This is a genomic window from Plantactinospora soyae, assembly GCF_014874095.1.
Taxonomy (GTDB): Bacteria; Actinomycetota; Actinomycetes; order Mycobacteriales; family Micromonosporaceae; genus Plantactinospora; species Plantactinospora soyae.
In genome coordinates, this window is the sequence record NZ_JADBEB010000001.1 from 746,832 (window position 1) to 862,174 (window position 115,343).

Below are 115,343 nucleotides of genomic sequence, written 5' to 3' on the forward strand. Positions count from 1 at the left end.
CGCCCGCTGCTCCAGCGGATCCACCGAGGCCTGGTCCACCAGCGCCTCGTGGTCCGGATGCCGGAAACCGGCGTTCTCGTCGAGCGTGATCTTCGCGTCGAGCAGGAGCACCTCGCCGGACGCCGTCCTGGCCAGCGGGTTCACCTCGACCAGCGTCGCGTCCTCGGCCACGAACGCCTGCCACAGCCGTACCGCGATCGGCACCACCTGGTCGGCGACGTCGCCGGAGAATCCGGCGGCCTCGGCGATCTCCCGGGCCTTCGTCTCGTCGACTCCGGTGTTCGCGTCGATCGCCACCTTGGCGACCCGCTCCGGCGTCTCGGCCGCGACCTGCTCGATGTCCATGCCACCGGCGACGCTGGCGATGCAGAGGAAGGTGCGGTTCGCCCGGTCGAGCAGGTAGGAGAAGTAGTACTCCTCGGCGATGTCCGCGGTCACGGTGATCATGACCTTGTTGACGGTGTGGCCCTTGATGTCCATCCCGAGGATGTCGGTGGACCGCGCCACCGCTTCGTCGGCGCCCTCGGCGAGCTTGACGCCGCCGGCCTTGCCCCGGCCGCCGACCTTCACCTGAGCCTTGACAACCACACGGCCGCCGAGGCGCTCGGCGATCGTACGGGCCTCCTCAGGAGTCGTCGCGACACCGCCGGCGAGCACGGGCAAACCGTGCCGCTCGAACAGCTCACGCCCCTGGTATTCGTACAGGTCCACGATTGCGCGTCCCGTCCCGTCTCCGCGGCGCGCCGTCGCACCGCCGCCAGCGTGTTAATGGGTTGACGCCCGTCATGAGGAACAACAGGCCATCGGCCGCAGCCTAGCGAGGTGACCACGGGCGGCATCCACGTGGGTGCTCGGTGTGCGGTAACGCACACCGAGCGGAGCAGCGCCGCACGAAAAAGCCGACCCGTACGCAGGCGTGAACGGCGGGACCGCCGACCGCCGCACGGATCACCGCAACGGGCCGGTACGGGCTGCGCAAAGACGCCGTACGCGCTGACGGGAGGGCCTGGCCGCACCGCGGGGCAAAAGATTTCCGTGGCGGCGTAACTCGGCGTAAAGGGCGTCGTTGAGTCTGATGTCGGAGCGCTGGGGGAGCGCGGCGACGGAGACGGCCGATGCCCTGTCGGTCGAGGGGTGGCGGCGGGGCATCGCGCATAGAGAGGCCGGACGTGTGAGGGGTGCGTCCGGCCTCTCCCCCATTCCATATATTGCAGACCGCACCGGCTACAGGCCGCCACCGGCAGGTGGACGGTCGTCGTCGGGGTTACCGGAATTGAGTTCCCACGGCCAGCCGCCGAGGAGTACGGCCAGCCGGCCGGCCGGACGGCGCCCAGAGGGACCCGACAGCGCAGGGTCCGGACAGCGCGAGCGCGCAGAGGGACCGGACAGCGCAAGCGCGTAGAGGCCGGACAGCGCAGGCGCGCGAAGGGGCCGCGAGCGCGGCGGGGCGGACCGGTCAGCCGCCGACCGGCTGACCCACGTTCTTCCGGACCCAGTCCACGATCGAACCGGTGGTGGCCCCGGGCGTGAAGATCTTGGCTACTCCCAGTCGCTCGAGTTCCGGGAGGTCCGCGTCGGGGATGATGCCGCCGCCGAAGACGACCAGGTCCCCGGCGTCGCGCTCGGCGAGCAACTCCAGTACCCGCCGGAACAGCGTCATGTGCGCCCCGGAGAGCACCGAGAGGCCGATCGCGTCGGCGTCCTCCTGGATCGAGGTCTCGACGATCTGCTCGGGCGTCTGGTGCAGCCCGGTGTAGATGACCTCCATGCCGGCGTCCCGAAGGGCCCGCGCGACCACCTTGGCGCCCCGGTCATGGCCGTCCAGACCGGGTTTGGCGACGACGACCCGGATCCGAGAACTCATCAGCGCAACACCTCTCCAGGACACCGCCGGAATTACCTTAACGAACGGTAACCCGGTTGCCGGCCACCCGGAAATCCCCCTCATCGCCATCGCCCGTCGGGCCCGGGAGGGTCAGCCGGGAAACGCCGCGCCGACCCTTAAGGGTCGCTCCGGCGGATTCCCCGGCCTCTACCGCCTCGATCACGGTCCGCTGCACAGAGGGTAACTGAACGCTACTAACGAGGGTGGCCGCAAAAGGTTACGAGAGATGGCATTCCATGACGGACACCCGCACAGGTCATCGACAATCTGGCGCTGCGACTTGTGGCGGGCCTAGGGGTTGGCTACCGTGGCCCACGGTTGTCATCAGGTCCACGACCCGGCGACAACGCGGTCAGCCGGAGTTCACCTTGATCATCCGAACACCGGTGACGGTCGCAACACTGACCCGACAACGGAGGGTGTGCGTGCGCCAGCGCCTGTCGTCTGAGCCCGATCGCTATCGAGGGCGACGTCGCGTCCCCACACCCCCGCGCAGCCGTTATGCCGCCGTCGTCACCACCGCGTTCGTCGGAGCGGGTGTCGTCGCGCTTGGCGCGGGTGCCATGCCGGACGCGAAGGCGGTCAGTCCCTCCGCACTCGCGGATCTGGAGAATGCCGCCGCGACCAGCGCGGACCGGAGCGATCGGACGACCGACGCCCAGCGGCCCTCCCGGGACAACGACCGCAGCGGCCTGGCATCCACGCTGGCTGCCGCCCCCGACGTTTGGCGGCTCCCGCTCGACGACTACAGCTTCACCTCGCCCTACGGCGTCCGGTGGAACAAGCTGCACGCCGGTGTCGACCTGGCCGCCCCCGAGGGCACGCCCTACAAGGCGGTCCACTCGGGCACGGTGACCAAGGCCGGCTGGTTCGGCGGTTACGGGCTCTGTGTGATCGTCCAGCACGCCGACGGCACCGAGTCGATCTACGGGCACTCGTCGCAGGTGATGGTCCAGGAGGGCCAGGAGGTCAAGGCCGGCGACCAGCTGGGCCTGGTCGGCTTCACCGGACACTCCTACGGTCCCCACCTGCATCTTGAGCTGCATGTCAACGGCAAGCCGACGGACCCGATCCCCTACCTCCGGGACCGGAAAGTGGACCTTCAGCTACAGGTCGACGATCCGTACAGCGACGTAGCCGCCTCCTGACTCCGCGTCACGCCGGTTCGCCGCCCAACCCTCACCGGTTGGGCGGTTTTCTTTTTGCCGTCGCGCGGTGAAGTTCCGTGCGCCACACCGGCGGATATGAGCGACGCCACAGCGAGGCGGTCGGGCATAGCGGTCAGTTGCCGCGATTTCCGGCATCGTGCCGGGGCTCCGACCGCTGCCCGCACCCCTGTCCGGCCACCCGATGGCACGGCCTCGCCAGGCCATCGACCAGCATTCTCGGGTCCATGCCGCCATCCGAAGGGACCGACCCGTGCCGGAGACCGACCCGAGCAAGCCCGAGGCGATCGAGAGCCAGCACCGCGACGACGGCAGCCAGCCGGCTGACGGCAGCCAGCCGGCTGACGGCAGCCAGCCCGACGACGGCAGCCAGCCCGACGACGGCAGCCAGCCCGGCAACGGCGGCCAGCCCGATGGCGGCAGCGAGCGCGGCAGCGAGCACAGTGCCGAGGACTCCGCCGAGGGGCGGCGCACCGACGGCGGGCCTCGGCGCGGGTACGACGCCGGCTCCGCCCAACCGGTGCGGCACCGCTCCCGGCGCAGGCTCGGCGGCCGGACTCCGTACCTCGTCACCGGGCTGGTCGCGCTGCTCGGGCTCGGTGTGGCCGGCGGAGCCGTGGCGGTGGCGGGCGGTGCCGACGAGCCCGGCGACCGGGTGACGGTGGCGGCGGACGAATCGGCCCGCTCCTCCGCCGCGCAGCGTGCGGACCGGTCCGAGCGGGATCCCGCACCCCCCACCCTCGCCCCGACCCCCACCCCGACCGTCGCTCCCTCGACGAGCAGCCGGCCCACGGCCGCCAGGACCGCCCGGTCCGGTGGCTCCGCACCGGCCTCGAAGTCGACCGCGACCCGGCGCCCGGCCGGCTGGGTCAATCCGCTGCCGGGAGCCGAGACGACCTCGTGCTTCGGCCCGCGCTGGGGCACGATGCACGCCGGCATCGACCTCGCGATGCCGGAGAACACCCCGATCCGCGCCGCCGGGGCCGGCACCGTGGTGACCGCCGGCTGGGCCTACACCGGGTACGGCATCTCGGTGGTCATCGACCACGGCAACGGCTACCTGACCCACTACGCCCACCAGAACCGGACCGTGGTGAGCGTCGGCGCCCGGGTCGCCGCCGGGGACGTGATCGGGTACGAGGGTGCCACCGGCGACGTCACGGGTCCGCATCTGCACTTCGAGGTGCACAAGGGGTTGTGGAACCAGGTCGACCCCGGGCCCTGGATGCGGGAGCACGGCGTGGATCTCGGCTGCTGACCACCTGTAGGTTCTCATTAGATCTTTCGGCGCGACGTTTGGGTACGGCTGACGCCTCACGAACGTCGCCTGGTCGGGCAGGTACGTGTCATCGTTAGCGGCCTGCCCGACCTTCTGGGCTCAGTCTCAGCGATGGCGCCTGACCGGTCGAAGGCCGGGCCGTCAGTCCCGCCTCACCTCCTGCCGTTCCTGTCGCGCAGCCAACGCTCGAATTCGACGGCGACGATCCGCTCGTCGTGCACGCCGGCCGCGTCGTCGGACGCCAGCCAGACGATCGGCGGGCCCATCACCGCCGACTCTAAGAATCGCCGTCCCTCGGACACGGTGCCGGGCGGCAACATGCCCGTGACGGTCGGGCCACCGGGCAGCAGCAGGTTGACGGTGACGCCCGTGTCCCGCAGGTCGGCGGCCATGATCCGGGAAAGCGACTCGCTGCCGGCGCGCGACGGCCCGTAGGGGACGAAGCCAGCCCGCTGCATGGTCGATTCACTCACCGAGATGTTGACGATGCGTCCGCCGCCAGCGGCCAGCATCCGCGGCGCGACCTCGCGCGCCACCAGGAAGTAGCCTGTCAGGTTTGTCTCAATCACCGCGCGGAAGCCGTCGGCGGGAACCTCCCAGAAGGCCTGCGAGTGCGTCATGAAGCGCGGGTTGACCGTGCGCATGCCGATCCCGGCATTGTTCACCAGCATGTCGATGCCGCCGAGCCGCGACCACGCCTGGTCGACCGCCCTTGTCACCGACGACTCGTCTCGCACGTCCAGTTCGATACCGAACGCCCCGGGAAGTTCACCGGCAACCGAGTTCGCATGCTCGCCGGATCGGCCGGTCAACGCTACCGTCGCTCCCGCCGTGGCCAGGGCGGAGGCCATGGCGAGTCCCAGTCCGTTCGTCCCGCCGGTCACCAACGCCTTCATCGGGATACTCCCGTCCCACGAACGGCCAGCCTGCGGTCGTCGACCGTGGTCTTCAGCAGTGTTAAAGCACTCATGACCACGACGCTAGGATTTAGAGCGTGCTCCAAGTCAAGTCGCAGCCGGCATCAGGGCTCACTCGCTCTGTCTCCCAGGCAGGTGTGAGCATCGCCGAGGCCGCTCGCCGCACCGGGGTCAGCGCGCATACCCTGCGCTACTACGAACGCGCCGGCCTGGTCGTCACCCCTGTCTACCGCACCGCCGGAGGCACACGGCGCTATCACCAGCTGGACCTCGACTGGATCACCGTCTGCACCAGGCTGCGGGCCACTGGCATGCCCATCAAGACCATCCGGCGCTACGCCCAGCTCGTCTCGGCCGGGCGCGGCAACGAGCAGGAACGCCTTGCCCTTATGGAGGCCCACCGTGCCGACGTTAGCGCCAAGCTCGCTGAGCTACAGGAAAACCTCAAGATCATTGATCACAAGATCGACGTCTACCGAGGCCGGCTCGCTGCCGGTGACGCCGACCAGCTATGGGCGCCAAACGCCCAGTGCGCGCCGTCTGAGTAGTCCATGGCTGAAGTGAGCTGACTGCGCGAATACCGCATGGACGCGCGCTTCGCCGTTGGCGGGTACACCAGCAGCAGCCGGGTCACGGCCCGCAAGGTCCGCGCCCGCGCCGCCGCGCTGCTGACCCGCGACTTCTTCCAACGCGAGAACGTCGACGCCGGCAAAGACATCACCACGCTCATCGCCGAAACCGGGTTCTCCCGCAAGATCCTCGATGAGTACGCCAGACCGGCCGGCTTCACCTTCGTCCGCACACCGGCGAAGCAACGAATCAGGATCCCCCGCGCACGTAACGGCGACCGCGTCGACCGCACCTGGCTACGAGAGCAAGCCGACTCAACTCCAGCTCAGCCAAGCAGGCTCCGACATTTTCAACGCGAACCTACACCACCCCTGGCGCCTCAGCGGTCGAGTGAGATGGCGTTCTTGGCCCGTTCGATCGACTCCTCCGTGGCGGGTCCACCCGGGTTCTCCGTGGCGAGTGCCTGGTTGAGTTCGACGAACGGGCGCATGCGCTGCTCGTACCGGCGCAGCGCCGCCCGGTGGTCGCCGGCCGCCGCGCCGAGCTCGTCGGCCAGCAGGTAGCCGCCGACCAGGGCGAGGCTGGTGCCCTGGCCGGACAGTGGGGAGGGGCAGTAGCCGGCGTCGCCGAGCAGCGCCACCCGCCCCGTCGACCAGGTGTCCATCCGGACCTGTGCCATCGCGTCGAAGTAGAAGTCGGGCGCCTGCCACATCTCCTTCAGCAGCCTCGGGATCTCCCAGCGCAGTCCGGAGAGCCGTTCGGCGAGCAGCCGGCGCTGCTGGTCGGTGTCACGGTGGTCGTAGTCGAGTGGCTCGGACTCGAATCCGAGATTGACCCGCAGTTCGGTGTTGCCCCGGACCGGATAGATGCCGCAGCCGGCCGTGCCGTCCCGCATCCAGACCTGCCAGTCCGCCAGGTCCAGGAAGTTCTCCGTGCGGAAGACCGCCAGGTAGGTGCCGAGGTGGTGCACGAACTCCGCCTCCGGGCCGAAGGCCAGCCGCCGTACCGTGGAGTGCAGGCCGTCGGCACCGATCACCAGGTCGAAGGTACGCGGAGCGGCCCGCTCGAACTCGACCCGTACGCCGTGCTCGTCCTGGACCAGCCGGCTGATCGAGTCGTCGAAGACGTACTCGACGTCGGGCCGGGTCAGCTCGTGCAACTGGTGGGTCAGGTCTTCACGCAGCACCTCGATGTCCGCGCTGTCGAGCCGGCCGCTGCTCAGGGCCATCTCGGTGGAGCGCATGACCTCGTTGCCGTCGCCGTCGAGCATCGACATGCCCCGCATCCGGGTACGGAGCTGGCGCAGCGGCGTCAGGATGCCCATCCGGTCGACCACGTCCAGCGCCACGCCCCGGATGTCGATGGCCTGCCCACCGGTACGCGGCGCCGGAGCCCGTTCGACCACGGTGACGGCAAAGCCGCGGCGACGCAGCCAGTACGCCAGGGCGGGGCCGGCGACGCTGGCGCCAGAGATGAGAACGCTCTCCATCAGAACCTCCTGTTACGTTGTACGTGCCAGCCAATGTACGGCGTACGTTCAACCCGCGCAACAGGGAAAATCCGCAGTTGTGTACTAGGACAGGCAGCACCGTACAGGCCCGTTCGGGTAGCATCTGTACTAGGACAGAGAGGGAGGTGACCGGTGGCCGCCACAGTCGAGCCGCCCTACCTGCGCATCGTCAGGGAGATCCGTCGACGCGTCGCCGAGGGGGAACTCCGGCCCGGCGACCGGGTGCCCTCGACCCGGCAGCTCGCCAGCGAGTGGGGCGTCGCCCTCGCCACCGCCACCAGGGCGCTCACCACGCTCAACCAGGAGGGCGTCGTACGGGCCCAGCCCCGGGTCGGCACCGTCGTCGCCGCCCCGGACCCGGAGCCGGAGCCGAGCCGGAGTCGGCGACGCCCCACCCCGAACCCGGCCCACCCGGCCGAACCCGAGCTGACCCGCGAACGCGTCGTCCACGCCGCCATCGGAATCGCCGACACCGAGGGGCTGGAGGCGCTGTCCATGCGTGGTGTGGCGGCCCGGCTCGGCGTGGCCACCATGTCGCCGTACCGCTATGTGCACAGCAAGGAGGAACTGACCCTGCTGATGGCCGACGCGGCGTACGGGGAGCGGGGTTATCCCGGGCCGGCACCCGACGGCTGGCGGGCCCGGCTGGAACTGGGCGCGCGGACGTTGTGGGAACTGCACCAGCGCCATCCCTGGCTGGCCCAGCTCAGCCCGCTCACCAGGCCACTGCCGCTGCCCAACCTGATGGTGCACGGCGAATGGGTGCTCGCCGCCCTGGACGGACTCGGTCTCGACCCGGCCACCATGCTCGACCTGAACATCCTGGTCTACAGCTTCGTGCAGGGTCTCGCCGCTAACCTGGAGCGGGAGGCTCAGGCCAGGGCCGCCAGCGGCATCTCCGAGCAGGAGTGGATCGACGGGCAGGCTCCGGCGCTCGACGCGCTGGCCGGTTCCGGGAACGCCCCCACCTACGCCAAGTTGCTGACCAGCTTCGCCCGGACCGGTTACGACCTCGATCTCGACCGGCTCTTCGAGACCGGGCTGCGGGCCCTGCTCGACGGTTTCGCCGCACTGGTCGAGGAGCGGGCCGGGCAGCGCCCCGGGCCGGCCGGCTGAGCCGGGCCCGACACCGGGGCGGTGCCCGCGCGGGTCAGAGTTTGTCGATCGGGGCGTGCCGGAGCACGAGCCAGAGCGTCTGGTCGCCGAAGTCGATCTGCGCCCGTGCGCCCGGACCGTGTCCCTCGACCGCGAGCACCCGGCCGAGGCCGTACCGCTGGTGGTTGACCCGATCCCCGACCACGACCTTCGGGGCCTGCGGCAACTCGCTCGCCGTGGTCAGTCGGCTGCCGTCCACGCCGAGTCGCTGGGCGAGCTGCGCGGCCCTGGGGGTCCCGCCGCTGAAGCCGCCACCCCGGTAGCCCCCGGACCGGTCCCCGCCCCCGGACCGGCCGCCGACGCCGCCACCGGTGCCCGACCACGACGTGTACGCGGCCCCGGTGCGCTCCCAGCGGACCAGGTCCTCCGGCAACTCGTCGACGAACCGGGACGGCGGGTTGTAGGACGGCTGGCCCCAGGCCGACCGGGTGACCGCGCGGGACAGGTAGAGCCGCTGCCGCGCCCGGGTGATCCCGACGTACGCCAGCCGGCGCTCCTCCTCCAACTCGCGGGTGTCGCCGAGCGCGCGCAGGTGCGGAAAGACGCCGTCCTCCAGGCCGGTCAGGAACACCACCGGGAACTCCAGGCCCTTGGCGGTGTGCAGCGTCATCAGGGTGACCACGCCCTGGTGGTCGGGGTCGTCCGAGGGGATCTGGTCGGCGTCGGCGACCAGCGCCACCTGCTCCAGGAAGCCGGCCAGGGTGGCACCGGGGTCGCCCTCCTCGGCCAGCGCCTCCACCCGCTCGGTGTACTCCCGGGCGACGCTGACCAGTTCCTGGAGGTTCTCCACCCGACCCGCGTCCTGCGGGTCGAGGCTCTCCTCCAGTTCACTGAGATAGCCGGAGCGGGTCAGTACCGCCTCCAGCACCTCCTCCGGCAGCGCCGTGGCGGCCATCTCGCGCACCCCGTCGAGCAGGGCGACGAACTCGGCGATCGCGTTCGCGGACCGGGTGGAGATGCCCGGTGCCTCGGACGCCCGGCGCAGTGCCTGGCCGAACGAGACCCGGTCCCGGGTCGAGAGGGCCTCCACGCAGGCCTCGGCGCGGTCCCCGATACCCCGCCGTGGGGTGTTGAGGATGCGCCGGATGCTCACCGTGTCGTCGTCGTTGACCACGGCGCGCAGGTAGGCCAGGGCGTCCCGGACCTCCTTGCGCTCGTAGAACCGCACCCCGCCGACGACCTTGTACGGCAGTCCGACCCGGATGAACACCTCTTCGAAGACCCGGGACTGGGCGTTGGTGCGGTAGAAGACGGCCACGTCACCCGGGCGGGCCTCGTCGGCGTCACCGAGCCGGTCGATCTCCCGGCCCACCCAGTCCGCCTCGGCGTGCTCGGTGTCGGCGACGTAGCCGACGATCTGCTCGCCCGCGCCCTCCTCGCTCCACAGCCGCTTCGGCTTGCGCGAGGTGTTGTTGTCGATGACCGCGTTGGCCGCGTTCAGGATCGTCTGGGTCGACCGGTAGTTCTGCTCCAGCAGGATGGTCCGGGCGTCGGTGAAGTCCCGCTCGAACTCCAGGATGTTCCGGATCGTGGCGCCCCGGAACGCGTAGATCGACTGGTCGGCGTCACCGACCACGCAGAGCTCGGCCGGTGCGATGCCGGGCGTGCCGCCGACCAGCTCCTTCACCAGCGTGTACTGCGCGTGGTTGGTGTCCTGGTACTCGTCGACGAGGACGTGCCGGAACCGTCGGCGGTAGCTCTCCGCGACGTGCGGGTGCGACTGGAGGAGATGCACCGTCGCCATGATCAGGTCGTCGAAGTCCAGCGCGTGCGCCTCGACGAGCCGCTGCTGATAGCGGGTGTACGCCTCGGCGAGCGCCCGCTCGTTCGGCCCGCTCGCCCGGGCGGCGAACGTCTCCGGGTCGACCAGTTCGTTCTTCAGGTTGGACACCTGGGCGGTCAGTCCCCGGGCCGGATAGCGCTTCGGGTCCAGGTCGAGTTCCCGGGTGACGAGCTGCATCAGCCGGCGCGAGTCGTCGGCGTCGTAGATCGAGAAGGTCGACTTCAGCCCGGCGTGCTCGTGCTCGGCCCGCAGGATGCGTACGCAGGCGGAGTGGAACGTCGAGACCCACATCAGCCGGGCCCGGGGACCGACCAGTGCGGAGACCCGGTCCTTCATCTCCCCGGCCGCCTTGTTGGTGAAGGTGATCGCGATGATCTCCCCGGGATGTACGTCCCTGGCGGCGAGCAGGTACGCGATCCGGTGGGTGAGCACCCGGGTCTTGCCCGAGCCGGCACCGGCCACGATGAGCAGGGGCGAGCCGGAATGGGTCACCGCGTCCCGCTGGGGCCCGTTCAGCCCGTCCAGCAGGGCCTGCGGGTCGAGGCCCGACGGGCGGCGCCGGGGCGGATCCTGGGTCGGCGGGACGTGGGGCGGCGGGGGTTCGAAGAGAGCATGCATCGCCTGGCGAGTCTATGCCGCCGGGCGGACAACCCACGCCTCCGCTCGCCGCACCCGGCGTACTCCGGAACCGGCCGGGCACCGGCGAATGTCGTCCCAGGATCGCCAAGTCGCTTGCCAAGGGCCTCGCCGGCTGGGCATACTCGGGTCGTGATCCATCGGGTGCTGCCTTACTTTTTCTACGGCTCCGGAAGTCCGGCAGCCGTGGGTCGCGCCTGAACATGACCTACGAAAAGCCCCGGGCTCCTGGAGCCCGGGGCTTTTCGCATCGGGATCCGGGCACCGGGGACCTATCTCCCAAGGAGGACCCCATGGCGACAGAGGTCGCGGAGCAGCCCGTCGAGTCGACCGGCGCCGGCATCCAGACCGGGACGAGCGAGCCGGACGCCGCACAGCACATTCTCGGGCTGCGGGAGCGGATCAACGAGATCGACCACGAACTGATCGCCCTCTGGCAGGAGCGTGCCGCCCTGTCCCAGCAGGTCGGCAGGACCCGGATGGCCTCCGGTGGCACCCGACTCGTACTGTCCCGCGAGCGCGAGATCCTGGACCGGTTCCGCGAGGCGCTGGGCGCGGACGGCACCCAGCTCGCCCTCCTGCTGCTGCGGGCCGGTCGCGGCCCGCTCTGAGCCGCCACCAGCGCGACGCGACGCCGACTCCGGAGGTAACCCCGATCCTGGAGGTAACCCCGATCCCGGGGGCATCGCCGAATCCGGGGGCATCGCCGATCCCGGAGGTGTCGCCGAGCCCGGGAGCATCGCCGACAAGGCCCGGACGCGAGCCCGGGACGCCGGCCGCATGGATGGCGGCCCGCGCCCCGGGCAATGAGGAGGCGTTCTACTTCCACCGGTGGTCAGGCCGGGTCAGGCCCACCACCGGCGCCTGAGTGGTCTACTCGACCGCGTGTACCACGTCCCGCACCTCGGCGAAGTGGCAGGCGCTCGGATGCGCGGAACTCTCCCGCGTCGTCAGCGCCGGCTCCTGCTCGGCGCAGATGTCCTGCGCCTTCCAGCACCGGGTCCGGAACCGACAACCCGACGGCGGGTTGGCCGGCGACGGGACGTCGCCCTCCAGGACGATCTGGTCCCGCTGCCCGCGCAGCGTCGGGTCCGGCACCGGCACCGCGGAGAGCAGAGCCTGGGTGTACGGATGCGTCGGCCGCTCGTAAATCTCGTCCTCGACCCCGATCTCCACGATCTTGCCGAGGTACATCACCGCGACCCGGTCGGCGATGTGCCGAACCACCGACAGGTCGTGCGCGATGAAGATGTACGACAGTCCCAACTCGTCCTGGAGCCGCTCCAACAGGTTGATCACCTGCGCCTGGATCGACACGTCCAACGCCGACACCGGCTCGTCACAGACGATGATCTCCGGCTTGAGCGCCAACGCCCGGGCGATCCCGATCCGCTGCCGCTGACCACCCGAGAACTGGTGCGGATACCGGTTGATGTGCTCCGGATTCAACCCGACCAGGTCCAGCAGCTCCCGGACCCGCTGCTTCCGCTCGCCCCGCGGCACGACCTCGGTGTGGATGTCGAACGGCTCGCCGATGATGTCGCCGACCGTCATCCGGGGGTTCAACGAGGTGTACGGGTCCTGCAACACCATCTGGATGTTGCGGCGGGCCCGCCGCAACTCGGTGCCGCGCAGCCGGGTCATGTCCTGCCCACGCACGTTGATCGAGCCGCTGGTCGGCTTCTCCAGCCCGACCAGCAGCTTCGCGAGCGTCGACTTGCCACAGCCCGACTCCCCCACCACGCCGAGGGTCTCGCCCCGGCGCAGCTTCAGGTCGACGCCGTCAACCGCGCGTACCGCACCGATCTGCGTCTGCAGGACGATGCCCCGGGTGATCGGGAAGTGCTTGACCAGACTGTTGGTCTCCAGCACCACATCCTTAGCTTCCGGCTGGCTCATCGCCCACCACCTCCGTCCAGAAATGGCAACGCGCGGTCCGGGCCGGCGCCACGTCGTACTGCTGCGGCGGCGGGTCGGCCCGGCACTCATCCCGGGCGTACGCGCAGCGCGGATGGAACGGGCAACCGGCCGGGATCCGGAGCAGGTTCGGCGGCAGACCCTTGATCACGTTGAGCTGCTGGCCCTTCATGTCCAGCCGCGGAATCGACTCCAGCAGAGCCTTGGTGTACGGATGTGCCGGCCGGGCGTAGATGTCCAGGACCGGCGCCTCCTCGACCACCTTGCCGGCGTACATCACCGAGATCCGGTCGGCGACGTCGGCGACCACGCCCATGTCGTGCGTGATCAGGATCAGGCCCATGTTCCGTTCCCGCCGCAGTTCGGCGAGCAGGTTCATGATCTGCGCCTGGACCGTGACGTCGAGCGCCGTGGTCGGCTCGTCCGCGATCAGCACCTTGGGATCCAGCGCCAGCGCCATCGCGATCATGACGCGCTGCCGCATACCGCCGGAGAACTGGTGCGGATAGTCGTTGATCCGCTGCCTGGCGGCGGGGATCTTGACCAGGTCGAGCAGCTCGATCGACCGCCGTCGCGCCTCCTGCCGGGACGTTCCACGGTGGACCCGGAACAGCTCGGCGAGCTGGAAGCCCACCGAGAAGACCGGGTTCAGCGCGGAGAGCGCGTCCTGGAAGATCATCGCGATGTGGTTGGCCCGCACCTTGCGGCGCTGCTCCTCCGGCAGCTTCAGCAGGTCGACACCCCGGTACCGGATGGCGCCCTCGGTGACGAATCCGGGTGGCGAGTCGAGGATGCCCATGATGGCCTGGGCCGTGACCGACTTGCCACATCCGGACTCGCCCAGGATCGCCAGCGTCTCACCGGGATCGAGGTGGAGGTCCACCCCGTTGATCGCCCGGGCCACGCCGGCCTGGGTACGGAATTCGACGTGCAGATTCTCGACATCCAGCAACCGGGCACTGGAATCCAGTCCGGGCAGGACGTCGATCTCGGCTTTGATATCGGTCATGGATGAGCTCACCGCAGCCTCGGGTCGAAGGCGTCGCGGATCGCGTCGCCGAGCATGATGAACGCCAGCACGGTCAGCGCCAGGAAGACCGACGGCCAGACCAGTGGTCGGGCGGTCTCCGTCACGTACGGCGCCGACTCGGAGATGGCGATGCCCCACGAGATCGCGTCGCCCTTGAGACCCACACCGAGGAACGTCAGTGTGGCCTCGGTGGCGATGTTGACGCCCAGCAGGATGGTCAGTACCACCACGAACGGCGCGGCGGCGTTCGGCAGGATGTGCCGGATCATCAGCCGGCCGGGGCCGGCACCGAGCATCCGGGCCGCCGCGACGTAGTCCTGGTTCTTGGCCGAGATGACCGACGACCGCATGATCCGGGCACCGGTGGTCCAGGTGATGAAGCCCAGGGTGAGCGCCACGGCCCAGAAGCCGGAGTCGTTCGGGTCGGAGGAGAGCCGGCGGGCGAGCACGATCGCGGCGAGCAGGGTGGGGATACCCAGCACGATGTCGATACCACGGGCCAGCAGCGCGTCCACCCAGCCACCGAAGTAGCCCGCCGCCATGCCGACGATCAGCCCGATCAGGCCGGCGATGGTGGTGGCGATCAGGCTGATCAGCACCGAGTTACGGGCACCGTAGACGGTGCGGGCGTAGACGTCGCAGCCCTGGAAGTCGTATCCGAAGAACGCGTTGCCACTCGGGCCCCTGTGCTGGCGGGCCAGGGCACAGGCTTCCGGATCGCTCGACATGAACAGGCCGGGGAACGCCGACATGAGGACCACCAGCACCACCAGGACGGCAGCCGTCCAGAAGATCCAGTTGCGCCGCAGGTCGTCCCAGGCGTCCCCGGTGAGGCTGCGCGGCTTCTCGTGCCCACTGTCGGGCGACACGGGCACGCCGGCGGCCGTGGGAACCTCGGCCTGGGTTACAGATTCGATGTTGCTCATCGGGTGCCTCGCTTACTCATGCCGCCACCTCGCTGCGCCCGGCGCCGCCAGAAGGCACACACACGCTGAGCTGACTGGTTCGTGCGCTTCGCTTCACGCATAGCGGATCCTCGGGTCGAGTACCGCGTACAACAGATCGACCACCAGGTTGACCACCAGGAAGACGATCACCAGGATGCTGACGAAGCCGACGACGAGCGGGCCGTCCTCCGTACGGATCCCACGCACCAGCATGAACCCGACGCCGGGGATATTGAAGACGCCCTCGGTGACGATCGCCCCGGCCATCAGGTTGCCGAGGTCCACACCGATCAGGGTCACGACCGGGATCAGCGAGTTACGCAGCACGTGTACGCCGATCACCCGCCGGTTGGCGAGGCCCTTGGCCCGGGCGGTACGGACGTAGTCCGATCGCAGGTTCTCCGCCACCGAGGCCCGGGTGACCCGGAGCTGGGTGGCGATCACCAAACTGCTCAGTACGAACGCCGGCAGCACGAGTGCGAACATTCCTGAATCGGCGCCGGCCGTGGCCGGAACCCACTGCAACCGCATGCCGAAGATGAGCTGCGCCAGCGGCGCCAGTACGACGATCGGCATCGAGAGCAGCAGCAGGGTGATGACCAGCGTGGTGGTGTCGAAGACGCCGCCACGGCGGATGCCGGAGACGATGCCGGCGGTCACGGCGACGAGCACCGCGATGATGATCGAGAAGAGGGCCAGCCGGATGGTCACCGGCCAGGCCTGTTCCATCATCTCCACGATGGGCCGGTTGGTCAGCGAGATGCCGAAGTCGCCGGTCAGGAGGCCCTTCATGTAATGGCCATATTGGAGGATAAACGGGTCGTCGAGGTGATATCTTTCGGTAAGCGCCTGCCGGACGTTCTCCGGAAGTGGTCGCTCACCTGCCAATGCCTGGAGCGGGTCGCTCTGGTTGGCGAACATCAGCGCGTACACGATGAAGGTGGCCCCGAAAAACGTCAGGACCCCTTGCAGCAGGCGCCGCACGAAGTAGCGGAACATATCTCAAGTCCTTCGCAAGACGAGCATCGGCAACTGCCGGAGGGGCAGCCGGACCGCGATGGGACGGTAGCGACCGCAGCCTCACCAGACCCGGGTCGGGCTGGTGAGGCTCGCACGTACGGTCCGGTCCGACCCGGGCTGGCCGGGGTGGACCGGACCGTACGCCGCTTGGCGCGATCAGATCAGCTCGTGGCCTCGATCTTCAGGATCTCGACCTTCTGGAACTTGTCGACCTCGACGTTCTTCACCCGCTCGGAGTGACCGAAGACGTTCTGGCCGAGTCGCAGCGGGATGACCGGCATGTCGCGGGCCAGGATGTCCTCGGCCTGCTGCCAGAGCTTGATGGCCTCTTCCTGGGTCGGCGCGGCCGAACCCTGCTTGACCAGGGCGTCGAACTCCGGGTTGCTGTAACCGTAGTAGTTCGACGAACCGCCGGTGCCGTACAGCGGGCCCAGGTAGTTCTCCATCAGCGGGTAGTCCATGATCCAGCCGAGCCGGATCAGGCCCACCGGCTCCTTGGCCTCGACCTTGGTCAGCAGGTCGGCGAACTTCGGCTCACCGGTACCGACGCAGTCCACGCCCAGGTTGGCCTTCAGCTGGTTGCAGGTCGCGTCGACCCACGCCTTGTGCCCACCATCGGCGTTGTACGTGATCTTGATCTGCTTCGGGCCACCGGCGGCCTCGTACGCCGTCTTCGCCTTGGCCGGGTCGTAGGTGCAGGCCTCGCCGCAGCTGTTCTCGCGGAAGCCGGCCACCGCCGGAGAGACGAAGGACGTCGCCGGGGTCTGCGAACCCCGGAAGATGCTGGTGGTGATCTCCTCGCGGTTGATCGCCATGGAGATCGCCTTACGCACCTCGACCTTTGCGAAGTCCTGCTGGAACGTCGGGAATCCGACGAACTGGAAGACGGAGTTCGGGCTGGTCTTGAAGCGGTCGCCCAGATCGGTCGGCGCGCTGGCCAGGTTCTCGATCGGGATCTGGGTGACGACGTCCAGGCCGCCGCCCATCAGCTCGGCGTACTGGGCCGTCTGCTCCTGGAAGATGCGGTAGTTGACGCCACCGACCTTCGGCTTGTCACCCGGGAAGGCGTCGTACGCCTCGACCTCGATCTTCGCGTCGTGCTCCCACTTGCCCTTCATCTTGAAGGGGCCGTTGCCGATCGGAGCCTGCTCGAAGTCCTCCTTGAGCACACCCTCGGACTGCCACGCCGCAGCCGGCAGCGGGTAGAAGGTGGTGTAGCCCATGACCGAACGCCAGCCGGAGAACGGCTCGCTCAGCGTCACCGTGAAGGTCAGTTCGTCGACCTTCTTCAGACCGGTGAGGGTCTTCGCCGCCGGGTCCGGAGCCTTCTGCGGGCCTTCGCCGTCCGGGTCCTTGGACTGCAGGTCCTTGTAGCCCTCGACCCGCTCCAGGAAGTACGAGCCGCCGTTGCCGTTCGGGCCGTACGCCGCGTGGTTCCAGGCGTTGATGTAGTTGTCGGCGCCGACCTTCTCGCCGTTGTGGAAGGTGTAGCCGTCCTTCAGCTTGATCGTCCAGACCTTGTTGTCCGTCGACTCCACCGATTCGGCGGCAACCAGGTACGGCTTGTTGTCGGCGTCGAAGTCGACGAGCGGGCTGAAGAGCGCAGCAAGCACCTCGGCACCGTTGGACTCGGTCGCGTTGCTGGGGATCAGGTGCTGGGGCTCGCCGATGCCGATCGAGATCACCGCGTCAGCGGCCTCGGTCTCATCGGCGCCGCCACCGCAGCCTGCCGCCAACAACATTATGGCGGTCGCGCCGACCGCCATCTTTAACGGGAATTGCCCGCGCATGAGTAGAGCCTCCTCAGGGCGCTCACGAGGGACTGTGAGGTGACTGACACTGTGACACTGAGCTGCCTAGCGCGGAAAGGTGCCGTTATCAACCCGTTAGTTGCCGGCAATGTTTCACACCTGGACGGCGGCCCGCCCGGCGACCGCGCGCCACGACGGTGAGCAGCCAAAACGTCACCCGTCCCGAGGGCCCCGGAGGCCGCGCGCAACGCTCATTGTGACCTATCCCGCCTCGGTGTGCACGCTCTCCGATGTCAAGCGAGTACTTGCCGTATCTGGCCATCCGGACGATGTGGACCTCGGTACGACGGGTACCCGGGCCGACAAGACACTCATCACCATCGATGCAATGTACCTGATCGTCACCGAACCGACACCGATGGCTCCGGCCGCGGACGTCCCTCGGCGTCCGCGTACCGGGCCGGTTCGGGCGTACTCAGACCAGACGGCGGTCGGCGGCCCAGCGGGACAGCTCGTACCGGTTGGACATCTGGAGCTTGCGCAACACGTTCGACACGTGCGTCTCCACGGTCTTGATGGAGATGAACAGCTCCTTGGCGATCTCCTTGTAGGCGTACCCCCGGGCGAGCAGCCGGAGCACCTCCCGCTCCCGGTTGGTGAGCTGGTCCAGCTCCGGGTCGGCGACCGGGGCGTCCGGCCGCGAGGCGAAGGAGTCCAGCACGAACCCGGCCAGCCGGGGGCTGAAGACCGCGTCGCCGTCGGCGACCCGGCGGATCGCGGCGGTCAGCTCGTCGGGCGAGATCGTCTTGGTGACGTACCCCCGGGCACCGGCCCTGATCAGCCCGATCACGTCCTCGGCCGCGTCCGAGACGCTGAGCGCCAGGAACCGGACCTCCGGCCGGGTACGCCGGACCGCCTCCAGCACCGCCCGGCCACCCCCGTCGGGCATGTGCACGTCGAGCAGCACCACGTCCGGCTCGGTGGCCGCGATCCGGCTGACCGCCTCGGCGACCGTACTGGCCTCGCCGATCACCTCGACGTGCGCGCCCAGCTCGGCCCGTACGCCGGCCCGGAACATCGCGTGATCGTCGACGAGGAACACCCGCAGCCGCCGTGGCTCGGGCGTGCCGTCCTGCGCCGGCTCCGTCGTCTCGACCATGGTCGTTACCTGTCCTTCCCTGGTGGTGTGCCCTCCCGCGGAATCGGCAGGAAGAGTCGCACCTCGGTGCCATCGCCCGGCGTACTGCGGATCTCGGCCCGCCCACCGTGCCGCTTCATCCGTCCGATGATCGAGCCGCGTACGCCGTGCCGGTGGTCCTCCACCGTAGCCAGGTCGAAGCCCGCCCCGCGATCGCGGACGAAGACGCTCACCTGTTCCGGCTCGACCTCGGCGTACAGCGACACGGTCTCGACCTTGGCGTGCCGCGCCGCGTTGACCAGCGCCTCCCGGGCGGCGGCGACCAGCGCGCCGACCCGCTCGTCCGTCTCCCGGTCACCGACGACCACCGCCTCGACGGTGATCGCGAAGGTGTCCTCCACCTCGGCGGCGGCCTGCTCCAGGGCCGCGGCGAGCCGCTCGGTCGGCGAGCCGGCGGGCTTGTACAGCCAGCTCCGCAGCGACCGTTCCTGTCCCCGGGCCAGCCGCTGAACCATCTTCACGTCGCCCGCGTTGCGCTGGATCAGGGCCAGGGTGTGCAGTACCTGGTCGTGGATCATGGCGGCGAGTTCAGCCCGCTCCTGCTCCCGGATCCGGCCCTCCCGCTCCGCCCTCAACTGGTTGTACGTCCGCCAGAGCACCGGTGCGGCGACCACGCCGACACCGGCGAGCGCGACCAGGGCGAAGATCACCCCGTTGATCACCGCGTCGAAGTTCCCCTGCGGCCGGTACACCGCGACCACGCCGATCAACCCGACCGCGACCAGGACCCCGCCGCCGATGAACCGCAGGACGAACGCGCGCCGGTCGCTCTCCTCCACCACCGCACCGAGCCACGGCACCGGCAGCGACTCGCTCCACTGCCAGCGGCGCTCGGGGGCGGACTGGTGCCAGATCACGCCGGCACCGACGGCGATGATCGAAACCAGCCAACCGGCCGTCCCGGCCACCCCGGACTTGAAGATCACGACCTCGACCAACATCACCGCGAGTCCGATGACCACGAACGGCAACAGGTGGAAGACGTTGCGCCGGGGCGGCGGCCCGGTGCCACCCGGCCGGGGCGGCACGACCGCCCAGAACGCCGCGTAGAGCAACAGGCCCAGACCGCTGAACCCGAGCAGCAGAACGAACGCGATCCGCACCCACACCACGCGGATGCCCAGGTGCCAGGCGATGCCGGAGGCCACGCCGGCGACCATTCGGTGGTCGCGAGCGCGGTAGAGCCGGGGTGACTCGGTCGTGGCGCGGATCGGATGCTCCTCGTCCTGACAGATGGCGGTGGCCGACAGCCTGTCCCGGGGACCACCCCCGCGACATCCCTGGCAGCGACGCTTCGATGGTCACACGCGGTCCCGGTCGGCAGCCATGGGGACTCCCCGGACATCGCGCACCAGATATCTCAGGGTGGGCTCAGGGTTGTCGCCTGAGGCCGGCCGACCAGCGACGGCGCAGGATCGACCCATGACCGACGATGCTGCCGCCACGCGCGGAACGCCTGGTCCGGAAGGCGGCCCCGACCGAGCGGACAGCCCCGGCCGAACCACCGGCCCCGACCGGGCGGACGACCACCCGACTCCGGCGGCCGAACACCCCACCGCACCGGGTGAACCCGCCGGTCCGACCGGACCGGCCGACGGCCCGCCGGCACCGGCAGCCGGACCGGACTGGACGCCACCGCCGGGACCGACGGGAACACCACCACCGGAGGCCGGCGGAACGCCGCCCTCGGCCGGATCCGGCGGAACGCCGCCGCCGGGGGCGGGCTGGACCCCACCACCGGGCCCGGGCGACATGCCGCCGGGATTCGGCTTCACCCAGCGGTACGGACTCGTCCGCCCGAGCGAGGGGCGCTACCTCGCGGGCGTCTGCGCCGCGATCGGACGAGCCACGAACAGCGATCCGATCCTCTGGCGTGTCCTCCTCGCCGTACTGGGCTTCTTCGGTGGGATCGGCATCCTGGTGTACCTCGCCGCGTGGTTGATCATCCCGTCCGAGGGTGACACCGCCTCTCCGGTGGAGTCGATGCTGGGCCGGGGCCGGTCGAGCATGTCCCCGGTCACGGTGCTCGTGCTCGGCATCCTCGTCGCCCTCATGTTCGGTTTCATCGTCACCGACGCCTTCCGGGCGGTCCTGCTCGGTGCGGCGGTGCTGATCTGCGGTGCGCTGCTGCTGCACCGGGACCCGAACCGGGCCGGCTCGGGATGGCAACCGGGGGCCGGTGGTCCACCACCGCCGACAGGCCCGCCGGTCGGCTACCCCGGTCAGCCGTACCCGGGGCAGCCGTATACCGGTCAGCCGTACTCCGGTCAGCCGTACCCGCCCGCCACGCCCGGGGCCGGACACCCCGGCTGGTACGCCCCGGCGGCGCCGGCCACCGCGCCGAGCGGCTCGGTCGGGCAGCCCGTACCGGCGCCACCACCTCCGCCGGCCTGGCCCACCGGGTACGCCCCGACTCCGGCGGCGCCCCCCGCTCCTCCGCTGGGCGTGCCGCCCACTCCCACCGGCTACCGCCCGCCGTTCGCGCCGCACGGCCCGTACGCCACCGCCGGCACCCGGCCCGCGCCCGTACCGCCGCGCAAGACGAAGCAGCCGAAACGGCCCCGCGAGCGGTCCTCGCTGGGCGCCGCCACCTTCTCCATGATCTTCGTGGCGATCGGTCTGGTCGCCATCCTGGACCTGAGCAACCTGGTCCGGGTGATGCCGTCCACCTACTTCGCCGCCGTCCTGGTGACCATCGCCCTCGGGCTGCTGGTCGGCGCCTGGTTCGGCCGGGCCCGCTGGCTCATCGCCCTCGGGCTGGTCGCGGCCTGTGCCCTGGGCATCTCGACGGTCGCCGAGTCCTACACGAAGTTGCACAGCGAGGAGGACGTGGTCTGGGCACCGGCCAGTTACGAGGTGATGGCCGATCGCTACGAGACCCGGTTGGGCAGCGCGACCCTGGACCTCACCCGGGTGGAGTTCGCCGGCCGTGACGCCAAGGTGAGCGTGGATGTCGATCTCGGCGAGGTGAAGGTGATCCTGCCGCCGAACGTCGACGTGACCGTACGGGTCGACGTGAGCGCGGGCGACGCGTACATCCTGGGTCACCGGTACGGCAACTTTCCCGGCTCGGAACGGGATGTGACCGACTACGGCAACGACGGGGCCGGCGGCGGCCGGTTACTGCTCTCCCTAGAGGTCAACGCGGCCAGCGCGGAGGTGACACGATGAAGGCGCATCGTACCGACGGGGTGTCTCTGACATTTGCCCTGATCTTCCTCGGCGTCGCGGCCTGGTGGCTGTTCGCGCAGCTCACCCAGCTCGCGTTGCCGGCGGTCGGCTGGTTGCTCGCCTCGGCCCTGATCGTCGTCGGCGGGCTCGGCCTGATGGGTGCCCTGCGCTCCAGCCGGTCCGCACGACGGCAGACGGCCCAGCCCGGGACCACGTCGACCACGGATTCGTCGGCCCCGTCGACCACGCTGGTGGCCGACGCCGTCGGCACCGGATCGGCCGACGCGCCCACCAGGGAGTTCGATCGGCCCACCGCCGACGAACCGACCGCGAGACTGTTCGACCGGCCCCTCGACCCGTTCGACCGGCCCACCACGGACCTGTTCGACCGGCCCACCCCCGAACCCCTCGACTACGGGTCGGACCGGGACGAGACGTCGCGGGCAGCGGAGACGTCGGGCCGGGACGACACCGGGACGACACCGAGCGCGCAGACGTGGAACCGGGACGACACCGGGACGACACCGAGCGCGCAGACGTTCGACCCGGACGAGACCGGACCGATCCGGGACCGGACCTACCACCCCGGCGACCCCGACCGGGGCGACGAGCGGCGTCCGTGATCGATGCGGCTCGGTCAGGCGGTGCCTAAACTGGCCGGCGGAGGTTTCCACCTCCGCCGGCCGATCGTGCACAGTCGGTCGAAATCCGCCCCGCCGCGCGGCCTGCGTCACCATCGGCACGGCGTAGCCTGCGTCGGTATCGGCAGCCGTCCGTCCTGACCTCGCGAGGAGCCCGCCCGACATGACCCAGTCCCCCGCCGTACGCAGCACCGGCCCCGGCCGTCCGGTCCGCGTCGGCGAGCGCGCCGCCCGCGTCCTCACCACCGAGATGTCCCGGCACCACGGTCCGAAGACCACCCTGCTGGTCGGGGCGGCCACCGACTCGCCCGTGCTGGCCGCGTCGATCGACGCGCTACTGCCCGGCGACGCGCTCACCGTGGTACCGGCGGACGCGCTCGCCGCGAACCATCTCCGGGACCACGTCACGGCCCTGGGGCAGTGGACCTCCCAACGGGTACGCGTCGTCGACTCGCTGGCCGAGGCGGACCCGGCGGACGTGGTGGTCGCGGGAGTCCCGCTCGCCGGAACCGCCGACGAGACCCGGACCGGCCTGGACGCGCTGGCCAAGTACCTGACCGAGGGTGGCGTGCTGAGCGTCGCGGTGCCGGCACTGCCCGGCCGGGCCCCGGGTGCGGTCGGCGAGCTCGAACGGCAGAGCGCGCTCTTCGGCGTCGGCAGCGACCTCGTCCTGGTCAACCAGCCACCGGTCCGGGTGCACCGGCTGCGCTACACCTCGGCCGAGGTAGCGGTGGCGGCCCGGCTGGCCCCCGCGTACCGCACCTCCAGCGTTCCGCTGACCAGGGGCATGCACATCGACTCGAACGGGGTCGCCGCGGCCGGCATCGCCCTGGGACTCGCCGCGTTCACCCGGCTCACCCGGCCGAAGTCCCGGCTCTGGCTGCTGCCCGCCCTGGCCGCCGGCCCGGTGGCCGCGTTCTTCCGGGATCCGGAGCGGGACGTCCCGGAGGACGAGTCCGCGGTCGTCGCCGCCGCAGACGGCCAGGTGCTCTCCGTACAGCGGCTGCGCGACGAGCGCTTCGGCGACGGCGAGTTCCTCCGGATCGCGGTCTTCCTCTCGGTTCTGGACGTGCACGTCAACCGGTCGCCGGTGGCCGGCAAGGTGGTCGACTACTTCGTCGCCGACGGTGGCTTCGCCGCCGCGATGAAGCCGGACGCGGAGCACAACGTGGCCGCGTACACGGTGCTCGACACCGAGCACGGGACCGTGGTGGTCGCCCAGCGCACCGGCCTGATCGCCCGGCGGATCGTGCAGCGGGCGCCCGTCGGTTCGCTGCTGGCCCGGGGTGAGCGCTTCGGCCTGATCCGGTTCGGCTCACGCACCGACGTGTACCTGCCGGCCGACGGGGCCGACCCGCTGGTCGGTCCGGGCGAACGGGTCGTGGGCGGGGCATCGGTGATCGCCCGCTGGCGCTGACCGTCGACACCGGCTCGGTCCCACCACTGGACGGGAACGATCGATCGCCCACCGGCTCAGGCCGGTGGGCGAGGGGTGTGGCGGACGGTTCGGACCGTACGGCGGGACGGGTCAGGCGGTGCGGCGCTGACGCAGCCAGAGCAGCGGCCCGCTGACCAGGTAGCCCACCACCAGGAGGGCGAAGGTGAGCCGGGGCTCGATCAGGGCGCCGATCACCGGTGCGAGCCACACCCACGGCGGCAGCTTGATCAGCCGGGCCAGCTTGGCGTACGGGAAGCTGGAGACCATGGCGAAGGCGAGCAGCCCGACCCCGGCGACCTGGACCGCGCCGGAGACCGGCAGGCCGATCAGCACCACCAGGGCGAGCACCGCGGCGGCCATGGTGGTCGGGACACCGCAGAAGAACCGGCCGTCCTTGGGTGAGACGTTGAACCGGGCGAGCCGGATCGCGGCACAGGTGGCGACGAGGGCGCAGGCGACCCCGGCGGCGGCGGTCGAGACCGATCCCACCAGCGAGGCGTAGACCACGACCGGGGCGGCCAGCCCGAACGAGCACATGTCGGCCAGCGAGTCCATCTGGGCGCCGAACGGACTGGCCACGCCCATCCGGCGGGCCAGCGCCCCGTCGAGCCCGTCAAAGGCCACGCAGGCGATCAGGCAGTACGCCGCGACGCGCACGTCGCCCTGCATGGCCTGGAAGATCGCGAGCAGTCCCAGGGTCAGGCTGGCGAGGGTGCAGGCGTTGACCACCGCGAACTTGATCCGGCGGGCCATGGTCCGTTCGCCGGGCAGCAGCGGAATGGCCATCGCCGAGCCTGCGGCGTCGACCGCGTCGGACGGGCCGATCGCCGGGCTGACCGGAACGACCGATTCGATCTCCGCAGCGGTCAGCCGACCCACGCCGTACGCGTCGATCGGACCGGAGGCGTCGTGGTAGTAGCGGTCGGACACGTCCAGGGCGCTGGTGCCGTCCAGCAACTGCTCCCGGCGTCCGACCCGGACCAGCAGCACCTGGCGGGCGAACGTGCCGCTGCGGCGCAACCGACCCGCCCAGCGGCGCCCAGCGGGGCGCGGACTGTCCGACGTACGACGCCGACGCCATGGGGCTCTCGGCACGTTTCCTCCATCAACGGATCAACTTGTCCGCCACCGTGGCGGCCGGCCCAGCGCCATCGAACGCCGGAACCGCTTGGCCGGCAACCAATTGCGGCCTACACCATCGCACAGACGCAAGGGATTCGCGATAGCTGCCTGGGGGGTATTTCCCCCAAACCGCCCGAGACACCCAGACCTCCCTATCCGGGACGCTATCCCCGGCCGGGCGCGGTGCCGGCCCCCTGCAACTCTATCCGAACCAGTCACAACGGCCGATTCGGCCAAGATCTTTCGAGCTCCCCGGGACGATCTTCAGGGCCCGAGCAGGGACAACGCCGTACCCACCACCTCGGTGTGCGGCAGCACCGCCGCCTCGGCCGGCCGGAACCAGCCCGCGCTCGCGGTCGACCCTCCCGCCGCCTCGGTAACCTTCGCCTCGGTGGGCGCGTCGACCAGGACCCGGTAGATCACCCGTACCCCGTGCCAGTCCAGCGCGCGGCCCTCCGGACCGAACTCGGAGGTGTTGTGCCGGTGCGACACGCGCAGCAGCGCGGTGATGCGGCCGAGCTGGCCGGTCTCCTCCACCAGTTCCCGTAGCAGCGCGCTGGCCGGCTGCTCGCCGTGGTCGGTGCCGCCGCCCGGCAGGTGCCACCGGCCGGCGCCGGGGAAGCCGTCCGCGATCCGCGCGAGCAGGATCCGGCCGGCCGGGTCGGTCGCCAGCCCGTACGCCGCGAAGCGCTGACGGCGGTCGACCGACGCCGACCGCGCCGGCGCCCCGGTACGCAGGACCCGGATTCCCTCCGGCAGCGGGTCGACCGGTCGGCCGAGCAGCTCGGCGGTGAACGGCATCAGGGCGAGCCCGGCCAGCTCCCCCGGGCCGAACCAGGCCACGGCGTCACTGCCGCCGTCCGGGTCGACGTGCGGGGGCCGGCCGTCGGGATCCGTGGCCGGCACTCCGCCCGGCCTGGCGACGTCGTAGACGATCCGGTCGGTGTGCTCCGCCACCGGGCCCTCGGTGCCGGCCAGCCGGACCACGTCGGCGAGCACGGCGCGGAGTCCGGTCACCTCGACGCTCAGGCCGGTCTCCTCGGCGAACTCCCGCAGCACCGCCGCGACCGGGTGCTCACCGTGTTCGATCCCGCCGCCGGGAAGCTGCCAGACCCCGGGGAAGGCGGAGGTCCCGGAGCCTCGGGCGAGCAGCACCCGATCCCCGTCCCGACACAACCCGTAGGCCCCGATCCGCCGTCGCCGATCCACCGTCGTCCCCTCCCCCGCGTCGTATCGATCATGCCGGCCGGGATGGGCCGGAACGCGCGCGGGTCGGAGAAGCGGTGTCGTCAGCCCAGCCGGGCCGCCTGGACGGCCTCGGCGGTCACCTCGGTCAGCCGCTCGGCCGGCAGCGCCTCCAGCTCGTCCCGGCCGAACCACCGGGCCTCGGAGGTGGAACCGCCGACGTCGCTGACCGTCGGCGTGGCCGGCGAGTCGACCACCACGCGGTAGAAGGCGCGTACGCCGTGCCAGTCGATCGGATAGCCCTCGGGGCCGAGCGAGGCCGCGTCCCGATGGCTCGCCACCCCGATCAGCTCCACCAGCCGGCCGCGCTGGCCGGTCTCCTCGACCAGCTCACGGATGAGCGCCGCGCCCGGCTGCTCGCCGTAGTCGGTGCCGCCACCGGGCAGGTGCCAGCAGCCCGCTCCGGGATAGCCGTCGGCGACCCGGGTCAGCAGCACCCGGCCGGCCGGATCGGTGGCGACCGCGTACGCCGCGAAGCGCTGGGCCCGGTGCAGTCCGTCCGGGCCGGGCACCGCATGGAAGGAGGGGAACTCCGGCGCCTCGTCCGGGCGCAGGTCGATCGGCCCACCCGGCAGCCCCAGGGCCCGCGCCGTGAACGGACGCAGGAGGAGTTTCGCCGCCTCCTCGACGCTGTGCCACCGGGCCAGGTCGGTCGACTGGCCGATCCGGTCGCAGAGCGTCCCACCCCGCACGGAGACCTGGTAGAGCAGCCGGTCGGTGTGGATGGTGACGCCCCGGTGCGGTAGCGATCTCATGTCCGCGAGGACGTCCCGGAGACCGACGACGGAGACGGAGAGGCCGGTTTCCGCGGCCGTCTCGCGTACCACCGTGTGGTTGGGGTCCTCACCGTGGTCGATGGCGCCGCCGGGCAGCGACCACACACCGGGCGTTCCGGACCGGGCCGAGGCGCGGACCAGAAGCACCTGATCGGTTGAATCGGTGCAAATCGCGTACGCGGCGATCCTGCGAATCGGTTCCAGCGCGGGGGTCACAGGACCAAATTCTCCCTTGATCATTGGATCCGACCATGAAAAGAGTCGGATTCCTGACAGTTGCCCCACCAGTGCGGATTGCCGGACCGACCCTCGGGGCGATGGTCGGTCCGGTCAGGGGGCGATCAGGGTCGGTATCCGGGCGGTCACCGAGGACGACGGCGGCGTACGGGCGGACCGTGGAGACATGACACAGATTCCGCTCCACCAGCCCCCGTACAAGCAGCTCCGCCGCCCCACCACGGATCGGATGATCGCCGGGGTGGCCAGCGGACTCGGACGCTACTTCAACGTCGATCCCACCCTGGTCCGGGTGATCTTCGCCGGCATCGCGGTGCTCACCGGCGGTCTCGGCCTGCTGGCGTACCCGGTGATGTGGTTCCTGATGCCGGAGGAGCCGGCCAACGCTCCGGCCTGGCCGCACCCGGCGCCCCAGGCCGGTCCGGTCTGGCCGCCGAACTGGCCGACCGGCGGAGCCCGGGGCCCCACCGACGCGCCCACCTGGCCGACGCACCCCGTCGGTACGCCGGTCCCGCCGGCCGACGCGCCCACGGCCTGGCCGGCCGGTACGCCGTCGAGCAGCGCACCGCCGGTCCCGCCGGCCGGTACACCGTCGATGCCGCCGAGCAGCACGCCGCCGGTCCCGCCGACCGCACCGTGAGGGTCAGCTCACTCCCACTCGATGGTGCCCGGGGGCTTGCTCGTGACGTCGAGCACCACCCGGTTCACCTCGGCCACCTCGTTGGTGATCCGGGTGGAGATCCGGGCGATCAGGTCGTAGGGCAGTCGGGACCAGTCCGCCGTCATGGCATCGGAACTCGACACCGGGCGGAGCACCACGGGATGCCCGTAGCTGCGCCCGTCGCCCTGCACCCCGACGCTGCGTACGTCCGCGAGCAGCACCACCGGGAACTGCCAGACGTCCCGGTCGAGGCCGGAGGCGGTGAGTTCCTCCCGGGCGATCAAGTCGGCCGCCCGGAGCAGGTCGAGCCGCTCCCGGTCCACCGCCCCGATGATCCGGATCGCGAGTCCCGGGCCGGGGAACGGGTGCCGCCAGACCATCGCCTCGGGCAGTCCCAGGGCGAGGCCGAGTTGGCGTACCTCGTCCTTGAAGAGCGTGCGCAGCGGCTCGACCAGCGAGAACTTCAGGTCCTCCGGCAGCCCGCCGACGTTGTGATGTGACTTGATGTTGGCGGTACCGGTGCCGCCGCCGGACTCGACCACGTCGGGGTAGAGGGTGCCCTGGACCAGGAACTCGACGTCCCCGCTGGCGGCCACCTCCCGGGCCGCCGCCTCGAAGACCCGGATGAACTCGCGGCCAATGATCTTGCGCTTCTGCTCCGGATCGACCACTCCGGCCAGCGCGCCGAGGAACCGGTCGGCCGCGTCGACCACCTTGAGCTTGATCCCGGTGGCCGCGACGTAGTCCTTCTCCACCTGCTCCGCCTCGCCGGCCCGGAGCAGGCCGTGGTCGACGAAGACGCAGGTGAGCTGGTCGCCGACGGCCTGGTGCACCAGGGCGGCGGCCACCGCCGAGTCGACACCGCCGGAGAGGCCGCAGATGACCTCCTTGTCGCCGACCCGGGCCCGGATCTCGGCGATCTGGTCGGCGATGATGTTCTCCGGCGTCCAGCTCGGCTCGATCCCGGCGACGTCGTAGAGGAAGCGCTCCAGCATCCGCTGGCCGTGCTCGGTGTGCCCCACCTCGGGGTGGAACTGGGTACCGACCCGGCGACCGGCGAGGTCCTCGAACGCGGCGACCGGCGCCCCGGGCGACTCGGCGGTCACGGTGAACCCGCTGGGCGCCTCCGTCACACAGTCACCGTGGCTCATCCAGACGGACAACTCGGCCGGAAGGTCGCGGAGCAGGACGGTCGCGTCGGAGCGGGTCCGCAGGGCGGTGCCGCCGTACTCCCGGCCGCCGGTGTGCGCGACCGTGCCGCCCAGGGCCCGGGCCATCGCCTGGAAGCCGTAGCAGATGCCGAGGACCGGCACGCCCGCGTCGAACAGCTTCGGGTCCACCTGCGGGGCGCCGGGGGCGTAGACGCTGGCCGGACCACCGGACAGGATGATCGCGGCCGGATCCTTCGCCAGCATCTCGGCCACCGGCATCGAGTGCGGAACGATCTCCGAGTAGACCCGGGCCTCCCGCACCCGGCGGGCGATGAGCTGGGCGTACTGGGCTCCGAAGTCCACCACCAGGACCGGGCGCGGCGTGTTCATGTGTACGAAGCCTACCCATCGCCCGGAGCTACGCGGAATGCAGGCGTTAGGAAGGGGCCCTTCCTATACAGAATGCGATAACAAGGGGCCCTTCCTTACACCCGCTACCAGCGCAGGGCGGTGGGGGCGGTGGGTGGCACGGCGGGCTGGGCGGGCCGGACCGGCGGGGCGGGGGCGTACGGGTCGCCGAGCGGGGGGCGGGGATCCGGGTCCCCCCGGTTCGGCCAGTACGAAATTGCCCGCTCCGCCTGCGCGGCGATGGTCAGCGAGGGGTTCACCCCGAGGTTGGCCGAGACCGCCGCCCCGTCCACCACGTGCAGTCCCGGATGCCCGAAGACCCGGTGGTACGCGTCGACCACCCCGTCCGCCGCCGTGGCCCCGATCACCGCGCCGCCGAGCAGGTGGGCCGTCACCGGCACGTTGAACGGCTCGGTCACCGACCCGCCCGGCAACCCGCCGATCCGCTCGGCGAGCAGTCGTACGGCCCGGTTGCCGGCCGGGATCCAGGTCGGGTTCGCCGCTCCGTGGCCCGGACCGGTGGCCAGCCGTCGCCAGCCGAACCGGCTCCGGGGGTAGTGCACGGTCAGCGAGTTGTCCAGCGACTGCATGACCAGCGCGATCACGGTGCGCCGGGACCAGTCCCGGACCGACAGCAGGGGTGCGTACGTCACCGGTCGCCGGACCAGGATGCCGAGCCAGCGTCGGATTCGGTGCGGCCCGCCGTCGACCAGCGCCGACTGGAGCAGTCCCATCAGGTTGGCGCCGCGCCCGTACCGGACCGGCTCGACGTGGGTCTCCGGGTCGGGGTGGAACGAGCTGGTGATCGCCACCCCGTCGGTGAAGTCGACGCCGCCGCGCCGGGCCGCGCGCAGCGGTACCGAAGCGCCGAGGATCGCCTCGGAGTTGGTCCGGGTGAGCGCGCCGAGCCGGGGCGAGAGGTGGGGCAGCGCGCCGGTGGCCCGCATCCGGTGCAGCAGCCGCTGGGTCTGGATCGCGCCGGCCGCCAGGACCACCTGCCCGGCCCGGATCCGCTGCCGGTGCCTCGGCGGCCAGGCGCCGGTGCGTACCGTCTCGATCTCGTAGCCGGCGCCGGACGGCGCGGGCCGGACCGACGTCGCGGTGGTCAGCGGGCGGACCTCGACGCCCAGTCGCTCGGCCAGCCAGAGGTAGTTCTTGACCAGGCTGTTCTTCGCCCCGTACCGGCAGCCGGTCATGCACGCTCCACAGTGTAGGCAGCCGGTGCGCTCCGGACCGACGCCACCGAAGTAGGGATCGGCGACCCGCTCGCCCGGCCGACCGAGGTACACCCCGACCGGGGTGGCGTGGAAGGTGTGCCCGACCCCCATCTGGTCGGCCACCGCCCGCATCGCCCGGTCCGCCGCCGTCTGTCTCGGGTACGTCGTCACCCCGAGCATCCGCTTCGCCTGGTCGTAATGCGGGGCGAGTTCGGTGCGCCAGTCGGCGATGTCGTGCCACTGTGGATCGGCGTAGAACGCGGGCAGCGGCTCGTAGAGGGTGTTCGCGTAGACCAGGGAGCCACCGCCGACACCGGCTCCGGAGAGCACCAGGACCTTCGCCGGGGCCGTACCGCCCGCCCCTGGTCCGGTTCCCCGCCAGCGGTTGCCGGCCGAGCGGAGCAGGGTGATCCGTTGGATTCCGTAGCATCCGAGCGCCGGTGCCCAGAGGAAGCGGCGGATCCGCCAGGAGGTCTCCGGCAGTTCGTGGTCGGCGAACCGCCGCCCCGCCTCCAGTACGCCGACCGAATAGCCCTTCTCGGCGAGCCGTAGCGCCGCGACGCTGCCGCCGAAGCCGGACCCGATGACCACCACGTCGAAGTCGAGGTCGGGGTCCGGTCCGGCGGGCGGATCCGGACCGCGGCCGGCGCTGTGCCTCATATCGGCCATCATTACCGACCGGTAGCTATCGCGCCAGGGCGGGACTGCGCCATCATTCCTGCTGCCGTGGCGCTCCGGTGTGCAACGTCGGCGCCCCGAGAATGCGTCTTGAGTAAGGGCGGTCCTGGCAGACCGTTCGGGGGCAAAGGGGAGATGGGACACGTGGCAGACACCGGAGAAACCGGAAAACCCAACCGTCGGCGGATCGCCCTGATCGCCGCGATCGTCGCGGTCGCGGTGCTGCTGGGCGGCACGGCGTACGCGGCCAACCGGTTCTGGGGTACCGGCGGGGGAAGTGATCCGGCGGCCCGGCCGAGTGCCCCGGCCACGCCGTCCGCCATCCCGACCCCGACTCCGAGCCCGACGCCGGAACCCGGGGCCGACATCACCGGCCCGCTCAACCTGCTGCTGGTCGGTGTGGACACCCGGATCAGCAAGCCGGACTGGGAGCCGCACTCCGACGCCGTACTGATCCTGCACGTGACGAAGGAACTGGACCGGGCCTACCTGTTCGCGCTCCCCCGCGACCTGGTGGTCGACATCCCGAAGTTCCCGAAGGCGAACTTCCCCGGCGAGCGCACCAAACTCACCCACGCGATGAGCTACGGCAGCCGGGTGCCCGGCAAGAACAAGCGCCCGAACACCGCCCAGGGCTTCGAGCTGCTCTCCAGCACGGTCAGCAGGTACACCGGGATCAAGAAGTTCGACGCGGGTGCGGTGCTGACCTTCGGCGGCTTCGACAACCTGGTCGACGCGCTCGGCGGCGTGGACCTGTACGTCGACCAGAAGGTGGTCTCGCAGCACCGGCGACCGGACGGCAAGCTGCGGACGTTGCGAGGTGGCGGCTACATCGGGCCGCAGATGACCTACGAGAAGGGCCGGCGGAAGCTCACCGGCTGGCAGGCGCTGGACTACGCCCGGCAGCGCTACACCAGCGGTGGCGCGTACACCCGGCAGCGGCACCACCAGCAACTGATCAAGGCCATCATGCAGCAGGTGCTCAGCCAGGACCTGGCCCGGGACCAGGCAAAACTGGAGCAGGTGGTGCGGGCCCTGGGCAACGCGCTGACCTTCCAGGGCCGGGGTCGCGACATCATCGACTTCGGGTACGCCCTCAGCCAGCTCCGGCCGGAGGCGATGACCCTGGTCGCGTTGCCCGGCTCGGGGGTGGGCAGGGGCGGCAGCTATCGCGGCGAGCAGCTCACCTCGGTGGGCAAGAAGTTCATCTCGGAACTGCGGGCCGGCCGGGCCGAGGCCTATCTCAAGGCCAACCCGAAACTCGTGATCAAGAACTGACCGAGCCGTCAGGGGTGCCCCGCCCGGCGCGGGGCACCCCTTTCGACAGCGGTCAGCGCCGCAGCGTCTCGACAGCGGTCAGCGCCGCAGCGTTTCCACAGCGGTCAGCGCCGCAGCGTCTCGACAGCGGTCAGCGCCGCGGCCGGAGCAGGTCGGCGAGCGACCGTTCCGCCAGGTCCAGCGCCGTCTCCACCATCGTCCGGTCGACGATGGTGGGGCGGCTCAACGGGCCGGGTTGCCAGTTTCGGTCACCGTAGTGGTGTTCGGCCTGGCCGCCGAAGCTTCGTTCCTGCCCGGTCACGATCCGGCCGTTGAACTTGCAGGTGTGGGTGACCGTGCCGGTCGGGTTGTCGATGGAGTCGCTACAGGTCGGCCTGACGTTGCGGATGATGTGTTCGAGCGCCTCCTGGTACTCGGCGTACATGATTCTCATGTTAGGAACTCTCGCTTGGGCGATGAGCAGCACGTCCCACTGCGCGATCAGGGCCTTGCCCACGATGTCCCGCTCCGGGTCCTTGTCGAACTCCGTGAGTTTCTCGCGCGCGTTGTTGGTTCCCTGGTAGACCGTGTTCACGTACAGCGGGAGCAGCGGCGGCAGGTCCATCATCTGGGCACCGGTCACCGCGTACCGCACCTGGCTTCTGACGTCGGCGATCTCCAGGTTGTTGAGCTGGGTCAACAGATCGGTCTCGACGCCGGCCAGCGCGCCCCTGATGTCCTGGGTGAACTGGGCGAGTTCGGCGACGGTCAGCCCGTCCTCGGCCGAGTCCAGGAAGGCCGCCGTCACCCGGATCATGTCGATGTACCGGTTGTAGTCCACGGCCGCGGCCGGTCGCGCCGTACCGGTCAGGAGCAGGACCGTTCCCATGACGGCCGCGAGAATCCGGCGCTTCATGCGTTGGCCCGGATCTGCTTCAGCCGCGGCAGTTCCCGCAGAACCGAGGGACGTACGGTGTTGCGCATCACGTTGGTCTCGACGAAGGCGTAGTCGATGGGGTTCATGGTCTGCGAGCCGGCCTGGAGTTCCGTCCACGACTCGACGTCGCCGGTGTGGGCCCGGCAGGCGTAGGTGTGTTCGGTGACCCAGGCGAACTCGGGGTCCCAGATGGTGCCGTAGGAGTGCCCGCACCACGGCTTGATCCTGTTCAGTACGGCCTCGTAGCTGGCGATCAGGTCGTCCAGCAGGGGCGTGCTGTCGAAGCCGAACTTCGCGAACGTGACCATCGCGATCGCGTAGATCTCGCCCATCACCCGGGCGATGTGGTCCGCCGCGCCGAGGTCCTGGACGGCGTCGAAGTAGGCCGACGACAGGGTCGCGCAGTTGAGCGAGCTGTCCAGGAAGACCGACAGCGTGAAGATGTCCATCTGGTCGATGTTCGGCATCAGGAGGGTGTTGGAGCGGGCGCACGCGCGTACGTCGGCGGCGGCGATGCCGTCGATGTGGGCGAGGATCTCCTGTTGCGACTGGTTGATGGCGCCGAGGATCTCCCGCTTCGCGCGTTCCAGTTGCGCCGGGCTCACCCCGCCGCCACCGCCACCGCCGAACAGGCTCCCCGCCACCGACACGGCGACGTTGATCCAGAACGACGCGTCCACCGCCTTGGCCGGTTTGGCCGGCGCACCCACCACCATCGATACGGCGAGGCACGCGGCCAGCAGGCCGCCGAGTAGTCGTCTTCGCATCATGTCCCTCCCTCGGTCAGTTCGCATCGACACAGGTCGAACTGCGGGCGTAGTTTGGCCCGGGGCACTGGACTACTGCTGAACACCGACTGGACGGCTCATTCGTCGTTCGGCCCGGTCCAGACCTGGCGCGGGGCGGAGCCGTCGCGACGGACCGGTCAGGGGATGGCCGGCGGCGTCGAGCCGGAGAGCCAGGCGTCGAAGAGCGGCCGCAACGACCGTCCGGAGATCCGTTCGGCGTGGCTTACCAGGTCGGCCGTACTCGCGTTGCCGTCGCGCTTCTCCGCGGTCCAGGTCTTCAGGATCCGGAAGAACGTCTCGTCGCCGACCGTACGCCGCAGCGCGTGCACGGCCAGCGCACCCCGCTTGTAGACCGCCCGGCTGAAGATCTCCGACCGGCCGGGATCCAGCGCCGGCCGGGCCCAGTCGGTGGCCGCGTACTCCTGCTCGAAGGTCGCCTGCGCGGACGGGCCGCCGTCGTGCTCCTCCCAGAGCCACTCGGCGTAACTGGCGAACCCCTCGTTGAGCCAGAGGTCACCCCAACTCCGGATCGAGACGCTGTCGCCGAACCACTGGTGCGCCAACTCGTGGGCGACGACGGTCAGGTTGGGACCGGTGGTGAAGAAGGCCGGCCCGTACACCGGGCGGGACTGGGTCTCCAGGGCGTACCCGATCCGGTTGTCGGCGACCGCGATGCCGCCGTACGACCCGAACGGGTACGGCCCGAACCGGGTCGCCAGGAAGTCGGCGATCTCCCCGGTACGGGCCAGCGACTGCTCGGCCGGGCCGCCCGGTGGCAGGGCCGAGGCGATCGCGGTGACCAGCGGCTTGCCGTCGTGCGTACCGGAACGCACCCGGTACCGGCCGACCACCAGTGTGGTCAGGTAACTCGCCATCGGGGAGCGCTCGGCCCAGCGCCAGGTGGTCCAACCGGCCGACGTCTCGGTACCGCCGGACACCCCGTTGCTCAGCGCGGCCAGGCCCTCCGGAACGGTCGCCTCGACCTCGTACGTCGCCTTGTCCAGCGGATGGTCGTTGACCGGGTACCAGGTGCTCGCCGACTCGGGCTGGCCGAGCGCGATCGCCCCGTCGCCGGTGGCGAGCAGGCCGCCGCTGCCCAGATCCGGGCTGGTGATCGGGGCCGGCTTTCCGGCGTAGTCGACCCGGACCCGGAACCGCTTGCCCTGGCCGAGGCCGGTGGCCGGGGTGACCACCAACTCGTCGCCCTCGCGGGCGTGCCGCACCACGGCACCGTCGATCCGCACCCGCGAGACGGTCAGGCCGGAGAGGTCGAGGTTGAACCGGGACAGGTCCTGGGTCGCGGTGGCCTCGATGGTGGCGTCGCCGGTCAGTTCGTCGGTCGCCGGGTCGTACCGCACCTTGAGGCGGTAGCTCGCGACGTCGTAGCCGCCGTTGCCGTAGGTCGGGAAGTACGCGTCCCCGACGCCCGGCGCGCCGGGCCGGAACCCCTCGGGGTCCCGGTCGTCCCGGCGACTGCCGGTGCAGCCGCCGGCCGACACCGTCAGCAGCACCGCCACCAGCGCACCGGCCAGCGCCGGACGTCCCGTCCTGATCATCATCCGCTTCCCGGGTCGGCGGCTCACCGGTCGAGGACGAGCCCGACCTTCTGGAACTCCTTCAGATCCCGGTAGCCGCACTTCGCCATCGCCCGGCGCAGCCCGCCGAAGAGGTTGAGCTGCCCCTCCGGATCGTCCGCCGGCCCGTACAGCAGCTGCTCCATCGAGCCGAGCGGCTCGTTGGCCACCCCGTACGCCCCGCGCGGCAGGTTCGGGTGGCTGGCGGCGGGATGCCACCACGCGCCACCGGCCGGCGCCTCGGCACAGAGCGACAGCGGCTCGCCGAGCATCACCGCGTCGGCACCACAGCCCAGCGCCTTGGCGATGTCGCCGGACGTCTGGAGGTCACCGTCGGCGATCAGGTGCACGTACCGGCCACCGGTCTCGTCGAGGTAGTCCCGGCGGGCCGCGGCGGCGTCGGCGATCGCGGTGGCCATCGGCACCCGGATTCCGAGCACCGACTCGGTGGTCGACCACTCGTCGCCGCCGAGCCCCACGATCACCCCGGCCGCCCCGGTCCGCATCAGGTGCAGGGCGGTCTTGTAGTCGGTGCAGCCACCGGCGACGACCGGCAGGTCGAGGTCGGCGATGAACTCCTTGAGGTTCAGCGGCTCGTCGGTGGTGGAGACGTGCTCGGCGGAGACGATCGTGCCCTGGATCACCAGGATGTCGACGCCCGCGTCGAGGATCACCGGGGCCAGCGCCAGCGTGTGCTGCGGGGAGACCCGGACGGCGACCGTGCCGCCGCCCTCACGCATCTGCCGGACCCGCTCGGCGATCAGCTCCGGCCGGATCGGCTCGGAATACACCTCCTGGAGCCGGCGGGTGGCGGCGGTCCCCTCGTCCAGCCGGGACAGCTCTTCCAGGATCTTGGTCGGGTCCTCGTAACGGGTCCACAGGCCCTCGACGTTCAGCACCCCGAGCCCGCCGAGCCGGCCGAGGGCGACCGCCGAGTGCGGACTCATGGTGGCGTCCGACGGGTGCCCGACGCAGGGGATCCGGAACGGGTACGCGTCGAGCTGCCAGGACGTCGAGACGTCGTCGACATCCCGGGTACGCCGGCTCGGCACGATCGCGATGTCGTCCAGGTGGTAGCCGCGCTGTGCGGTCTTGCCCAGCCCGATCTCGACCACGTCACGCATGGGTCACTCCAGAGTAGAAGGGGGGTTGGCGGAAGGAGGCGGTGACCGTCAGCGGGTGTGGTAGTTCGGTGCCTCGACCGTCATCTGGATGTCGTGCGGGTGGCTCTCCTTCAGCCCGGCGGCCGTGATCCGGATGAGCTGGCCACGGCGGTGCAGCTCGGGCACGGTCTCCGCGCCGACGTACCCCATTGCCAGCCGCAGGCCACCGATGAGCTGGTGGGCCACCCGGGCCAGCGGGCCACGGTAAGGTACCTGGCCCTCGACGCCCTCGGGTACCAGCTTCTCGTCGTTGGTCACGTCGTCCTGGAAGTACCGGTCCTTGGAGTAGGAGCGGGCCTGGCCGCGCGACTGCATCGCACCGAGCGAGCCCATCCCCCGGTACGCCTTGTACTGCTTGCCGTTGATGAACAGCAGCTCGCCGGGGCTCTCCTCGGAACCGGCCAGCAGGCTGCCGAGCATCACCGTGTCGGCCCCGGCCACCAGCGCCTTGGCGATGTCGCCCGAGTACTGGATGCCACCGTCGGCGATCACCGGCACCCCGGTCGGGCGAGCGGCCCGGGCCGCTTCCATGATCGCGGTGATCTGGGGTACACCGACCCCGGCGACGATCCGGGTGGTGCAGATCGCACCGGGCCCGACGCCGACCTTGACCGCGTCGACGCCGGCCTCGACCAGCGCCCGCGCGCCCGCGTACGTCGCCACGTTGCCGCCGATGACGTCGACCGTGGTCTCCCTCTTGAGCCGGCCGACCATGTCGAGCACGGCCCGCTGGTGCCCGTGCGCGGTGTCCACGACCAGCACGTCCACCCCGGCGTCGACCAGTGCCCGGGACCGCTTGTAGGCGTCCTCACCGACCCCCACCGCGGCGGCGACCCGCAGCCGGCCGGCGTCGTCCTTGGTGGCGAGCGGGTACTGCTCGCTCTTGGCAAAGTCCTTGACGGTGATCAGGCCGCGCAGCCGGTCGCCCGGGTCGACGATCGGCAGCTTCTCCACCTTGTGCCGGCGGAGCAGGCTGAGCGCCTCTTCCTTGGTTACCCCGACCCGCGCGGTGACCAGCGGCATCGGCGTCATGATCTCACGTACCGGGGTGCTTCCCTCGGTGACGAACCGCATGTCGCGGTTGGTCACGACCCCCACCAGGGTGCCCTCGGCGTCGACGACCGGCACGCCGGAGATCCGGTAGCGCCCGCAGAGCGCGTCGACGTCCCGCAGGGTGTCGTCCGGGCCGCAGGTAACCGGGTTGGTGACCATGCCGGCCTCGGAGCGCTTGACCAGGTCGACCTGGAGCACCTGGTCCTCGATCGACAGGTTCCGGTGCAGCACCCCGATGCCGCCCTGCCGGGCCATCGCGATGGCCATCCGCGCCTCGGTCACCGTGTCCATCCCGCTGGAGACCAGCGGGATGGCGAGGTTGACGTTGCGGCTCAGCCGGGTGATCGTGTTCACCCGGCTCGGGATGATCTCGGACTCACCGGGTTGCAGCAGCACGTCGTCGAAGGTCAACCCGAGCGGCACCACCCGGGCCGAGCCTGCCGGCAGTTCGGGCAGGTGCCCCGCGAGCTGGTCGGCCTCGGCACCCAGCGGTAGGTCGTTGGTGGGTCGGTTCTCCACGATGTGTCCCCTGCTGCTGAAGTTGTCGTCGGTTGGCATCCCCGGCCGACCGAAGTCGTCGGCGCTGAGCTGGTTGGACGGGCTGGTCGGCACCGTGGGCGCGTCAACGGTCCGCCCCCGCCACGGCGCGATGGTTCATCGTACCCAGTGCGCCGGCCGGGCGTCGGCGGGCGCGGGTGGGACGGGCGGTCCAGGCCACAACGGGTGACCACGGCGGCCGGTGTTGGGACTACGGTGGAGGGGTGCAAGAGGAGCCGATCGACCCGTTCAACGGAGACCCCGCCGATCCCTCCGCCGGCCTTGACGACCCGGGCGAGGAGGCCGAACTCGACCCGCTCAGCGAGGTCGAGCGACAGGACGTGCTGGAAGACCTCGCTGACCTGGAAATCTACCAGGCGCTACTCGGCCCGGTCGGGGTACGCGGCCTCGTCATCGAGTGCGAGGACTGCCGCGAACCCCACTATTTCGACTGGGATCTGCTCCGGGGCAACCTGCGGCACCTGCTCAACTCCGGTCGGCCCCGGGTGCACGAGCCGGCGTACGACCCCGACCCCGACCACTACGTCACCTGGGAGTACGCCCGGGGGTACGCCGACGGGGTGCACGACACCCTGACCGAGACCGCCGACGAGGACGAGGGCGAGCGCGAGGACGGAAGCACCGCCGACCGCTGATCCTGCCGTACCCCTGCCGTCGACCGCGCTGGCCGGCGCGGAAGCCCGGCGGTCAGGCGACCAGGCCGGCGCGGAAGCCCGCCGCCACGGCGTGCGCGCGGTCCCGGGCCCCGAGCTTGCGGAACAACCGGCGGGCGTGGGTCTTCACGGTGTCCTCGGAGACGAAGAGTTCCCGGCCGATCTCCGCGTTGCTCTTTCCGTCGGCCATCCCGACCAGCACCTGCATCTCGCGCTCGGTCAGCACCGGGCGGCGGGCCGGTACGGCCCGTCCGGGCTCGGGCCGTTCCCCGGCCGGCCGGCGATCGGCGCCCGGCGCCTCCGGTACGGTGCCGCCGGGCGTGGCCGGGCCGGCGGTCCCGCGCGCCCCCGGTGCCTGCCCCTGGCCGTCCGGCGTACCCGGGTCGGTCGAGGTGTCCGGATCGTCACCGCGCTGGGCCGGCACGACCGCCGGTCCGGCCGGCTGGTCGCTGGCGGCACCGGCGGCGACGCCGCGCGAGCCCGGGTCGTCCGGTCGGCGGCCACCCGGGGTGGCCTCCGCCGACGAGGGCCGTCCCACGGTCGATCCCGCACCCGCGCCGGCCGGGCTGGGCCCGCCGCCAGGTCCGGTCGGCGCCCGCACCGCACTGCCCAGGCGCTGACCGCCCGCCGGCTGGGTACCGGTGTCGCCGAGTTCGCCGGTCCGGCCCGGTCCGAGCGGGCCGCCGCCGGCCAGCGTTCCGCCACCGGCCAGGGTGCCCCCACCCCGGCTGGCCCGGCCGGCGGCCCCGAGCAGCAGGATCGCCTTCGCCACCACGCTGACCAGGTCGTGGTCGCCGCCCTGGATCAGTCCCCGGGCACCGGCGGCGATGGTCGCGGCGGCCACCCCGGGATCCTCCGCGCCGAGCAGCAAAATCGCCGCGCCCGGCGACCGGGCCAGCACCCGTCGGGTGAACCCGACGCTGTCCGGGCGGGTCAGCGCGGTGTCGGCGAGCACCACGTCCGCCGGGCGCTCGGCGAGTCGGAGCATGGCCTCGGGATCGGACACCGCGGTACGGACGGCGGCGGCCAATCCGAGCCGGGCTGCCGCGGCCGCGACGTTCTGCGCCGCGAGCGGCGTCCGGACGCAGACAAGAACGGTACGCACGGTGGTCTCCTCTCCGGAACGAGCAGACCACGGCGGTGAATGATCATGATGAGTTTCCACGGATGAACTACAAACTTTTTGGACGATTCGCCCCACCGATCGAGTTTCCCGGAATAACTCACCGATGAAGTACGTGTGAGCCGTCGACGCCCGGGGTACCGGAGCCGAAGGTCGGAAACGGTGCGCCTGCGCGGCCCGCCGCCCGGATCCCGACCGGTCGAAGAGATCATGCGGCGCCGCGCGGGAGGAAGGTGCTGATGTCGAACGTACGCAGACTGCCCGGACCCATCGTCGATCTGTGGGAGTGGCAGCGGCTCGGTGCCTGTCGAGGACGCGACAGCGCCCAGTTCTTCCATCCCGAGGGCGAACGAGGATCGTCCCGGAACCGTCGCGAGGCGGATGCCAAGTCGGTCTGCCGGGCCTGCCCGGTCCGGGCCGAGTGCGCCGCCCACGCCCTCGCCGTCCGTGAGCCGTACGGGGTGTGGGGCGGTTTCAGCGAATCCGAGCGGCTCCGGCTGCTCGCCGTCGGCTGGGAGGACCTGGCCGACCGTCGACAGAGTCGGGTGGACATCGCCCGGCTGGAGGCTCGGCTCGGTCGCCCGCACAAGTCCGCGGTACCGGCCCAGCGCTCGTCGGCCGCCTGACCCGCTGGGCCGGGCGCCGATCCGGCCCGCGTACGCGACCTCCCTGGCCGGTCGAAGGCTCCCGCCCAGCCCTCGCCGGCGCCGCTGCTCAGTTCACCGTCACCGGTACGGTGTGCCAGCCGGTGGCACCGTCGGGATCGATCCGGCGGGCCTGCCCGGTCTGCACCGCGCCGGTGGCGTCGGTCGCCCGTACCCGCAGGGTGTGCTCGCCCGACGTCGCCGCCCACTGCCAGGACCACTGCACCCAGGTGTCGGCGCCCACCGTCGGCGCCAGGGTCGCCGGCTCCCAGTCGCCATCGTCGACCCGTACCTCCACGCCCCGGATGCCCACGTGCTGGGCCCAGGCGACCCCGGCGACGGTCACCGGCCCGGCGGCCAGCGTCCGTCGGGCCCGTGGCGTGTCGATCCTCGACTGGGTCTTGATCGGTCCCTGGGCCGCCCAGCCCCGGGGCACCCAGTACGCGTCGAAGTCCGCGAAGCTGGTCAGCTCCAGTTCGACGATCCACTTGCACGCCGACACGTAGCCGTACAGCCCGGGTACCACCACCCGGACCGGGAAGCCGTGTTCGATCGGCAGCGGTACGCCGTTCATCCCGACGGCCAGCATCGCGTCACGGCCGTCGGTGAGCACGCTGGTCGGGCTGCCGCAGGTCCAGCCGTCCACCGCACGGGCCACCACCTGATCCGCCCCGTCCAGCGGCCCGGCCTCGGCCAGCAGCGGCCCGAGCGGCACCCCGAGCCAGCGGGCGTTGCCGATCAACTCGCCGCCGACCTCGTTCGAGACGCAGGCGAGGGTGATGTGGCGTTCGATCATCGGCCGGGCGAGCAGGTCGGCGTAGCTGAGCGTGATCGGGTTCCGTACCCGGCCGTGGATCCGCAGCCGCCACTGCTCCGGGTCGACCTGCGGTACGACCAGTGCGGTGTCGATCCGGTAGAAGTTCCGGTTCGGTGTGACGTACGGCGCCAGTTGCGGCACCGCGAGTTCGACGCCGGCCGGTAGCGGCGGGGCCGGGCTGGCCGGTACCGGCAACTCGATCGCCGCGCGGGCGGCGGAGACACCGCGTCGGGTCGACAGCCACCGCCCACCGAACCCGGCGACCGCCGCGACGCCGAGCGCGGCGCCGACCCCGGTCAGGAACCGCCGCCGGGCCACCGGGTCGACGGGTCCGAAGACCGGCGCGGCCGGATTCTCCACAGGTCCGGGCACCGGGCTGTCAACGCGGCCCGGCACCGGCACCGGTCCCGCAGGCGAGGACGGGGACGCGGACGGGAGCGCGGACGGGAGCTGCGACGAGGACGGCGGCTGCGGCGACGGCGGGAGCTGCGGCGAGGACGAGGCCTGCGGCGGGGGCGGGAGCTGCGGCGTGGCCGAACGGTCGGCGGGGCCGGGCAGTGGCGGTCCGACCAGCGACGTGCCGAGCGGCCCGGCGAGGAGCAGCCGGAGCAGCCAGGCGGCGAGGGCGGCGCCGATCAGCGACGGCAGGGCGGCGGTCGGGCCGGCGCCGGGCCGGGTCAGCGCGGCCGCGACCCCGAGCACCCCGAAGAGGCCGATTCCGGCGTATCCCAGCCGGAGCGACCGGACCGCGACCAGCCCGACGAGCGCGGCGAACCCGCCCAGCAGCACCGCCGTGCCGATCAGCAGGGCGATCTTGTCGTAGACGTAGAAGACGTCCGTGGCGAACCGCTTGAGCGGCCCGGGCGCGAGGTCCACCACGGCACCGCCGACCGCGATCAGTGGCGCGGAGCGCGATCCGGTCAGCACCGCCACGGCCTCGGCCACCCCGATGGCCACGGCCGCGGCCGCCACCCCGGCGAGCGCGCCGAACCTGCGCGGCGCGGTCGTGCGCCATCCCGACACCGTCGTTCCCGAACCAGACGTCACCCTCACCGGACCAGTGTGGCCGGCCGTGGTCTCGACCCGGTAGCGCAGGTCAGCGCTTCGTGATCACCTTCGGGCGGCTTCCGGCCCAGAACCGGGCCGGAAACACGAAGATCCGCGTGAGCCGGGTACTTCTGGCGTCGTACCCGCCAGTCGAACCCGCTCACGCGGATCTCGCGTTTGACCAGGCGGTCCCGGCTACCAGGAGCCGGAACCGGGTGGATCAGAAGCCGGGACCGTGCTGGTGGCCGTGGCCGTGGCCGTGACCACCGGCGGCGGCCGGCTCGGCCTTCTCCGGCTTCTCCACGATCAGGGTCTCGGTGGTCAGCAGCAGACCGGCGATCGAGGCGGCGTTGGTGACCGCGTTGCGGGTCACCTTCACCGGGTCGATGATGCCGGCCTTGACCAGGTCGCGGTACTCGCCGACGGCGGCGTCGAGGCCGGTGCCCCACTTGCCGTCGACGACCTTCTGCACGACCACGTAGCCGTCGTGCCCGGCGTTCTGGGCGATCCAGCGCAGCGGCTCGACCAGCGCCTTACGGACGATCGAGACACCCACCTTCTCGTCGCCGGTGAATCCGAGGCCGTCGTCGAGCACCGAGGCGATCTGCGCCAGCGCGGCGCCACCACCCGGCACGGTGCCCTCCTCGACCGCGGCCTTGGTGGCGGCGATCGCGTCCTCGATGCGGTGCTTGCGCTCCTTCATCTCGACCTCGGTCGCCGCGCCCGCCTTGATCACCGCGATGCCACCGGAGAGCTTGGCCAGCCGCTCCGCCAGCTTCTCCCGGTCCCAGTCGGAGTCCGACGCCTCGATCTCCTTGCGGATCTGAGTGACCCGCTCGGTGACCTCGTTGTCCCGACCCCGGCCGTCGATGACGGTCGTGTTGTCCTTGTCGACCACCACGCGCCGGGCGCTGCCCAGCACCTCGAGGCCGACCGAGTCGAGCTTGTAGCCGAGCTCCGGAGCGACGACCTCGCCGCCGGTGATGATCGCCATGTCCTGCAGCATCGCCTTGCGGCGGTCGCCGAAGCCGGGCGCCTTCACCGCGCAGACCTTGACGGTCTTGCGGATCGAGTTGACCACCAGGGTGGAGAGCGCCTGCCCCTCCACGTCCTCCGCGATGATCAGCAGCGCCTTCCCCGTCTGGAGGACCTTCTCCAGCAGCGGCAGCAGCTCCTCGATCGAGGAGATCTTCTGGGTGGTGATCAGGATGTACGGGTCGTCGAGCACCGCCTCCTGCGCCTCGGTGTCCGTGACGAAGTTCGGCGAGATGAAGCCCTTGTCGAACTGCAGGCCCTCGGTGACCTCCAGCTCGGTGGCCAGGGTGGAGCCCTCCTCGACGGTGATCACACCGTCGCGGCCGACCCGCTCCATCGCCTCGGCGATCAGGTCACCGATGGTGGCGTCCTGCGCGGAGATCGTCGCGACGTGCGCGACCGACTCGCGGCTGCCCACCTCGACGGCCTTCTCCAGCAGCGCCGAGGAGATCTTCTCGGCGGCCGCGTCGACGCCGCGCTTGAGCCCGGCCGGGCCGGCACCGGCCGCGACGTTGCGCAGACCTTCCCGGACCATCGCCTGGGCGAGCACGGTGGCGGTGGTGGTCCCGTCGCCGGCGACGTCGTTGGTCTTCGTCGCCACCTCCTTGACCAGCTGCGCGCCAAGGTTCTCGTACGGGTTGGTGAGTTCGATCTCCTTGGCGATGGTCACACCATCGTTGGTGATCGTCGGTGCGCCGAACTTCTTGTCCAGGACGACGTTGCGCCCGCGTGGGCCGAGAGTGACCTTGACCGTGTCCGCGAGCGTGTTGACACCGTGCTCCAGCAGGTGCCGGGCGTCATCCGAGAAACTCAGAATCTTCGCCATCTGTTACAGGGTCCCTTCACGCAGCGCTGCCCCGGCCCGGCAGGGCCGGTCCGGGGCAGCGTCACTGAATCAGTCAGATCACTTCTCGATGACAGCGAGGACGTCGCGGGCGGAGAGCACCAGGTACTCCTCGCCGGCGTACTTGACCTCGGTGCCGCCGTACTTCGAGTAGAGGACCGTGTCGCCGACCTTGACGTCGACCGGGATCCGGTTTCCGTCGTCGTCGAAACGGCCGGGGCCGACAGCGAGGACAGTGCCCTCCTGCGGCTTCTCCTTGGCGGTGTCGGGGATCACGATGCCCGACGCCGTGGTCGTCTCAGCCTCATTCGCCTGGACCAGAATCCGGTCCTCGAGCGGCTTGATCGCAACCTTGGTCGCGGTAGTCACGGGCATACCCTCCTGGGGTATTGGGTTCTTTACCGGCCGGCGAGCCGACCAGCGTCAATCTGCCACATGCCACCGGGCGGGACCGTCGTCGCGGGTGCCGGTCCGCCTGGCGTTCAGCTCCCGGACACGGGCCCGAAAGCTGGCACCCTCGGTTTGAGAGTGCTAACCGCAGGTTATGCCGGCGGCTAGCACTCCGTCAAGGAGAGTGCCAACCCGACACGCCTGCCCGGGGTACCGGTGGGCACAATGCAGCGGTGGATTCCGACCAGCTCGCCGCGCTGCGTACCCCGGCGGGGGTGACCGCACTGGAAGCGGCCGGGAAGGTGGCCGGCGGCGACCCGCTGGTCGCGGCCGCCGCGCTGCGGTCGGCCGGGATACCGGCCGGGTTGGCCGCCGCCGCGCTGACCCAGGCCGAGCTGCGGCGCCGCGCGACAGCCAAGTTCGGCCCGGACGCCGCCGGGATGTTCTTCACCCGGGCCGGCCTGGAGCAGGCCACCCGGTCCGTGGTCGCGGACCGCCGGGCCGCCCGGCTGCGTGCCGCCGGGGCGCGCACGCTGGCCGACCTGGGTTGCGGCCTCGGCGCGGACGCGATCGCCGCCGCCCGGGCCGGCATCCGGGTGTACGGCGTGGAGGCCGACCCGGTCACCGCCGCGATGGCCGCCGCGAACGCCGGGGCGACCGGGCTGGCCGACCGGTTCACGGTGAGCCTCGGCGACGCCACCCGGTTCGACGTCACCGACTCCGACGGTGGACCGGTCGACGCGGTGTTCTGCGATCCGGCCCGACGGCGGGCCGGCACCGGTCGCCGGGTGTTCGACCCGGCCGCCTACTCCCCGCCCTGGAACTTCCTGCTCGGTCTCGCCGACCGGATCCCCCGGACGGTGTTCAAGGTCGCCCCCGGGATCGACCACGCGCTGCTGCCGCCCGGCGCCGAGGGCGAGTGGGTGAGCGTCGGCGGCGACCTGGTCGAGGCGACCGTCTGGTGCGGTCCGCTCGCCGCCGCGCCGCGCCGGGCCACCCTGCTGACCGGGTCGGCGGCGCACGAACTGACCGGCACCGGCACCGTACGCGCGCCGGTCGGCCCGCTCCGGCGTTACCTGTACGACCCGGACGGCGCCGTGGTCCGGTCCCACCTGGTCGCCGAGTTCGCCGCGACGGTCGACGGCACCCTCGCCGACCCGGACATCGCCTACGTCTACGCCGACTCCGCCCGGCCGACCCCGTTCGCCCGGTGCCTGGAGATCGTCGACTCGCTCCCCTTCTCGCTCAAGCGGCTCCGCACCCTGCTGCGCGGGCTCGGCATCGGCCGGGTCGAGATCCTGAAACGCGGTTCCGCGCTGGAGCCGGAGCGACTCCGTCGTGACCTGCGGCTGACCGGGACCGAACCGATCAGCCTGGTGCTGACCCGGATCGCCGACGCACCCGTGGTGCTGCTCTGCCGCCCCGTACCCGCACCCGGCCCGGGTACGCCCGACACCGGTCCGGCCGGAGCACCGCCGGGCGTGGGTACGGCCGGAGCACCGCCGGACGCCGGTACGGCCGGAGCACCGCCCGGCGCCGGTTCGGCCGAGCGGCGATAGGGTGCGAGGGTGGCGGGCAGGGGAACACCGGCGACGGCGCTGCTGGCGCGGCAGCGCGTACCGCACACCCTGCATCCGTACGACGTCGCGCCGGACACGCCCAACTACGGTGCCGAGGTGGCCGCCGCGCTCGGCGTACCTCCGGAACGGGTCTTCAAGTCGCTCGTCGCCGCCGTCGACGGCGTACTGACCGTGGCGGTCGTACCGGTCACCGGGGAACTGGACCTCAAGACGCTGGCGACGGCAGTGGGCGGCAAGCGGGCGACACTGGCCGACCGGACCCTCGCCGAGCGGACCACCGGCTATGTGCGCGGCGGCATCAGCCCGCTCGGCCAGCGCAAGACACTGCCCACGGTGGTGGACGCCTCCGCCGAACGCTTTCCGACGATCTACGTCTCGGCCGGCCGCCGGGGTCTGCAACTCGAACTCGACCCGGCGGACCTGATCCGGCTCACCACCGCCACCACCGCACCACTCGCCGCACCCTGACCCCCGGCACGCCCCGACCCCGCCGGATCGCGCCTCACCGCCGCCCCGACCCCGCCGGATCGCGCCGCACCGCCGCACCGCACCGCCGCACCGCACCGCCGCACCGCAGCGCCGCACCGCCGCACCGCAGCGCCGCACCGCCGCACCGCAGCGCCGCACCGCAGCGCCGGCGCGTCGGCGCCAGCCCGCCGGACCGCGCCCTTGTAGCCGGCCCTGGGCTCTTCATCCTGGTTCGAGGCATCGCTCCCGGACGATGGCGGTACATGACCATCACGTTGCTGAATTGTTATCGGCGACAACAAACTCGTGGCCTCGGCAGCCTTGCCCCGTCGACTCCGCGCGCAATACGTTGCCGGACACAACAAAAGTGTGGCGGACCGGTCGCCGCAGCCCACCAGGAACGCCGACCGGACCGTTCGGGTGTACCACCGCACCACCCCGATCCGAGACACCACACCCACCCCCGAAAGGACCCGTGCAATGCGCAGAGGGATCCTCACCATCGCCGCCGTGGGCCTGCTGGCCACGGGCGGCCTCGCCGCGTGCGGCGAGGACTCCGGCAGCGGCGGTGACACCGAGAAGACGCCGAAGATCGGCGTCATTCTTCCGGACAGCGCCTCCTCGGACCGTTGGGAGACCGCGGACCGCAAGTACCTGCAGGCGGCGTTCGACGCCGCCGGCGTGAAGTCGGTCATCCAGAACGCCCAGGGCGACAAGGCCCAGTTCCAGACCATCGCCGACCAGATGATGACCGACGGCGTCAACGTCCTCATGATCGTCAACCTGGACTCCGGCACCGGCAAGGCCGTGCTGGACAAGGCCAAGACCCAGGGCGTGCTCACCATCGACTACGACCGGCTCACGCTGGGCGGCTCCGCCGAGTACTACGTCAGCTTCGACAACGAGGCCGTCGGCAAGCTGCAGGGCGAGGGCCTGGTGAAGTGCCTGACCGACAAGAACGCGCAGAAGCCGGTCATCGCCGAACTGAACGGCTCGGAGACCGACAACAACGCCACCCTGTTCAAGAACGGCTACGACGGGGTGCTCAAGGCCAAGTACGACTCCGGCGAGTACGTCAAGGGCCCGGACCAGTGGGTGCCCGGTTGGGACAACGCCCAGGCCGGAACCCTCTTCGAGCAGATGCTGACCCAGCAGAACGGCAAGATCGACGGCGTACTGGCCGCGAACGACGGCCTGGGCAACGCGGTGATCTCCATGCTCAAGAAGAACAAGCTCAACGGCAAGGTGCCGGTGACCGGCCAGGACGCGACCGTGCAGGGTCTGCAGAACATCCTCGCCGGTGACCAGTGCATGACCGTCTACAAGGCGATCAAGCAGGAGGCCGACGCCGCCGCCGACCTGGCGATCGCGCTGGCCAAGGGCGAGAAGAAGACCACCGACAAGACGGTGCGCGACCCGGAGGGTGGTCGGGACGTACCGTCGGTGCTGCTCGAACCGAAGGCGATCTACAAGGAGAACGTCAAGGATGTCGTCACCGACGGCTTCGTCACCAAGGACGCACTCTGCGGCGGAGCCTTCGCCACGCTGTGCACCCAGGCCGGCGTGAGCTGACCCGATCGACGCCTCGGCCCGGCTGGCCCCGCCGACGGCTCCGCCGGTGTGCCGCGACGCACCGGTGGCGCCGCCCGGCACCGCCGCCGGACGCGCCGCCCGACACGGAGCGATCCGTGCCGGGCGGCGCACTCGCCCGAAGGACCACTGGACCGGACCACGCAATCGGACCACGATCGGATACCCGGTCCTGGCAGGTGCGACGGACCGGTGACCGGACCCCTCGATCGGCCCCCGCGATCGGACACCCGCGTAAAGGAGACCTCCGTGTCCGCCACACCCCTGCTGGAACTGCGCGGGATCGACAAGAGCTTCGGTCCCGTCCAGGTACTCCGTAACGTCGACCTCACGGTCAACCCCGGCGAGGTGACGGCGCTCGTCGGCGACAACGGCGCCGGCAAGTCCACCCTCGTCAAGTGCATCAGCGGGATCTACTCGTCCGACGGTGGCGAGGTCCTGTTCGACGGCCGACCGGTGCACATCACCGGTCCCCGCGACGCCGCCGCGCTCGGCATCGAGGTGGTCTACCAGGACCTCGCGCTCTGCGACAACCTCGACATCGTGCAGAACATGTTCCTCGGCCGGGAGAAACGCAGGGGCCTCGTCCTGGACGAGCCGACCATGGAACAGATGGCCGCCGAGACCCTGGCCGGCCTCTCGGTCCGTACGGTGAAATCGCTGCGCCAGCACGTCTCCAGCCTCTCCGGTGGACAGCGCCAGACCGTGGCCATCGCCAAGGCCGTGCTCTGGAACAGCCGGGTCGTCATCCTCGACGAGCCGACCGCCGCGCTGGGCGTGGCGCAGACCGCCCAGGTGCTGGAACTGGTCCGGCGGCTGGCCGACAACGGGCTGGCCGTTGTGCTCATCTCGCACAACATGAACGATGTCTTCGCCGTCTCCGACCAGATCGCCATGCTCTACCTCGGCCAGATGGTCGCCCAGCTGAGGACCAGCGACGTGACCCACGCCCAGGTGGTCGAACTGATCACCGCCGGACGCAGTGGCGGCCTCGGGCTGGCCGGCGACAACGGCAACGGCAACGGCCATGACAACGGGAAGCACGACCCCCGGACCACCGAGACGACGAGCGCAGGAGCCGACGCATGAGCAAGCGAATCAGCCAGCTCAGTTTGCCGGCTCATGACGCCGACGAGCGAAGCGAGGAGACGGCATGAGCGCCCCCACCACCGCCCCGGTGCAGCCGGTCGAGGTGCCGCCTCCGCCCGTACCCAGCGTCGGCAGTCACCTCCGGGATTATCTGGCCCGGGTCGGCGGCGGCGACATGGGCGCGCTGCCGGCCGTACTCGGCCTGATCGTGCTCTGCGCGGTCTTCGCCATCCTGCGGCCGAACTTCATGACCGAGGGCAACTTCGCCAACCTGTTCACCCAGGGCGCCGCGGTGATGCTGATCGCGATGGGCCTGGTCTTCGTCCTGCTGCTCGGCGAGATCGACCTCTCCGCCGGCTTCGCCAGCGGCGTCTGCGCCGCGGTGCTGGCCCAGCTGGTCACCCTGCAGGGCTATCCCTGGTACGTCGCGGTCGGCGCGGCCCTGGTCACCGGCGTGGTGATCGGGCTCGTCATCGGCTTCCTGGTGGCGAAGATCGGCATACCGTCCTTCGTGGTCACCCTCGCCGCGTTCCTCGCCTTCCAGGGCATCGTGCTGCTGCTGATCAAGGGCGGCACCAACGTCTCCATCCGGGACGACGTGCTGGTGGCGATCGCGAACCGGAACATGCCACCGTGGCTCGGCTGGACCCTGACCCTGCTCGGCATCGCCGGCTACGCGGCCGTGCAACTGCTCCGGCACCGCAACCGCACCGCGCTCGAACTGATCACCGAGCCGCTCGCCGTGGTGCTGATCCGGATCGGCAGCCTCGCACTGATCGCCGGCACCGCCGTCTACCTGCTGAACCTCGAACGCAGCCGGAACCAGCTCGTCTCGCTCAAGGGCGTGCCGATCGTGGTACCGATCATCGTCGTCCTGCTGATCATCTGGACCTTCGTCCTCCAACGCACCGCGTACGGCCGGCACGTCTACGCGGTCGGCGGCAACCGGGAGGCGGCCCGGCGGGCCGGGATCAACGTGGACCGGATCCGGATCTCGGTCTTCGTCATCTGTTCCTTCATGGCGGCGATCGGCGGCATCGTGGCGGCCAGCCGGGCCACCTCGGTCGACGCGAACACCGGTGGCAGTAAGGTCCTGCTCTACGCCGTCGGCGCGGCGGTGATCGGTGGCACCAGCCTCTTCGGCGGCAAGGGCCGGATCGTGGACGCGGTGCTCGGCGGCGCGGTGATCGCGGTCATCGACAACGGGATGGGGCTGCTCGGCCGGAGTTCCGGGTTCACCTTCGTGGTGACCGGGCTGGTGCTGCTGCTCGCGGCCAGCGTCGACGCGCTGTCCCGACGCCGGGCCGCCGCGACCGGTAATCGATAAGGGGCACCATGCGCGCAGGGCCGAGCCAGGAGGAGATTCGCCGGCAGAATCTCGGCGCGCTGCTGCGGTACGTGCACATCCACGGCGCCACCTCCCGGGCGGAGCTGACCACCTCGCTCGGGTTGAACCGGAGCACCATCGGCGCGCTGACCGCCGAACTCGCGGCAGCGGGGCTGATCAGCGAGCGGGCACCTCGGGAAACCGGCCGGGCCGGGCGACCGTCGCTGGTCGTCCGGCCCGAGTCGAGTCGGGTCTTCGCGTACGCGTACAGCATCGAGGTCGACCGGCTGCGGGCCGCCCGGATCGGTCTCGGCGGGGTGGTACTGGACCGGCGGCAGGCCGACCGCCCACCCGGCCTGCTGGCCGAGGACAGCCTGCCGCTGCTGGCCGGCTTCGTGAAGGAGATGCACCAGTCGGTGGCCGACGGCTCGGTCTACGTCGGCAGCGGTGTCGCGGTCTGCGGCCGGCTCCGTCGCCCGGACGGCGCGGTACACATCCGCCCGGACAGTGGCTGGGCCGGCAACGGGGAGATGGACAAGCCGCTGGGCGAGGCCCTGGGCGAGATCCTTCCGTCGGTGCGCCCGATCCTGGTCAGCAACGCCGCCGACGCGAGCGCGGTGGCCGAACACGCCAGGGGTGCGGCCAACGGCTACGACGACGTCATCTACCTGCACCGGGACGTCGGCATCGACGCCGGAATCATCGTCGGCGGACGGCGACTCACCGGTCAGGGCGGGTACGCCGGCGAGGTCGGACACATGGTGGTGCACCCCGGCGGACGGCCCTGCGGCTGTGGCTCGCACGGCTGCTGGGAGACCGAGATCGACGAGTACGCCCTGCTGCACGCGGCCGGCCAGGGTGATGCCATCGGCCGGGACGCCGCACTGCGGATCGTCGAGGCCGCTGCCCGGGGGGACGCCAACGCCCAGGCCGCGATCCGCCAGATCGGCGACTGGCTCGGTTTCGGCGTCGCCAACCTGGTGAACATCTTCAACCCGGGGGTGGTCATCTTCGGCGGCACCCTCCGGGACGTCTACCTCGCCGCGGCGGCCCGGGTACGCAGTCGGCTCAACTCCCTCGCCCTGCCCGCCTCCCGCGAGCAGGTACGCCTGCGTACGCCCCAGCTCGGCGAGGACGCCGCGTTGATCGGTGCCGCCGAACTCGCCTTCGAACACCTCCTCGCCGACCCCCTCGACGCCGGCTGAGCGGGTGCAAGGAAGGGCCCCCGCCTATCGTTTTCGGTAGAAGAAGGGCCCCCGCCTAACACCTCACTCTCCCGCCGTGCGGCGGCGGAGGAGGTCAGAGCGGGTCGGCCACCCGGTCGATGACCAGTTGGCCGGCGCCGAGGATGCCGACGTCGGCGCCGGTGCTGAGCCGCTCGATCAGCAGCGTCTGGGTGGCCAGTGGCAGGCAGCGCTCGTACAGCACCGACCGCATGCTGGCCAGCAGTGGTTCGCAGTCGGCCAGCAGGCCGCCGATCGCGACCGCCTGGGGATTGAAGAAGTTGACCACGACGGCCAGGATCTCCCCGATCGACCGGCCGGCGTTGCGGGCCAGCGCGGTGGCGTGCCGGTCGCCGTCGTCGATCAGGCGCATCACGTCGGGCAGGCTCTGCACCGGCAGCCCGCGCTCGCGCAGCGCGCTGACCAGTGCCGCCCCGCTGGCCACCGCCTCCAGGCAGCCGGTGTTGCCGCAACTGCACAGCGGTGCGGGGTCGGCGGTGAAGACCTGGCAGTGGCTGATGTCGCCGGCCGACCCCTGCCCGCCCCGGTGCAGCCGGCCGGCGGAGATCACCCCGGCGCCGATCCCGGTACCGGCCTTCACGTAAACGGCGTGGTCGAGTTCCGGGTGCTGCCAGCGGTGTTCGCCCAGCGCCATCAGGTTGGCGTCGTTGTCGACCACCACCGGTACGTCGGTCCGGCCGGCGAAGAAGCCGACCACGTCGAAGCCGTTCCAGCCGGGCATCCGGGACGGCGAGACGATCCGCCCGGTGCCGTGCTGGACCGGTCCCGGAATGCCGACCCCGATGCCGCGCAGTACGGCCCCGGGCCCGGACGCGCCGCGCATCAGCTCGGTGACCTCGGTGAGCAGCGTGCCGAGCACCGACTCGGGCCCGTCCTCGACCCGTACCTCCAGGGACCGGGACTGGACCACCCGGCCGGCGAGGTCGAGGGTGCCGATCCGGGCGTGGTGCGCGCCGAGATCGACGGCGCCGATCACCACTCCGTCGACGGGTACTTCGAGCTGCCTCGGTCGCCGTCCGCCCCGGGACTTGCCGGCGCCGACCTCGCGGAGCAGGCCGCGCCCGATCAACGTCTCGACGCGCTGGGAGACGGTCGACGGTGACAATCCGGACAGGCGGGCCAGATCCGCCCGGCTTTCCGCCGCCCCGGTGGCCACCAGTCGCAGCATCTCTCCGGCGTTCGCGCCCCGGACGGCCATCCCGGGCGCCTCGTCATCCGTCACGACAAGGTTCCTAGCACCCAAAGTTCCTCCAAGCAAGCAGTTGACTTACTCGGCATGGGTACATTAGAAAGCCACTGTTACTCCAAGTAATCGCCAACTTAGTTCGGTTACTGGAGAAAGTCCGAGGATTGGAGCAGGTAGCCCGCCATGACAGGGACCCCTCTCGCCGATCTTCGGACGGCGGAACATCCGACGGCGCCGATGGTGGCGGTCCGGGGCCTACAGAAGTGGTTCGGCACCAACCACGTCCTCCGGGACGTCGACCTGACGGTGGCGACCGGCGAGGTGGTGGTGGTGATCGGGCCCTCCGGCTCCGGCAAGTCCACCCTGTGCCGCTGCCTCAACCGGCTCGAAGTGGCCGGCGAGGGCAGCATCGAGATCGACGGTCGACCACTACCGGCCGAGGGTCGTGACCTGGCCCGGCTGCGGGCCGACGTCGGCATGGTCTTCCAGTCCTTCAACCTCTTCGGGCACCGGACCGTGCTGGAGAACATCACGTTGGGCCCGACCCGGGTCCGCCGGATCCCCCGGGCCCGGGCCCAGGCGGAGGCGCGCGTCCTGCTCGACCGGGTCGGCATCGCCGACAAGGCCGACGCGTACCCGGCGCAGCTCTCCGGCGGTCAGCAGCAGCGCGCCGCGATCGCCCGGGCCCTGGCGATGCGCCCGAAGGTGATGCTCTTCGACGAACCGACCTCGGCCCTGGACCCGGAGATGGTCAACGAGGTCCTCGACGTGATGGTGTCGCTCGCCGCCGACGGCATGACCATGATCGTGGTCACCCACGAGATGGGCTTCGCCCGCCGCGCCGCCGACCGGGTCGTCTTCATGGACGACGGCCGGATCGTCGAGTCGGCCGGCCCGGAGGAGTTCTTCGCGGCGCCGCGCAGCGAACGGGCCCGGGACTTCCTCTCCAAGATCCTCCAACACTGAGCTCCAAGACCCTCCAACACTGAGTGCTTTCGCAAGGAGTGACATGTCGATCCTGACCAAGAGGCTCCGGCCACGGCGGACGGTGGCGATCGCCGCCGCCTCGGTCGCGGTGGCGATGGCCGCTGCCGGCTGCGGCGGTGGCGGTTCGGGCACCCCCGGTACGCCGGGCGGTGCCGCCGTACCGGGGCTGGGCGGCACCGGTGTGGTGGAACAGGCGGTGTACGACGCCGCCCCGGTCGCCGCCGACGCGGACATCCCGGCCGGTTCCACGATGGAGAAGATCCGCCAGCGGGGCAAACTGCTGGTCGGCGGCTCCCTGGACGCCCCGCTGCTGGCCCAGCAGGACCCGGTGAGCGGCAAGGTGGAGGGCTTCGACGCCAGCCTCGCCCGGCTGCTGGCGAAGTACATCATCGGCAAGCCCGAGGTCGAGACCGTGACCATCGGCACCCAGACCCGCGAGGCGCTACTCCGCGCCAAGTCCGTCGACACGGTGTTCCAGACGTACACGATCACCCCGGAGCGGGCCACCCAGATCGCCTTCGCCGGCCCGTACCTGACCTCGGGGCTGGCCGTGGCGGTGAAGAAGGAGAACACCACCATCCACGGCGTGCAGGACCTGGCCGGCAAGAAGGTGGTCGTCGGAACGAACACCCCGGCGGTGACCGCGCTGCCGACCGTCGCGCCCGGTTCCGAGCAGGTCGCCTTCGCCACCGACCCGCAGGCCGTGCAGGCGCTGCTCCAGGGCCGGGGTGAGGCGTACGTCCAGGACTTCACCCTGCTCGCCTCGAACGCCAAGGTGAACCCGGGGATGAAGGTGGTCGGCCAGCCGTTCACCACCGAGCCGTACGGCATCGGGCTGAACCGCGAGGACCCCCAGTTCAAGGAGTTCGTCAACAACTGGCTGACGAAGATCCAGGCGGACGGCACCTGGGCCAAGGTGTGGCAGGCCACCCTCGGCACGGTGGTGGAGGGCGGCGCGCCCACCCCGCCGGCGATCGGGTCCGCACAGGGTTCCTAGGCAGCGTCCCGCGCGATGAACCCGTTCTCCGGATACCTCACCGAGTTGGGCCACGGGCTGGTCACGACGGTCGAACTGACCGTCGTGACCACCGTCGCGGCGCTGCTGCTCGGCGTCGTGGTGGCCACCCTGCGGATCTGTCCCGTTCCGTTGCTGCGCACCGTCGGACTGGTCTACGTCGAGGTGTTGCAGAACCTGCCACTGCTGGCCCTGCTCGTGCTGTTCGTCTTCGCGCTGCCGCAGCTCGGGATCACGTTCCCGCTGTTCACCTCCGCCGCCATCGTCATCGCGGCGTACGAGGGCGCGTACTTCGCGGAGGCGATCCGGGCCGGCATCAACACGGTCGGCATCGGTCAGGCCGAGGCGGCCCGCGCGATCGGGCTGACCTTCAGCCAGTCACTGCGGTACGTCATCCTGCCCCAGGCCTTCCGGGCGGTCATCCAGCCGATGGGCAACATCAGCATCGCGCTGCTGATGAACACCTCACTGGCCGCCGCCGTCGGCGTGGTCGAGCTGACCCAGACGGCGAACAACGTCAACCTGGTCGAGGCGCAGCCGCTGCTCATCTTCACCGGTGCCGGGCTGGCGTACATGCTGCTCGCCCTGGTGATCGGGCTGGTCACCGGCCGGCTGGAACGCAGACTGGCGATCGTCCGATGAGCGGTGACCGCGATCCGACGATCCGCGCGCCGAAAGACGGGCGGGAGCGGCGATGAACGATCCGCAGCGGCTGCTCTTCGACGAGCCGGGACCGCGCGGCCGGCGCCGGATCCGGATCGCGACCGTGCTCGGCGTGCTGGCCATCGCCGCCGCGCTGGCCGTCGCGGTCTACCAGTTCGCCGCGCACGGTGAACTGGCCGCCGACCGGTGGCGACCCTTCGGCACCTGGCCGATCTGGCGGTACCTGCTGATCGCGCTCTGGGCCACGGTCCGGGCCGCCGCGGTGACCGCCGTACTCAGCGCCGCGCTCGGGCTGCTGCTGGCGCTCGGCCGGCTGTCCCGGCGCCGTAGCCTCCGACTGCTGGCCGGGGCGTACGTCGAGATCTTCCGAACCGTACCGGTGCTGCTACTGATCTACCTGACGCTCTTCGCGCTGCCGGCGTACGGGCTGAACTTCTCGTTGTTCTGGAAACTGGTCGTACCGCTGGTGGTGGCGAACTCGGCCGCCTTCGCCGAGATCTTCCGGGCCGGCATCAAGGCGCTGGACCGGGGCCAGGCGGAGGCCGGTCAGGCGATCGGTCTGCGCCCGGCCCAGGTGATGCGGCTGGTGGTGCTCCCGCAGGCGCTGCTCAAGCTGACCCCCTCACTGGTCAGTCAGCTCGTCGGACTGCTCAAGGACACCTCGTTGGGGTTCGTGGTCAGCTTCACCGAGTTGCTGTACAGCGGTCAGGTGCTCGCGTCGTACACCCATCTTCTGATCCAGACCTACCTGGTGGTGGCCGTGCTCTACCTGGCGGTCAACGCGTCGCTGTCCAAGTTCGCCCGGGTGTTGCAGGCCCGCGACGGCCGGCTGTTCGGCCGGCGGCGGTCGGGGTCCGGGACGGATCCGGCCGGGGTGGATCCGACCGCCACGCTGGTCACCGACGGCGCCACCACCATCCGATGACAGGAGAGAGAAACAGGATGACCAGGTTCGAGATCTGCATCGACAGCGTCGAGGGGGCCCTGGCCGCGGAACGGGCCGGTGCCGACCGGGTGGAACTCTGCTCGGCGCTGTTCGACGGTGGGTTGACGCCGAGCATCGGCACGATCGAGGTGACCCTGCGGAGCGTGAGCCGGATCCGGGTACACGTCATCGTGCGACCCCGAGCCGGCGACTTCATCTACTCGCCGCTGGAGATCGACGCGATGGTCCGGGACGTGCAGGCGGCGGCGACGGTCGGCGCGCACGGCATCGTGATCGGGGCGCTGACCCCGGAGGGCGACGTCGACGTGCCGACCACCCGGCGGTTGATCGAGGCGGCCGACGGCGCGAGCATCACCTTCCACCGGGCCTTCGACATGGTCCGGCAGCCGTTCGAGGCACTGGAACAACTGATCGAACTCGGCGTGGACCGGGTGCTCACCTCCGGCCAGGAGGACAGCGCGCTGGCCGGCGCCCCGCTCCTCGCCGACCTGGTCCGCAAGGCCGACGGCCGGATCGTGATCATGCCTGCTGGCGGGATCAACGAGCGCAACGTCGCCCGGGTGGTGGCGGCCACCGGCGCCGACGAGTTCCACTTCGCCGCGCTGGTCACGTCGGACGGTCCGGCAATCCACCGCAACCCGGTGCCGAGGATGGGCGGCGTGCTGAGCCGCTCCGAGTACCAGCGCTCGGAGACCTCGCAGGAGCGGATCGGTCGGATCATCGGGACGGTACGACCGTAACGTCGGGGTCGGGATCGAGGGCGGGATCGGCGGCCGGGGAGGGCCGCCGATCCAACTCCCGCCAGACCGGCAGGACGAACGGCAGCAGGGTCACCACCAGGTACGCCGAGCCGAACAGCAGGAATGCCGCCGGCAGTCCCAGTCCCTGGACGGCCGCCCCGCCGAGCAGGCCGCCGAGTGGGATGCCGGCCCAGGCCGCCGCCTGGGTCAGCCCGAGCACCCGGGCCCGTAGATGTTCGGGAATCCGTTCGAAGCCGACCGCGCCGAGAATCGGGTTGATCGCGGCGATCGACACCCCGGCGACGAAGGACACCAGGTAGATCGCCCAGAGCGGGTCCAGGAGGGCGAGCGCGACGAACCTGGGTGCGCCGGCGATCAGGAAGCCCACCGCGAAGATCGCGAACCGGGGCACCCGGGGCGCGACGACGGTGAATACCACGTTGCCCAGTACCGCACCCAGGGCGAACGAGCCGGTCAGGAAGCCGAGCGCGGCCGAGGATCCGACGACCTCCTTGGCCCAGACCGGAAGCAGGACCGAGTTGTAGGCGGCGTCCGCCAGGTTGGTGACGAAGAGCAGCAGAATCATGCCGTGCACCAGCGAATCACCGCGCACGAAGCGCAGGCCGGCGCGGAGCGCGGTCAGGTACGGCTCCCGTTCGGCGGCGCGGGCCGCCAACTCCGGGCCACCGAACCGCCGGGCCGGTAGCGCCAGTGCCAACAGGACCGCCCCGACGGCGAAGCTCGCGGCGTCGATCAGCAGCACCGTCGGGGCGTCGAAGACGGCGACCAGCAGGCCGGCCAGCGGGGCGCCGAGCAGCGTACCGAGCCGGCTCAGTCCGTCGTTCACACTCGTCGCCCGGGTCATCGGGGTGCCCGCCGCCGCGACGGCCTTCGGGAACATCACCCGCTTCGCCGAGTCGCTGAACCCCCGCAGCAGACCGGCCACGGCGACCAGGCCGACGAGGGTACCGAACTCGAGTCCGCCGGCCCGGTGCAGCAGCGGTACGGCGGCGACCGCCACCGCGCTGCCCAGGTCGGCGACGATGCTGACCCGGCGGGCACCCAGCCGGTCGATCAGCGGACCACCGAGCGCGCAGGTGAGGACGAACGGCAGCATCTCGGCGAACGCCACCACCCCGGTCCGGGCCGCGCTGCCGGTGATGACGAGGGTGAACCAGGGCAGCGCGACCAGGCTCATCACGCTGCCGGTCGTCGAGATCGTGCCGGCGGTCAGCAATCCGATCAGTGGCCGGCGGTCCCTACTCATCGTCGTCACCCCCGACCGACCCGTCGCCGTCCCCGACCGGCCCGTTGCCGTCCCCGGCCGGCTGGTCGGTGCCGGCGCGCTGCTGGAAGAAGGGCATGAGCTGCGCCTGTACGACGTACGTCTCGGCGCCGTCGGGTGCGGGAACGTCGGGATCGTCGCGCCGGTAGCGGCCGAGCAGTTCGTGTACCGCCTCGTAGAGTTCGGTCGCCTCGGCGACGGTCAGCCGGAACCGCCAGTCGCTGAGGGTGGACTTGCCCTCCCACTCCTCGGGGATGTTCCCCAGTTCGTTCACCCAGCGGTCGACCCGGTCGGCGTAGAGCGAGGCGACGGCCCGCATGTAGGTCTCGATGTCCGCCAGCGCGTCCCGGCCCACCTCGCGGTCGAGAATCGTTCCCTTGTGGGCCGCCCGCCACCACCGTTCCCGGCCCGGACCGCGTTTGGGTTCCTCGACCACGAAGCCGTACTGGGCGAGTTGCCGCAGGTGGTAGCTGGTGGCGCCGGTCGACTGGCTGAGCCGCTGGGCGAGCAGGGTGGCCGTGGCGGGACCGTCCTCCCGGAGCACGTCGAGCATCCGTACCCGCAGCGGGTGGGCGAGACCGCGCAGCGACGTCGGACTGAGTCGTACCTCATCCCTGGACATGTTGGCAAAGGTATCCTTGCAAAGGTTTCTTTGCAAGAGGAGGACAGTACGCCCGCCGCTCGTCGGTCAGTTGGAATCGGGTCAGTCCCCGGCGGGTGATCCGGCTGACCGGTCGCCGTGCCAGGAGCGCCAGAGTGCCGCGTACGAGCCACCGGCCGCGACGAGTTCGGCGTGCGGCCCCAGTTCGGTGATCCGGCCGTCCTCCACCACCGCCACCCGGTCCGCGTCGTGCGCGGAGTGCAGCCGGTGCGCGATCGCGACGACGGTACGGCCCCGCAGCACCGCCGCCAGCGACCGCTCCAGGTGACGGGCGGCCCGTGGATCGAGCAGTGACGTCGCCTCGTCCAGCACCAGCGTGTGCGGATCGCTGAGCACCAGCCGGGCGAGCGCGAGTTGCTGGGCCTGGGCCGCCGAGAGCGGATGCCCGCCGGAGCCGACCGTCGTGTCCAGTCCGTCCGGCAGTTGCTCCGCCCAATCGAGCGCGTCGACGGCGGCGAGCGCGTCGCGTACCCGCTCGTCCGTGGCGTCCGGCCGGGCCATCGTGAGATTGTCGCGGAGCGTACCGAGGAAGACGTGGTGTTCCTGGGTGACCAGCGCGACCTCGGTGCGCAGCTCGGCCAGCGGCAGGTCCGCCAGCGGCACCCCGCCGACGGTGACCGACCCGGCGCCCGGACGGTGGATGCCGGCGAGCAGTCGACCGAGGGTGGACTTGCCCGCCCCGGACGGGCCGACCACGGCCAGCCGTTCCCCCGGCGCCAGCTCCAGCGTGACGCCGTGCAACACGTCCCGCCCCTGCTGGTACGCGTACCGGACGTCGCGGGCGGCCAGCCGCCGTCCTCCCGGCAGTTCTCCGGCCCGCTGTCCTTCCGGCTGCTCTCCGGCCCGCTGTTCCTCCGTCTGTCCTCCGGGCCGCTGTCCTTCCGTCTGTTCTCCGGGCCGCTGTCCTTCCGTCTGTTCTCCGGCTGGCGTCTGCCCGTCGGCTCGGGGCGCCGCCGGACGGGGCGATCCGGCGGCCGGATCGTCGTCGGCGGGCCGGGCCACACCGAGCAGCCGGGCCATCGAGGCCCCGCCGACCTGGAGTTCGTCCAGCCAGGACAGCAACCGGTCGATCGGATCCATCAACTGCTGCACGTAGAGGGTGGCGGCGGTGACCTCACCGAGGGTCGCCCAGCCCTCGATGTAGAACCAGCCGCCGAGGACCAGGGTCGCGACGACCGGCAGGACGTAGCCGGTCTCGGCGATCGGAAAATAGACGGTACGCAGGAACAGCGTGTACCGCTCGGCCTGGTACGACCGGCCGATGTCCCCGTCGGTACGCGCCCGCCGCCGGGCCTGCTGCCGCAGCGCCTCGGTCGTACGGGAACCTTCGACCGTCTCGCTGATCCCGTCGGTGATGTCCGAGTAGGCGGCGTTCTCGGCCAGGTAACCGGGGGTGGCCCGGCGCAGGTACCAGCGGGTGGAGAAGAACAGCACCGGCGCGGCGACCAGACCGGGCAGAATCAGCAGCGGATCGGTCAGCAGCACGGCACCGACGACGAAGAACGCCGTCACCACCGCGATCAGCGTCTCCGGAACGGCGAACCGGACCGTCCGGGACAGCGCCGCCACGTCCCGGGTCGTCCGGGTGAGCAGGTCACCGGTGCCAGCCTTTTCCACGGTGGACAGTGGAAGGGCCAGGATCCGGTCGATGAACTCCTCACGCAACTCGGCGAGTACCCGCTCGCCGAGCCGGGCCGAGGCGAAATGGGCGAACCGCATCAGCACCGCCTGGGCCAGCACGAAGCCGGCGATCGCGAGCGCGATCCTGTCCACGGTGACCGTGCCGACCCCCCGGGAGATCCCCTCGACCAGGTCACCGATCAGCCGTGGCGCCGCCAACCCGGTGACCGCGGCCAGCGCGTGCAGGCCGAGGGCGCCGGCCAGCGCCCGGGGATGCCGACGGATCAGCACCCGCGCGTACTGCCTGACCTGGGCCGCGTCCGCGACCGGCAACGCCGTACTCATGCCTCCCCCTCCTCGGTCCGGGTGACGACGGCGGCGTAGCGCGGCTCGGAGTCGAGCAGTTCGCGGTGCCGGCCCTCGGCGACCGCCTTGCCGTCGGAGACGAAGACCACGTGGTCGGCCTGGTCCAGGACCAGCGGACTGGTGGTGCAGACCAGGGTGGTCCGGCAGCGCCGGGCCGGACCGAGCCGCCCCGCGATCCGCGCCTCGGTGTGCGCGTCCACCGCGCTGGTCGGCTCGACCAGGATCAGGATCTCCGGATCCGCCACCAGCGCCCGGACCAGCCGGAGCCGTTGCTGTTGACCACCGGAGAACTCCCGGCCGCGCTCGGCGACCCGACCGGCCAGGCCACCGGGCAGCGCCTCGACGATGTCGGTGGCGCTGGCCGCGACCAGCGCCGCCTCGATGGACGCGTCGTCGGCCCGGTCGTGCGGGTCCAACTCGGTGCGGAGCGGACCGGAGAAGAGCCGCGCGTCGTTGTCGGCCACCATGATCCGGCGCCGGACCGCTTCCAGCGCCAGCTCCCGCAGCGGTACGCCGTGCAGCGTCGCCTCGCTGTCGACGTACCGGCCGAGTCGGTCGGCGATGGCGACGGCGTCCTCCGGAGCGGCGGCGGCCAGCGCGGTCAGCCTGCCCGGCCGCACCGACAGTCCCGACTCCACGTCGACCAGTTCCCCGGCCCCCTCGGGTACCTGCGCGGGCTGGGTCGGTTCGCTGATCTCCGGCCGCAGATTGAGCATCCCGACCACCCGGCGGGCGGAAACGTGTCCCCGGGTCAGCCGGTCGATCACCTCGGTCAGCATCCGCAACGGGCCGATCAGGAAGACGGTGTAGCCGTAGAACGAGACGAGCTGCCCGACGGTGATCTCGCCACGCAGCGCGAAGCGGGCGCCGAGCCAGGTCACCAGGACGAGGAAGATGCCGGGCATCAGGATCTGGGTGGACTCCAGCAGCGCCTCCACCCTGGCCACCCGTACCCCGCCGTGCCGCAGAGCCTGTGACTCCACCCGGTACCGCGCCGAGAAGACCGCCTCGCCGCCCACCCCGCGCAGCACTCGCAGCCCGGCGACGATGTCACTGGCCCGGGTGGTGAGGGTCGCCTGCTGGTCCCGGTACGTCTCCTGGCGCCGGTGCAGCGGTCGGATCAGCATCGCGACGACGGCCATCAGCACCGGTACGCCGAGCACCACCACCAGACCGAGCGGCACCGAGGTGGTCAGCAGGATCGCGGTGATGGTGAGTACGGCGAACAGCGACCCGGTACCCCGGGAGAGAATGTCGAGCGCCCCGCCGATGTGGTTGATGTCGGCCGTGCCGATGCTGACCACCTCGCCGGTGGCAAGCCGCTTCGGCAGCGTCGCGCCGAGCCGGTTGGCCTGGTCGGCGGTGAGCTGGACGGTCCGGTACGCCCCGGCCAGCCAGTTGAAGCTGGCGAACCGGTGCCGGACGATCCCGACGATCGCCTGGGCGATGCCGAGCGCGAGCAGGAGCAGCCCCCACCGGACCAGCGCGTCGGTGTTCCGGGCGATCAGGCCGGCATCGATCGCCTTGCCGAGCACGGCCGGCATCAGCGCCTGGCCGACGAAACTGACGATGCCCAGCACCATCCCACCGGCGAGGGTCGGCCAGATCCGTGCGGCGAGCCAGAGCAGAAACCTGGTCGCCGAACGCTGGTCCGCCACGCCGGGATCGGGGACAGGTAAGGAGCGCATCCAGACGACGCTATGGGACCAATCGCCACGATCGCCATTGGTTTTCACAGTGCATTTGACTCGGAGTAGCCGGAGTAGCACTTCCCGTGATAGTCCTGTCCTCGCCGTACGCCACAGCCGGCACTCGGTCTGATAGCGGCCGGATGTGATCACCGTCGATGACCGGGTCACTCCTCTTTGCGCTGCTGGACGTCCGCAGCCGCACTGCGCAGCCAGGCCACCGCCTCACCTGCCCCTGGGCAGCGCGCCGTCGACACGGCCTCGGCGAGCAGAAGCAGTTGTTCCGGCGGGAGTTCCATCGCCTCGCCGCTGAGGAACCGTAGTCGCACAGCCGCGCGATCGTCAGACACCAGTAGTGCGGTTACCGGCGGAGCCTTCGCGACCACATCGCTGGCGGGTACCGGGCTGACCTCGCGACGCTGAAGTTGGCGCATCTCGATCGATCGAGCGTCGGCAAGGTCGACCGTACGGGTGCGCAGCCCCCGTACGGTGAGCCGAGTTCCCTGCAACCAGGCAGCCGCCCGGACGATGAACGTAGTCAGCAACACCGTCCCAAGCAGCGTCAGTCCGGCCGCAACTCCGGCCAGCGCCAACGGCAGCAGGCCCCACTCGCTGCCGTCGTCCGCAGGGAAGATCCACAGCGGCAGCTTTCCCAGCCCGAATCCGAGCCCCCCAGCGGCGATCGCGACCACACCACCGAGCAGGAGGGCTTTGACCACCCGGCCCGCCCTGGCTCCATGGAACCCAACCGACAAGCGACACCTGCTTGTCTCAGCCTGTATCGACACATGATCGCAGAGGAACGATTGGTGCGCTCTGTCTGTACGCGAGGCAGTCAGTCTGTGCGTACGGACCAGTTACCCGGGGTTTCCATCGTTGGCCACCCGAAGGTGCCGCCGGGCTGCTCGACCATTCCGGTGTTGTCATTCAACACCTGCGCCAGCGAGGTCATGGTGTTGTCGAACCTCTCGGTGTAGTCCACGAGCGCCACGAGCGCTGCCACGACGAGTCCACCTACAGCAACGACGGTACCGCCTGCCATTGGCGGCGCGGCAGGAGCGCCGATCACCGTTGCAGTGGCTCCGGCCGCAGAGACCATGCCAATTACAAAGGTTGCCACCGCAGCGGCGATGGCTACCCAGAAGGCAACGAGGCCCCAGGCGAGATCGTCCAACGCACTTTGGATCTTCTCGGTGGCTGGGCCGATGGTCTTCAGAGCGTCGGCCTGCGCGAGGGCCGCATCTCGGTACGAGTCAGCGGCGGTACCACCCCAGCGGCCGTCAGCGTCCAGCTCATTCGGGGATACCTTTTGCTGCAGACCACTCACGGGCGCGCCGATCCGGACGTTCCAGTACTCCCCGATGCGCCACAGCGCCGGAGGGAAGCCGGGCTCCTCAACGAGTCGCTGGAGTTCGTCGAATAGGCGGTCCTTCAGCTCAAGAAACCGTTGCCACTCCCTCTCGATAGCCTCCGTCCCGATGCCCAGAGGTAGCCATCGCATCGCGGCGGTTAGTCCGTCCGCCAGCTCCACAGTCAATTGCTGGACTCGTTCCAGCCCTTCGCTGACGTTTTGCTGCGATTGCTCGGCGACCTGCTCCAGCCAACTCGCTCCCGCCGCCGTCATTGCTGATCGCCTGCCCTCTCCATACGGACCGATGCCCCCGAATCGGCTCGATCGTAGTTGTCCAGCACAGCTCGAAGCTTTGTCGCCATCACCGTCATTGTGACCGCGCCCTCGTTCAACACCCGGACGAAGAAGTCCTGTGCCTCGGTATAACGCTGCCCGACGCCCTGCCTGTTCGGTAGGTATCCAAAATGGAACCCCGTGAGGGTCAGCGATGCAGCCTCATGCGCGGCCTTGGTCATAACTTCGGCGGCCTCATACCATGTCGCCGCGTCACTCATGAGCGCCTCGCGCGCCATCTTGATCGTTTCCGCATCTGGCTGGGTCAACTCAGAATCCCCTCTCGACCCTTAGCAAGCGACCGCTCTGGTCACTGCCGGATGATCAACGCGCCATCCCCAAGCGACGCAGCAAGGCCGCCGGATCCGCAGTAAGCTCGCGCAATTCCACGATGGCCGGCAGACCGGCAAGGCTTGCAGCCTCGTCCTCCGTTTCCTGGTCGTACGCGTCCTGGCACGCGGCGAGCACCTCGCTGCCGACAGCCGACCCACTGGGCTGCTCCCGTAGCCACCGTTGGCTAATTTCAACCTCGGCGATTTGGCCACGCTTCACTGCAACGGTCGCCCGATTATCTCGGCCTCGGCCTACCACCTGCTGGCCGCCCCGGGCTTCCAATCGATGGCGATAGCCGTCCACCTCTGACAGCGCCGCCCTCGTGACCTCGGACGTCCGCAGCAACACCTCGGCCCGACTCTCTCTGCTAGCAGACTCCGCGGAGCGAAGATGGTTCGATCCGTCATTGCCTCGCTGCTGGTCCATCGAACTCTGCCAATCTGTCGGCGGATCCCCGCCCTCACGCTCGGCGACGCGCTCCGACCAAATTTTAAGTCGATCGGCAGCAGCCTGATTCGCGGCATCGAGAACAGCTACCGACAACTGCTCTGGTCCGATCTCCTGCCACCACATGCGACCGATGTCGACCTGCCGCACCTGCCCAGCATCGTCCAATTCAACCCGCACGGATCCGGATCCATCCGTGCCGACACCGGTCACGCCTGACTGGTCCATCTGCCAAGCGAGTCGCTCGGCGGCCTTCTGAAGCAAGATGAGGCCGCGTTCGATGTCCACAAGTCCCCCATGAAGTCTGGTCTGCGGTACCGATAAACAGAGGATTTCAACGAGGCCATGCCGCCATCGCTCGAAGCCAGGCAATGGTCTCCGCCCCGCCCGGACAGCGCGCAACCGACAGCGCGTTGGCCAGTAGGGACAGCTGCTCCGGGGGCAGCAGCACCCGATCACGACTTGCCAAGCGAAGCCGTACCTGGGGGCCATCGGAGGTCACGACGAGCAATGGAACCGCCGGAGATGGTCCCGCCGCACCCGCTGACGCCGGAACAGCCAGCTGCTCGGCGGTTGATTGGAGCAAGACCGACCGGGCAGCAGCAAGGTCCACCGTATGGACCCGCCGATCCCGGATGATCAGCCGGGTACCTTCCAGCCAGGCCGCCTGGAACAAGCTTCGGATCCGCCGTGGAATCCAGAACCCCATCAGCCCGGCAAGGACCCAAGCCAGCACAATCGACAGGAACAAAGGCGCTCCCCCCGAAGCAGAGTCCCCTCCCATCACCTGCACCGCCAACTTTCCGAGGGCTCGCCCACCCCAGACGGCGGCAACCACGACCAACCCGGCGCCCAGCAGCACGATCACCACTCTGCCGGCGAAGCCCCTCTGGTATCCGACCGATAATCGATATCGATGCCCTGCTGTCTGCACCGGGCCATGATGGCAGACCGGGGCGACACGTGGGGTGGTCATGATTACGACAGAGGGTCAAATTTTCGAAGGTTAACCTGCCTGGCGGGACAGCACACCTGCCGCTGTGCCCCGAAGCCAGTGCACCACCTCGGCCGCGCCCGGGCAGCGTGCGGCCGACAACGCGTCGGCAATCGCCAGCAATTGGTGCGCGGGTAACTGCACCCGCTCGCGGCTGGCCAGCCGGAGCCGTACGGTTCCACTCTCAGCAGTCACGACCAGCACGGCCACCGACGCCCCCGGACCCGTCAGCACTCCGACAGGTGCCGGCGCACGCAGTCTCTCGGTGGTCGGTTGCAGCCCCACCAGCCTGGCTGCCGCCAGGTCAACGGTGCGTCGTCGGAGCCTCCGCACAGTCAGCCAGGTGCCATCCAGCCAGGCAGCCTGCCGCATGGCTGCGGCGAACGCCAGCACCATGTAGAGCGTTGCTGATAGCAGTCCCAACGCCGCGCCGACGAACGGCAGGTAGGCGAACACCGCTGGAGCTGCTGGAGCGGCCGCGACGGCGTACAGCGCCAGCATCCCGAGGGCGTATCCCCCACACATGGCGCCTACCAGGAGGAAAAGGCCAATGAACAGCAGGCCGACCAGCCGAGCCGTAAGGCTGGTCTCGAATCCGACTGACAGGTGATATCGACGCATCCCACTTTGCACCCGGCCATGATGGCAGACCGGGCCGACACGTAGGGTGGTCGAGGATGCGACAGAGGGTCAGCGGTCGACCTGGGTGAAGTCCCATACGTGCGGGGTCCGGGCGAGCATCCGGGCCGGCGGATCGGGCAAGGAGACCGGGTCGCCACGCCACTTGGAGATGACCACGAGCCGGTTGTCGGTCGAGGAGAAGACCTCGCTGGAGATGTGCAGCGGATTGTGCTCCAGATCGGGCAGTGCCGTGTCACAGACCCACGAGATGAGGTCGGCGAACCCGGCCCGCTCGGCGCGTACTTCCCACATCCGTACGATCACGTCGGTCACCACTCCTCCCGCCGCCCCCGATGCCGCCGGAACACTACACGCTGACGATCGTGAGCGGCATCGCGGAATCGGCGGGCAGGTCCAGCCGACTCGGTGCCACTCCGGCGGCGACCAGGTGCGAGCCGAGTGCGGCGACCATCGCCCCGTTGTCAGTGCAGAGTTTCGGACGGGGCACCCGGACCCGGATGCCGTACTTCGCCGCCCGCTGCTCGGCCAGCACCCGTAGGCGGGAGTTCGCCGCCACGCCGCCGCCGAGTACCAGCGTATCGACGCCACGGTCCCGGCAGGCCGCGATGGCCTTGCTGGTCAGCACGTCGCAGACCGCCTCCTGGAACGACGCGGCCACGTCCGGCACCGGCACCGGTTCGCCGGCGCGTTGCTTCGCCTCCACCCACCTCGCCACCGCAGTTTTGAGACCGGAGAAGGAGAAGTCGAACCGGTGCGCGGCGAGGTCCTTCGGCGCGGTCAGGCCGCGCGGGAACGGGATGGCGTCCGCCGTACCGGCCCGCGCCTCCCGGTCGATCGGCGGCCCGCCCGGGAAGGGCAGCCCGAGCAGCCGGGCCACCTTGTCGAACGCCTCGCCGGCCGCGTCGTCGATGGTGGCACCCAGCGGGGTGACCCCGGTGGCGAGATTGTCCACCAGCAGCAGCGAGGAGTGCCCGCCGGAGACCAGCAGCGCGATCGCCGGCTCGGGCAGCGGCCCGTGCTCCAGGGTGTCCACCGCGACGTGCGCGGCGAGATGGTTCACTCCGTAGACCGGCTTGTCGGCGGCCAGCGCGTACCCCTTGGCGGCGGCCACTCCGACCAGCAGCGCGCCGGCCAGGCCGGGGCCGGCGGTCACCGCGATCGCGTCGATGTCGGCCAGGGTCACCCCCGCGTCGTCGAGCGCGCGGCGCATGGTCGGCACGATGGCTTCCAGGTGGGCCCGGCTGGCCACCTCCGGCACCACCCCGCCGAACCGGGCGTGTTCCTCCACACTGGACGCGATGGCGTCGGCGAGCAGGGTGTGTCCCCGGACGATCCCGACACCGGTCTCGTCGCAGGACGTCTCGATCCCGAGGATCAGCGGTTCGTCAGCCATCTCTCGCCTGCTCGCTCTCTCTCGCCAGCTCCACGTCGGCCTGCATCACCAGCGCGTCGGTGTTGCTCGGTTGGTAGTAGCCCCGGCGTACGCCGATCGGCTCGAAGCCGTACGCGGCGTAGAGGCGCTGGGCCGGAGCGTTGTCGACCGCCACCTCCAGCAGGACGTTCCGGACCTTGCGTCGGGTAGCCTCGGCCAGCAACGCGGTCAGCAGCGTCCGGCCGATCCCGGCGCGCTGGGCGTCGCGACGTACCGCCACGTTCTGCACCCAGGCCTCGTCCGGCGGCGCGACGGCGAGTCCCGCGTACCCGATCAGCGCGTCGGTGGAGTCCAGCGCCGCCAGGTAGTAGTGCCCGTTCGCCAGCTCGCTCCAGAACATCCCGGCCGACCACCGCTCGGCGCCGAACAGGTCCTCCTCGATCGGCAGCGCCTCGGAGATGTGCCACCAGCGGAACGGACTCAGCCTGGTCACTTCAGACGTGTCCTCACTGCAGGACCGGCTTTCGACCGGCCGCCGCCACGGCGTCGGGCCGACGCAGGTAGAGCGGCGTCAGGTGGTCACCGGGGGCGCCGTCCCGGACCCGGTCGGCCGCCAGCTCCGCCAGGGCGTACGGCGGGGGGTAGTCCAGCCCGGCCCGTGGCGGCAGTCCGAGGATGTCGGCGTACCGCTGCGCCCCCTCGCCCACCGCGACCCGGACGGCCAGCTCCCGAGCCCGTTGCGCGACGGCCGCCGGGGCGTCGACCGACGGGCCGACCAACCGCTCCCCGGTCAGGTCGTAGACCGCCCAGTAGATCTCCCGACGCCGGGCGTCGGTCGCCACCAGCACCGGCCCGATCTCCGGCGCCGCGTCCGAGCGCGGATGGGTGGCGGCGTGCCCGATGGCGTCCAGCGAGCCGACGCCGTACGTCGGAATGCCCAGCACCTGTCCCATGCTCGCCGCGGTGACCAGGCCGACCCGCAGCCCGGTGAAGGGTCCGGGTCCGAGCCCGACGACGACGGCGGTCAGGTCGGCCGGTCGGGCCCCGGCCTCGGCGAGCACCTCGGCGACCTGGGGTGCGAGCAGTTCGCCGTGGGCCCGCGCGTCGACGACGCTGCGCTGGGCGCGCGGCAGGACGGCGTCGGCGGTGATCTCCGCCAGGGCCGCGGTCACCGCCGGGGTCGACGAGTCCAGCACGAGTACGAGCACATAGGCACCCTAACCGGGCGACTGCCAACGCCCGGCACGACCCGGCTCGGCGTGACCCGGGCCCCCCGGTCCCCCGGCTGCGATGAACGTGGCCTGACCTGGCCACCGGCCCGTATTTATCTGGTCCTCACCACGATGGCGTCAGCGGCGGTGGCCCAGTGAGAAAAGATATGCTTTGCGGGGCATATATTCCACCGAGTCATCTTCATGACTCGGTGGCATCGCACCGGTCGGACCGGCCTGACCCGACATGCGGCAAATCGGATCGCGCCGCTGGCAGCACCATGCGATCGTGGCCGGATGCCCCAACCGATCTTGCGCACCGACCGTCTGCTGCTGGTCCCACTTGCCGACGGACACCTCGAGCTGGAAGTTCAGCTCGACTCCGATCCGGAGGTGCTTCGTTACATCAGCGGCAGGGCGCGATCCAGGGACGAAGTGGTCAAATCCCATTCGCGGAGGATGGCCCTGGCACGCAAGGTCGACGGCCTGGGCTTTTGGATGGCGTTCGGGTCTGATGGCGGCGCACGTGGCTCGACGCCGCCGGCACGTGAGGACGACGGCGATTTCATCGGGCTTCTGATGCTCCCACCGGCGCACGGCCCCGACCAGCCTGACGACCCCACCGTCACAGACCTGGGCTACCGCCTCGTCCGTCGGTACTGGCGGAAGGGCCTGGCCAGCGAGGCATCCAGTGCCCTGCTGCGGCATGCCTTCGACACCGTCGGGCAGAACCGGGTCATCGCGCAGACCATGGCGGTGAACACCGGGTCCCGCGGCGTGATGGAGGCCATCGGCATGCGGTACGTACGCACATATTTCCCTCCCTTCGATGATCCGCTGCCGGGAGCGGAGCTGGGCGAGGTCGAATACGAGATGACCCGCGAGATGTGGGCGTTGCCGCTCGCGCCGGCGGCGCAACCGGTCGGCAGTTGCCGGCTCGGACACCTCGACCAGCGCGAGCGGGAATCGGGGACGGACTCAGCCGGCTGACAGGTCCCAGTCGACGGTGGGCCGGCCGGTGTCGGCGAGCGCCTTGTTGCAGGCGCTGAAGGGGCGGCTGCCGAGGAAGCCACGCGGATTCATCGGGCTCGGGTGGCCGGCCTCCAGCACCACGTGCGCCGGATTCGTCACCAACGCGGCCTTCTTGCGGGCGTACCCGCCCCAGAGCAGGAAGACCACCCGCTCGGGTCGGGCGTCCAGTGCCTTGATCGTCGCGTCGGTGAAGGCCTCCCAGCCCTTGTTGGCGTGCGAGTTGGGGGTGGCCTGCCGGACGGTCAGCACCGCGTTCAGCAACAGCACACCCTGGTTCGCCCAGCGGGTCAGGTTGCCCTTGCGCGACACCGGTACGCCCAGGTCCTCGGCCAGCTCCTTGTAGACGTTACGCAGCGACGGCGGTACGGAGACGCCGTCCCGGACGCTGAAGCTGAGCCCGTGCGCCTGCCCCGCCTTGTGGTAGGGATCCTGACCGAGGATCAGCACCCGGGTGTCCTCGGGCGCGCACAGCCGGTAGGCCGAGAACAGGTCCTCCACCGGCGGGAAGACGGTCTGCGTCGCGTACTCCCCGGCGACGAACTCGCCCAGCGCCGCCGTGCCGGCCGGGTCGAGGTGCGGCTCCAGCGCCGCCTGCCAGGCCGGGGGCAGCAGGGCCGGAAGATCCAAAGTCATCGGTAACCTCTCGGATTCCACGATCGTTTCCCGCACTCTAGAAGCCCGGTACGACACGGCAGGAGTCCGGTACGGCGACACGGCAGATGACCGCTACGACGGCACGACAGATGACCGTTACGACGGCCCGGCCGAAGTCCGGTCAGCGCAGTCCGGTGAGCCGGTCGGCCCAGTCGCCACCGACCGGAACCAGCTCGATCGTCCGGGTGTCGTCGTCATGCCGGTCGATGCACACCCGCAGGTGGGCGTCGACCAGGTGCTCGACCATGCCCTCGCCCCACTCGACCACGGTGACGGCGTCGTCGACCGAGGCGTCCAGATCGAGATCGTCGATCTCGGCCCGGGGATCGACGGCGTCCCCCAGCCGGTACGCGTCGGCGTGCACCAGCGCCACCCGGCCGCCCCGGGCCGGATCGGGCCGGTGCACCCGGGCGATCACGAACGTCGGCGAGGTGATGTCGCCCAGCACCCGCAGGCCGGCCGCGATCCCCTGCACCAGGGCGGTCTTGCCGGCGCCCAGCGGTCCGGTGAGCACCAGCAGGTCCCCGGGATGCAGCAGCCCGCCGAGCCGGCGGCCGAAGTCCCGGGTGTCGGCCACGGTCGGCAGCTCGCGGACCAGGTCCGTTCCGCGCACCGTGTCACTCATCCGAGGCACCCCGATCCTTCTTCCATCCGGGCAGCCGGTCGAGGAAGTCCAGCAGCGCCTCGTTGACCTCGTCGGCGTGCTCCAGCATCACCACGTGCCCGCTGTCCGGGATCTTGACGTACTCGGCCTCCGGAAGCCAGCGGACGATCTCCTCGGAGTGGGTTACCGGTGTGATCATGTCGCGTTCGCCGACCATGACCAGGGTGGGCGTGTTCCGCAGTGCGGCCAGGGCCGGATAGCGGGCGTGCGTGTAGATCGTCCGCAGGTAACGTGCCACGGTCTCGGTCGAGGTACGCGAGTTCATCTTCTCCACGTAGGAGACCAGGGCCGGGCTGGGTGTGGAGGTGCCGAAGCCGTACCGCCGGGTGAGCAGCCAGGCGAGGTTCGCCGAGGCCCGTCGGGCCCGGTCGATCACCGTGCCGGTGAGCCGGGTGGCGTTGTCGACCACGGGCAGCAGCGGCGTACCGGCTTTGGCGATGATCGCCGGCAGGCCGAACTTGGTCTCCGCGACCAGACCGCCCGAGGTGGCCATCAGCACGGTTCCGACCACCCGCTTGTCGTACAGCTCCGGATACCGCTCGGCGAACGCCATGATCGTCATCCCGCCCATGGAGTGCCCGATCAGCACCAGCGGTCCGGTCGGTGCCGTCCGGTCGATCACCGAACGGAGCGTGTCGCCGAGCGCCCGGAGCTGGTACTCGCCCGACTCCAGCCGGCCGGACCGACCGTGTCCGGGCTGGTCGTAGAAGACCATCCGGTCCTCGCCCCGCTCGGTGAGCACCCTGCGCTGGAAGTGGAACGTGCCCATGTCGAGGCAGAAGCCGTGCACGAAGACCAGCGTCGGCCGGTCCGGCCCGGACACCGGCCCGACCAGCTCCACGTGGATGTCGGTGCCGTCCGGCGTCTCGATCTCGTACGACTCGTCGTACGGCAGCGCGCCGAACGCCTCGGTCGCGTACCGGTCGCCGGGTGCCGACTTGGAGCGGCGTACCACGGCCCGTTCGGCGGCGACCCCGGCCGCGATCCCGGCCGCCGCGACCCCCGCCGCCGCGCCGAGGATGCCGGCGACCCGGAACAGCCCCGTCCGGGTCGCCGTGCGCCGGGTGGGCTGCCGCTGTGCCGGTATCCGGGGTGCCGGTAACTTCCGGTTTCTGGGCCGACCGGTCATCGGGACTCCTGCCCGTCGTACACCCGGGGCACCCGGACCCCGCCGAACCTGGTGACGATCTCGTAGTTGATGGTGCCGATCGCCTCGGCCCAGTCGTCGGCGGTCGGTTCCCCGTTCGCGCCGCTGCCGAAGAGCGTCGCCACGTCTCCCGGGGCCACCGGGTCGTCGCCGCAGTCGAGCACGATCTGGTCCATGCAGACCCGGCCGGCGACCGTGCGTACCCGGCCGGCGAGCTGGACCGGGCCGACGTTGGAGGCGTGCCGGGGCACCCCGTCGGCATAACCCAGCGGTACGACGGCAAGCGTCGTCTCCCGCTCCGTGTGGTACGTGTGCCCGTAGGAGACACCCGTGCCGGCCGGCACCCGCTTGGTCAGCGTCACCCGGGCCCGGGCCGTCATCGCGGGGCGCAGCCCGAACTGTTCGCCCGGCACCGGGGACAGCCCGTAGAGCGCGATCCCCGGCCGGACCAGGTCGAAGTGGGTGTCGGGGCGGGTCAGCGTCGCCGCCGAGTTCGCCAGGTGTCGGTACCGGGGCCGCAGTCCGGCCCGCTCGGCCAGGGCGAGCCCCTCGTGGAAGACCGCCAGCTGCCGGTCGATGGTGGCGTGGCCGGGCGCGTCCGCGTACACCAGGTGGCTCCACACCCCGACCACCTCGACCACACCGTCGGCCTGTGCCTTCGCGGCGGCGTCGAGCAGCTCGGGCCAGTCGTCGAGGGTCGCGCCGCCCCGGGACAGGCCGGTATCGATCTTGAGGTGCGTCCGGGCCGGCCGACCGGCCCGCTCGGCGGCGGCGGTCAGCTCGGCGAGCTGGCCGAGGCTCGCCGCCGCCAGGTCCACCCCGGCCGCCACCCCGTCGTGCAGCGGCAGCCCGGGGGCGAGCAGCCAGGCCAGCACCGGCGCGGTGATGCCCTCCCGGCGCAGCGTCAACGCCTCGTCGAGGGTGCACACGCCGAGCCAGTCCGCGCCGGCATCGAGCGCGGCCCGGGCGGCGGGCAGCATGCCGTGGCCGTACCCGTCGCCCTTCACCACCGCCATCAGCTCGGCGGTCGTCCTGGCCCGGAGCCGGGACACGTTGTCGCGGATCGCGTCAAGGTCGACGCGTACCTCGGCCTGCCACATGCGCTCCAGCCTACTGTCCGGTAGATCGATTCGGTTCCGGTTGGTTCCGGGTAGCGGCTCACCGGGGCAGCGCGGCGACCACCGGGCGCAGCGCGGCGGCCACGTCGGCGGCGGTCACCGGGCCGTGCCGGGCCGCCTCCCGCCCGGCCAGCCCGTGCAGGTACGCGGCGGTGATCGCCGCCCGGTCGGCGCGCAGGCCACCGGCGAGCAGGGAGCCGAGCAACCCGGCCAGCACGTCTCCGGTGCCGCCGGTGGCCAGTGCAGGGGTGCCGGTCGGGTTCGCCACCGCCCGCCCGTCCGGGGTGGCGATCACGGTCCGGTCCCCCTTGAGCAGGACCACCGCGTTCATCCAGGCGGCCAGCCGCAGCGCCGCCCCGACCCGGTCGGCACCGGGTGGCTCGCCACAGAGCCGGGCGTACTCCCGGTCGTGCGGGGTCACCACGATCGGCGCGTCCCGGTCCCGCAGCCGGTCGGCCATCGACCCGTCCACCAGCAGGGTGAGCGCGTCCGCGTCCAGCACCACCGGGACCGGCGCGGCGAGTACGCAGCGCAGTTCAGTGGCGGCGGAGTCGCCGGTGCCCAATCCCGAACCGCAGACCCAGGCCTGCACCCGGCCCGCCTCGGTGACCCGTTCGGTGGCGATCACCGACGGGTACCTGCGCAGCACCTCGACCTTGGCGCCGCCCGCGTACCGGACCATGCCGGTCGGGCCGGCGACCGCGCCGCCGACCGACAACACCCCCGCACCCGGGTACGTCGCCGAACCGGTGGCCAGACCCACCACGCCCCGGCTGTACTTCTCCTCCTCGGGCCCGAGCCGGGGCCACCAGCGGCGTACGTCCGACGCCTCGCTGACCCGTACCGCCGGATCGGCGCGCAGCCACGGCTCCAGCCCGATGTCGACCAGTTCGACCCGGCCGGCGCGGGCGGCGGCCGGCCCGACCACCAGCGCCGGCTTCAGGCAGCCGAAGGTGACGGTCAGGTCGGCCGTCACCGTGCTCGGCCCGCCGACCGACCGGGGTACGTCACCGGTGTCCACCTCGACCCCGCTCGGTACGTCGACCGCGACCACCGGCGGTCGCTCCCCGGACCGGGTACGCAGCTCGGACAGCGCCGCCACCAGCCGGGCCGCCGGTTCACGCAGCCCGCCGGAGCCACCGATCCCGACGATGCCGTCCAGCACCACGTCGGCCCGGTCCGGCAGTTCCGCCACGACCCGCCCGCCGGCCGAGCGCAGCGCGGCCAGCCCCTCGGGGTGCACCTGGTCCGGTGTCAGCAGCAGGGCGGTGACGGCGGCACCCCGACCGGCCAGCCGGACACCGGCGTAGAGCGTGTCGCCGCCGTTGTTGCCGGCGCCGACGAGCAGCAGCACCCGGGCGCCGTAGACGCCGCCCCGGTCGGCGAGCAGCCGCGCGCAGTGCCCGGCCAGTCCACCGGCCGCCCGCTGCATCAGGGTGCCCGACGGGAGCGTCGCCAGCAGTCCGTCCTCGGCCGCCCGTACGTCGGCGACCCGCCACGCGGACCTCATCGCCGCGCCACCCCTTCGCTCATCGCCACGCCACCACTGTCATTGCTCGGCCACCACCATCGCCGACGCGATGCCGCCGTCGTGGGACAGCGACAGGTGCCAGCGTTGCACGCCGCGCTCGGTGGCGGCGGCGGCGACCGTACCGGAGACCGTCAACCACGGCCGGCCGTCGGGATCGGAGACGACCTCGCAGTCGTGCCAGCGCAGGCCGGCCGGCGCACCGAGGGCCTTGGCCACCGCCTCCTTCGCGGCGAACCGGGCGGCGAGCGACTCGGGCGAGCGGGGATTGCCGGATACCGTACAGCGCTCTGCCTCGGTGAACAGCCGATCGGCCAGCAACGGTGTGCGCGCGAGCGCCCGGGCGAACCGATCGACCAGTACCACGTCGATCCCGACTGCGACGATCACCGCCTCACCCTACCGGCGGCGCGGGAACTCACTCCACCGTCACCGACTTGGCCAGGTTGCGCGGCTGGTCGACGTCGTGCCCCCGGGCGGCGGCGATCTCGCAGGCGAGCACCTGCAACGGAACCGTGGTCAGCAGCGGCGCCAACAGGGTCGGCGTACGCGGCACGTAGATCAGGTGGTCGGCGTACGGCGTCACCGCCGTGTCGCCCTCCTCGGCGATCACGATGGTCCGGGCGCCCCGGGCCCGGATCTCCTGGATGTTCGACACGATCTTGTCGTGCAGCATTCCCCGGCCGGCCGGGGAGGGCACCACGCAGACCACCGGGGTGCCCTGGTCGATCAGCGCGATCGGCCCGTGCTTCAACTCGCCCGCCGCGAACCCCTCGGCGTGCATGTAGGCCAGCTCCTTGAGCTTGAGCGCGCCCTCCAGGGCGACCGGGAAGCCCACGTGCCGGCCGATGAAGAGCACCGTCGGCGCCGTCTTGATATCCCGGGCCAGTTCCCGGACCGGCTCGATGCCGGCGAGCAGTTCCCGCAGCTTGTCGGGCATCTCCTGGAGCTGGGCGACCACCGCGGCCACCTCGTCGGCGTACTTGATGCCGCGCACCTGGGCCAGGTGCAGGCCGATCAGGTAGCAGGCCACCAACTGGGTGAGGAACGCCTTGGTCGAGGCGACCGCGACCTCCGGCCCGCCGTGGGTGTAGAGCACCGCGTCGGACTCGCGCGGGATGGTGGAGCCGTTGGTGTTGCAGATCGCCAGCACCCGGGCCTTCTGCTCCTTCGCGTGCCGCAGCGCCATCAGGGTGTCCATGGTCTCGCCCGACTGGGAGATCGCCACCACCAGCGTCGACCGGTCGAGGACCGGGTCGCGGTAGCGGAACTCACTGGCCAGCTCGACCTCGCAGGGGATCCGGGTCCAGTGCTCGATGGCGTACTTCGCCACCATCCCGGCGTGGTACGCGGTGCCGCAGGCGACGATGAAGATCTTGTCGACGTCGCGCAGGTCCTGGTCGGTCAGGCGGACCTCGTCGAGGGCGATCTCGCCGTTCTCGGTGAGCCGGCCGAGCAGGGTGTCGGCGATCGCCTGCGGCTGCTCGGCGATCTCCTTCAGCATGAAGTAGTCGTAGCCGCCCTTCTCTGCGGCGGAGGCGTCCCAGTCGATGTGGAAGTCCTTGCCGCTCGCCGGCGCCCCGGTGAAGTCGGTGATCTCGATGTCGTCCGCGGTGATCAGTACGACCTGGTCCTGGCCCAGCTCGACCGCTTCCCGGGTGTGCTCGATGAACGCGGAGACGTCGCTGGCCAGGTAGTTCTCCCCGACCCCCCGGCCGACCACCAGTGGCGAGTTGCGCCGGGCACCGACCACCGCGCCGGGGATCCCGGCGTCCACGGCGAGCAGGGTGAACGCGCCCTCCAGCCGCTGGCAGACCTGCCGCATGGCGACCGCGAGCAGCCTCGGCCCGTCGGGCTCACCGGCGGTGCGGAGCCGGGCCAGCTCACCGGCGAGCAGGTGCGCGGCGCACTCGGTGTCGGTGTCGCTGGTGAACTCGACGCCCTCGGCCTCCAGCTCGGCCCGGAGCCTCGCGAAGTTCTCGATGATCCCGTTGTGGATCACCGCCACCCGCCCGTCCCGCGCCTTGTGCGGATGGGCGTTGCGGTCGGTGGGCCCGCCGTGGGTCGCCCATCGGGTGTGGCCGATCCCGGTGGTGCCGACCCCGATGCCGGGCGCGGTCGTGCCGTCGCCGCAGGCCGGGTCCGCCGCCGACCGCTCGGCCAACACCTTTTCCAGGTTGGCCAGCTTGCCGGCCTTCTTCTCGGTCAGCAGCTCGCCCTCGCAGACGACCGCCACGCCGGCCGAGTCGTAGCCGCGGTACTCCAGCCGCCGCAACCCGTCCAGCACGATGCCCAGCGCCGGCCTGGCGCCGGCGTAACCCACGATTCCGCACATGGCCCGCAGCCTAACCTAAGTTCGCTCATATCGCGTGCTCGAAACATGGTCGTTCGATCACTCTGTCTGCTCGGTACGGTGATCCGCCGGATCAACCGGACAAGCCGTCGGTTGAACGCCCTGCCTACTCTTCACCGGTACATCGCGACCAGCGGGGACGCGGTACCGTGACTGGCGCATTCGCCGCCATCGCCCCCGGCACCACCTCCGCCGCCGCGCCCCCCGCTGTCCGCCATAACTGGAGCCAGACCCGATGACCGACTCGCCGCCCCCCTCGTCGTACGACCCGAACGATCCCACTTCGGAGTACGAGCCGCCGACGACGAAGTACGGCCCGCCGCAGCCTCCGCCGGCCGCGCCGTCGGAGCCCGAGGAGGATCCGCCGACGGCGAAGTTCGCCCCGCAGCCGTCCACCTACGGACAACCAGCACAACCGGCACAACCGGCGACGTACGGCCAACCGGCGCAGCCGGCCCAGCCGGGCAGCTACGGCCAACCGCCCCAGCCCACCCCGTACGGGCAGCAGCCGACGTCAGGCCCCGGTTGGGGGCAGCCGCAGCAACCCGCCTACGGCCAGCCGCCACAGCAGCCCGGCTACGGCCAGCCCCCGCAGCAGCCCGGCTACGGCCAGCAGCCGCCGTACGGCCAGCCGCCACAGCAGCCCGGGTACGGCCAGCCGCCGCAGCAGCCCTACGGTGCCGGTCAGGCGTACCCGCCGCAGTCCGCTCCTCCGGCCACGCCTTACCCGACCAGCGGGGCGCCGAACCAGCAGGACGGCGGTTACGGGGTCTATCCGCCGCAGTCCGGCCCGCCCGGCCCCGACCCGTACGGCGCCACCCCCGGCTATCCGGGCTACCAGCCGGGGCAGCCGGGCGCTCCCGGTGGGCCGTTCCCGCCGGCACCGCCCAAGAAGAGCAACAAGACGATGATCATCGTAATCGTCGCGGTCGGGGTGGTCCTGGTCCTCGGCGCCTGCGTCGGGCTCTGCCTCGGCCCGTTCGCGGCGATGGACCGGCTCCAGAACAGCGTGGAGGACAGCCAGGGCTTCGACCCGCCGGAGATCACCTCGGTGCCGGAGCCGACCCGGGCGGGCAGCGGCAGCGGCACCTCCGGTAACTCCGGCAGCGGCCAGTCGGTGGTCTACGAGGTGACCGGCAGCGGACGCGCCGCACTGTCGTACACCGACCAGTCCGGCAAGCCCACCCACGCCACCTCGGTCGACCTGCCCTGGCGGAAGGAGGTCAGGATTCCGGCGGACCTGCCCAAGATCGTGACCGCGATCCGGACCGGCGGGGGCTCCGGCGACATCGCCTGCAAGGTCACGGTCGACGGCCAACAGGCCGCCACCAAGACCGGCAGCGGCGATTTCGCGGCCGTCACCTGCTCCGAGTTCAGCACGGGCTGAGCCGGGGCGGAACGCCTAGGGTGACGGGGGTGACGACGACGATGGACCCCGATCCCCTGGTACGCCGGATGCGCCCGTTCGGTACCACCATCTTCGCGGAGATGTCGGCGCTGGCGGTGCGCACCGGTGCGGTCAACCTCGGCCAGGGCTTCCCGGACACCGACGGTCCGGCCGAGATGCTGGCCGCGGCGGTCGACGCGCTGCGCGGCGGTCAGAACCAGTACCCGCCCGGCCCCGGTATCCCCGCCCTGCGCGCGGCGGTCGCCGCCCACCAGCGCCGGTTCTGGGACCTGGAGTACGACCCGGACGGCGAGGTGCTGGTCACGGCCGGGGCGACCGAGGCGATCGCCGCCGCGATCCTCGGACTCTGCGAGCCGGGCGACGAGGTGGTCTGCTTCGAGCCCTACTACGACTCGTACGCGGCGTCGATCGCGCTGGCCGGCGCGGTCCGCCGGCCGGTGACGCTCCGCCCGACCGACAACGGCCGGTACGCGTTCGACCCGGCGGAGCTGCGGGCCGCGTTCGGCCCCCGTACCCGGCTGGTCCTGCTCAACTCGCCGCACAATCCGACCGGCAAGGTCTTCGACGCCGCCGAACTCGCGCTGATCGCCGAACTCTGCCAGGAGTACGACACCTACGCGGTCACCGACGAGGTGTACGAGCACCTGGTCTTCACCGACGCCGACTCCGGGCACGTCCCGCTGGCCGGCCTGCCCGGCATGTGGGAACGCACCCTGCGGGTGTCCTCGGCCGGCAAGACGTTCTCCTGCACCGGCTGGAAGATCGGCTGGGCCAGTGGGCCGGCCCGACTGGTCGCCGCGACGATGCGGGTCAAGCAGTTCCTGACCTTCGTGAACGGGGCGCCGCTGCAACCGGCGGTCGCGGTGGCGCTGGCCCTGCCGGACAGCTACTACGACGGGTACCGGGCCGATCTCCAGACCCGGCGGGACCAGCTCGTCGGCGGGCTGACCGAGGCCGGTTTCGGGGTGCTGTCCCCCGAGGGCACCTACTTCGTCACGGCCGACATCACCGCACTGGGCGGTCGGGACGGCATGGAGTTCTGCCGCGCCCTACCGGAGCGCTGCGGCGTGGTGGCCGTACCCACGCAGGTGTTCTACGACGATGCCGAGGCGGGACGACGGCTGGTCCGGTTCGCGTTCTGCAAGCGCCCGGAGGTCCTGGCCGAGGCCGTCACCCGACTGCGGGCGCTGACCTAGGCCCCGCCACCGGAACCGGCAGCGCCGGCTCAGGCCGGAACGGGACTGGGCGCCGGCTCAGGCCGGAACGGGACTGGCGTTGCGTACCTCGACCGCGATCCGCTCCGCCACGTCCTGGGCCACCCGCACCGTCGGCGCCTCGACCATCACCCGGACCAGCGGTTCGGTGCCGGACGGCCGGAGCAGTACCCGCCCCGTCTCGCCCAGTTCCGCCTCGGCGCGCTCGACCGCACCGAGCACCGCCGGCGCTCCGGCCCCGACGGTACGGTCGGCGACGGGGACGTTGATCAGCACCTGCGGCAGCTTGGTCACCACTGCGGCCAGCTCGGCCAGGCTGCGACCGGTGGCGGCCACCCGGGACATCAGGTGCAGGCCGGTGAGGATCCCGTCGCCGGTCGTGGCGTACGCGGGCAGCACCACGTGCCCGCTCTGCTCGCCGCCGAGCGCGTACCCGGAGGCCCGCAGCTCCTCCAGGACGTACCGGTCGCCGACCTTGGTCTCGATGAGCCGGATGCCCTCGGCCGACATGGCGAGCCGAAGACCCAGGTTGCTCATCACGGTCGCGACCAGGGTGTCCTGGGTCAGGGTCCCGGCGTCCCGCATGGCCAGGGCCAGGATCGCCATGATCTGGTCCCCGTCCACCTCGGTGCCGTCGGCGGCGACCGCGACGCACCGGTCGGCGTCGCCGTCGTGCGCGATGCCCAGGTCCGCACCGTGCTCCAGCACCGCGGCCTGGAGCGCGTCGAGGTGGTTCGACCCGCACTCGTCGTTGATGTTGAGGCCGTCCGGCTCGGCGTGGATCGAGATGACCTCGGCGCCCGCCTCCTGGTACGCGACCGGGGCGACCTCCGCGGCCGCGCCGTTCGCGCAGTCGACGACGATCTTCAACCCGTCGAGCCGGTGCGGAACCGTGCCGACCAGGTGCTGCACGTAGTGTTCGGCGCCGTCGAGCAGGTCGTGGACCCGACCGACCCCGGCACCGGTCGGGCGCTGCCAACCGGCCGCGCCGTTCGCCTCGACGGCGGCCTCGATCCGCATCTCGACCTCGTCGGGCAGCTTGTGACCGCCGGCCGCGAAGAGTTTGATCCCGTTGTCCGGCATCGGGTTGTGCGAGGCGGAGAGCATCACCCCGAAGTCGGCCTTGGCCTCGCCGACCAGGTACGCCACTCCCGGCGTCGGAAGCACCCCGACCCGGATCACGTTGGCGCCCGCGCTGGTCAACCCGGCCACCACCGCAGCCTCCAGCATCTCGCCGCTGGCCCGGGTGTCCCGGCCCACCACGGCGAGCGGCGGATGACTCCGGTCCTGCTCGGCGAGGGTCTGCGCGGCCGCCACCGCGACCGCGAGTGTCAACTCGGGGGTGAGGTCAGCGTTCGCGCGTCCGCGTACACCGTCAGTGCCGAACAGCCGCCCCATGCGCGAAACCTCCGGAGAGCGCACCGATGGAAAACAGAATGGCCGGAGAGCGCCACCGCGTGAGGGGGCGGTTTCCGGCCATTCCAATCAGACGTACAAGATGTGGTCGCTGGTCAGCGCTTGGAGTACTGCGGCGCCTTGCGAGCCTTCTTGAGACCGTACTTCTTGCTTTCAATCTCCCGCGCGTCCCGGGTGAGGAAGCCGGCCTTCTTCAGCGCCGGACGGTCGTCCGGGTCGCTCACGATCAGCGCGCGGGCGATGCCCAGCCGCAGCCCGCCGGCCTGACCGGTGGTGCCGCCGCCGCGCAGGTTGGCGATGATGTCGAACGCCTCGGGCTTCTCGGCGGTCACCAGCGGTTCCTTGATCATCTGCTGGTGCACCTTGCTGGGGAAGTACGCCTCCAGCTCGCGACCGTTGCAGGTGATCTTGCCAGTGCCGGGAACGATCCGGACCCGGACGATGGCCCGCTTGCGGCGGCCAACGGTCTGGATCGCGCGGTCGCCGCGGGGAGCCCGGACCACCGGGGCGGGCGCCGGAGCCTCGGCGGTCTCGATGGTGTCGGTCATGCTGCTTCCTTCGTCCGCGCTCACTGCGCGATCTGCTTGATCTCGAACGGCACCGGCTGCTGCGCGGCGTGCGGGTGCTCGGCACCGGCGTAGACCTTCAGCTTCTTGATCAGCTTACGGCCGAGCTTGTTGTGCGGGAGCATGCCCTTGACGGCCAACTCGATGGCGCGGTCGGGGCGCGAGTTCAGCAGGTCGTCGTAACGAACCTGCTTCAGGCCACCCGGGTAGCCGGAGTGCCGGTAGGCGATCTTGGTCTGGCGCTTGTTGCCGGTCAACGCCACCTTGCCCGCGTTCACGATGACGACGAAGTCACCGGTGTCGACGTGCGGCGCGAAAGTCGGCTTGTGCTTGCCCCGCAGCAGCGTGGCGGCGTGGGTGGCCAGGCGGCCCAGCACGACGTCTGACGCGTCGATGACGTGCCACTGACGCTCGATTTCACCCGGCTTCGGGCTGTACGTACGCACAGGTCTACCTTGTCTCGTCGTCGGTCTGGGGTCGCGCACCGGTCACCAGGCACGCACAAACGACCAAGCGTACCTGAGCGGCACGCCTTCGGCTGTCACGTGAAAAAACTTGGTTGTCACACAACAGCAGGCAACGATACCCGCTCCCCGGCTCCGGGGTCAAAACGGCACTCCCCCACGCTGCCACCAGGCGTTAGCAGGGGACCCTTCTTCTACAGAAAACGATAATAGGGGGCCCTTCCTTACACCCCGGCGAGGCGGTGCTTCGACGGGCGCCGGTAGACCACCCAGGTGACCGTCAGGCAGATGGCGTACCAGGCGATGAAGGCGAGATAGGCGGCGTCGGCGCTCTGGTAGGTCAGGAACGACTGCCGGAAGGCGATGTTGACCAGGACCCCGCCGAACGCGCCGACCGCGCCGGCGATGCCGATCAGGGCTCCGGAGAGCCGCCGGGCCCGCCGCTCCGCGGCCACGGCGTCGAGCTGCCCGGCGCTCACCGCCAGCGTCGCCCTGGCCCGGAAGATCGCCGGGATCATCTTGTACGTCGATCCGTTGCCGATGCCGGAGAAGACGAAGAGCCCGATGAACCCGATCAGGTACAGCGGCAGCGAGTGCTCCCCGGAGGCGAAGTACACCAGCCCGGCGCCGGCCGCCATCGCCGCGAAGTTCACCAGGGTCACCAGGGAGCCGCCGAACCGGTCGGCCAGCCAGCCCCCGACCGGCCGGATCAGCGAGCCGACCAGCGGCCCGAGGAAGGTCAGGTAGGCCGCGTCGATCGGCGTGGCGAACTGCTCCTTGAACTGCACCTGGAGCACCTGGCCGAAGGCGAAGCCGAAGCCGATGAACGAGCCGAAGGTGCCGATGTAGAGCAGGGACATGATCCAGGTGTGCGGCTCACGGGCCGCCTCCCGGATCGCACCCTTGGAGTTCCGGGCGCCCCGGATGTTGTCCATGTACCGGGCCGAGGCGAGCGCGGCGAGCACGATCAACGGAAGGTAGACGGCCGGAACCAGGCGCGGGTACGCCGCACCCGCCGTCGCCAGCACCGCCAGCCCGACGAGCTGCACGGCGGCGACCCCGATGTTGCCGCCACCGGCGTTCAGCCCGAGCGCCCAGCCCTTGAGCCGCTGCGGATAGAAGAGGTTGATGTTCGCCATCGACGAGGCGAAGTTGCCGCCGCCGACCCCGGCGAGGCAGGCGAGCACCATCAACGTGCCGTACGACACCCCGGGCTCGATCAGGATCGCCATCGGGACCGCCGGCAGGAGCAGCAGGAGTGCGCTGACGATGGTCCAGTTCCGCCCGCCGAACCTCGCCACCGCGAGGGTGTACGGCAGCCGCAGCACCGACCCGAGCGCCGTCGGTACGGCGGTCAGCAGGAACTTCCCGGCCGGATCGATGCCGTACTGCGGACCGAGGAAGAGCACCATCACCGACCAGAGGCTCCATACCGAGAAGCCGATGTGTTCGGAGGCGATCGAGACGATCAGGTTGCGCCGGGCGACCGGGGCACCGGTGGTACGCCAGAAGACCGGGTCCTCCGGGCGCCAGTCGTCGAGTTGGTGCCGGCGGGGCGACCCGGCGGCCCTGGTCGGGGCACCGGGGCCGGCGCCGCTGCCGACCGTCACCGGGGCGGCGGCCGTACGGTCGGTGTCGGGGGCGGCCTTCGTGCCGGTGGGGACGGCGGTACTAGTCATGCCGCCCGAAACTAGGGCCGGCGGGTTTCCCGGCCGTTCGCGCTCGGGGTCGGGCCGGCAACGGACGGCGCACGGCGGGGTCCGGCCGGCGGTGAGATGCCGGGGCCGGAGCTACCTCACTCCAGCTCGCGCCGGCCGCCGAAGACGGCGAACCGCCACGACTTGTAGAAGCAGTCGACGCCGACGAAGCCCGACTCGACCAGCCAGCGGCACTGGTCCGGCAGGGGCGCGGGGCGGTCGTGCCGCATCCGTTCCCGGGCACCGGCGATCTCCGCCTCGGTCGCGCCGAGCGCGAGAACCTGGGCGAGCCACATCTCGTCGTACCGGTGGTCCAGGTCGGGTGTGGCCCCGGCCACCTGCTCGGCGTTGACGAACACCCCACCGGGGACCAGTACCTGCCGGATCCGGCGGTAGAGGTCCCGCTTGCCGGCGTCGTCGAGGTGGTGGATGGCCAGGGCGGAGACCACCGCGTCGTACGGGCCGCCGGGCAGCGGCGCGGTCAGGTCGGCGACCACCGTCTCGTGCGGTACGCCGCGTCGGGTCAGCTGCCCCTCGGCGACCGCGAGCATCGCCGGTGCCCCGTCGACCAGGGTGGGGCGGACGCCCGGTACGGCGGCAGCGAGCAGGAGCGACAGCAGTCCCGTACCGGCACCTAGATCAAGTACGCTGGGCGTACGCCCGGACGCCAGCGCCCGGCGCAGCGGCGGAGCGGCCACCTCCACCGCGGTGCCGTAGAAGTCGTCGAAGCACGGCACCAACCTGCGGCGGGACTCGTCGTACGACCCGGCCACGGCTTCGAAGAGCGACACCACCGCCATCGAAGTGCCTCCTGACATACGGAACGTTCTTCTCATTTAACGGCGTTCATCTTAGGCCCGCCGCCCGGGGCCCGCGCCACTCGCCGGGGCCCGGGACGGCCGGCCCGCTGCCCGGAATCCGTGTGAGCGGCTCTTGACAGGCCCGAAACAACCGGGACCCGACCGTGAAACCGGGCGCCGGCACGCTTCGGACATGACAGACGGTGCACGAGCTGCGACGCATTCGGGGGATGTGTCCCAGGACGTGGCCACCCACTGCCCCTACTGTGCGTTGCAGTGCGGCATGACGCTGCGGCCCACGGCCGGCCGGGTGGAGGTGCTGCCCCGGCAGTTCCCGACCAACCGTGGCGGCCTCTGCCAGAAGGGCTGGACCGCCGCCGAACTGCTCGACCATCCGGACCGGCTGACCACTCCACTGGTCCGGGACCGGCCGGGCGCGGAGCTTCGACCGGCGACCTGGCCGGAGGCGCTGGACCGGGTGGTGACCGGAATCCGCCGGATCCAGGCCGGGCACGGCCGGGACGCGGTCGCCGTCTTCGGCGGCGGCGGGCTGACCAACGAGAAGGCGTACGCGCTGGGCAAGTTCGCCCGGGTCGCGCTCGGCACCCGCAACATCGACTACAACGGCCGGTTCTGCATGTCGTCGGCCGCCGCCGCCGGGATCCGGGCCTTCGGGATCGACCGGGGACTGCCGTTCCCCCTCGCCGACCTCGGCACCGCCGACACTCTCCTGCTGGTCGGCGCGAACGTCGCCGAGACCATGCCGCCGCTGGTCCGCTACCTGATCGAACAGCGGGAGCGCGGCGGCACCCTGATCGTGATCGACCCCCGGGCCACCGCGACCGCCCGGCAGGCCACCCTGCACCTGCAACCCACCCCCGGGACCGACCTGGCCGTGGCCAACGCCCTGCTGCACGTCGCCCTGGCCGAGGGGTGGGTCGACAAGCGCTACGTGGACGCCCGTACCGCCGGCTTCGAGCCGGTGCGCCGGGTGGCCGCGAGCTACTGGCCGGCCCGGGTCGAGCAGCTGTCCGGAGTGCCGGTGGCCGACCTGGAGGCGGCGGCGCGGGCACTCGGCACCGCCGACCGGGCGATCATCCTCACCGCGCGCGGCGCCGAGCAGCACGCCAAGGGCGTGGACACGGTGACCGCCTTCATCAACCTCGCCCTCGCGCTCGGCCTGCCCGGACGCCCCGGTTCCGGGTACGGCTGCCTCACCGGGCAGGGCAACGGCCAGGGTGGACGCGAGCACGGGCAGAAGGCCGACCAGCTCCCCGGCTACCGGCGCATCGACGATCCGGCCGCCCGCGCACACGTCGCCGGGGTCTGGGGCGTACGCCCGGAGGAGCTGCCCGGCCCGGGGATCTCGGCGTACGAGCTGCTGACCGCGCTCGGCACCCCGGACGGCCCGAAGGCGCTGCTCGTCTTCGGCTCGAACCCGGTGGTCTCGGCTCCCCGGGCGAACCAGGTCGAGAGCCGCCTGCGCGACCTCGACCTGCTGATCGTCGCCGACTTCGTCCGGTCCGAGACGGCGGCGATCGCCGACGTGGTGCTGCCGACGGCACAGTGGGCCGAAGAGGACGGCACGATGACCAATCTGGAGGGCCGGGTGCTGCGGCGTCGCGCCCTCCGTCCACCCCCGCCCGGGGTACGGACCGACCTGGCGGTGCTCGCCGAACTGGCCGGCCGGCTGGGCGAGCAGGGCGGCAGTGCTGGCGGAGTCGGCGACGGCGGCCCGGCCGAGCGGGGCGCGGCACCCGGCACCGGTCCCGTACCCGGGCCCCGGTTTCCGACCGACCCCGGGGTCGTCTTCGAGGAGCTGCGCCGGGCCTCGGCCGGTGGGATCGCCGACTACGCGGGCATCAGCTGGGAGCGGATCGATGCCGAGGACGGGGTCTTCTGGCCCTGCCCCACCGAGGACGGGGCGGGGACCCCGCGACTGTTCGCCGACCGGTTCTCCACCCCGGACGGACGGGCCCGGTTTCTGCCGGTGGAGCACCGCGCGGTCGCCGAGGAGGTCTGCCCGGACTATCCGGTCTACCTCACCACCGGGCGGGTGCTGGCGCAGTACCAGTCCGGAGCGCAGACCCGGCGGATCGCACCGCTGCACCGGGCCGCGCCCGGTGCCTTTCTGGAGCTGCACCCCGACCTGGCGGCCCGGCTCGGGGTCCAGGACGGCGACGAGGTTTTCGTGACCAGCCGTCGGGGCGAGATGCGGGCACCGGCCCGGATCACCCCGACGATCCGGCCGGACACGGTCTTCGCCCCCTTCCACTGGGCGGGTCCGGCCCGGATCAACTCCGTCACCAGTGACGCCCTCGACCCGGTCTCCCGGATGCCGGAGTTCAAGGTCTGCGCGGTCCGGGTGGAGAAGGCGTGAGCGAATCGAATGGGGCCGCGGCGTGAGCGAGTCAGACAACCGGATCGTCATCGTCGGCCACGGGATGGCCGGCGCCCGGTTGGCAGCCGAGCTGCCGGCCCGGACCGGCGATGCGAAGATCACCGTGCTCGGCGCCGAGCGGCACCGCGCGTACAACCGGATCATGCTGTCGAACCTGCTCGCCGGCAAGGTCGACGAGGCCGGGGTGGAGCTGACCGAGGCGGCCGGGCACGGCATCGACGTACAGCCCGGGGTGCAGGTCACCGCCATCGACCCGGCGGCGCGCACGGTGACGACGAGCCGCGGTGACCTTCTCGGGTACGGCCACCTCGTGCTCGCCACCGGCGGACGGGCCCTGGTGCCGCCGCTGCCCGGACTCGACCCGGACCGGTTGCCGGACCGGGTCGCGGTCTTCCGGACCCTCGACGACTGCCGGCGGATCCTCTCCGTCGCCACCGGAGCGCGCCAGGCCCTGGTGCTCGGCGGCGGGCTGCTCGGGCTGGAGGCGGCCCGCGGTCTGGCCGCCCGTGGCCTCGACGTGCACGTCGTGCATCCGGTCGGGCACCTGATGGAACGACAGCTCGATCCGGCGGCCGGCGCGGTGCTGGCCCGTACCCTGGCGGGGCTCGGCGTCACCGCCCACCTGGAGGTGGCGGCCGTCGCGGTGGACGCCCGCGCCGACGGCGTCGCCCTGACCCTCTCCGACGGGCGGGAACTCGCCGCCGACCTGCTGGTCCTCTCCTGCGGGGTACGCCCGGACGTGGGCCTGGCCACATCCGCCGGGCTGACCGTCGACCGGGGGGTGGTGGTCGACGACCGGCTGCGGACCAGCGACCCGCACATCTCGGCCATCGGCGACTGCGCCCAGCACGCCGGCGTGGTGACCGGGCTGGTCGCGCCGGCCTGGGAACAGGCCCGGGTCCTGGCGGCGGTGCTGGCCGGCCGGGACACCCGGGCCCGCTACCGCCCCCGGCCCTCGGTGACCCGGCTCAAGGCGGCCGGCATCGACCTCGCCGCGATGGGGGATCCCGGCTCCGGCCCCGGCCCCGACGTCGAGGAACTCAGCTTCTCCGACCCGGTCCGGGGGACGTACGCCCGGCTGCGGATCGTCGGTGAACGGCTGACCGGGGCGATCATGCTGGGCGACAATCCGGCGGTCGGCACGGTGATCCAGCTCTTCGACCGGGGCGCACCGGTGCCGATCGACCGACGGTCGCTGCTGCTGGGCCGCAGTCGCGACGGAACGATCGCGCCGCCGGTCGAGTCGCCCGCGCTGATCCCCGACTCGGCGACGGTCTGCCAGTGCAACACGGTCCGCAAGGGCGCGCTGGTGCGCTGCTGGCGGGCCGGAGCGAGGTCCATGGACGAACTGGTCGCCGGCACCCGGGCCACCACCGGCTGCGGCAGTTGCCGGGACGCCGTCGAGGGAATCCTCGGCTGGCTGTCCGCGATAGACACCCCCGAGACGGCGGAAGAGGTGGCGGCGTGAGCGAGCGCAGCGAGCTTGTCGTGGTGGGCAACGGCATGGTGGGGCAGCGCTTCGTCGAGGCACTGCGCTCCCGGGACGGCGGCGGGCGCTGGCGGGTCACCGTGCTGGCCGAGGAGAGCTGGCCGGCGTACGACCGGGTCCGGTTGTCGGCGTTCTTCGACGGTGCCAGCGCCGAGGAACTCAGCCTGCACCAGCCCGACGACGGAGTCGACCTGCGGCTCGGCGAACCGGTGGTGGCCATCGACCGGGAACGTCGCCGGGTACGGACCGGTGCCGGCGAGTACCGGTACGACGCGCTGGTGCTGGCGACCGGGTCGTACCCGTTCGTGCCGCCGATCGACGGCGCGTACGTCGCGGCGGGCCCGGACGCGATCGGCCCGACGCCGTCGCTGCGGCCCGGCGTCTTCGTCTACCGCACGCTCGACGACCTGACCGCGATCCGCGACTTCGCGAAGGGCCGGCGCACCGGTGCGGTGATCGGTGGGGGGCTGCTCGGGCTGGAGGCGGCGAACGCGCTGCGCCTGCTGGGGCTGGGCACCCACGTGGTGGAGTTCGCCCCGAGGCTGATGCCGGTGCAGGTCGACGAGGCCGGTGGCGCGATGCTGCGCCGGTACGTCGAGGAGCTGGGCGTCGTCCCGCACCTCGGGGTGGCCACCACCGCGATCCGGTCCCGCCCGGACGGCGAACTGGCCGGGCTGACCCTCTCCGACGGCGCCTGGCTCCCCACCGACCTGGTCGTGGTGGCCGCCGGGATCCGCCCCCGGGACGAACTGGCCCGGGACGCCGGGCTGACCCTGGGCGAGCGCGGCGGGGTACGCGTCGACGCCGGCTGCCGGACCAGCGACGAGCGGATCTGGGCGATCGGCGAGTGTGCCGCCGTCGAGGGAACCTGCTACGGGCTCGTCGCACCGGGCTACGCGATGGCCGAGGTGGTGGCGGACCGGCTCGTCGGCGGCACGGCGAGCTTCCCCGGCGCCGACACCTCGGCCAAGTTGAAGCTGCTCGGGGTGGACGTGGCCGCCTTCGGCGACGCGCACGGCACCACCCCGGGCTGCCTGGACGTGACCTTCACCGACCCGGCCACCCGGGTGTACGCCAAACTCGTCCTCTCCGACGACGCCCGTACCCTGCTCGGCGGGGTGCTGGTCGGTGACGTGGCGGCCTATCCGGCGCTTCGGGCCAGTGTCGGCGGCCCACTGCCCGGCCCTCCGCTGGCCCTGCTCGCCCCGGCCGGCGACGGCACCGGTACGGGGTCCGGCATCGCCGCCCTGCCCGGCGCGGCCCAGGTCTGCTCCTGCAACGGGGTGACCAAGGACCAACTCGTCGGCGCGATCGCCGAGGGCTGTGTCGACGTACCGGGGCTGAAGGCGTGCACCCGGGCCGGCACGAGCTGTGGGTCGTGCGTACCGATGCTCAAGCAGTTGCTGTCGGTCTCCGGGGTGAGTCTGAGCAAGGCGCTCTGCGAGCACTTCGCGCACAGCCGGCAGGAACTCTTCGAGATCATCCGGGTCCGGGAGATCCGTACCTTCTCCCGGCTCGTCGCCGAGCACGGCACCGGCCGGGGCTGCGACATCTGCAAGCCGGTGGTCGCCTCGATCCTGGCCTCGCTGGGCAACGGCTACGTGCTCGACGGCGAGCAGGCCTCGTTGCAGGACACCAACGACCACTTCCTGGCGAACATCCAGCGGGACGGGACGTACTCGGTGGTGCCCCGGATACCGGGCGGCGAGATCACTCCGGAGAAGCTGATCGTCATCGGCGAGGTGGCCCGGGACTTCCAGCTCTACACGAAGATCACCGGTGGACAGCGGATCGACCTCTTCGGGGCCCGGGTGGAGCAGTTGCCGAAGATCTGGCGGCGACTGGTCGACGCCGGGTTCGAGTCCGGGCACGCGTACGGGAAGGCACTGCGGACCATCAAGTCCTGCGTCGGCTCCACCTGGTGCCGGTACGGGGTGCAGGACTCGGTCGGGTTGGCGATCGCCCTCGAACTGCGGTACCGGGGACTGCGCGCCCCCCACAAGATCAAGTCTGCCGTCTCCGGCTGTGCCCGGGAGTGCGCCGAGGCCCGCAGCAAGGACTTCGGGATCATCGCCACCGACAACGGCTGGAACCTCTACCTCGGCGGCAACGGCGGGTTCCGGCCCCGGCACGCGGAGCTCTTCGCCACCGACCTGTCCACCGAGGAACTCGTCCGGTACGTCGACCGGTTCCTGATGTTCTACATCCGTACCGCCGACCGGTTGCAGCGCACCGCCGCCTGGATCGAGGCGATGGATGGCGGCCTGGAGCACCTGCGGGCGGTTCTCGTCGACGACTCGCTCGGGCTCTGCGCCGAACTGGACGCCGCGCTGGCCCGGCACGTCGGGGCCTACTCCGACGAGTGGCGCGACACCCTGGAGGACCCGGACCGGCTACGGCGGTTCACCTCCTTCGTCAACGCACCCGATGTACCGGATCCGTCGATCACGTTCGAGGTGGAGCGGGGCCAGCCCGTTCCGGCCATGGGAGAACGCCGACCGGTGACGCTCGGCCTCCCGACGACCATGGGGGTACCGAGTTGACTCTGGACACCACGATCAACGACGACGTGCGGTGGACGACGGTCTGTGCGTACCCGCGACTGGAGCCGGAGCGCGGGGTGGCCGCGCTGGTCGACGGCGAGCAGGTGGCGGTCTTCCGCACCTACGACGGCCGACTCTTCGCCATCGGCCAGCAGGATCCGATCTCCAGGGCGTTCGTGATGGCCCGGGGCATCGTGGGCAGCCGGGGCGAGGCCCCGACGGTCGCCTCTCCGCTGCACAAGCAGGTCTACGACCTGCGGACCGGGCACTGCCTCGACGTACCCGGGGTGGCGGTGCCGGTCTACCGGGTGCGCTGCCGCGACGGCCTGGTCGAGGTGGCTCCCCGGCCGCAACCCGCTGCCGGAGACAGCTGATGTCCGGGGAACTGTCCGGCTTCACGGTCGGGGTGACCGCGGACCGCCGACGCGACGAACTCACCGCGATGCTGGAACGGCGGGGCGCCCGGGTGGTGCTGGCCCCGGCGCTGCGGATCGTGCCGCTGGCCGACGACACCGACCTGCGCGCGGCCACCCGGGCCTGCCTGGAGAACCCGCCGGACGTCCTGATGGCGAACACCGGGATCGGGATGCGCGGCTGGCTGGAGGCGGCCGAGGGCTGGGGGCTGGCCGAACCGCTGCGCTCGGTGCTGTCCCGGGCCTACATCGTCAGCCGGGGACCCAAGGCCCGGGGAGCGATCCGGGCGGCGGGGCTGCACGACGAATGGTCCCCGGCCTCGGAGAGCTGTGACGAGGTGATCGAGCACCTCCGCCAGCGGGGCGTACGCGGGCAGCTCGTCGCGATGCAGTTGCACGGCGAGCGACAGCCGGAGTGCACCGCGGCACTGGAGGCGGCGGGCGCCACCGTGGTCGAGGTACCGGTCTACCGCTGGGCGGCGCCGACCGACCCGGCGCCGCTGCACCGGCTGGTCGACCTGATCGCCGGGCGGCTGGTGGACGCGGTCACCTTCACCTCCGCGCCGGCCGTGGGGGCGCTGCTGCGGGCCGCCGGGCCCAGTAGCGACGCGGTGCTGGACGCGATGCGCTCCGACGTACTGGCCGCCTGCGTCGGCCCGGTCACCGCCGCTCCGCTGCGCCGGCACGGGGTACCGGTGGTCGCGCCGAACCGGGCCCGGCTCGGCGCACTGGTCCGGACCATCGTGGACGAGCTGCCGCCCCGGGCGATCAGCGTCAAGGTCGCCGGTCACCTGCTGACCCTGCGCGGGCACGCGGCCATCCTGGACGGCGAGCTGCGGCCGCTGGCGCCCGCGCCGATGGCGGTACTGCGGGCACTGGCCGGCACCCCCGGTCGGGTGATGTCCCGGGCCGCGCTGCTGCGCACCCTGCCCCGGGGTGCCGACGAACACGCCGTCGAGATGGCGGTGGCCCGACTGCGCGCCGGACTGCGTACGCCCGGAGTGGTGCAGACCGTGGTCAAGCGCGGCTATCGACTGCCCATCGACTGAATCTTCGGCCCTTCGTAGATCAACAACTCGTACGACTGCCGGAGTTTGTTGATCAATCCGTCCTTGGTGGATCTCCAACTGCGCCGGTAACGGTCGGATTGCGTTCCTTGACGGGCGAGTATCCGGTTGGCAGGGTAGGGCGCGGCGTACCGGCGGATGCCCGCTCACAGCCACGCGAATCTATGTGCACAGGACCTGAATAGGCACGTCGTTCCCGTGGCGGGCAAAGAGATTCCGGGTTGCGCCGAGCCCTGCTCGCGAAGCGTCAGGAGGACTGCCGAAAGATCCGTTGAGGCACTACGACCACAGATGTCGGTCATTGTGCCCGGCAACGGCCCCCGCACCGCGGTGGACGCTGCCGGAACGCGGACATCGCAGCCCTTCGCGACGGGCTTGCATCCTGAATGGATTTCTCCTCTAAGGATAGGTGCGAATGACGAGGCGTATGCGCGTGCTGGCCGCCGCGGCCCTGGCCACGACCCTGATGATCTCGTCGGGCTGCGGGTCCGACGAGGACTCCGGCCCGGGGAAGAACGGCAAGGCACCGGACAAGGTGACGTACCTCACCGGGTTCGGCACCGGTGGCCACGACGCCTTCGCGTGGGTGGCGAAGGAGAAGGGCTTCTTCACCGAGGCCGGGCTCGACGTGGCGGTGTCGCTGGGCGCCCCCGCCACGAACAACCAGGGTCTGCTCTCCGGCAAGGCACAGTTCACCTACAGCGACGTGACCCAGCTGATGATCCAGACCGGCAACAACCAGGTCACCGAGATGCGGGTCATCGCGGCGGTGCACCAGAGCACGCTGGTGGCGATCTTCGCCCCCGAGGGTTCCGGCATCACCAGGCCCAAGGACCTCGAGGGTAAGCGGGTCGGCGTCGCGCAGGGTTCGATCACCAAGACGCTGCTGCCGGCGTACGGCAAGCTCGCCGGCTTCGACGCCAGCCGGCTCCAGTTCGTGGAGAGCCAGCCGCAGGGCCTGGTGAGCCTGCTCGCGAGCAAGAAGGTCGACGTGCTGAGCACGTTCGTCATCACCCGCAACACGGTGCAGACGGTCACCAAGCAGACGATGGTCGTCCTGCCGCTCACCGACTACCTGCGGGACCTGCTCGGCACCGGCATCACCACCACTGCCGGGTACGCCAAGGACAACCCGGACATCGTCAAGCGGTTCCGGGACGCGGCGCTGAAGGGGTTGCAGTACACGGTCGAGCACCCCGAGGAAGCAGCCAAGATCATGAAGGCCAACAACCCGGCCGTCAACGAGCAGGGCGCCGCTGCCGAGATCAAGCTGATGACGCCGTACGTGACCTCCGCACCCGGCAACGTGGTCGGTGCCCTCGACGAGCAGCGGGCGGCCCGCGCCATCGCCGTCCTGCAGGGCGCCGGGCTCATCCCGGGCGGCCTGACGCCGGAGAAGGTCATCGACTTCACCATCGCGCCCAAGGCCTGACCAGCGGCGTACACGCTTTTGGGGACGGCGAGTGGACACCCACTCGCCGTCCCTGTTTCCCACCAGAGGAGAACGTTCCATGACGAGTAGGTCGGAGCTGTCGCGCGGCTCCAGAATCGGCCTGCCCATCGCCGGCACGGTGGTCGGGATCGGTCTGTGGTGGCTGCTGACCGTCGTCTTCGACATCCGGACGCTCTTCCTGCCATCCCCACCGGACGTCGTCGACGCGTTCTTCCGGGAGCCCAGTTACCTATTCACGGAAACCTGGGCGACGCTCTGGGCGACGATCACCGGATTCGCCATCGCGGCGGTCGCCGGACTGCTCGGCGGGATGCTCCTGACCAGCTCACGGATAGTCGAGCAGGCGACCCTACCGATGATCGTGGCGTTCAATGCCGTACCGAAGGTTTCGCTGGTTCCGCTACTGATCGTCTGGGTGGACTACGGACCCAGAATGAGAATCTCGCTGGTGGTGCTGATCGCGTTCTTTCCGATCCTGGTCTCGACCATGGCGGGTCTGACCTCGACCCCGGCCGAACTCACCGAACTGACCCGGTCGCTGTCCGCGTCCCGGCTGAAGACCTACCTCAAGGTACGGCTGCCGTGGGCCCTGCCGCAGCTCTTCGTCGGCATGAAGGTGGGCATCACGCTCGCCCTGATCGGCGCGGTGGTGGCCGAGATCCAGAGCCCGAACGCCGGCCTCGGATCGATCATCACAGCCAGCGGCCAGTCGGCGGACACCTCGCTGGCGTTCGCCGCGATCACGCTGCTGGCGGTGCTCGGCGTCGGCCTGTTCTATCTGGTGGTCGCCGCGGAGCGGCTGGCGGTGCCCTGGGCCCGGCAGATCTCGGCATGACACGGAGCCGGCGGACTCCCGCTCGGGCGGGGCCACCGGCTCCTGGTCACATCTGTTCGTACTGGCTGGTCCAGTCCCCCGACCCAGCGGCCGGCGGGCTGCCCTACACCACCCCGGCGCCGCCGTTGAGGTCGAGGTTCACCGCGTTGACGGCCGGGTTCTCCAGCAGGAACACCACGGCGTCGGTGACGTCCGCCATGGTGGTCAGCCGACCCGTCGGGGTACGCGCCGTGTAGGTCTCGTGGATCTCGGCCGGCTGCTTGGCCCAGAACGGGCTGTCGCCGACGATGCCCGGGTGGAGCGCGTTCACCCGGATCGGCCGCAGTTCGGCGGCGAGGACGTTCACCAGGCCCACCACCCCGGCGTTCACCGTCGAGACCGTCGCCGACCCCGGGAACGGACGGTCCTTCGAGCCACCGCCGAAGAGCAGGACCGAGCCGTCCGGCACGATCCTGGACTGCAGGGTGTGTGCCACCTCGGTGTAGCCGACCAGCTTCACCGTGACCAGGCTGACCGCGCGGTCGATCTGGTAGTCCGAGACCTTGTTCACGTCCCGGACGAACGCGGAGAGGACGAGGTGCTTGATCTCGCCGATCCCGGCGAGTGCGGCGGCGATGCCCTCGGGCTTGGCGAGATCGACGGCCACCCCGGTGGTGCGGCCGCCGATCTCGGCCGCCACCGCCTCGGTCCGGGCGGTCTCCCGCCCGGTGATCACGACCTCACGGCCCCGCTTGGCGTAGTGCTCGGCCACGTCCCGGCCGAGGCCGGAGGTACCCCCGACGACGACTATGCAGCCGCCGTCAGGACCATCGCGCTGTGGCATGTGACTGTCCCTCTCGTTGTGCAGGATTGAACCGCGCAAGCCTCCCCGGGCCCGGTCAGCCTGCCGCACGGCGAGGGCTCAGCCGACCGGCGTGGGCTGCCCCCGTCCATGCTCCGCACGCAGCGTCGCCATCGCATGCTGGACCACGTTCACCAGCACGTGCTTGACCGACTCACGGTGCCGCGCGTCGCACATCACCAGCGGTACGTGCGGCGCGATGGCCAACGCCTCACGTACCTCCTCCGCCTCGTACTGGGGGGCGCCGTCGAAACAGTTCAACGCCACCACGTACGGGAGGTGCCGGTTCTCGAAGTAGTCCAACGGAGCGAACGCGTCGGCGATTCGCCGCGTGTCGACCAGCACCGCCGCACCGACCGCACCCCGGATGATCTCGTCCCACATGAACCAGAACCGCGTCTGGCCCGGGGTACCGAAGAGGTAGAGGATCAGGTCCTGGGCCATGGTGATCCGGCCGAAGTCCATGGCGACGGTGGTGGTCTCCTTGCCCGGAACTTTGGAGGGATCGTCGATCCCCACGCCGGCGGCGGTCATCACCGCCTCCGTGGTCAGCGGGGTGATCTCCGAGACCGCACCCACGAGCGTCGTCTTACCGACCCCGAATCCGCCGGCAATGACGATCTTGGCGGAGGTGATCCCTCCACCGCCACCTCCACCGCCGCGCCGCGACCTCTCCGGGTCATAGCCTGCGAAGTCCACTTAGCACCCTCTCAAGCAGTTCCATCCGCTCCTCGAACGCCTCTGCCGGTGGAGCGGCACTGTGCAGTGTCAGCAGGCTGTCCGCCACCATGTCGGCGACCAGCACCCGGGCGACACCCAACGGCAGCCGGGTGTATGCGGCGATCTCCGCCAGCGACTGCGCCCGGCCCTCGCAGATTGTGGCGATGCGGTGCTTGTCGTGACCGGCGAACCGGGACTCGACGACCGCGGCCGGGCTCGCCACGAGCACCGCCTCGAGCGCGATGTCCTGGCGAGGTTCGGTGCGACCGCGGGTGACCGCGTACGGCCGGACGAGTGCTCCCCGTGGGTCGTCTCGTCGTCCGTCCATGGCGTGGTCACCTCCCTGTGGTCGAGTTGCGGCTTCACCGAATCCATCCCTGATCAACCGGTGTTACGGACGAGAAACTGCCTCGCGCGGCAGCGGAACGAGCGCCGCGCCAACCCGCTCCACGAGGAGCGCCATCTCGTAACCGACCTGGCCGACGTCGCAGCTCCGGGCGGCGAGCACCGCCATCGAGGAGCCATCGCTGATGGACATCAGGAACAGGTAGCCACTGTCCATCTCGATCACCGTCTGCAGCACGCCGCCGGCACTGAACATCCGGGACGCGCCGTCGGTCAGGCTGACCACGCCGGAGGTGATCGCCGCGAGCTGGTCGGCCCGGTCCGGCGGCAGGTCCCGGGAGGAGGCGAGGAGCAGTCCGTCCGCCGAGACCGCCACCACGTGCGCGATGCCCGCGACGCTGTCGGCGAAGTTACTGAGCAGCCAACCCATATCCTGCATCGCTGCTGGCCTGTTCATCCGCTCGTCTCCTTGAGTGAGGTCGTGCCGTTCTGCTCGGAACCGGCCGTCCGACCGCGCTGTACGCCGCGGTGGTAGGCCGACAACAGACCCCGTACTTCGTCCGGAGTCCGCCGGGTCGGCTCCCGCCCTGCCTTTTTGTCCACGCCACCGGGTACCAGCTGTGCCTGCGGTACCCGCTTGGGCAGGCCGGACCGGGTCGTACCGGCGGTGGCCGGTTCGGCGGCCTTGCTGGCCCGGGCCCAGCCCTCGTCGGCTGCGGTCCGCCAGGCGCCTTCGGGCGGCGCGGCGGGAGCGGCCGGGGCCGGGGGCGGGGTGGACGCGACCGGCTGCGGCACCGCCGGGGGCGGCGTCGCGGCGGCGGGTGGGGGCGTCGGTGGCGCGTACGGGGCCGGCGGCGGCGCCGAGCGACCCGGGGTACGGGACGCCAGCGGGCTTCGGCCCGGGGTTACCGGCGCCATGGTCGACGCAGCGGCGGCGGGGGCGGGCGGCTGTTGGTAACCACCCGGCGGGACGGTGAAGATCGCGGTCGAGTCAGACCCGTGGGAGCGGAACCAGACGGCCTCCATCTCCCGGAAGATCGGCGCCTCGCCGGTGTCCTCCACCCGGGGCGCGACCGCGGCCGCGCCACCGACCGGGGTACCCGCCACCGGCCCGGACGGCAGGCCGGACTGGCCGCCTGCCGCCGGGTTCATCGTCTGCGCGGTGCCCGCACCGGCACCACGCTGCGGCAACGACCCGACCGTCGGGTACGCCACCGTCGGTGAGCCGACTCCGGTCGCACCCGCGAACCCCTGGTGCGGCTGCACAGCGGCCGGTGCCGCCTGCTGGTACGTCGGAGCGGCCTGCTGGTACGACGGAGCCGCCTGCTGGTACGACGGCGTGGCCGGCGCCATCGTCTGGTACGACGGCGAGGGAGCGGCCGGCAACTGGGTCGCCGTCAGGTGTGTCACCGGTTGGCTGGTGGAACCGCCGAGGCTCGCCGGCATCGCACCGGTCGAGTCTCCGGCCGTCTGCCACTGGTTCGGCGCCGCGTTGCGCCACTGCTCCGTCAACGTGCCGGCGGAACGGGGCGCGCCGGCCGCGGCCAGCGTCTCCTGCCAACCGCCACTGGACGACGGCGTGGCCGCGGACGGTCCCGGCTCGACGGCCAGCGGCTGCCGCGGGCGGCCGAGGATCTGGTCACGCCCACGCGGCTTGGGCAGCACGACCGTGCTGCCGGGCAGGGTGACCTGGGCCACGGTGCCGCCCTCGACGTTGCGCCGCAGGTCCACCCGGATCCCGTGCCGGTAGGCGAGTCGGCCCACGACCGCGAGACCCATGAGCCGGAACGCCGCCACGTCGACGGCCGGCGGCTCCGCCAGCCGCCGGTTCAGGGCGTCCATCTGCTCCTCGCTGAGCCCGAGGCCGCGGTCCTCCACCTGGATCAGCACGTAGTCGCGGATCCGCCGGGCGTCGGCGACCACCGTGGTGTGCGGCGGCGAGAAGCGGGTCGCGTTGTCGAGCAGTTCGGCGACGAGTCGGACCACGTCGTTGACCGCGTGGGCCGCGACCGAGATGTCCGGGTCGACGGTGCCGAACTCGATCCGGTTGTAGAGCTCGACCTCGGACTGCGCGGCCCGCAACGCGTCGATGAGCAGGGCGTCGTCCCGACGTGGCGCGGTCGAGTCGGCGCCCGCGAGGACGAGCAGGTTCTCGTCGTTGCGGCGCATTCGGGTGGCCAGGTGGTCGAGTTCGAAGAGCTGGGCCAGCCGCTTCGGGTCCTCCTCGCCACGCTCGATCGCGTCCAGCTCGCCGATCATCCGGTCCACCAGCGTCTGGCTTCGACGGGCCAGGCTGAGGAACATCGTCGAGACGCTGGTCCGCAGGGCGGCCTGTTCGGCCGCGACCCGGACGGCTTCCTTGTGGACCACGTTGAAGGCCAGCGCGACCTGGCCCACCTCGTCCTTGTTGTCCAGCCGGATCGGGTCCCGGACCTGGCGGACGATCTCGTCGACACCGCCGTCGCCGATGTTGCCGATGTCCCGCAGCCGCTTGACCGCCTCGGGCAGGTCGTGGTTGGCCACCGAGAGCGCACCCTCGCGGAGTCGGCGCAGCGACTGGTTGAGCGAGCGGGCCAGCACCACGGCGAGCGCGAGCGCGACGATCAGCGTGATGAGCACGACCACCGACTCGATGATCGCCTGCTGGACGACCTCGGACCGGGCCTGCTCGGCCTGGTCGAGCAGATCGGCTTCGAGCTGCGTCTCGGCCCAGCGCATCAGGTCGTTGATCGCGCCGATCGCGATCGCCGCCGAGTTGGCGAGGATCGGGCTCGTGTCACCGACGGACCGGGTCAGATCGCGGGTGACCTGGTCGGCAAGCACCGCCGCGTCACCGGTGACCGCGCCGTTGACCACCGCCCGCTGGCGGGTGTTGGCGGAGGCCGCGAAGGTCAGCAGCGCCTCCTGCTGGGCGGTCAGCGTGGCGACGAAGGCCGAGAACTGCTCCTCGTCGAGCTTTCTGCCGATCAGGGCGCTGTAGACGACCGCTTCCTCCTCGGCCACGGCCTCCTTGGCCTGGGCGAGCGAGGAGAGGGTACGCAGGCTGTCACCGACGGCGCTCTCACCGGAGATCTGGCCGAGCGCCTCGCCGTACGAGACGAGGTCGGTGATGATCACGCCGTATCGCAGTGCGGCCTCGGAGGGGGCCATCTGCTTGCGGTCCAGCACCTCCTGCCGGGTGCCGTTGAGGGTGGCCAGGTGGTCGTCGATGGCGGCGAGCCGGCCCTCCACCGAGGCGGGTACGTCACTCACCTGCGCACGCCGGTCGTTGTATCCGGCGATCCGAGCGTCGGTGCGCTTCACATGCGCGTTGTAGACCTCGGCGCCCAGTTTCGAGTCCGCGAGAAGGCGTGACGCCGCCATCCGCTCCTTGTGCACGTCCTGGGTGAGCGCCGAGACGTCGGCGGAGAGCTCGGTCAGCGACCGCAGCACTCCGGCGTCGTAGGCGCCCTGGCCGATGTCGACCAGCCGGATCGTGGCCAGCGCGAGCACGGCGGCGACGGGTACGACGAGGATCAACGCGAGCTTGGACCGGATCCGGGTGTCCCGTAGCCGGGGGAGCCAACGGCGCGGTGCAGCGCCCTCCCGCAAACCTTTAGCGGGCAGGGTCGTAGGTCCGGTGCTCACGACATCGCCTCCGTCGTTTCTTTACGTGACCCGTCGACCGATGCCTGCTGCAGCGGATCGAGCCGCACGCGGCACGGCCGCGATTTCATCAGAAGAAGGCCGCTTTGGGAAGCGACGGCAGGGCAGCAAAGGGCCATCATGGGGTGTCTACTACCCTCGTAGCCGAGAGATCGACGAACCGCCAAGTCTCTGATCAGCACATATATCTCTAGAGTGGTCGTTTGTATCTGGAAAGTAATGCCGCACCCCTACTCCCTCTTATCACTATGTGGGACCGGTCATCCCGAAACCAGCCGAGGTATCCCACGCTTGACCCGGACGGCCGGCATTGGCAAGGTTTTGCGGGTTTGAAGGTTTCGTGCGCACCATACGGCAGATCACTTGCCATCCATTGTGGACGACCCGACCGGCGGTTGGGCAAGCCCCCCCGCCCGTGCCGGATAACTGGAGGACTGAGTTGAGGCCCATCCGCTCCGCGATACCCGCGCTGCTCGCGTCGGCCATCCTGGCGACCTCGCTGACCGGCTGCCAGTTCGGCGCACCCGAACAGGAGGGCGGGGAAATCCTGATCGGCGCCGACCTGGAACTCTCCGGTGCGGCCGCCCAGGTCGGCAAGGCATACCAGCGTGCTCTGGAGCTCAAGGTCGAGCAGCTCAACGAGTCCGGCGCGCTCGGCAACCGTACGGTCAAACTGGACGTCCGGGACAATCGGTTCGACCCCAGCGTCTCGGCGGGCAACATCGGGGACTTCACGTCCAACCCGGCGATCAGCGGCATCATCATGGGCAGTTGCAACGAGTGCGCCATCAGCGCCGCGAAAACCGTCAACGACAAGCGGGTTCCGGCGATCGCTCTGGCACCGGCCGGTGACGTGTCCAGCCCCGCAGTCGACCGCCGTTATATGTTCAAACTCGGGCCAAATGCCCGAGACAACGTCGCCGCCATCGTCGCCGAACTCGCCAGCCGGAAGGTCGAATCGGTTGGCTTGCTGCACACCGACGACAGCTACGGAAGGGAGGGGCTCGCACTGCTCAAGTTCGAACTCGGGCAGGCCCGCATCGACCTCCTTCCCGAGCGGAGCGTAAAGGCCACCGACACCGACGTCAGCCAGTCGGTACGGACACTTGTCGACGAGGAGCCGGAGGCGCTGATCGTCTGGGCCCCCGCCGAGCAGGCGACGCTCGCCTCCGCCAGCCTCGCCGAGGAGCGGTACAAGGGCCACGTCTTCTTCGACGCCGTGGCCGCTGGTGAGCTCTTCGTCGGCGGCGGCAACCGCGCCGAGAACACCACTATGGTGTTCACCCAGACGATGGTGATCGACGACGTCATCGCGACCACTCCGGCCAAGGCGGCCCGCAAGCAGTGGTTCCGGGACTACACCGCCCGGTTCGGCGGCTACTACGGATACTCCTCGTTCGCGGCCGACGCGATCCAGTTGATCGTGGATGCCGCCGCCCGGGCCGAGGGCAACAGCGAGACGCCGAACCGGGACAGCATCCGTAGCCTGCTGGAGACCGCGGAGACCGACGGACTCTCCGGCCCGATCCGGATGACCCCGGAGAACCACTCCGGTCTGATGCCCCAGGCGCTGACGCTGCTGGTGGCCCGGGGCGGACGGTGGCGCCTGGCGAACTGAGCCGGGCGGGACGGACCCGGGCGAAACCGGGCGATCGCGCCGAAAGAGCGGGCGGGAACCACTCCTCGCCTCCGTAAACAGATCCGGGTTAGCCTGTCGGCACTGTCGACCCTTCGAGTGAGGTGGCCTAGCGATGATCCGACTCACCGGGGTGTCCCGGACCTTCGGCGGTCGGTCCGGGAGCGCGGTGGAGGCGCTCCGCGGGATCGACCTCGACGTCGCGGACGGGGAGTTCCTCGCCGTGGTCGGCCGGTCCGGCTGCGGTAAGTCCACTCTGCTCCGGCTGATCGCGGGGCTGCTTCCCGTCAGCGACGGCGAGGTACGGGTCGGCGGGACCGTCGTCAGCAAACCGCGTCGGGACATCGCCATGGTCTTCCAGCGCCCGGCGCTGCTGCCCTGGCGCTCGGTCCTTGACAACGTGCTGCTGCCTACCGAGATCTTCGGTTGGAGCCGGGCCGAGCACCGCGCCCGGGCCCGGGACCTGCTGAACCTGGTCGGACTGAGCGACTTCGAGAAGCGCCTGCCACACGAGCTGTCCGGCGGCATGCAGCAGCGGGTGTCGCTGGCCCGGGCGCTGATCCAGCAGCCCCGGGTCCTGCTGATGGACGAGCCCTTCTCCGCGCTCGACGCGCTGACCCGGGAGGAGCTGTCGGTCGAGCTCCAGCGGATCCACATGGAGCACTCAGCGACGATCGTCTTCGTCACGCACTCGATCGACGAGGCGGTGCTGCTCGCCGACCGGGTCGTCGTACTCAGTCCGCGGCCGGGGCGGATTCGCAAGGTGCTCGACATCGACATCCCCCGCCCCCGGTCCCTGGGCCGGAACGCGCACTTCGCGGACGTTGCCCGGTGCAGCGCGGAGCTGCACGAACTCCTCATCGATCACGACAAGGGCGACACCAACGGCGGGCCCGGCCTGGCGTTGAGCGGAAGCGGTCAGACCGACCGACCGGTCTGACCGAACGACCATTTCGACCACCAGGTCGATAACCATGAGTGACCGGGCCGTTCCGTACCGCTCGATGACACGGAACGGCCCGCCCAGGGTGGCGGTGCCGGAGGGCGGGTGCGTAACGTGCCCCGCATGGCCTTCCGGACCTGGGGCAAGGTGCTGCTCGCCGCACTCGGCGTCGGGGTCGTCTCCGGCGCCGGCCAGTTGGGGATCGCGTACGGGCTCGGCCTCGTACGCTTCAACCGCACCTTCGACGCGGTCACCGCGAACCAGTGGCCCGCCCAGCGGGTCTGGGTCGGCTGGTTCGCGATGGTGGCGGTGGTCGCCGGTGCGTTGATCGCCGACCGGCTGGCCCGCAGGTACGATCTACCCAGCACACCCGGTGTCCGGGCGGCCACCGCTGCCGCCGCCGCCCTCGGCGCACTCGTCGTCGCACCGCTCTCCATGCAGCCGGCTCGGTCGGCCCAGGTCGCCTCGGCCGACCCGGTGGCGTCGGTCGGCGCGATCGCGGCACTCGGAGCGGGGATCGGGTTCGTCGCCGCCCTGGCCGCGCTCGTCCAGCGCCCGGTCAGGTGGAACGTCGGCGCGGTCACCGCCAGCGTCTGGTTCCTCGCGGTGCTGTCGGTGATGTCCTCCCTCGGACCCGACGATCCGCTGCCCGCCGTACGCCTCGGGGTGCTGGATCCGACCTGGCTCGGCGACGGCACCGCGCAACGTCTCGCGGTCGTCACCATGCCGGCGCTGGCCCTGGTCTTCGGCGCCCTCGCCGGAGCGCTCGCCCGGTGGCGTGAGCTGCCGATGCCGGCGGTGGCGAGCTGCGGCGTCGCCGGCCCGGCGATGCTAGCCCTGGCCTACCTCGTGGCCGGGCCCGGCAGTTCGACCGACGGTTACCAGGCCGCGCCGTACTGGGGAGCGCTGATCGCGGTCGCGGCCGGCGGTGTCGGGTCCGTCCTGGCCGCTGTGGCCCGCTGGCCGTTGACCACCGCCGCCACGCCGGAGGCCGGCGAGCCGGCGTCGACCGGCGACACCACTGATCCGGCCACGACGACTGGCCCGACGACGGTGTTCGGGGAGACGGCCGACGCGCCGGATCCGGCCACCACCTGGCAGTTCCGCCCGATCGGTGCGGACGCGTCGAAGCCGGGCGACGATCCGGAGCCGGCCGGCGGGCACTCCCGGGAGCCGGACACCGAGTCGTTCGGCACCGTGGCCGACATCCCGACGCCCCGCCAGTCGAGCGAGCAGCTCACGCCCGCCGGGCAGGCCAGCCCGATGGAGTACCCGGAGTTCGGCAACCGGCCGCGCGGCGTGAACCCGCCCGTCGTTCCCGACCCGCCCGTCGTTCCCAGCCAGCCCGTCGGGTCCGACCAGTCTGTCGCGTTCGACCAGCCCGTCGTTCGCAGCCAGTCCGTCGGGTCCGACCAGCCCGTCGCGGCAGAACGGTCTGCCGCCGCCGATCGGCTCAGTGACATCAGCTGGCCGCTGGCCGACCGGTACGGCCCGGTCGAGGGGTTCGGCCCCGCCGCCGGTCGGACCGATGTCGGCGGGCCCCGGGACGAGCCCGGCAAGCTCCGGGAAGGGTCGGTTACGCCACCGCGGGAGTCGGTTACGGCAGCCGAGCAGGACGCCACGGCGCGACACTTCGCCCAGCCCGACAACCCGGTGACCGAGGCGTCCGGGCGTACCGGAAGTCCAGCCGGCGCATCCGCGTCGACGGGGTTCCCCGCCGGCTGGTCCGGGGTACGCCGGCTGCGTACCGAGGACTTCTGGCCGACCGAGTCGCCGACGGGAAGCCCGGCGCCCGAAGAAGCCACCACCCGGGCCGGCACCACACCACCGGCGGAGACCACGCCGCGGGCGGAGACCACATCGCGGGCGGAGACCACATCGCGGGCGGAAGCGACGACCCGAGCGGCGGCAGCGCCGGCAGCAGCCATCCCGCCTGCGGCGTCGCCGCCGGTGGTGCCGGGACGGCCGGTCTCGCCGCCGGTGATACCGGGATCGGCCACCCCGCCACCGGTGATTCCGGGGCCGGCGGCGCCGCCACCGGTGGCACGGCCCGCCGCGAGGCCCTCGCCGATCACCACGCCACCCACCGCCCCGGCTCCGGTAACCGCGCGGGTCACCGCCCCGCCCCCGGTCACCGGGCGAGCCAGCGCGCCGCCCCCGGTCGGCGGGGAGGACGCCACACGCTCGCCATCGCCGGACGCCGCACGCTCGCCATCGCCGGATGGACGGATCAGCGACGAGCCGTCCGAGCAGGCCACGGCCGTTGGCCCGGCTGCCACCACCCGGCCGCGTGTCGAGGAGCAATCCTCCCCGAGCGCGCCCGCCCGGACCGACGACAGATGGGACGCGTTCGCGCCGGCCAGCCGGCCCCACTCCGACCGCGACACGACGCAGACCTGGTCGTTCCAGCAGTCGATCGAGTTGGGCGACGACCGGGCGACGATCAGTCCGTACCGGACTCCCGCCGCGCGGGCGGACGCGGGACCGCCCGGCGGTACCCCGACGAGCCCGAGCCACCCGACCGTGGCGGGACAGGGCCGGACAGAGCCGGGCAGTGTCGACCCGGGCCAGGCCGACCCGAGCCAGGTGCGGTCGGGCGGAGTCGACGGGTTCCACGCCGACGCGGCCCGGACCGAGCCGGAAGCGGCAGAGGGCAGCCGGCCGGAGGCCACTGCCGAGCAGACCGCGACGTCGACCGGCACTCCGGATCCCGTCACCTCGACCGGGCGGATCCGGCGCGCCCTGTTCCGTCGCAACCGGTCCGCCGCACCGGCCGAACCGGAGCCGGGCCAGGACACCGACACCGCCCAGACGGAATCGAAGCAGCGCGAGTCGAAGGGCCGCAACCGTACGGACGAACCGGTACCGGCCCGCGACGAGGAGTACGTCGAATGGGTCAGCGGATTGAGCGAGCCGGACCCGGCGGCGGACGATCTGAGCGGAGAATCCGGCGGACGGCGGTCACTGCGCTCGACCGGTCGCCACCACGCCGACTGACATCGGGTCGGTCCGCTCGCCGGGTCCGGGGTACGGCTGACCCGTTCGCCGGGTACGGCTGACCGCTCCCGGCCGGCCCGTCCAGCGCGATACCGCGCCGAGCAGACCAGCCGGGACTGCGCGGATCAGGCCAACGGCAGGTACACCTTGCCGCCTGACTCCATGAACTCCGTCGACTTCTCCCGCATGCCCTGTGCCGCGTACTCCTTGAGCTCCTGAGTGATCTTCATCGAGCAGAACTTCGGTCCACACATGGAGCAGAAGTGCGCGGTCTTCGCCGGGCTGGCCGGCAGGGTCGCGTCGTGGTACGCCCGCGCGGTCTCCGGGTCGAGCGACAGGTTGAACTGGTCCTCCCAGCGGAACTCGAACCGCGCCTTGGACAGCGCGTCGTCCCACGCCTGGGCTCCGGGGTGCCCCTTCGCCAGGTCTGCCGCGTGTGCCGCGATCTTGTACGCGATCACGCCCGCCTTCACGTCGTCGCGGTCGGGCAGCCCGAGGTGTTCCTTCGGGGTGACGTAACAGAGCATGGCGGTGCCGAACATGCCGATCATCGCCGCGCCGATCGCCGAGGTGATGTGGTCGTACGCCGGCGCGATGTCCGTGGTCAGCGGGCCGAGGGTGTAGAACGGCGCCTGGTGGCACAGTTCCTGCTGGAGATCCACGTTCTCCTTGATCTTGTGCATCGGCACGTGGCCGGGCCCCTCGATCATCACCTGTACGCCGTGCTCCCAGGCCACCGAGGTCAGCTCGCCGAGGGTACGCAACTCGGCGAACTGCGCCTCGTCGTTGGCGTCCGCGATCGACCCGGGCCGGAGCCCGTCACCGAGCGAGAAGGTGATGTCGTACCGGGCCAGGATGTCGCAGAGCTCGGCGAAGTTCGTGTAGAGGAAGTTCTCCTGGTGGTGCGCGAGGCACCAGGCGGCCATGATCGAGCCGCCCCGGGAGACGATTCCGGTGACCCGGTTGACCGCGAGCGGCACGTATCCGAGCCGTACCCCGGCGTGCACGGTCATGTAGTCGACGCCCTGCTCGGCCTGCTCGATCACCGTGTCCCGGAAGACCTCCCAGGAGAGCTTCACCGGATCGCCGTCGACCTTCTCCAGCGCCTGGTAGATCGGCACGGTCCCGATCGGCACCGCCGAGTTGCGGACGATCGCCTCCCGGGTCTCGTGGATCCGCTTGCCGGTGGAGAGGTCCATCACCGTGTCCGCACCCCAGCGGGTCGCCCAGGTGAGCTTCTCCACCTCCTCGGCGATCGACGAGGTGACGGCGGAGGTGCCGATGTTGGCGTTCACCTTCACCAGGAACCGGCTACCGATGATCATCGGCTCCGACTCCGGATGGTTGACGTTCACCGGCAGTACGGCCCGACCTGCGGCGATTTCCTCCCGTACGACTGAAACCGGCATTCCCTCGCGGAGTGCAACGAACTCCATTTCCGACGTCGTCACCCCGGCGCGGGCGTACTGGAGTTGGGTGGGCCGCTGCCCGTCCCGTCCCGCCAGCGGGGTGCCGGGACCGCGCACCGGAGCCACGTCCCCCCGTTCCGCGATCCACGGCCCCCGCAGCGGCGGCAGGCCCTCGGCCGGATCCGACCCGGGTCCGGAGGTGTCGTAGAGCCGGACCGACGGTTCCGCGCCGGTCAACTCGACCTCGGCGAACGGCACCCGGATGTCCGGCCGCACCCCCGTCACATAGACCTTGCGACGAGCCTTCATGAGACAACCTCCCTGTTTCGTGGCGCTCCCGCTGACCGGCGCGGTCGACGTCGGTTCACTCCGATCCGCGCCCGTCCCGGCCGGACCAGCCGTGGTGGTCCAGCGGCCCGTGACCGCTGCCCAACTCCCAGCCCTGGGCGCCGAGCAGTGCACGGGCGACGTACTCCTTCGCGAAGGCGACCGCGTCCGGCACCGCGTCGCCGAGCGCCAGCCGGCCGGCGATCGCGGCCGAGAACGAACATCCGGTGCCGTGCGTGTTGCGGGTGTCGACCCACGGCCCCCGGAGCAGTCGCAACCCGTCGCCGGTCCACAACGCGTCCACGGCGCCGTCGGCCGAGGACTCCGCGTCGGCGTCGGCGTCGCCGCCGGTCACCACCACGTACCGGGCGCCGGTCGCGGCGAGTTGCCCGGCCGCCTTCGCCATGTCGTCCGGCGTGGACACCGTCCAGCCGAGGATCGCCGAGGCCTCCGCGCGGTTCGGGGTCGCCACCATGGCGTACGGCAGCAGCCGCTCGATGGCGTTCACCACCCCGAGCTGCCGTCCACTGGTCGAAATCAGCACGGGATCGACGACCAGATTGGGCAGCAGGCCGGAGCGTGCCGCCACCGACACCGCCTCCGCGACCGCCGTACTGCCGAGCATTCCGGTCTTCACCGCCACCGGCGGCAGATCGTCGGTCAGCGCGGTGATCTGCTCGGTCACCATCTCGGCCGGCACCGGAAAGATCCCCCGTACGTCACGGGTGTTCTGGGCGGTGATCGCGGTGATCACCGAGGTGCCGTACAGCCGCATCGCGGCGAAGACCTTCAGATCGGCCTGGATACCGGCACCGGCGCCGGAATCGGAACCCGCCACGGTCAGCACGATCGGCGGGGTCACCGCGTCCACCGCCCGCCGGGTGCACCGGCCGGGGCTCCGGCGCCAACTGCCGGGACATCGGCGCCAACTGCCGGGGTTCCGGTGCGGACGGCCGCGCAGAGTGCCCGGACCAGCCGGCCGGGGTCGTCGGCCCGCATCACCGCGCCCATCACCGCGACCCCGGCCGCACCGGCCGCGACGCACGCCTCGACGTGCCCCGGGGTGCCGACCCCGCCAAGGGCGAGGACCGGAACCCGGGTACGGGCAACCAGGCGGCCCAGCCCGGCCGGATGCAGCGGCGGTCCGTACCCGGGTTTCGAGGGGGTCGGAAAGACCGGTGAAATGGTCACGTAGTCCTCGGTGGAGAGTCGGGTCAACTCGGCCGGGTCGTGGCAGGAACGTCCGACCAGTCCCAGTTCCGGTGGCGGATAGGGCCCGGCGGCGGTCAGGTGCACCGCGTCCCCGTCGAGCGGATCCGGTCCGGCGACGATCAGGGCGCCGTCGACCTCGGCCAGGATCGCGCGCAGCCGTCCGGCCAGCTCCAGCCGCTCGTCCCGGGGCAGATCCCGCTCGCGCAGCAGCACCCAGCGGACTCCGCCGTCGACGGCGGCCCGGACCACCTCGTCGATCGGCCGGGTCGCCTGCCGCCGGTCGGTCACCAGCACCACCCCGTCCGGCACCCCGCCCCGCCCAGCACGCACCGCTCCCGCCGCTTCTCGGCTCACCGCTCCGGCCGCCTCTCGGTTCACCGCTCCTTGGCTCACCGCTCCTTGGCTCACAGCTCCGGCCGCCCCTCGTCGGGGGTCGACGCGAGGGCGTGGAACCGCCGGGGGATCCGCCCGGCGCCGGCCGCGAGTCGACCCGCCTCGACGGCGTACCGCATTGCCGTCGCCATCCGCACCGGATCGGCCGCCCGGGTCACCGCGCTGGCCAACAGCACCGCATCGCAGCCCAACTCCATCGCCAGGGCCGCGTCGGAGGCCGTACCGATCCCCGCGTCCAGGATCACCGGCACCTCGACGTTCTGCCGGAGCAGCCGCAGGTGGTGGGGGTTGCCGATGCCGAGTCCGGAACCGATCGGCGCGCCCGCCGGCATCACCGCCGCACAGCCGAGGTCGGCGAGCCGCCGGGCGAGCACCGGATCGTCGGTGGTGTACGGCAGCACCGTGAAACCGTCGGCGACCAGCCGCTCGGCGGCGGCGACCAGTTCGACCGCGTCGGGTAGCAGGGTGCGCTCGTCCCCGATCACCTCCAGCTTGATCCACGGGGTTCCGAACGCCTCCCGGGCCAGATGGGCGACGGTCACCGCCTCGGTGGCCGTACGACAGCCGGCGGTGTTCGGCAGCAGCCGTACGCCACACCGGGCGAGTACGTCCAGCAGCCCGCCGCCCATCGTCGCGGCGCTGTCGATCCGGCGGAGTGCGACGGTGACCAGTTCCGCACCGCTGGCCCGGATCACCTGCTCCAGCACCTGCGGGCTGCTCACGCCGCCGGTGCCGAGGATCAGCCGGGAGTTGAACTTCTCGCCGCCGAGCAGCAGCTCGGGGTCGGTACGGGTGGACTGGAGCGACATCCCCGTCACCCGCCCTGGGCCGCGGTCAGCACCTCGACCCGGTCCCCGTCCCGGAGCTGTCGGGTCGGCCAGCCGCCCCGGGGCACCACCTCGCCGTTCACCGCGACCGCCACGCCCTGATGCGCACCGGTGATTCGTTCCACCAGGTCCGCCACGGTCAGTTCGCCGGGCAGCCGTTGCCCGATCCCGTTCACGGTCAGCTCCACCGCGTCCTCCCCACCCTGGTCGCTTCGTCCTGCGGCACCGATCCGGCGCCGGGCCCCGATCCCCCGTCGATCCCTGGTCCGCCGTCGATCCCCGGTCCGCCGTCGATCCCCGAACCGGCACCGGGCTCGGCGCCGGCGTCGAACCGGCCCGGGGACAGCGGCGCGAGCACCGGATCCGGTACCCCGGTGGCGATCAGGTCGGCGATCAGGTCGGCGGTGACCGGGGTGAGCACGATGCCGTGCCGGTAGTGCCCGGCCGCCACGACCACCTCCGGCCGGCCCGGCATCCGGCCGAGCAGCGGCGCGTTGTCCGGCGTACCGGGGCGCAGCCCGGCGCGCGCCTCCACCAGCTCGTACTCGGCGATCTCCGGCAGCAGGTCGGTGGCGGCACGGAGCAGTTCCAGCACCGCCCCGGCGGTGATCCCGAGGTCGCCGCGCTCCTCCACGGTGGCGCCGACCACCACCTCGCCGTCGGCCCTGGGCACCAGGTAGACGCCCTGGCCGTCGACGCGGCCCCGGATCACGTGCCGGAAGCCGGGCGGGGCGCCACCGGGTGCCCGGAGCCGGAGGACCTGACCCTTGACCGGCCGGACCGGCAGTCCGGTCAGGGCCGCCGTACCGCAGCCGGCCGCCACCACGGTGACGTCCGCGTCGGCTGCCACGTCGGCGAGTCGGTGGACCGGCCGAGGCAGCAGCGTCGCCCCGGCCCGCCCGGCCGCGACCCGCAGCGCGGCCACCAGCCGGCGCGGGTCCACCTGGTGGTCGCCGGGGGCGAACGCGCCGCCGCGCAGCCGGGTGGCCAGCAACGGCTCGCGGGCCCGCAGTTCCGTCGGCCGTAGCGGCGTCACCGGCAGGCCCAGTTCCCGCTGGTACGTCCATTCCCGCTCCGCCTCGGCCAGGTCGTCGCCGGTGAGCGCCACCGTCAGCGTCCCCTCGGTGCGGTAGCCGAGGTCGAGGCCGGCGTACTCGGCGAGTTCGGCGGCGAAGCCCGGCCAGCGTGCCGCCGACTCCACGAGCAGTCCGGTCAGCACCCGCTCGCCGAAGTGCGACTCCGCGACCGGGGCCAGCATTCCGGCGGCGACGTCCGAGGCCCCGGAGCCGGGCGCGGGGTCGTACACGCTGACCCGCATCCCCCGGGCGGCGCAGCGCCAGGCGATGGCCAGTCCGATCGGACCGGCGCCCACCACCGCCACCTCTGGCCGTGCGCCGCCTACCATCCCGCCGCTCCGGCACCGCGCCGGTAGACCGGGGAACCTTCCCGGGGCGTCGGCCCCGGAAATGGTCCCCGGTCCCGGGGTGCCGGAGGTGGTGGTGCGGTGAGCGCGGCCAGCAGGTCGGCGGTGGCCCGGGCCGGATCGGCGGCCGAGGAGACCGCCCCGACCACCGCCACCCCGTACGCCCCGGCGGCCAGCAGGGCCGGAATCCGGTCCGGGGTGACGCCGCCGATCGCGATCACCGGTACCGGGACGGCCGAGGCGACCCGGCGGACCCCTTCCGGGCCGATCGGCGTAGGCAGGCCGTTCTTCGTGCTGGTGGCGTGGCACGGGCCGACGCCGAGGTAGCTGGCTCCGGCCGCGACCGCCGCCGCCCCCGTCTCCGGGTCGCGGGCCGTCGCGCCGAGCACCGCCGTGGGGCCGAGCACCCGGCGGGCGGCGTGCACCGGCAGGTCCCGGGCGCCGACGTGCCCGCCGGCCGCCCCGATCGCCAGGGCGAGGTGTAACCGGTCGTTGACCAGGCAGGACGCCCCGACGGCGGCGCACCGGGCGGCGACCGCGACGGCCAGCTCGTACGCCGTCCGGTCGTCGACGTCGTCCTCGACGCGTACCTGCACGACCAGTTCGGGACCGGCGACCGACAGCGCCGCCTCGACCACGGCGAGTGGCTCGCGCCCCGGCCGGCTGTCGGTGATGAGGTGAAGTCGTCCGATGGAGAACACGGCAACACTCCTCCCTGCGCCGGCATTACCCGGATCAGGTTCGACGGTCGGGGGCTGGTAGCCCCCCTCTCAGCCCGGTTCACCGGGCTCCCGTGGGTTACTTGTCGGCGAGCGTACGTCGCCGGTAACGGTGCCGTAAAGGGCAGTGACCCATCGCACAGGGTGAACCCCTGACCACGGATCGCCGTGCCAACCCGGCCAGACCCCACCCAGGGGGATTTGTCTGTCCTATCCGGATGATTCGTTCTCGTTGCTCAACCGTTACCGGAATAACCTCGTCGCCGTATTCCGGCGGGCCAGTCGCCGGCCCTAGTTTTGCTCAACGACAAGGCAAATTCCGCGGTCGGGGCCTCGGCGGGCACCGACCGTTTCCCGCACCCGTGGCGGCCTTCGGCGAACCGACCCGGGATCCCCGCTGTCCTCATCGGACGAAGGAGATCCTTCGTGTCCAGCCCGCACCGCTATCGCGGTACCCTCCCCTCTTCCCGTCTCCGACACAGACCCATGCGTGGCCTGCTCGGCGCCTTCGCGGCGGTGGCCCTCAGCACGACCGTGCTGGTCGCCACCCCGCACGCCGCCTCGGCCGCGCCGGTCGCCCTGCCCGCGCCGGCACAGGTACAGGCACAGGCCGACCCCTTCTCCGTGCTGGTCTTCTCCAAGACCGCCGGCTTCCGGCACGACGCCATCCCGGCCGGCATCGCCGCCATTCAGCAACTCGGCGCCGACAACGGGTTCACCGTGGACGCGACCGAGGACGGGGCGGCGTTCACCGACGCCAACCTGGACAAGTACCAGGCGGTGATCTGGCTCTCCACCACCGGTGACGTGCTCGACCCGGACCAGCAGGCCGCGTTCGAGCGCTACGTCCAGGCCGGTGGCGGATACGCCGGGGTGCACGCCGCCTCGGACACCGAGTACAACTGGCCCTGGTACGGCGAACTGGTCGGGGCGTACTTCGCCTCGCATCCGGCCAACCAGCAGGCCACGATCAAGGTCGAGGACCACGCGCACGAGTCCACGAAGACGTTGCCGGACGAGTGGTCCCGGTACGACGAGTGGTACAACTTCCGCGACAACCCGCGCGCCGACGTACACGTGCTGGCCTCGCTGGACGAGACCAGCTACGCCCCCG

Annotated in this window: 98 protein-coding genes, 4 pseudogenes and 1 riboswitch (2 of these 103 cut by a window edge); of the genes and pseudogenes, 37 read left to right on the plus strand and 65 right to left on the minus strand. The window is 71.2% G+C overall.

Annotation, left to right across the window (positions count from 1 at the left end):
* Together sucC and H4W31_RS03245 are read right to left on the minus strand one after the other, a co-directional pair.
* Positions 1-711, minus strand: partial view of an ADP-forming succinate--CoA ligase subunit beta gene (gene sucC / locus H4W31_RS03240; RefSeq protein WP_192765287.1) — the 5' portion only. Its footprint begins 468 nt before the window's first position; only the first 711 of its 1,179 coding nucleotides appear in the window; it begins with the start codon at positions 709-711; the stop codon falls past the left edge of the window.
* A gap of 745 nt (positions 712-1,456) precedes the next feature.
* Entirely contained in the window at positions 1,457-1,864 is a 408-nt protein-coding gene (locus H4W31_RS03245) for a cobalamin B12-binding domain-containing protein (RefSeq protein WP_192765288.1), read from the minus strand.
* 446 nt (positions 1,865-2,310) lie between these two features.
* On the opposite strand from H4W31_RS03245, the gene H4W31_RS03250 reads away from it, so the two are divergent.
* Positions 2,311-3,033 (plus strand): M23 family metallopeptidase, encoded by a 723-nt coding sequence (locus H4W31_RS03250; protein ID WP_192765289.1) that lies wholly within the window; start codon positions 2,311-2,313, stop codon positions 3,031-3,033.
* 538 nt (positions 3,034-3,571) lie between these two features.
* The gene (locus H4W31_RS44105; protein WP_404825688.1) at positions 3,572-4,309 is read left to right on the plus strand and encodes a M23 family metallopeptidase; all 738 of its coding nucleotides are present in this window, start codon (positions 3,572-3,574) and stop codon (positions 4,307-4,309) included.
* Between the two features lie 173 nt (positions 4,310-4,482).
* Here the strand turns inward: H4W31_RS44105 and H4W31_RS03260 are convergent, their stop codons facing one another.
* A complete protein-coding gene (locus H4W31_RS03260; protein WP_192765291.1) occupies positions 4,483-5,226 on the minus strand; it encodes an SDR family NAD(P)-dependent oxidoreductase in 744 nt (247 codons plus the stop codon).
* 158 nt (positions 5,227-5,384) lie between these two features.
* On the opposite strand from H4W31_RS03260, the gene H4W31_RS03265 reads away from it, so the two are divergent.
* Positions 5,385-5,795, plus strand: coding sequence for a MerR family transcriptional regulator (locus H4W31_RS03265; RefSeq protein WP_318782998.1), 411 nt, complete (start codon positions 5,385-5,387; stop codon positions 5,793-5,795).
* A 401-nt stretch (positions 5,796-6,196) separates the two neighbouring features.
* On the opposite strand, the gene H4W31_RS03270 is transcribed toward H4W31_RS03265, so the two are convergent.
* Positions 6,197-7,306, minus strand: a complete 1,110-nt coding sequence (locus H4W31_RS03270; RefSeq protein WP_192765293.1) for an FAD-dependent monooxygenase — start codon at positions 7,304-7,306, stop codon at positions 6,197-6,199.
* A gap of 153 nt (positions 7,307-7,459) precedes the next feature.
* Here H4W31_RS03270 and H4W31_RS03275 point away from each other — a divergent pair, with 153 nt between their 5' ends.
* Positions 7,460-8,443: a GntR family transcriptional regulator gene (locus H4W31_RS03275; protein WP_192765294.1), complete on the plus strand. Its 984-nt coding sequence runs from the start codon at positions 7,460-7,462 to the stop codon at positions 8,441-8,443.
* A gap of 34 nt (positions 8,444-8,477) precedes the next feature.
* Here the strand turns inward: H4W31_RS03275 and pcrA are convergent, their stop codons facing one another.
* Complete coding sequence (pcrA, locus tag H4W31_RS03280) at positions 8,478-10,883, minus strand: DNA helicase PcrA (protein WP_192765295.1); 2,406 nt, start codon at positions 10,881-10,883, stop codon at positions 8,478-8,480.
* Between the two features lie 311 nt (positions 10,884-11,194).
* On the opposite strand from pcrA, the gene H4W31_RS03285 reads away from it, so the two are divergent.
* Positions 11,195-11,512 (plus strand): chorismate mutase, encoded by a 318-nt coding sequence (locus tag H4W31_RS03285; protein WP_192765296.1) that lies wholly within the window; start codon positions 11,195-11,197, stop codon positions 11,510-11,512.
* 262 nt (positions 11,513-11,774) lie between these two features.
* Here the strand turns inward: H4W31_RS03285 and H4W31_RS03290 are convergent, their stop codons facing one another.
* From H4W31_RS03290 to H4W31_RS03320, 7 genes are all read right to left on the minus strand, one after another.
* Entirely contained in the window at positions 11,775-12,800 is a 1,026-nt protein-coding gene (locus tag H4W31_RS03290; RefSeq protein ID WP_192765297.1) for an ABC transporter ATP-binding protein, read from the minus strand.
* Complete coding sequence (locus H4W31_RS03295; RefSeq protein WP_192765298.1) at positions 12,781-13,827, minus strand: ABC transporter ATP-binding protein; 1,047 nt, start codon at positions 13,825-13,827, stop codon at positions 12,781-12,783. Before H4W31_RS03295 ends, H4W31_RS03290 begins: the two co-directional genes overlap by 20 nt.
* 8 nt (positions 13,828-13,835) lie before the next feature.
* Entirely contained in the window at positions 13,836-14,774 is a 939-nt protein-coding gene (locus tag H4W31_RS03300; RefSeq protein WP_192765299.1) for an ABC transporter permease, read from the minus strand.
* A 93-nt stretch (positions 14,775-14,867) separates the two neighbouring features.
* Positions 14,868-15,794, minus strand: coding sequence for an ABC transporter permease (locus H4W31_RS03305; protein WP_192765300.1), 927 nt, complete (start codon positions 15,792-15,794; stop codon positions 14,868-14,870).
* Between the two features lie 182 nt (positions 15,795-15,976).
* On the minus strand, positions 15,977-17,605 hold the full coding sequence (locus H4W31_RS03310) for a peptide ABC transporter substrate-binding protein (protein ID WP_192765301.1): 1,629 nt from the start codon (positions 17,603-17,605) through the stop codon (positions 15,977-15,979).
* A gap of 436 nt (positions 17,606-18,041) precedes the next feature.
* Positions 18,042-18,725, minus strand: coding sequence for a response regulator (locus tag H4W31_RS03315; protein ID WP_192765302.1), 684 nt, complete (start codon positions 18,723-18,725; stop codon positions 18,042-18,044).
* 5 nt (positions 18,726-18,730) lie between these two features.
* Positions 18,731-19,975, minus strand: coding sequence for a PspC domain-containing protein (locus tag H4W31_RS03320; RefSeq protein ID WP_318783702.1), 1,245 nt, complete (start codon positions 19,973-19,975; stop codon positions 18,731-18,733).
* 211 nt (positions 19,976-20,186) lie between these two features.
* On the opposite strand from H4W31_RS03320, the gene H4W31_RS03325 reads away from it, so the two are divergent.
* The 3 genes from H4W31_RS03325 to H4W31_RS03335 all read left to right on the plus strand — a co-directional run bounded on the left by H4W31_RS03325 (position 20,187) and on the right by H4W31_RS03335 (position 23,993).
* The gene (locus H4W31_RS03325; RefSeq protein ID WP_192765304.1) at positions 20,187-21,935 is read left to right on the plus strand and encodes a PspC domain-containing protein; all 1,749 of its coding nucleotides are present in this window, start codon (positions 20,187-20,189) and stop codon (positions 21,933-21,935) included.
* Positions 21,932-22,558, plus strand: a complete 627-nt coding sequence (locus tag H4W31_RS44670) for a phage holin family protein (RefSeq protein ID WP_192765305.1) — start codon at positions 21,932-21,934, stop codon at positions 22,556-22,558. The genes H4W31_RS03325 and H4W31_RS44670 overlap by 4 nt, the downstream gene beginning before the upstream one ends.
* Positions 22,559-22,739: 181 nt before the next feature.
* On the plus strand, positions 22,740-23,993 hold the full coding sequence (locus H4W31_RS03335) for a phosphatidylserine decarboxylase (RefSeq protein WP_192765306.1): 1,254 nt from the start codon (positions 22,740-22,742) through the stop codon (positions 23,991-23,993).
* Between the two features lie 111 nt (positions 23,994-24,104).
* Here H4W31_RS03335 and H4W31_RS03340 read toward each other — a convergent pair whose 3' ends face one another.
* From H4W31_RS03340 to H4W31_RS03350, 3 genes are all read right to left on the minus strand, one after another.
* Complete coding sequence (locus H4W31_RS03340; RefSeq protein ID WP_404825555.1) at positions 24,105-25,109, minus strand: CDP-alcohol phosphatidyltransferase family protein; 1,005 nt, start codon at positions 25,107-25,109, stop codon at positions 24,105-24,107.
* A 291-nt stretch (positions 25,110-25,400) separates the two neighbouring features.
* Positions 25,401-26,345 (minus strand): NUDIX hydrolase, encoded by a 945-nt coding sequence (locus H4W31_RS03345; protein ID WP_192765307.1) that lies wholly within the window; start codon positions 26,343-26,345, stop codon positions 25,401-25,403.
* A gap of 80 nt (positions 26,346-26,425) precedes the next feature.
* Complete coding sequence (locus H4W31_RS03350) at positions 26,426-27,373, minus strand: NUDIX hydrolase (RefSeq protein ID WP_192765308.1); 948 nt, start codon at positions 27,371-27,373, stop codon at positions 26,426-26,428.
* A gap of 187 nt (positions 27,374-27,560) precedes the next feature.
* Between H4W31_RS03350 and H4W31_RS42470 the strand changes: the two are divergent.
* Positions 27,561-27,863, plus strand: a pseudogene (locus H4W31_RS42470) (PspC domain-containing protein); the annotation flags it as partial.
* Positions 27,864-28,042: 179 nt separating this feature from the next.
* Here H4W31_RS42470 and guaA read toward each other — a convergent pair.
* On the minus strand, positions 28,043-29,596 hold the full coding sequence (gene guaA / locus H4W31_RS03360) for a glutamine-hydrolyzing GMP synthase (RefSeq protein ID WP_192765310.1): 1,554 nt from the start codon (positions 29,594-29,596) through the stop codon (positions 28,043-28,045).
* 104 nt (positions 29,597-29,700) lie between these two features.
* Positions 29,701-31,491 carry an FAD-dependent oxidoreductase gene (locus tag H4W31_RS03365; protein ID WP_192765311.1) on the minus strand — a complete coding sequence of 597 codons (1,791 nt, stop codon included), beginning with the start codon at positions 31,489-31,491 and terminating at the stop codon, positions 29,701-29,703.
* A 162-nt stretch (positions 31,492-31,653) separates the two neighbouring features.
* Here H4W31_RS03365 and H4W31_RS03370 point away from each other — a divergent pair, with 162 nt between their 5' ends.
* Positions 31,654-32,787: an LCP family protein gene (locus H4W31_RS03370; protein ID WP_318783000.1), complete on the plus strand. Its 1,134-nt coding sequence runs from the start codon at positions 31,654-31,656 to the stop codon at positions 32,785-32,787.
* A 130-nt stretch (positions 32,788-32,917) separates the two neighbouring features.
* On the opposite strand, the gene H4W31_RS03375 is transcribed toward H4W31_RS03370, so the two are convergent.
* From H4W31_RS03375 to guaB, 5 genes are all read right to left on the minus strand, one after another.
* Positions 32,918-33,682, minus strand: a complete 765-nt coding sequence (locus H4W31_RS03375; protein ID WP_192765313.1) for a hypothetical protein — start codon at positions 33,680-33,682, stop codon at positions 32,918-32,920.
* On the minus strand, positions 33,679-34,473 hold the full coding sequence (locus H4W31_RS03380; protein WP_192765314.1) for a hypothetical protein: 795 nt from the start codon (positions 34,471-34,473) through the stop codon (positions 33,679-33,681). The genes H4W31_RS03375 and H4W31_RS03380 overlap by 4 nt, the downstream gene beginning before the upstream one ends.
* Before the next feature lie 155 nt (positions 34,474-34,628).
* Entirely contained in the window at positions 34,629-36,050 is a 1,422-nt protein-coding gene (locus tag H4W31_RS03385) for a M1 family metallopeptidase (protein WP_404825556.1), read from the minus strand.
* Positions 36,051-36,070: 20 nt separating this feature from the next.
* Positions 36,071-37,189 carry a GuaB3 family IMP dehydrogenase-related protein gene (locus tag H4W31_RS03390; RefSeq protein ID WP_192765315.1) on the minus strand — a complete coding sequence of 373 codons (1,119 nt, stop codon included), beginning with the start codon at positions 37,187-37,189 and terminating at the stop codon, positions 36,071-36,073.
* Positions 37,190-37,237: 48 nt separating this feature from the next.
* Complete coding sequence (guaB, locus tag H4W31_RS03395; protein WP_192771810.1) at positions 37,238-38,800, minus strand: IMP dehydrogenase; 1,563 nt, start codon at positions 38,798-38,800, stop codon at positions 37,238-37,240.
* 242 nt (positions 38,801-39,042) lie between these two features.
* On the opposite strand from guaB, the gene H4W31_RS03400 reads away from it, so the two are divergent.
* Positions 39,043-39,474, plus strand: coding sequence for a DUF5319 domain-containing protein (locus tag H4W31_RS03400; protein WP_192765316.1), 432 nt, complete (start codon positions 39,043-39,045; stop codon positions 39,472-39,474).
* 52 nt (positions 39,475-39,526) lie between these two features.
* Here H4W31_RS03400 and H4W31_RS44110 read toward each other — a convergent pair whose 3' ends face one another.
* On the minus strand, positions 39,527-40,597 hold the full coding sequence (locus H4W31_RS44110) for a helix-turn-helix domain-containing protein (RefSeq protein ID WP_318783001.1): 1,071 nt from the start codon (positions 40,595-40,597) through the stop codon (positions 39,527-39,529).
* Between the two features lie 257 nt (positions 40,598-40,854).
* Here H4W31_RS44110 and H4W31_RS03415 point away from each other — a divergent pair, with 257 nt between their 5' ends.
* Entirely contained in the window at positions 40,855-41,241 is a 387-nt protein-coding gene (locus tag H4W31_RS03415; protein ID WP_192765317.1) for a WhiB family transcriptional regulator, read from the plus strand.
* Positions 41,242-41,329: 88 nt separating this feature from the next.
* Here the strand turns inward: H4W31_RS03415 and H4W31_RS03420 are convergent, their stop codons facing one another.
* From H4W31_RS03420 to groES, 3 genes are all read right to left on the minus strand, one after another.
* Positions 41,330-42,889, minus strand: a complete 1,560-nt coding sequence (locus H4W31_RS03420) for a molybdopterin-dependent oxidoreductase (protein ID WP_404825689.1) — start codon at positions 42,887-42,889, stop codon at positions 41,330-41,332.
* A gap of 454 nt (positions 42,890-43,343) precedes the next feature.
* Positions 43,344-44,984, minus strand: a complete 1,641-nt coding sequence (gene groL, locus H4W31_RS03425) for a chaperonin GroEL (RefSeq protein WP_192765318.1) — start codon at positions 44,982-44,984, stop codon at positions 43,344-43,346.
* 78 nt (positions 44,985-45,062) lie between these two features.
* Positions 45,063-45,377, minus strand: coding sequence for a co-chaperone GroES (gene groES, locus H4W31_RS03430; protein WP_192765319.1), 315 nt, complete (start codon positions 45,375-45,377; stop codon positions 45,063-45,065).
* A 248-nt stretch (positions 45,378-45,625) separates the two neighbouring features.
* On the opposite strand from groES, the pseudogene H4W31_RS03435 reads away from it, so the two are divergent.
* From H4W31_RS03435 to H4W31_RS03460, 6 genes and pseudogenes are all read left to right on the plus strand, one after another.
* Positions 45,626-46,825, plus strand: a pseudogene (locus H4W31_RS03435) (THUMP-like domain-containing protein); the annotation flags it as partial.
* 135 nt (positions 46,826-46,960) lie between these two features.
* Complete coding sequence (gene ybaK, locus H4W31_RS03440) at positions 46,961-47,440, plus strand: Cys-tRNA(Pro) deacylase (protein ID WP_192765321.1); 480 nt, start codon at positions 46,961-46,963, stop codon at positions 47,438-47,440.
* Positions 47,441-47,920: 480 nt separating this feature from the next.
* Positions 47,921-49,012 carry a sugar ABC transporter substrate-binding protein gene (locus tag H4W31_RS03445; RefSeq protein WP_192765322.1) on the plus strand — a complete coding sequence of 364 codons (1,092 nt, stop codon included), beginning with the start codon at positions 47,921-47,923 and terminating at the stop codon, positions 49,010-49,012.
* Positions 49,013-49,279: 267 nt separating this feature from the next.
* A complete protein-coding gene (locus H4W31_RS03450) occupies positions 49,280-50,119 on the plus strand; it encodes an ATP-binding cassette domain-containing protein (RefSeq protein ID WP_318783002.1) in 840 nt (279 codons plus the stop codon).
* 64 nt (positions 50,120-50,183) lie between these two features.
* A complete protein-coding gene (locus H4W31_RS03455) occupies positions 50,184-51,446 on the plus strand; it encodes a sugar ABC transporter permease (protein WP_192765323.1) in 1,263 nt (420 codons plus the stop codon).
* Between the two features lie 8 nt (positions 51,447-51,454).
* Positions 51,455-52,651, plus strand: a complete 1,197-nt coding sequence (locus H4W31_RS03460) for an ROK family transcriptional regulator (RefSeq protein ID WP_192765324.1) — start codon at positions 51,455-51,457, stop codon at positions 52,649-52,651.
* 94 nt (positions 52,652-52,745) lie between these two features.
* On the opposite strand, the gene H4W31_RS03465 is transcribed toward H4W31_RS03460, so the two are convergent.
* A complete protein-coding gene (locus H4W31_RS03465) occupies positions 52,746-53,912 on the minus strand; it encodes an ROK family transcriptional regulator (RefSeq protein ID WP_318783003.1) in 1,167 nt (388 codons plus the stop codon).
* A 201-nt stretch (positions 53,913-54,113) separates the two neighbouring features.
* Between H4W31_RS03465 and H4W31_RS03470 the strand changes: the two genes are divergently transcribed.
* The 5 genes from H4W31_RS03470 to H4W31_RS03490 are packed head-to-tail and all read left to right on the plus strand — an operon-like array spanning position 54,114 to position 58,227.
* Complete coding sequence (locus tag H4W31_RS03470) at positions 54,114-54,842, plus strand: amino acid ABC transporter ATP-binding protein (RefSeq protein ID WP_192771813.1); 729 nt, start codon at positions 54,114-54,116, stop codon at positions 54,840-54,842.
* A 43-nt stretch (positions 54,843-54,885) separates the two neighbouring features.
* The gene (locus tag H4W31_RS03475) at positions 54,886-55,860 is read left to right on the plus strand and encodes a glutamate ABC transporter substrate-binding protein (RefSeq protein WP_225945376.1); all 975 of its coding nucleotides are present in this window, start codon (positions 54,886-54,888) and stop codon (positions 55,858-55,860) included.
* A 15-nt stretch (positions 55,861-55,875) separates the two neighbouring features.
* Positions 55,876-56,520, plus strand: a complete 645-nt coding sequence (locus H4W31_RS03480) for an amino acid ABC transporter permease (protein ID WP_192765325.1) — start codon at positions 55,876-55,878, stop codon at positions 56,518-56,520.
* A gap of 52 nt (positions 56,521-56,572) precedes the next feature.
* Positions 56,573-57,466 (plus strand): amino acid ABC transporter permease, encoded by an 894-nt coding sequence (locus tag H4W31_RS03485; protein ID WP_192765326.1) that lies wholly within the window; start codon positions 56,573-56,575, stop codon positions 57,464-57,466.
* Between the two features lie 17 nt (positions 57,467-57,483).
* The gene (locus H4W31_RS03490; protein WP_192765327.1) at positions 57,484-58,227 is read left to right on the plus strand and encodes a copper homeostasis protein CutC; all 744 of its coding nucleotides are present in this window, start codon (positions 57,484-57,486) and stop codon (positions 58,225-58,227) included.
* On the opposite strand, the gene H4W31_RS03495 is transcribed toward H4W31_RS03490, so the two are convergent.
* The 14 genes from H4W31_RS03495 to tsaB all read right to left on the minus strand — a co-directional run bounded on the left by H4W31_RS03495 (position 58,205) and on the right by tsaB (position 70,527).
* Positions 58,205-59,494 carry an MFS transporter gene (locus tag H4W31_RS03495; RefSeq protein WP_192765328.1) on the minus strand — a complete coding sequence of 430 codons (1,290 nt, stop codon included), beginning with the start codon at positions 59,492-59,494 and terminating at the stop codon, positions 58,205-58,207. The genes H4W31_RS03490 and H4W31_RS03495 overlap by 23 nt on opposite strands.
* On the minus strand, positions 59,487-60,134 hold the full coding sequence (locus tag H4W31_RS03500; protein ID WP_192765329.1) for an ArsR/SmtB family transcription factor: 648 nt from the start codon (positions 60,132-60,134) through the stop codon (positions 59,487-59,489). Before H4W31_RS03500 ends, H4W31_RS03495 begins: the two co-directional genes overlap by 8 nt.
* A gap of 81 nt (positions 60,135-60,215) precedes the next feature.
* A complete protein-coding gene (locus H4W31_RS03505) occupies positions 60,216-62,138 on the minus strand; it encodes an ABC transporter transmembrane domain-containing protein (RefSeq protein WP_192765330.1) in 1,923 nt (640 codons plus the stop codon).
* Positions 62,135-63,847 (minus strand): ABC transporter ATP-binding protein, encoded by a 1,713-nt coding sequence (locus tag H4W31_RS03510; protein ID WP_192765331.1) that lies wholly within the window; start codon positions 63,845-63,847, stop codon positions 62,135-62,137. The genes H4W31_RS03505 and H4W31_RS03510 overlap by 4 nt, the downstream gene beginning before the upstream one ends.
* Before the next feature lie 167 nt (positions 63,848-64,014).
* Positions 64,015-64,566 carry a hypothetical protein gene (locus H4W31_RS03515; protein WP_192765332.1) on the minus strand — a complete coding sequence of 184 codons (552 nt, stop codon included), beginning with the start codon at positions 64,564-64,566 and terminating at the stop codon, positions 64,015-64,017.
* Between the two features lie 116 nt (positions 64,567-64,682).
* Positions 64,683-65,471 (minus strand): hypothetical protein, encoded by a 789-nt coding sequence (locus tag H4W31_RS03520; protein ID WP_192765333.1) that lies wholly within the window; start codon positions 65,469-65,471, stop codon positions 64,683-64,685.
* Entirely contained in the window at positions 65,468-65,800 is a 333-nt protein-coding gene (locus tag H4W31_RS03525) for a hypothetical protein (RefSeq protein WP_192765334.1), read from the minus strand. The genes H4W31_RS03520 and H4W31_RS03525 overlap by 4 nt, the downstream gene beginning before the upstream one ends.
* Positions 65,801-65,855: 55 nt before the next feature.
* Entirely contained in the window at positions 65,856-66,599 is a 744-nt protein-coding gene (locus tag H4W31_RS03530) for a hypothetical protein (protein WP_192765335.1), read from the minus strand.
* Positions 66,600-66,645: 46 nt separating this feature from the next.
* Positions 66,646-67,182 carry a hypothetical protein gene (locus H4W31_RS03535; protein WP_192765336.1) on the minus strand — a complete coding sequence of 179 codons (537 nt, stop codon included), beginning with the start codon at positions 67,180-67,182 and terminating at the stop codon, positions 66,646-66,648.
* A 135-nt stretch (positions 67,183-67,317) separates the two neighbouring features.
* Entirely contained in the window at positions 67,318-67,938 is a 621-nt protein-coding gene (locus H4W31_RS03540; RefSeq protein ID WP_192765337.1) for a hypothetical protein, read from the minus strand.
* Between the two features lie 57 nt (positions 67,939-67,995).
* Positions 67,996-68,250: a hypothetical protein gene (locus tag H4W31_RS03545; RefSeq protein ID WP_192771815.1), complete on the minus strand. Its 255-nt coding sequence runs from the start codon at positions 68,248-68,250 to the stop codon at positions 67,996-67,998.
* A 43-nt stretch (positions 68,251-68,293) separates the two neighbouring features.
* Positions 68,294-69,340, minus strand: coding sequence for a tRNA (adenosine(37)-N6)-threonylcarbamoyltransferase complex transferase subunit TsaD (gene tsaD / locus H4W31_RS03550; RefSeq protein ID WP_192765338.1), 1,047 nt, complete (start codon positions 69,338-69,340; stop codon positions 68,294-68,296).
* On the minus strand, positions 69,333-69,812 hold the full coding sequence (rimI, locus tag H4W31_RS03555) for a ribosomal protein S18-alanine N-acetyltransferase (RefSeq protein ID WP_318783005.1): 480 nt from the start codon (positions 69,810-69,812) through the stop codon (positions 69,333-69,335). Before rimI ends, tsaD begins: the two co-directional genes overlap by 8 nt.
* Positions 69,813-69,825: 13 nt before the next feature.
* Positions 69,826-70,527 (minus strand): tRNA (adenosine(37)-N6)-threonylcarbamoyltransferase complex dimerization subunit type 1 TsaB, encoded by a 702-nt coding sequence (tsaB, locus tag H4W31_RS03560; protein ID WP_192765339.1) that lies wholly within the window; start codon positions 70,525-70,527, stop codon positions 69,826-69,828.
* Between the two features lie 300 nt (positions 70,528-70,827).
* Here tsaB and H4W31_RS03565 point away from each other — a divergent pair, with 300 nt between their 5' ends.
* Entirely contained in the window at positions 70,828-71,520 is a 693-nt protein-coding gene (locus tag H4W31_RS03565) for a GNAT family N-acetyltransferase (protein WP_192765340.1), read from the plus strand.
* Here H4W31_RS03565 and H4W31_RS03570 read toward each other — a convergent pair.
* From H4W31_RS03570 to glmS, 7 genes are all read right to left on the minus strand, one after another.
* A complete protein-coding gene (locus H4W31_RS03570) occupies positions 71,509-72,195 on the minus strand; it encodes a uracil-DNA glycosylase (protein WP_192765341.1) in 687 nt (228 codons plus the stop codon). The two genes, H4W31_RS03565 and H4W31_RS03570, sit on opposite strands and share 12 nt — an antisense overlap.
* A 142-nt stretch (positions 72,196-72,337) precedes the next feature.
* Positions 72,338-72,841: a tRNA (adenosine(37)-N6)-threonylcarbamoyltransferase complex ATPase subunit type 1 TsaE gene (tsaE, locus tag H4W31_RS03575; RefSeq protein WP_192765342.1), complete on the minus strand. Its 504-nt coding sequence runs from the start codon at positions 72,839-72,841 to the stop codon at positions 72,338-72,340.
* Positions 72,834-74,009: an alpha/beta fold hydrolase gene (locus H4W31_RS03580; RefSeq protein ID WP_192765343.1), complete on the minus strand. Its 1,176-nt coding sequence runs from the start codon at positions 74,007-74,009 to the stop codon at positions 72,834-72,836. Before H4W31_RS03580 ends, tsaE begins: the two co-directional genes overlap by 8 nt.
* Entirely contained in the window at positions 74,006-75,127 is a 1,122-nt protein-coding gene (gene alr / locus H4W31_RS03585; RefSeq protein ID WP_192765344.1) for an alanine racemase, read from the minus strand. The genes H4W31_RS03580 and alr overlap by 4 nt, the downstream gene beginning before the upstream one ends.
* 58 nt (positions 75,128-75,185) lie before the next feature.
* Positions 75,186-76,655, minus strand: a complete 1,470-nt coding sequence (locus H4W31_RS03590) for an NAD(P)H-hydrate dehydratase (protein ID WP_192765345.1) — start codon at positions 76,653-76,655, stop codon at positions 75,186-75,188.
* A 39-nt stretch (positions 76,656-76,694) separates the two neighbouring features.
* On the minus strand, positions 76,695-77,063 hold the full coding sequence (locus tag H4W31_RS03595; protein ID WP_192765346.1) for a holo-ACP synthase: 369 nt from the start codon (positions 77,061-77,063) through the stop codon (positions 76,695-76,697).
* A 28-nt stretch (positions 77,064-77,091) separates the two neighbouring features.
* Positions 77,092-79,008: a glutamine--fructose-6-phosphate transaminase (isomerizing) gene (gene glmS, locus H4W31_RS03600; protein WP_192765347.1), complete on the minus strand. Its 1,917-nt coding sequence runs from the start codon at positions 79,006-79,008 to the stop codon at positions 77,092-77,094.
* 253 nt (positions 79,009-79,261) lie between these two features.
* Here glmS and H4W31_RS03605 point away from each other — a divergent pair, with 253 nt between their 5' ends.
* Both H4W31_RS03605 and H4W31_RS03610 read left to right on the plus strand, forming a co-directional pair.
* A complete protein-coding gene (locus tag H4W31_RS03605; RefSeq protein ID WP_192765348.1) occupies positions 79,262-80,413 on the plus strand; it encodes an MmpS family transport accessory protein in 1,152 nt (383 codons plus the stop codon).
* A 41-nt stretch (positions 80,414-80,454) separates the two neighbouring features.
* Positions 80,455-81,630, plus strand: coding sequence for a pyridoxal phosphate-dependent aminotransferase (locus H4W31_RS03610; protein ID WP_192771817.1), 1,176 nt, complete (start codon positions 80,455-80,457; stop codon positions 81,628-81,630).
* Positions 81,631-81,687: 57 nt separating this feature from the next.
* Here H4W31_RS03610 and glmM read toward each other — a convergent pair whose 3' ends face one another.
* From glmM to H4W31_RS03635, 5 genes are all read right to left on the minus strand, one after another.
* Entirely contained in the window at positions 81,688-83,046 is a 1,359-nt protein-coding gene (glmM, locus tag H4W31_RS03615) for a phosphoglucosamine mutase (protein WP_192765349.1), read from the minus strand.
* A 113-nt stretch (positions 83,047-83,159) separates the two neighbouring features.
* A complete protein-coding gene (gene rpsI, locus H4W31_RS03620) occupies positions 83,160-83,612 on the minus strand; it encodes a 30S ribosomal protein S9 (RefSeq protein WP_192765350.1) in 453 nt (150 codons plus the stop codon).
* Positions 83,613-83,632: 20 nt separating this feature from the next.
* Complete coding sequence (rplM, locus tag H4W31_RS03625; protein ID WP_192765351.1) at positions 83,633-84,076, minus strand: 50S ribosomal protein L13; 444 nt, start codon at positions 84,074-84,076, stop codon at positions 83,633-83,635.
* Positions 84,077-84,318: 242 nt separating this feature from the next.
* Positions 84,319-85,773 (minus strand): nitrate/nitrite transporter, encoded by a 1,455-nt coding sequence (locus tag H4W31_RS03630; protein WP_192765352.1) that lies wholly within the window; start codon positions 85,771-85,773, stop codon positions 84,319-84,321.
* 116 nt (positions 85,774-85,889) lie between these two features.
* Positions 85,890-86,591, minus strand: coding sequence for a class I SAM-dependent methyltransferase (locus H4W31_RS03635; protein WP_192765353.1), 702 nt, complete (start codon positions 86,589-86,591; stop codon positions 85,890-85,892).
* Between the two features lie 193 nt (positions 86,592-86,784).
* Here H4W31_RS03635 and H4W31_RS03640 point away from each other — a divergent pair, with 193 nt between their 5' ends.
* The 7 genes from H4W31_RS03640 (at position 86,785) to H4W31_RS03670 (ending at position 96,792) form a co-directional block, all read left to right on the plus strand.
* Entirely contained in the window at positions 86,785-88,971 is a 2,187-nt protein-coding gene (locus H4W31_RS03640) for a molybdopterin oxidoreductase family protein (RefSeq protein WP_192765354.1), read from the plus strand.
* 22 nt (positions 88,972-88,993) lie between these two features.
* On the plus strand, positions 88,994-90,460 hold the full coding sequence (locus H4W31_RS03645) for an FAD-dependent oxidoreductase (RefSeq protein ID WP_318783006.1): 1,467 nt from the start codon (positions 88,994-88,996) through the stop codon (positions 90,458-90,460).
* Entirely contained in the window at positions 90,457-93,024 is a 2,568-nt protein-coding gene (gene nirB / locus H4W31_RS03650; protein WP_192765355.1) for a nitrite reductase large subunit NirB, read from the plus strand. The genes H4W31_RS03645 and nirB overlap by 4 nt, the downstream gene beginning before the upstream one ends.
* Before the next feature lie 14 nt (positions 93,025-93,038).
* On the plus strand, positions 93,039-93,398 hold the full coding sequence (gene nirD, locus H4W31_RS03655) for a nitrite reductase small subunit NirD (RefSeq protein WP_318783703.1): 360 nt from the start codon (positions 93,039-93,041) through the stop codon (positions 93,396-93,398).
* A complete protein-coding gene (locus H4W31_RS03660) occupies positions 93,398-94,486 on the plus strand; it encodes a uroporphyrinogen-III synthase (protein WP_192765357.1) in 1,089 nt (362 codons plus the stop codon). Before nirD ends, H4W31_RS03660 begins: the two co-directional genes overlap by 1 nt.
* 433 nt (positions 94,487-94,919) lie before the next feature.
* Entirely contained in the window at positions 94,920-95,936 is a 1,017-nt protein-coding gene (locus tag H4W31_RS03665) for an ABC transporter substrate-binding protein (RefSeq protein WP_192765358.1), read from the plus strand.
* Positions 95,937-96,015: 79 nt separating this feature from the next.
* Positions 96,016-96,792, plus strand: a complete 777-nt coding sequence (locus H4W31_RS03670; protein WP_192765359.1) for an ABC transporter permease — start codon at positions 96,016-96,018, stop codon at positions 96,790-96,792.
* 103 nt (positions 96,793-96,895) lie between these two features.
* Here the strand turns inward: H4W31_RS03670 and H4W31_RS03675 are convergent, their stop codons facing one another.
* The 5 genes from H4W31_RS03675 to H4W31_RS03695 all read right to left on the minus strand — a co-directional run bounded on the left by H4W31_RS03675 (position 96,896) and on the right by H4W31_RS03695 (position 102,325).
* Positions 96,896-97,615, minus strand: a complete 720-nt coding sequence (locus H4W31_RS03675; protein WP_192765360.1) for an SDR family NAD(P)-dependent oxidoreductase — start codon at positions 97,613-97,615, stop codon at positions 96,896-96,898.
* Positions 97,616-97,693: 78 nt separating this feature from the next.
* The gene (locus tag H4W31_RS03680; RefSeq protein WP_404825559.1) at positions 97,694-98,332 is read right to left on the minus strand and encodes a GTP-binding protein; all 639 of its coding nucleotides are present in this window, start codon (positions 98,330-98,332) and stop codon (positions 97,694-97,696) included.
* The gene (locus tag H4W31_RS03685) at positions 98,313-98,681 is read right to left on the minus strand and encodes a DUF742 domain-containing protein (RefSeq protein WP_192765361.1); all 369 of its coding nucleotides are present in this window, start codon (positions 98,679-98,681) and stop codon (positions 98,313-98,315) included. The genes H4W31_RS03680 and H4W31_RS03685 overlap by 20 nt, the downstream gene beginning before the upstream one ends.
* 63 nt (positions 98,682-98,744) lie before the next feature.
* Entirely contained in the window at positions 98,745-99,155 is a 411-nt protein-coding gene (locus H4W31_RS03690; RefSeq protein ID WP_101368105.1) for a roadblock/LC7 domain-containing protein, read from the minus strand.
* Positions 99,152-102,325, minus strand: a complete 3,174-nt coding sequence (locus H4W31_RS03695) for a sensor histidine kinase (protein ID WP_192765362.1) — start codon at positions 102,323-102,325, stop codon at positions 99,152-99,154. Before H4W31_RS03695 ends, H4W31_RS03690 begins: the two co-directional genes overlap by 4 nt.
* A gap of 457 nt (positions 102,326-102,782) precedes the next feature.
* On the opposite strand from H4W31_RS03695, the gene H4W31_RS03700 reads away from it, so the two are divergent.
* From H4W31_RS03700 to H4W31_RS03710, 3 genes are all read left to right on the plus strand, one after another.
* On the plus strand, positions 102,783-103,961 hold the full coding sequence (locus H4W31_RS03700; protein WP_192765363.1) for an ABC transporter substrate-binding protein: 1,179 nt from the start codon (positions 102,783-102,785) through the stop codon (positions 103,959-103,961).
* 133 nt (positions 103,962-104,094) lie between these two features.
* On the plus strand, positions 104,095-104,919 hold the full coding sequence (locus H4W31_RS03705) for an ABC transporter ATP-binding protein (protein WP_192765364.1): 825 nt from the start codon (positions 104,095-104,097) through the stop codon (positions 104,917-104,919).
* Between the two features lie 126 nt (positions 104,920-105,045).
* A complete protein-coding gene (locus H4W31_RS03710) occupies positions 105,046-107,919 on the plus strand; it encodes an MFS transporter (protein WP_192765365.1) in 2,874 nt (957 codons plus the stop codon).
* Between the two features lie 125 nt (positions 107,920-108,044).
* On the opposite strand, the gene thiC is transcribed toward H4W31_RS03710, so the two are convergent.
* From thiC to thiE, 7 genes and pseudogenes are all read right to left on the minus strand, one after another.
* Positions 108,045-109,637: a phosphomethylpyrimidine synthase ThiC gene (gene thiC / locus H4W31_RS03715; RefSeq protein WP_192765366.1), complete on the minus strand. Its 1,593-nt coding sequence runs from the start codon at positions 109,635-109,637 to the stop codon at positions 108,045-108,047.
* Between the two features lie 55 nt (positions 109,638-109,692).
* Positions 109,693-110,517 carry a bifunctional hydroxymethylpyrimidine kinase/phosphomethylpyrimidine kinase gene (gene thiD / locus H4W31_RS03720; RefSeq protein WP_192765367.1) on the minus strand — a complete coding sequence of 275 codons (825 nt, stop codon included), beginning with the start codon at positions 110,515-110,517 and terminating at the stop codon, positions 109,693-109,695.
* Positions 110,514-111,176: a thiamine phosphate synthase gene (locus tag H4W31_RS03725; protein WP_192771820.1), complete on the minus strand. Its 663-nt coding sequence runs from the start codon at positions 111,174-111,176 to the stop codon at positions 110,514-110,516. Before H4W31_RS03725 ends, thiD begins: the two co-directional genes overlap by 4 nt.
* A 95-nt stretch (positions 111,177-111,271) precedes the next feature.
* On the minus strand, positions 111,272-112,069 hold the full coding sequence (locus H4W31_RS03730) for a thiazole synthase (protein WP_192765368.1): 798 nt from the start codon (positions 112,067-112,069) through the stop codon (positions 111,272-111,274).
* 5 nt (positions 112,070-112,074) lie between these two features.
* Complete coding sequence (gene thiS / locus H4W31_RS03735; RefSeq protein WP_192765369.1) at positions 112,075-112,275, minus strand: sulfur carrier protein ThiS; 201 nt, start codon at positions 112,273-112,275, stop codon at positions 112,075-112,077.
* A 128-nt stretch (positions 112,276-112,403) separates the two neighbouring features.
* Positions 112,404-113,492 (minus strand): annotated as a pseudogene (gene thiO / locus H4W31_RS03740) (glycine oxidase ThiO); the annotation flags it as partial.
* Between the two features lie 98 nt (positions 113,493-113,590).
* A pseudogene (gene thiE, locus H4W31_RS03745) lies at positions 113,591-114,211 on the minus strand (thiamine phosphate synthase); the annotation flags it as partial.
* Positions 114,206-114,315: riboswitch (TPP riboswitch) on the minus strand. Its footprint overlaps the pseudogene before it by 6 nt.
* 400 nt (positions 114,316-114,715) lie before the next feature.
* Here thiE and H4W31_RS03750 point away from each other — a divergent pair.
* Positions 114,716-115,343, plus strand: partial view of a ThuA domain-containing protein gene (locus tag H4W31_RS03750; RefSeq protein ID WP_192765372.1) — the 5' end (the start) only. The gene runs 5,168 nt beyond the window's last position; only the first 628 of its 5,796 coding nucleotides appear in the window; it begins with the start codon at positions 114,716-114,718; the stop codon falls past the right edge of the window.

What these genes read in the sequence shown, in the direction of transcription:
- H4W31_RS03245 (WP_192765288.1), bottom strand. Translation starts at nt 1,864, where the DNA reads ATGAGTTCTCGGATCCGGGTCGTCGTCGCCAAACCCGGTCTGGACGGC.
- H4W31_RS03260 (WP_192765291.1), bottom strand. Translation starts at nt 5,226, where the DNA reads ATGAAGGCGTTGGTGACCGGCGGGACGAACGGACTGGGACTCGCCATG.
- H4W31_RS03270 (WP_192765293.1), bottom strand. Translation starts at nt 7,306, where the DNA reads ATGGAGAGCGTTCTCATCTCTGGCGCCAGCGTCGCCGGCCCCGCCCTG.
- pcrA (WP_192765295.1), bottom strand. Translation starts at nt 10,883, where the DNA reads ATGCATGCTCTCTTCGAACCCCCGCCGCCCCACGTCCCGCCGACCCAG.
- H4W31_RS03285 (WP_192765296.1), top strand. Translation starts at nt 11,195, where the DNA reads ATGGCGACAGAGGTCGCGGAGCAGCCCGTCGAGTCGACCGGCGCCGGC.
- H4W31_RS03290 (WP_192765297.1), bottom strand. Translation starts at nt 12,800, where the DNA reads ATGAGCCAGCCGGAAGCTAAGGATGTGGTGCTGGAGACCAACAGTCTG.
- H4W31_RS03295 (WP_192765298.1), bottom strand. Translation starts at nt 13,827, where the DNA reads ATGACCGATATCAAAGCCGAGATCGACGTCCTGCCCGGACTGGATTCC.
- H4W31_RS03300 (WP_192765299.1), bottom strand. Translation starts at nt 14,774, where the DNA reads ATGAGCAACATCGAATCTGTAACCCAGGCCGAGGTTCCCACGGCCGCC.
- H4W31_RS03305 (WP_192765300.1), bottom strand. Translation starts at nt 15,794, where the DNA reads ATGTTCCGCTACTTCGTGCGGCGCCTGCTGCAAGGGGTCCTGACGTTT.
- H4W31_RS03310 (WP_192765301.1), bottom strand. Translation starts at nt 17,605, where the DNA reads ATGCGCGGGCAATTCCCGTTAAAGATGGCGGTCGGCGCGACCGCCATA.
- H4W31_RS03315 (WP_192765302.1), bottom strand. Translation starts at nt 18,725, where the DNA reads ATGGTCGAGACGACGGAGCCGGCGCAGGACGGCACGCCCGAGCCACGG.
- H4W31_RS03325 (WP_192765304.1), top strand. Translation starts at nt 20,187, where the DNA reads ATGACCGACGATGCTGCCGCCACGCGCGGAACGCCTGGTCCGGAAGGC.
- H4W31_RS44670 (WP_192765305.1), top strand. Translation starts at nt 21,932, where the DNA reads ATGAAGGCGCATCGTACCGACGGGGTGTCTCTGACATTTGCCCTGATC.
- H4W31_RS03335 (WP_192765306.1), top strand. Translation starts at nt 22,740, where the DNA reads ATGACCCAGTCCCCCGCCGTACGCAGCACCGGCCCCGGCCGTCCGGTC.
- guaA (WP_192765310.1), bottom strand. Translation starts at nt 29,596, where the DNA reads ATGAACACGCCGCGCCCGGTCCTGGTGGTGGACTTCGGAGCCCAGTAC.
- H4W31_RS03365 (WP_192765311.1), bottom strand. Translation starts at nt 31,491, where the DNA reads ATGAGGCACAGCGCCGGCCGCGGTCCGGATCCGCCCGCCGGACCGGAC.
- H4W31_RS03375 (WP_192765313.1), bottom strand. Translation starts at nt 33,682, where the DNA reads ATGAAGCGCCGGATTCTCGCGGCCGTCATGGGAACGGTCCTGCTCCTG.
- H4W31_RS03380 (WP_192765314.1), bottom strand. Translation starts at nt 34,473, where the DNA reads ATGATGCGAAGACGACTACTCGGCGGCCTGCTGGCCGCGTGCCTCGCC.
- H4W31_RS03385 (WP_404825556.1), bottom strand. Translation starts at nt 36,050, where the DNA reads ATGATGATCAGGACGGGACGTCCGGCGCTGGCCGGTGCGCTGGTGGCG.
- H4W31_RS03390 (WP_192765315.1), bottom strand. Translation starts at nt 37,189, where the DNA reads ATGCGTGACGTGGTCGAGATCGGGCTGGGCAAGACCGCACAGCGCGGC.
- H4W31_RS03415 (WP_192765317.1), top strand. Translation starts at nt 40,855, where the DNA reads ATGTCGAACGTACGCAGACTGCCCGGACCCATCGTCGATCTGTGGGAG.
- groL (WP_192765318.1), bottom strand. Translation starts at nt 44,984, where the DNA reads ATGGCGAAGATTCTGAGTTTCTCGGATGACGCCCGGCACCTGCTGGAG.
- groES (WP_192765319.1), bottom strand. Translation starts at nt 45,377, where the DNA reads ATGCCCGTGACTACCGCGACCAAGGTTGCGATCAAGCCGCTCGAGGAC.
- H4W31_RS03445 (WP_192765322.1), top strand. Translation starts at nt 47,921, where the DNA reads ATGCGCAGAGGGATCCTCACCATCGCCGCCGTGGGCCTGCTGGCCACG.
- H4W31_RS03455 (WP_192765323.1), top strand. Translation starts at nt 50,184, where the DNA reads ATGAGCGCCCCCACCACCGCCCCGGTGCAGCCGGTCGAGGTGCCGCCT.
- H4W31_RS03460 (WP_192765324.1), top strand. Translation starts at nt 51,455, where the DNA reads ATGCGCGCAGGGCCGAGCCAGGAGGAGATTCGCCGGCAGAATCTCGGC.
- H4W31_RS03470 (WP_192771813.1), top strand. Translation starts at nt 54,114, where the DNA reads ATGGTGGCGGTCCGGGGCCTACAGAAGTGGTTCGGCACCAACCACGTC.
- H4W31_RS03475 (WP_225945376.1), top strand. Translation starts at nt 54,886, where the DNA reads ATGTCGATCCTGACCAAGAGGCTCCGGCCACGGCGGACGGTGGCGATC.
- H4W31_RS03480 (WP_192765325.1), top strand. Translation starts at nt 55,876, where the DNA reads ATGAACCCGTTCTCCGGATACCTCACCGAGTTGGGCCACGGGCTGGTC.
- H4W31_RS03485 (WP_192765326.1), top strand. Translation starts at nt 56,573, where the DNA reads ATGAACGATCCGCAGCGGCTGCTCTTCGACGAGCCGGGACCGCGCGGC.
- H4W31_RS03490 (WP_192765327.1), top strand. Translation starts at nt 57,484, where the DNA reads ATGACCAGGTTCGAGATCTGCATCGACAGCGTCGAGGGGGCCCTGGCC.
- H4W31_RS03495 (WP_192765328.1), bottom strand. Translation starts at nt 59,494, where the DNA reads ATGAGTAGGGACCGCCGGCCACTGATCGGATTGCTGACCGCCGGCACG.
- H4W31_RS03500 (WP_192765329.1), bottom strand. Translation starts at nt 60,134, where the DNA reads ATGTCCAGGGATGAGGTACGACTCAGTCCGACGTCGCTGCGCGGTCTC.
- H4W31_RS03505 (WP_192765330.1), bottom strand. Translation starts at nt 62,138, where the DNA reads ATGAGTACGGCGTTGCCGGTCGCGGACGCGGCCCAGGTCAGGCAGTAC.
- H4W31_RS03510 (WP_192765331.1), bottom strand. Translation starts at nt 63,847, where the DNA reads ATGCGCTCCTTACCTGTCCCCGATCCCGGCGTGGCGGACCAGCGTTCG.
- H4W31_RS03520 (WP_192765333.1), bottom strand. Translation starts at nt 65,471, where the DNA reads ATGACGGCGGCGGGAGCGAGTTGGCTGGAGCAGGTCGCCGAGCAATCG.
- tsaD (WP_192765338.1), bottom strand. Translation starts at nt 69,340, where the DNA reads ATGGCTGACGAACCGCTGATCCTCGGGATCGAGACGTCCTGCGACGAG.
- H4W31_RS03565 (WP_192765340.1), top strand. Translation starts at nt 70,828, where the DNA reads ATGCCCCAACCGATCTTGCGCACCGACCGTCTGCTGCTGGTCCCACTT.
- H4W31_RS03570 (WP_192765341.1), bottom strand. Translation starts at nt 72,195, where the DNA reads ATGACTTTGGATCTTCCGGCCCTGCTGCCCCCGGCCTGGCAGGCGGCG.
- tsaE (WP_192765342.1), bottom strand. Translation starts at nt 72,841, where the DNA reads ATGAGTGACACGGTGCGCGGAACGGACCTGGTCCGCGAGCTGCCGACC.
- H4W31_RS03580 (WP_192765343.1), bottom strand. Translation starts at nt 74,009, where the DNA reads ATGACCGGTCGGCCCAGAAACCGGAAGTTACCGGCACCCCGGATACCG.
- alr (WP_192765344.1), bottom strand. Translation starts at nt 75,127, where the DNA reads ATGTGGCAGGCCGAGGTACGCGTCGACCTTGACGCGATCCGCGACAAC.
- H4W31_RS03590 (WP_192765345.1), bottom strand. Translation starts at nt 76,655, where the DNA reads ATGAGGTCCGCGTGGCGGGTCGCCGACGTACGGGCGGCCGAGGACGGA.
- glmS (WP_192765347.1), bottom strand. Translation starts at nt 79,008, where the DNA reads ATGTGCGGAATCGTGGGTTACGCCGGCGCCAGGCCGGCGCTGGGCATC.
- H4W31_RS03605 (WP_192765348.1), top strand. Translation starts at nt 79,262, where the DNA reads ATGACCGACTCGCCGCCCCCCTCGTCGTACGACCCGAACGATCCCACT.
- H4W31_RS03610 (WP_192771817.1), top strand. Translation starts at nt 80,455, where the DNA reads ATGGACCCCGATCCCCTGGTACGCCGGATGCGCCCGTTCGGTACCACC.
- glmM (WP_192765349.1), bottom strand. Translation starts at nt 83,046, where the DNA reads ATGGGGCGGCTGTTCGGCACTGACGGTGTACGCGGACGCGCGAACGCT.
- rpsI (WP_192765350.1), bottom strand. Translation starts at nt 83,612, where the DNA reads ATGACCGACACCATCGAGACCGCCGAGGCTCCGGCGCCCGCCCCGGTG.
- H4W31_RS03630 (WP_192765352.1), bottom strand. Translation starts at nt 85,773, where the DNA reads ATGACTAGTACCGCCGTCCCCACCGGCACGAAGGCCGCCCCCGACACC.
- H4W31_RS03635 (WP_192765353.1), bottom strand. Translation starts at nt 86,591, where the DNA reads ATGGCGGTGGTGTCGCTCTTCGAAGCCGTGGCCGGGTCGTACGACGAG.
- H4W31_RS03640 (WP_192765354.1), top strand. Translation starts at nt 86,785, where the DNA reads ATGACAGACGGTGCACGAGCTGCGACGCATTCGGGGGATGTGTCCCAG.
- H4W31_RS03660 (WP_192765357.1), top strand. Translation starts at nt 93,398, where the DNA reads ATGTCCGGGGAACTGTCCGGCTTCACGGTCGGGGTGACCGCGGACCGC.
- H4W31_RS03665 (WP_192765358.1), top strand. Translation starts at nt 94,920, where the DNA reads ATGACGAGGCGTATGCGCGTGCTGGCCGCCGCGGCCCTGGCCACGACC.
- H4W31_RS03670 (WP_192765359.1), top strand. Translation starts at nt 96,016, where the DNA reads ATGACGAGTAGGTCGGAGCTGTCGCGCGGCTCCAGAATCGGCCTGCCC.
- H4W31_RS03675 (WP_192765360.1), bottom strand. Translation starts at nt 97,615, where the DNA reads ATGCCACAGCGCGATGGTCCTGACGGCGGCTGCATAGTCGTCGTCGGG.
- H4W31_RS03685 (WP_192765361.1), bottom strand. Translation starts at nt 98,681, where the DNA reads ATGGACGGACGACGAGACGACCCACGGGGAGCACTCGTCCGGCCGTAC.
- H4W31_RS03690 (WP_101368105.1), bottom strand. Translation starts at nt 99,155, where the DNA reads ATGAACAGGCCAGCAGCGATGCAGGATATGGGTTGGCTGCTCAGTAAC.
- H4W31_RS03705 (WP_192765364.1), top strand. Translation starts at nt 104,095, where the DNA reads ATGATCCGACTCACCGGGGTGTCCCGGACCTTCGGCGGTCGGTCCGGG.
- H4W31_RS03710 (WP_192765365.1), top strand. Translation starts at nt 105,046, where the DNA reads ATGGCCTTCCGGACCTGGGGCAAGGTGCTGCTCGCCGCACTCGGCGTC.
- thiC (WP_192765366.1), bottom strand. Translation starts at nt 109,637, where the DNA reads ATGAAGGCTCGTCGCAAGGTCTATGTGACGGGGGTGCGGCCGGACATC.
- H4W31_RS03730 (WP_192765368.1), bottom strand. Translation starts at nt 112,069, where the DNA reads ATGTCGCTCCAGTCCACCCGTACCGACCCCGAGCTGCTGCTCGGCGGC.